Consider the following 114095-nt stretch of genomic DNA (forward strand, 5'->3'; position numbering starts at 1 on the left):
TCCAGCCCAAGACCTTCCAGCCATGAGCGCGACGACATCGAGGCAAGGCCCCGCGCCTCGGCATGGCCACTGCGCTCCTTGCGCATCAGAAAGGTTTCGATCTGGTCATCTTGCGTATGACCGGTGACGATGAAGCCCCCGTCCGCTTCCCGTGCCGCCTGTACCAGCAGGCGATAGCGCGCCGTGCGCGCGGCTGCGGCAAGCCCGCTTGTCGGCTTGGTCTCGTCCCAGACCAGAATACGGTGTTCGATCCCATATTGTCGGCAAAGCATGCCGACATTTTCGGCTTCGTCCTTCGATTCGACCCGCAACCGATGGTCCACCGTCACGGCAATCAACCGGGGTGGGTTCCGTAGCATGGCCAAATAATCCCGAAGGAGGAAAAGCAGACCGAGAGAATCGCTGCCGCCTGAAACGGCGGCAACAATGGCACTGGCCTGCTCAAATCCGAATGGCTCGAATAGTTTGAAAATATTGCTTGGGGTAAGCCCCACGAAATAACTCCGCAATCAGCACTTAGCGCGGCTGCGCTCATCAGCAACGCGCTTCAATATGGCAGGCGCTGCCTTGGGGTAACGTTCTGGAATCTGCTTGAAAGTTGCACAGGCGACATCGCGATTGTCCATCTTTTCAAGCGTCATACCGAGCTTGAACATGTTTTCCGGCGCGCGCTTCGAATCGGGATAATCACGCTGTGTATCGATGAAAACCGTTGCGGCTTCCGGAAAACGTCCCTGACCGTAAAGCGATTCTCCGAGCCAGAAGCGCGCTTCCGCCGTATTGGGATCGGCCGGATAACGCTTCACATGCTCGCGGAAACCGGTTTCGGCGGACTTGTAATCGCCCGACATCAGAAATTGATAGGATGCCTGATAAAGCGAATTGGGATTATCGTCAGTCGGGAGGGATGCAACCGCATCGCCTGCAGCCGTACCACCCGCCGCCGCGCCGGGTGCCACGCCTGGCTGTGCTGTGCGGGGTGTGGTGTCAAGCGTTTCGCCGATTACATTGCCATTGGAGTCGAACCGGATGGAGCCGAGCGTTTGCGGCGGTTCGCCACGTGCCGGTCCGCCCTGTGCGGGCGCATTCGAACCAATAGCCACGGAATCGGCGCCAGAAGGCTGGCTGGCCGCAGTCTGCGAGGACGCATCGTATCCGCCGTCCTGCGGAGCATTTCCGGAAACCCCGCCATCGAGGTTTCCGTTATTGCCCGGATTTGAACCGGCATCAGCGAGCGACGTGTCGCCACCGCCCTGCTGAACACCCGCGTCCGCGCGCTTTCCGGTTTCCAGGAACTGGAAGCGGCCTTCGTTTGCTTCCTGCATCTTCTGCATCTGATCCTGCATTTCGAGGATCTGGAAGTTCATGGCTTCGGCACGTGCGCCCAACGCATCTGCGATTGCGGCAGGATTGCCCATGCCCTGTGCACAGAGATCGGCACCGGGAGAGGCTGCAGCCGCAGCCGACTGAACCGCACTGCCGGAAGAAGGCGAGGTTACGCCGTTCTTCTTTTCCAGTTCTTCAAACCGGAATTCATTGTCTTCCTGCGTCTTCTGCAGCTGATTGTCGGTAAACGAAATCTGGGCATCCACATCCTCGACCTTGCCGGTCAGGTTGCGCACCAGTTCCTGCTGCAGGCCGGGGCTCTGATAGCCGCCACCTTGCCCGGCAGCGCCACCGCCGTCCCGCATGGCTTCGTCGAGAATCGCCGTCGAGCCTATGCTGACGCGATTCTGCGCACCGCCACGGCCTTTCTCCAATGCCTGAAAACGCGCTTCGTTATCGCGCTGGATTTTCAGCATCTTGTCGCGAAGCTGCAAAATCCGCGCATAGGACTGGGCATTCTGATGCGCCAGATTGCAGACCTGCTGCGAAAACTGATCCCCGCCGGGAGCGCCGGCCTGCGCGAGCTGAATCCCCTCTTGCGAAGAAACAGATGCCGCCATAACCGGAGCACTCGCCAAAAGCGGCAGCATGGCAATTGCCAGCGTCACTTTCCTCATTGGTTTCCTCATTCCCTTTTGCCCCTGCCAATTCACCGATCTGATTCACCCATCTGATTCACAATGAACAAGATGATCGAGTGCCGCGCCTGAACGGACGCTGAACATGGTTTGCCGCACGACCAGCTCCGCTTTTAGAGCATTTCCAGCAAAAGTGCGAAGCGGTTTTGCGTTGGACAATGCGAAAAACGAAGGCTCTTTGACCCTCACTATGACAAGTGCGACTTCGGCCAAAATTTGTCGGAGTGGCAAATCTATCGTTCCAAAACGAAAAAAGCGGCCCGAAAGCCGCTTTTCCGTAACACTATAGAGTGTTCGCAGATATTAGCTGCCTGCACCGTTGAGAACGGTGACAGCGCGGCGGTTCTGCGACCAGCACGAGTCGGCGTCGCAAACAGCAACCGGACGTTCGTTACCGTAGGAGATGGTGCGCATACGGTTGGTCGGGACGCCACGCGAAGCGAGGAAGTCACGGGTAGCAGCCGCACGGCGCTGGCCGAGAGCGAGGTTGTATTCACGCGTACCGCGTTCGTCGGCATGGCCTTCGACGGTGATCGAATACTGCGGGTAACGCTGCAGCCACTGGGCCTGCTTCGAAAGCGTCTGCTGTGCGTCTGCACGGATCAGCGACGAGTCGAGATCGAAGAAGATGCGATCGCCGACATTGACCGTGAAGTCCTGCGAGGAACCCGGCGTAGCAGCGCCTGCACCGAGACCCAGATCACCGGCATTGTTCGGAAGGTTCTTCTTGGACGCACAACCGGCAACGGCGAGCGACATGAAAAGGGCAATAGCGATCGGGCTACGTGCAATCGACTGGATACGGCGCATGGGCCGGAGCTCCTTAAGATTTGATGTTCCTGCGTAACCATCCAATAATCATATTGAGGTTAAGACAGGCTCAAGAAGTATGGTTAATATTTTCTTGCGGCCAGATGCAACCGGCAGTTTCCGGCAGCAATTCTGGTTCTAGCCCTTGGGGGCAAAATGCGGCAGAAACACGGCTCCACCGCAGGGATTGTGGCAATTTGCCATGAAAAAGGCGCGAAACCGGAGCTTCGCGCCTTCACTTTCCGTAACTATTTGCGAAATGCGCTATTCGAGCAGCGGCGACCAGGCCGGATCAGATGCATAGTTCGGCGTCTGGATCTGGCGTTCGTTGCGGCCGGTCAGGTCGATGGTGAAAAGCTTCGGACCGCCTGCCCCTGCCGCCTTGCGGAAGAACATCAACACGCGACCGTTCGGAGCCCAGGTCGGACCCTCATTGTGGAAGCCCGAGGTCAACAGGCGTTCGCCCGAACCGTCGGTCTTCATCACACCGATGGAGAACTGGCCCTGCGACTGCTTGGTGAAGGCGATAAGGTCTCCGCGCGGCGACCAGACCGGCGTGGAGTAGCTGCCGTCACCTGCCGAGATACGGCGCGGATTGGAGCCGTCAGCACCCATGACATAGAGCTGCGGACGTCCGCCACGGTCGGAGGAGAAAACAATCTGCGAGCCGTCTGGCGAATATGATGCGCTGGTATCGATCGCCTGGCTGTTGGTCAGACGCGTGGTCGAGCGATTGCGCAGATCCATCGTATAGATGTTGGCGCTGCCATCGTCCTGAAGCAGGCTCATCACGACCTTCTGGCCATCGGGCGAAAAACGAGGAGCGATGGTCATGCCGGGGAAATTGCCGACAAGTTCACGCTGGCCGGTTTCGAGCTGCAGCAGATACACCTTCGGCGAACCGCCCTCGAACGACATATAGGTGACTTCCTGACGGTTCGGCGAGAAACGCGGCGTCAGCGAAATGGCGCGGCCATCCGAAATGTAACGCACATTGGCGCCGTCCTGGTCCATGATGGCCAGACGCTTTACGCGCTTCTGTGCCGGGCCGGATTCATCGACGAAAACGACACGCGTATCGAAATAGCCCTTTTCACCGGTCAGGCGCTCATAGATCGCGTCAGCGATGATATGCGCAACGCGGCGCCAGTTGTCCGGCGTGGTGAAGAACTGCTGGCCGATCATCTGCTGGCCGCCGAACGTATCCCACAGGCGGAATTCCGCCTTGAGACGGCCATCCGGCTGTTTGGTGATACGGCCCGTGACAAGCGCCTGCGCATTGATGACCTTCCAGTCCTCGAAACGCGGAGCCGCATCAGGATTGGAAATCTTCTCGATGAAAGCGCCCTTGTCGATCGGCGCGAAAAGGCCCGAACGCTCAAGATCAGCCGCGATGACCGACGTGATATTCGGTCCGAGCTGGTCGGCCGAAAGGAAATCGGTGATGGCGATCGGTAGCGGCTCGATCACCCCCTTATTGATGTTGATTTCCACGACGGCGCGCGCCGGCATGGTGCAGACAAGGCTTGCGGCAATCATACACGCGAAAGCCGAAAAGACCGTCCGGATCTTTGTATTGATGATGCCGATTTTCATGTCTTCTGGGACCTCTTTGTCCTTGGCAAGTAAGTTGATTGGCGACCGGAAGCCCGGTCAGAACATTTCGCTCGGGTCGAAGTTGACGATTACTTCCGACCATGAATCATATTTGTCGACTGGCAGATTATACGGTGCACAGCGTGCGACAGCGCGCTTGGCGCTCTCGGCCGCAGCACGGCCCACACTGTCACCGCCGCCGCCTGATGTCACTTCCGGAGCGCCCTGAATGGAGCCATCCTGGTTCAGTTTCATCTTGACGGTTACGACCAGACCTGGCGCATCAGCCACACCGGCGGGCACGTTCCAGCACTTCGAAATCGCTCCTCGCAGTGCGTCCATTTCGCTCTGGCTGAGCTTGGAGCCGCCCGTATTCTTCTTGCCGCCCAATGATGCCTGATCGGTGGACCGCTTGGCGCCGCCGCCTGCCGCCTTCTGCTTGTTGAGAAGGGCTGCAACCTCATCGGCAATCGCGTCTTTCTTCGATTGCGATGTCTGGGAAGCGCTCTGCGTAGGCTTCTTTTCTTCCGTCGGCTTTCGGTCCGGCGTCTTTGCGGTCTGCGCCTGCGGCGGCTTCGGCTTGGCGTCAGGCGCTGGAACCTTGTCCGGCAGCTTCGGCGTCTGGGCATCGGGCGTTTCGGCCTGTTTCTCGATGGCTTCCGCCACCGGGTCAGGCTTTACTTCCTGCTTTTCTTCCGGCTTGGCCTGTACTTCGGTCGCCGGAACCGGCGTCGGCTTTGTCTCCGGCTTTTGTTCCGGTTTCGGATCGGGCTTGGGTTCCGGCTTTTTCACCGGCTCCGGCTGCGCCTTCGGTTCTTCTGCCGCCTCGATCGGTTTCGCCTTGGCGTCGGGTTTGGGCGGCGTCTGGGTATCGATATCCTGATCGCCGAAATTCTCGGCGTTTGGAACCGTCTGTGGTTTGGTTGTCGGCACGGGAGCCGACTTTTCCTTCATGGGCGCAGTCTTTTCGCCCTGTTGAATTTGCGTCATCGACTCGATCGGTACGATATCGACCGGAAACGATTCCGAATCCTGCACGTCGAAAGCCTTCGGCGAGGAAAACGAAACCACTGCCAGCGCGACCGCAACGGCATGCAAGGCAACAGAAGATGTCAGGCCAGCCTTCATGATGGCGTCAGCTATCCTGCTCCTGGAGGGTCACAAGGCCGATATTCTTGAAACCGGCGGCGGAAATGCGGGCCATGACTTTCATGACGGTGCCGTAATCGGCAGCCTTGTCACCGCGCACGAAAATGCGCTCTTCATAGCCCGTCTTGGCGATAGCCTGGAGTTTCGGCACCACTTCTTCGATCGGAACTTCGGTTTCCTGCAGGTAGATCTTGCCTTCGCTGTTGACCGAAATGGTGATCGGCTGCGTATCGGCATTCATGGCCTTTGCCTGCGTATCAGGCAGATCAATCGGCACACCCACAGTCAAAAGCGGGGCGGAAACCATGAAGATAATAAGGAGAACGAGCATCACGTCGACGAACGGCGTCACGTTGATCTCGCTCATCAATGCGGGTTTGCGACCGCGCCTGCGGCGCCCGCCCGACTGCATTCCCTGATTTCCTACCGACATGCCCATTGCAAGATTCCCGAAGGCTGAAATTACACTCGATGCTCGAAGCCGCTTAGTTACGTGGCGTCAGCTTCTCATCAATTTGGCGCGACAGTATGGCGGAGAACTCGTCCGCAAAGCCTTCGAGCCGTCCACCGATCTTGCCTGCATCCGACGACAGCTTGTTGTAGGCAATAACAGCAGGAATAGCGGCGAGAAGACCGATCGCCGTTGCCAGAAGCGCTTCGGCAATACCGGGCGCCACGACGGCAAGACTGGTGTTCTTGGAAGCCGCGATGGCCTGGAAGGAGGTCATGATACCGACAACCGTGCCGAACAGCCCGATGAACGGTGCCGCAGAGCCGATAGTCGCCAGAAAGCCCAGACGCGAGTCAAGCTTTTCGCTTTCACGCGCCAGCGCAACGTCCATGGCCTTGTCGATACGCATCTGGAGACCGATGGGTGAGCGAGCGCCCTTCTCGAATGATTTCTTCCACTCACGCATCGCAGCCATGAAAATGGATGCCATGCCAGTGGTGCGGCGTTCACCGAGATTGCGATAAAGTTCTTCAAGCGACTGGCCGGACCAGAACGTCTGCTCGAAGCGATCAATCGCGCGGCGCGCGCGGCCATAAGCAATCGTCTTGTCTACGATGATAGCCCAGGTCCAGATCGAAGCGAACATCAGGCCAAGCATAACCAGCTTGACGACCCAGTTCGCCTGCATGAACAGGCCCCAGAGGGTAACATCGGCGGCGGGGGCCGCTAACGCAACATTTTCCATCGATCTACCGTCCTCGAATCCAAACGCCCGGCCACATGACCGGGCGGTATCGCAAATCCGTTATTCAGCGTCTGAAAACAGACGCTCCAAACCTGCGCAGCTTTTCACTTGAAGCCGTACCTGCCCGACGAGCGGTCGACACTTCGCACCGCAACCGCCATTCCCGGATTTCAACTTTAAATCCATCAGGCGCTTGTTACGGTTAATTTTGGTGAAAGGAAGGCGCTGCGCTTCAAGCCTGCCTCTCCACCGATTCCGTCAGGGTGATTAATGGAATATTATGGTTAAAGATGCGTTAGCATTTGCCCAGATAGGCATATTTGCCAGTAGAGCGCGGAATTTCGCAACGAACATGCCAGCGGAGACGGTTCAGTGGGCTGATTTCCCTGCGTCGGCGTTTCACACTTTTCGGGATGCGCTCTAACGCCGGACTCAATCCCTGTGGCTATTGGTAAAGGCTTCACGCCACTCATCGGGGATGCGGCGCGGATGACCTGCCTTGGTTATCATCACGGCCTCAACCCGCGCTTCCGAAAGCAGGCGTCCGTCACAGCTGATCTTCTGCGCCATGATGACCCGCGCGCCACGAATTTCACTGACTTGCGTTTCGACCAGAATGAGGTCGTCCATCTTCGCAGGTGATTTGTAATCGATCTCCATGCGGCGAACGACCCAGACCATTTCTTCGCCAAGTGCGCCTTCGGCCAGCTCAATATGATGAACGTCCTGCAGACGCAGAAAGTCCGTGCGTCCGCGTTCGTAGAATTCAAGATAGCGACCGTGATAGACGAAGCCGGAGAAATCCGTATCGGCATAGTAGATACGTGCGTAGAGCAGATGCGCGCCGTCTTTCAGTTCGCCTGATACGGCAGCGCGCGTCAATTGTTCCCGTCGTTCCGTCATTCGTCTTCCATGAAGAGGCCGTATTGCGACTGCTGGATGATTTCAGCAGGTGCAGCCAATCCCATATGTTGCCAGGCAAGCGCAGTTAGAACCCGTCCGCGTGGTGTGCGCTGCAAAAAGCCCTGCTGGATCATATAGGGTTCGATAATGTCTTCAATTGCGTCGCGCGGCTCGGACAGACCGGCAGCGATGGTTTCGATCCCCACCGGGCCGCCGCCGAAGTTGCGCGCGATTATATCGAGATAGCGTCGGTCGAGCTGATCCAGTCCGCGATTGTCTACCTCCAGACGCGACAGCGCCTCATCGGCGATTTTCCGGTCGATGACGTCGGTACCGGCAACCAGCGCGAAATCACGCACGCGGCGCAACAGGCGTCCGGCGATACGTGGCGTGCCGCGTGAGCGGCGCGCAACTTCCAACGCGCCATCCGGTGAAATGCCCATCTGCATGATGCGCGCTCCACGCCGCACGATATATTCCAATTCATCGACCGTATAGAAATTGAGCCGCACCGGAATACCGAAGCGATCGCGCAAAGGCGTGGTCAAGAGGCCCAGACGGGTCGTTGCCGCAACGAGCGTGAACTTGGCAAGATCGATCTTCACCGAACGCGCCGCCGGGCCTTCACCGATGATCAAGTCGAGCTGGAAATCTTCCATCGCCGGATAGAGGATTTCCTCCACTGCCGGGCTGAGACGATGAATTTCATCGATGAACAGCACATCGCGTTCTTCCAGATTGGTCAGGAGTGCCGCCAGATCGCCCGCCTTGGCAATGACCGGACCGGAAGTGGAGCGGAAATTGACGCCAAGCTCCTTGGCCATGATCTGCGCAAGCGTCGTCTTGCCGAGGCCGGGAGGACCGACGAAAAGCACATGATCCAGCGCCTCACCGCGCACCTTGGCAGCCTCGATGAAGACCTTGAGATTGGCGCGCGCCGCCGCCTGCCCCACGAAATCGTCGAGCATCTGCGGGCGCAGCGTATTATCTTCGTCCACGCGTTTATCAGCATCAATGAGGGGGTTGCGGTCGCTCATGCCCACCTCCTCGCATGAACATATCGCTCAGGCAAGTCTTTCTCCCAGCTACCGGTCACCGCGAGAGTTCCTTCAGCCCGAGACGGATAAGTTTGGCCGAATCGGCATTTTCTCCCGCTTCTTTCAGGGCAGCAGCAACAGCGTTGGCAGCCTGATCGCGCGAATAGCCAAGATTGGAAAGCGCCGACACGGCATCCGCCACGGGAGCCGGGGCCGCACCGGCTCCAAGCTCCTGCTTGAGCCCGATCGTGCCGTTCGCCTCACCGGCAAAGGCCGGCGCCTTGTTCTTGAGTTCGGTCACGATGCGCTCTGCAACCTTTTTGCCGACGCCCGGCGCACGCGACACCATGGCAATGTCACGCAGCGCAATCGCATTGGCCAGTTCGGACGGCGACAGAGTGCCAAGTACCGCCAGCGCCACCTTGGCACCGACGCCCTGCACGTTCTGCAACAGGCGGAACCATTCGCGTTCAAGCTGATTGGCAAAACCATAAAGGCGGATCATGTCCTCACGGACATAGGTTTCGATGAACAGGATGGCCGCCTCGCCCGCACCACCGAGATTCCCCAACGTGCGCGCCGAGCAGAACGCCACATAGCCGACGCCATGCACGTCGATGACGGCATGATCCTCGGCAATTTCATCGATCACGCCCTTAAGCTTGCCGATCATTCTGGTCTTACCCCGCTACAAGCGCATCCCGGAAAGTGTGAAACGATTTTCGGACAAGATACGCGCGAAAAACTAAGTTAGGATGCGCTTTGACCCGACCTCATCAGGTCGCCGCGCGTTCCAGCAGCGCCTGCATCCGGCGGGCGCTTACAATGCTTTGACGATGATGGGCGTGGCAAATCGCGATGGCCAACGCATCGGCGGCATCGCTCGTATCGAACGATGCGCGCGGCATCAGCACTTTCACCATCATATGGATCTGCTGCTTTTCACCATGCCCGACCCCGATAACCGCTTTCTTGACGGCATTCGGCGCATATTCTGCAACGGGTAGCCCGACCTGCGCGGGAGCCAGCAAGGCAATGCCGCGCGCCTGGCCAAGTTTGAGCGTTGCCGTTGCGTCCTTGTTGACGAAGGTATGTTCGACCGCCGCCTCATGCGGCATATATTCATGCAGGACCTTGGAAAGCCCTTCATGCAGCTGACAGAGGCGCGATGCCAGATCCATATCGGCATTCGAGGTCACAGTGCCAGAGCCAATGAAATGCAGCGAATTGCCCAGCGATTCGACAATGCCCCAGCCGGTACGGCGCAGGCCCGGATCAATACCAATGATGCGAATCGTTTCTTTCATAAGTGAACCCTATCCTCAGACGGATTCACTTGACAGCAGAAAAGTGAACAAAAGAGAAACATGCGTCACGAAGGGCGCATATGATCGGTTGTTATGAAGCGCCGAAAGCGGTCTTCAACAATACGATCTGTTCGGAAACCGGATTGCCACGCGGGACACCCTGCAGCGAAACAACTTCACCGTAAACTTCGCGGTCCATGCGGCGCACGCGCGCCTGAAGGCGCATGGACCGGTCAACGAGTTCCGTGAATGCGGCGGGCAGCTCAGACCAGCCCTGTGCGACTTCGCCCGCCGATGGCGTGTCCAGACGCACCTTGGCCTTTTCGGCTGAAACCTGCAGACGGGTCATTTCACCGCTGCGTGCCGCACGCTGCAGCAACAGCCAGGAAGCGATCTGCATAAGCCGCGTGGTCAGCCGCATCGATTCGGCGGCATAGAGCGTCGCAGCCACGCGGGAAAGGTTGCGCGCGTCCTCACGGCCTTCGCCGTCGAGATAGCTTGCAGCTTCCTCGACCATATCCATGCCTTCGGCGTAGATCGGCTTGAACGAATCCGAGAAGACCATGCGCTCTGCGAGGCTGATCATATTGCTCGGCATCTGGCCCTGTTCGCTAATCACTGCTCTGCCACCTTGCATGACCGCCGGGATCGACGGCCCATTCCGTTGCCGCATTCGACCGGTGGGATATACCGGAGGAAGGCGAATGAAATCATTGAACCGCTGTTCGACCATGAGGGAGGCTGAGACGGAACAGCTGTGCTAAACAAGTCCACGACAAACTGCACCTTCATGCACCGTCGCGCAAGTTTATGTTTAACATTCGGTTAACATTTTCAAAGGCTTTTGATGAAAGCCAGCAAATAGAAAGGATTGGGCAGTCATTCCGTTCCGCGCCGCTGCATGCGAGATCGATATTTCCCCGGCGCGCGGCAAAAAGCGCATAAAAAAAGAGCCGCAATGGCGGCTCTCAGGAGTTTAACAGGGAGGCGTCAAACAGAGTGGCTAAACCACTCGGTAAGAATCCAGCCGAACTGGATGTAAACCATTTAACATTCTTAAGATTAATGAATGGTTAATTTCAGCGCAACGCTGTGGATAATCTCGTGCATTCCGGCGCTTTTCACCACCGATCAGCCATCCGAAACGGGTCGCTGATCGGTGGCGATTGTTAATAGCGCTGCATCGCCGGCTTGTTGTTCGGGACAACCTGCATCTTGACGGGTTCGGCAGCAGGAACGGCAGGCTTTGCCGAAGCAGCAGAGCCCTTTTTGCTCCAGCCGATGGTTGGCAACCATTCAAGATAATAGGCCAGCGCAAACTGCATAACGATGCCGGTGGCGATCAGCAGCGTGTCGTAAGGCAGGCCACCCGGATTCACGAGTTTCATCACCTGCGCGACCATCGCCAGCAATGTGCCGGCAATGAAGACCGGCAGCGAATGCTTGCCGAGAATGGCCAGCGGATTATCCGGCGCAGTCCGGGCAATATTGTTCAGCGTCGGAACGACGGCAATGAGATAGGCAATCGCCAGCACGTGCAGCAGACGCGGGCCCGACAGGAACGTCTTGTCAAAGCCGGTGACAATCATCGGCATTCCCATGGATGCATCGATACCCCAAAGCGGGATGCGCACCCAGGCGAGTGCCAGCACTAGATAGCCAACGGCAAGACCAATGAGCAGCGGATGCTTCGGCAGCTCACCACCGCGACGCACATGTATGACGCCTGCCATGCCGATCGCGAACAGGAACTGCCACGACAGCGGGTTGAGGAACCAGACGCCTTCGGTCGGATAGTTGACCGGCGCGACATGATAGAGACCCGACAGGAACCAGACGGTACCGGAAACGCCAAGCATGAGCGGCAGGCTGATGCGCGCCAGCAAAAGCAGGATCGGCGTGAGAACCAGCATCACGGCATACATCGACAGGATGTTGTTATAGCCGAGCTGATGGCCCATCGTGACGATGCCGAACAGCGCCTCGACCGGATGCTTGACCAGCGGAGCAATGTTGATCTGCGTCAGGAGTTCCGAGCGCTTCAGGAAGATGGCCGCAGCGGCGAAAATGGCGATGGTCGCCATGGTCGTCATAATGTGCGTGGTATAGAGCACACCGGCGCGGCGCCACATTTTGAACGTCAGAAGCAGGCGGTTGCCGGGAGCGAATTTCGATCCATAGGCAAGCGCCACGGCCATACCGGAAATCAGCACGAAAGCTTCAGCCGAATCGGAGAAGCCGAGATTCTTGTGCGTGAAATGTTCGTAGATCGTGCCGGGCACATGGTTGATGAAGATCGTTAGCAGCGCGAGCGCACGGAACACGTCAATGCGCGTATCACGCATTTTCGTCGGTTGTGCGGGCATCGCTTCTCTAGCGGTCGCAATATTCATTTACCAGCCTGCCTATCTTTGAAGGAAAGCACCTGCACTTGGGATTGCGGGGCGTTCCAATCTTCTTCGTGTCATTCCAGATGGGGGTCCGGAACAGTTTCACACGTTTTTCCGGGGCGTTCGGTGCCCGTTATCGGTGCGGGTTATATACGCGTTAATCCCGGCAGAACCGGGTTGGTTCCGATCAACTTTCGTTCCAGTGGATAACATTATGCCAGGCCGGACAGGCGCAAACCGGAGAGTGTTCCGCCAATGAATACTTGCCGAAGCCCGGTCACCTCGCATAAATGCGGCAAAACAAATAGATAGAGCGCTGCTTCCGTTTCCGGTAAACACAATGCTTCTATTGCCCGAATTCCATCACGTTTATCCCGTTAGGCTTGGCTCATGAACACGCCCGCTCACAAGACTGAAACCGAACGCTGCCGCATCGTGCTGGTTGCACCTCCGCTTGCCGACGGCGCGGCCCTCGCAAAGCTTTTGACGGCTGCGCTCTCGGGCGGCGACGTTGCAAGCGTCATTCTCGACACCGGCGACCTCGACGAAGCCACCTTTCAGGCCGCAGCCGAAAAGGCCGTCCCCGTCATTCAGGAAAAAGGCGCCGCCGCGCTTGTCCTGAATGACACGCGCATTGCTGGACGCGTTGGGGCGGACGGCGTTCATATCGAAGGCAAGGTCGCCGATCTGGCTGAGGCAATAGAAAAACATACGCCAAAGATGATCGTCGGCACCGGAAACCTCCGCGACCGCCACGGCGCGATGCAGATCGGCGAATTGCAGCCCGACTATGTCTTTTTCGGCAAAATCGGCGCTGACAACAAGCCGGACGCTCATCCGCGCAACCTTTCATTGGCTGAATGGTGGTCGCAGATGGTGGAAATTCCCAGCATTGCGCAGGCCGGAAGCGCGCTGGAAAGCATTATCGCCGCAGCCGAAACCGGCGCCGATTTCGTTGCGCTTGGCCGGGCGGTCTTCGACGCCGAAGACCCCGCAAAGGCTGTCGCGGAAGCGAACCGGCTGCTTGATGACAAAGCGCCGCGCTTTGAAAACTGATCCCTTCATCAAGGTCTTGCGGATCCCATGAAGAACCAATTTCTTCTCGCTGCTGTTTTGACAATTGTATTGCCGGTCCTGCCTGCCCTGGCAGCAGGCGAGCCGGTGCGCGGTCAGAAAAACAGCCACCAGGGTAATCATCAGGACAACAAGTCCGACAAGCCTGCAAAGCCGGTGATGCTGCCACAACCGGCAACCACTGAGCCGATGCCGCCCATCGATCCGAGCCGTTTCGGGGATAAGCCGGCAGACGAGGCCTTCGGAGCATTTCAGCGCGGCCTCTATCTGACCGCTTTCAACCTGGCCAAGCCGCAGGCGGAACAGGGCGACCCGGCATCACAGGCACTCATCGCGGAAATTTACGCGCGTGGCCTTGGCATCCCCGCCAATCAGAAACTGGCGGCGAAATGGTATGAAAAAGCAGCCAATAACGGTGTTGTCGAAGCGCAGTTCCGCTATGCGGCACTTCTGCTGCAAGGCACTTATGTCAAAAAGGCCCCCGCCGAGGCCGAAAAACTGATGCAGAAAGCTGCTGAAGGCGGCAACGCCATGGCACAGTTCAACTATGGCCAGATGTTGATGGTGAAGACACCGGGCAAGCCGGGTATCGATCTCGCCTTCCCGTGGTTCGAGAAGGCAGCCGAAGCGAAGTTGCCCGACGGACAATATGCACTCAGCCAGATTTATGCCAATGGCACGCCCACCATTCCCCGCGATGACAAGAAAGCGCGCGTCTATCTGCTGCTTGCAGCCGCACAGGGTTACGATACGGCGCAGTTCGATCTGGGCCGCTGGCTGATCGAGGGGCGTGGCGGCGATCGCGATTACGAACAGGGCTTCGGCTGGATGCGTCTTGGTGCGCAGCGCGGCATGGTGATGGCGCAGGCATGGCTCGCCCGTCTCTATCGCGACGGCATCGGCACCGACGGCGATCTCGTCAAGGCAGCCGCCTGGTATATCGTTGCCCAGCGCGCCGGTTTCCGCTCGCCGGACCTCAACGACATGATGGACGGACTGGCTGACGACCAGATCAAGCAGGCCATAGAAACTGCCAATAATCTGCGTGTTCGCTGATTTTCGGGCAAATTTTATGGTTGGATCGGCTCTCTTTTCGTGCTCAGGCTTGCGCGGAGCGCCTTTTTATGGTCTTGGAAACCCGATTATCGTGGTTCGAGTATAAGGCACGTGCGCAATCTCCGGAACAAAACCGGACGGTTGCCTTTTCGTCGTCATGCGTCGGACCGCACATGGTTTCACATTTTCATTCCGGATCAAGCTTATGAAGATCAATGGTAACGAAATCCGTCCCGGCAATGTCATCGAACATGCTGGCGGCCTATGGGCTGCGGTCAAGACCAACGCCGTCAAGCCTGGCAAAGGCGGTGCCTATAATCAGGTCGAACTGAAAAACCTCATCACCGGCACCAAGCTCAACGAACGTTTCCGCGCCGCCGAAACCGTCGAGCGTGTTCGTCTGGAACAGAAGGATTTCTCGTTCCTCTACGAACAGGGTGAAGCGCTGATCTTCATGGACACCGAATCCTACGAACAGCTTGAGCTGGCCAAGGATTTCGTTGGCGACCGCGCTGCCTTCCTCCAGGACGGCATGATGGTCACTGTCGAACTTTACGAAGAAAAGCCGATTGGCATCCGCCTTCCGGATCAGGTCACGCTCGCCATCACCGAAGCCGATCCGGTCGTCAAGGGCCAGACCGCCGCTTCGTCCTACAAGCCGGCTGTGCTTGAAAACGGTATCCGCATCCTCGTTCCGCCATTCATCGCATCCGGCGAACGCGTGATCGTCGACACCAACGAACTGACCTACGTCAGCCGCGCCTGATCCATTTTTGACCATTGCGGCGCCCCGCCGGGGCGTCGTATGTCGCACGCCCTGCGACCGTTCTTTCTCAGATCGCTCAATTCCTCGACCGTCCGCCGAACATTGGTTCGGTCTGGATGTTAGACCTTCTGTTTATAACTAACTGCGTGATCCCCTTAAAAATCCACGCTTCGGGATCGTGCTTACAAGGACAATGAAATGGCCCGCTCAGCCCTTCTCAACGTTATGGTTCAGGCCGCTATGAAGGCCGGCCGCAGCCTTGCTCGTGATTTTGGCGAAGTCCAGAATCTTCAGGTTTCTCTCAAGGGCCCCGGCGACTATGTCAGCCAGGCAGACCGCCGCGCCGAAAAGATCGTCTATACGGAATTGAGCCGCGCCCGCCCGGATTATGGCTTCCTGATGGAAGAATCCGGCGAGGTTGAAGCCAAGGACGGACAGCACCGCTGGCTGGTCGATCCGCTCGACGGCACCACGAATTTCCTGCACGGCATTCCGGTTTTTGCTGTCTCCATTGCCCTTGAGCGTCAGGGACAGATCGTCGCCGGCGTCATCTACAATCCGGCTATGGATGAGCTTTACACTGCAGAACGCGGTGGCGGCGCATTCCTCAATGACCGCCGCCTGCGCGTCGCATCGCGCAACAAGCTGGTCGATACTGTCATCGGCACAGGTATTCCGCATCTGGGCCGCGGCCAGCATGGCCATTATCTGGTCGAGCTGCGCAACGTCATGGCCGAAACCGCAGGCATTCGTCGCATGGGCGCTGTAGCGCTTGATCTCGCCTATGTTGCAGGCGGTCGTCTGGATGGCTTCTGGGAAGACGGCATGCATCCCTGGGATCTTGGCGCGGGCATCCTGATGATACGCGAAGCCGGTGGCTTCGTCTCGGACAAGAATGGCGGACAGGACATGTTCACCAATCAGACGATTGTTGCCGGAAACGAGGCCATTCACGGCGCGCTTCTCAAGACGATCAAGAAGCCGATCTGATTAATTTCCTGAACTATCGCGATTTTTCAAATCAGCGCGTCGTGTGAAAGCGACGCGCTGAAGCATTTTTGCCTTCATTTTTTCGTATCCAGACGATTCCGCTTCATGAATTAATGAAGTAGGCTCCTGTTCAAACACGCGACCACGGAGCGGAACGCATGAGCGATTTGAGACTTTCCCGGGAACGTCTGGATGAGGGACGCGATTTCGACCCCTACCGCCTGTCAAGCCCGCGCATCGTCATTCTCTCCATGGTGATCTTCATCATTATCGTGGCCTTTCTGGCTGCGATCCTGATGCGGCAGATCCACACTTTCTTCGTCACCAATCCCGGTCTCAACGGGCTTATTCTCGGTGTTCTGCTGGTCGGCATCCTGCTTGCCTTCGGACAAGTGCTGCGGCTTCTGCCAGAGATTCGCTGGGTCAATTCCTTTCGCGACGGTGACCGCGACGGCACCACACGTCCGCCCGTGCTGCTTGCGCCGATGCGTGCACTGATCGGCCGTCGCCAGTCGATGGCGCTTTCTACCGTGTCCATGCGCTCTATCCTCGATTCCATCGCAACACGTCTCGATGAAAGCCGCGATATATCGCGCTACCTGATCGGGCTTCTGGTCTTTCTCGGCCTTCTCGGCACCTTCTGGGGCCTTCTGGAAACGGTTGGCTCCATTGGGCGGACCATCCAGACGCTCGACCCCAATTCGGGCAGCACAGGCGATGTTCTCGATGCATTGAAGGCAGGCCTGCAGGCCCCGCTTTCCGGCATGGGCACGGCTTTCTCGTCTTCGCTATTCGGTCTTTCTGGATCGCTGATCCTCGGCTTCCTCGATCTTCAGGCTGGCCGGGCACAAAACCGCTTCTATACGGAACTCGAAAACTGGCTTTCATCCGTAACCGATCTCGGTTCCGATGTCGGCGCCGACCAGAACGGCGGCACCGAAGAAATCCGCGTTCTGGCCGACAGGCTGCAGAACCTACATGGCGGCGATGCCTCCACGCAGCGCACCACGGCAGCACTTGCAAATCTGGCGGAAGGCATACAGGGCCTCGTCAAGAACATGCGCAGCGAACAGCAGATCATGCGCGACTGGGTGGAAAAACAGGCAGACGAGCAGAAGGCCATCCGCCAGACACTCGATCGCCTCACCAAGGCTATTGGCGAGCGCTCGCATGACCGCAAATCCGATCGCACGGACAAGGCGGAGTAAGCTGCCATGTCCCTCGCCCGCAACCGCCGCACCCAAAGGCATGTCGATTACTGGCCGGGCTTTGTCGATGCCCTGACGACGCTGCTGCTCGCAATCATGTTCCTGCTCACTGTCTTCGTGCTGGCGCAATTCCTGCTCAGCCGCGAAGTGAACAACAAGGACAGCGTACTCGCGCGCCTCAACAGCCAGATTCAGGAATTGACGCAGCTTCTGTCGCTGGAACGCAGCAATTCACAGGATATGCAGGACACCATAGCCAATCTCCAGGCGTCCCTATCCAGTACCGAGAGCGAGCGTTCGCGTCTGCAAAGCCTTTTGAACGAAGGCAGCGGCGCGGGTGCTGCGGCTGAAAAGCGCGCTGGTGAACTGTCAGAGAGCCTCGACACCGAAAAGCAGGTCAGCGCCCGCGCACTCAGTCAGGTAGAGCTGCTAAACCAGCAGATTTCGGCGCTTCGCCGCCAGATCGCAGCGCTTGAGGATGCGCTCAATGCTTCCGAAAACCGCGACCGCGAATCGAACGCCAAGATCGCCGATCTCGGTAAGCGCCTCAATGTGGCGCTGGCGCAGCGCGTGCAGGAGCTGAACCGCTATCGTTCCGATTTCTTCGGGCGTCTGCGTGAAATCCTTTCAGACAAGGAAAACATTCGCATCGTCGGTGACCGTTTTGTCTTCCAGTCGGAAGTTCTTTTCCCGACGGGTTCGGCAGATATCAATCCGGCCGGTCAGGACGAGATGAAGAAACTTGCCGATGCGGTAAACCAGCTCAATCAGGAAATCCCGGATGACATCAACTGGGTGCTGCGCGTTGACGGCCACACGGACAATGTGCCCTTGGCCGGCACCGGACGTTTCCGCGACAATTGGGAGCTTTCATCAGCCCGCGCAACCGCCGTGGTCAAATTCCTGATCGCCAATGGCGTCCCGGCCAACCGGCTCGTTGCGGCAGGCTTCGGAGAATATCAGCCGCTCGACGCCTCCGACACGGCTGATGCCCGAGCCAAGAACCGCCGCATCGAGCTGAAGCTGACCGAGAGATAAAACTTTAGCAGAGATAGCGGGAGGGCAACGCCCTCCCCGTTCATTTGGCGGTGAAGGCTCCTGCACCTGCCTCGAATTGCAGCTTGGCGAGACGGGCATAGATGCCGCCCTTCTCGACAAGGCTTTGATGTGTGCCCTCTTCAACAATATGGCCATGGTCGAGCACCATAATGCGGTCAGCCTTGAGCACTGTTGCAAGCCGGTGCGCGACGACAAGCGTCGTGCGATCAGCCATCAAACCGTCGAGAGCCTTTTGCACAAGCATTTCGCTTTCGGCGTCGAGCGCTGACGTCGCTTCGTCAAGGAGCAGGATGGGCGCAGCACGCAAGATTGCCCGCGCAATGGCGATGCGCTGGCGCTGACCGCCGGAAAGTGTCACGCCGCGTTCGCCCACCTCCGTGTCATAGCCCTTGTCGAGCACCATGATGAAATCATGCGCAAGAGCCGCTTTTGCCGCCGCCACGATCTTCTCGTCGCTCGCTCCCGGCCTGCCGAAGGCTATATTCTCGCGTATGCTGGTGGCGAAAATCGCAACATCCTGCGGCACGGTCGAGATACGAGCGCGAACTGCCTGGGGATCTGCATCGGGCAAGGCCACGCCGTCGATCAGGATATTGCCGGACTGCGGGTCGTAATAGCGCATGACCAGCGCAAAGATCGTGCTCTTGCCAGCACCCGAGGGCCCGACAATCGCAACCGTCTCGCCCGGCTTCACGGTAAAGCTGACGCCGTTGAGCGACGGTGCATCTGGGCGCGTCGGATAGGAGAAATGCACGGAATCGAACACGATCTCGCCGCGCGGTGGCATCGGCATGGCAATGGGTCGGGCTGGCGCAGCAATGCCCGGCTGTTCGTCCAGAATTTCTACAAGCCGCTCCGTCGCACCGGCCGCCTGCGCCAGTTCACCGCCTACTTCCGACAAGGCTCCGAAGGAACTGCCCGCGAACACCGCATAGAGCACGAACTGACCGAGCGTACCGGCTGTCATCGTGCCCGCTAGCACATCGCGCGAACCAAACCAAAGTACCGCAACAATGCTGGAGAAAATCAGGAAAATGGCGAAAGCCGTCAGGACTGCCCGTGCCTGAATGGAGGAACGCGCCGCCTGAAAGGCTTTTTCCACCGCGCTGCCAAATCGCCCGACCACCATGTTCTCGTTGGTGAAAGCCTGCAGCGTGCGCATCGCGCCAATCTGTTCGCTGGCATAGGCATTGGCCTTTGCAAGCATGTCCTGCGTCATGCGGGAACGGCGGCGCACAGAGCGTCCGAAGGCGATCAGCGGCACGACAATGATCGGGATAGCGGCAATAACCAGCGCGGAAAGCTTCGGGCTCGTCACAACCATCATCACCAGCGCGCCAACACCCAGAATCATGTTGCGCAGCGCGACAGATGCCGTAGCTCCGACCACCGACTTGATCTGTGTCGTGTCGGAAGACAGGCGGGAAACGATTTCGCCTGACTGCGACCGGTCGAAGAATTCCGGCGAAAGTGCCGTCACATGCGAAAAGACCGCATTGCGCAGATCGGCCACCACCCGCTCGCCAAGCGAGATCACAAAGAAATAGCGAAGCCCCGATGCCAGCGCTAGAACCAGCGCCAGCATCACGAGCATGCCGAAGTAATTATTGACGAAAATGGCGTTCGAACCGGTAAAGCCATGATCGATCATGCGACGCAGTGCGACAGGCACCGCAAGGGTCGTCATCGCCGCCAGAACCAGAGAGAAGAGCGCGCCCGCAACCAGCCCCTTATAGGGCGCCAGAAACGGCATCACTCTCTTCAGAGGCTTCAGCGTGCGGCGTTTGCGACTTTCTTCAGCAGTCAATTCGTGATTCATATCAATTTCAGTATCTCGATCGGCCATTCTTATGATTGCGCCCTTGTTATTGCCGTGCGCCTGATGTATAGGCTCGCCAACCCTTTTGGAAGCCGTTGCCTGTAGGTAATGGGTCTTCATATCTGCCATTGGGCGAAAGTGCCGCAGTTTTGATAGTCAAAGCTGGCTTTTCTCCCCAGACTTTCAGGATTGAGAAGATGCAAGCCAATATCCATCCCGACTACCACACCATCAAGGTCGTGATGACCGATGGCACCGAATACACGACCCGTTCGACCTGGGGCAAGGAAGGCGATACGATGAACCTCGATATCGACCCGACCACCCATCCAGCCTGGACGGGCGGTTCGCAGACCCTGCTCGATCGCGGCGGTCGGGTTACGAAGTTCAAGAGCCGTTTTGGCAATCTCGGTATCTAATTCGATATTGCATCTGGTTGAAAAGCCCCGCTTCGGCGGGGTTTTTTATTGTCTGATTTCCTGCTCGACGAGACACAAAAAATCCCGGACAAAGCCGGGATTTTTCAGAGTTAATTCTGAGAACCAAATCAGGCGCTCAGTTTTTCCATCACTTCGTCGCTGACTTCGAAGTTCGTATAAACGTTCTGCACATCGTCGTCGTCTTCAAGCGTATTGAGAAGCTTGAGAACGGAACGCGCCTTTTCTTCGTCCAGCTCGGTATTGGTCTGCGGTTTCCAGATCGTCTTGATCGATTCGGCTTCGCCCAGAGCAGCTTCCAGAGCCTTCGACACTTCGCCAATATCTTCGAATACGCAGATGATGATGTGTTCTTCCTCACCGGACTGAACGTCCTCGGCACCTGCCTCGATAGCAGCTTCCATAACCTTGTCAGCATCGCCGACAGAGGTCTTGTAGACGATCTCGCCAACGCGGTCGAACATGAAGGACACCGAACCGGTTTCGCCCAGTGCACCGCCCGACTTCGTAAAGGCTGCGCGCACATTCGATGCCGTACGGTTGCGATTGTCCGTCAGCGCTTCGACGATAACCGACACGCCACCGGGGCCACGGCCCTCATAACGCACTTCGTCATAGTTCTCGCCGTCATTACCGGCGGCCTTCTTGATGGCGCGCTCGATATTGTCTTTCGGCATGGACTGCGCCTTGGCGTTCTGGATCGCCAGACGCAGACGCGGGTTCATCGTCGGGTCAGGCAGACCCTGCTTGGCCGCAACGGTGATTTCGCGCCCGAGCTTGGAAAACATTTTCGACCGCACCGCATCCTGACGACCCTTGCGGTGCATGATATTCTTAAACTGTGAATGGCCGGCCATGGCACCCCTGTTCTGTTTAAAATGCTGTGCACGGAGAAAGCGTCACGCATGAAACAGAGATCAAGCAGAGAAGGGCCGCAAGCGGGCCACAGTGCTTTCCGTGCAGAATGGCGGCGTTATAAGGAATTCGGGCCCATTCGTCCAGCAAAAGCGCTGCCAACATCGATTCCCTGTCAATAAAAGCAATATCGCTCGACCCGTCAGGCAAAGCAGATTATCTATAAATTCATGATTCAGCCCGCCCAGAACACCCCAAGCGAAACCATCGCAGCCCGCATCAGCCGCATTCTAGCCGACCGCATCATCGCCGGCGAAATCGAGCCAGGCACGAAACTGCGGCAGGATCACATCGCCGAAGAATTCGAGACCAGTCATGTGCCGGTCCGTGAAGCCTTCCGGCGGCTGGAGGCCCAGGGACTTGCCGTGTCAGAACCGCGTCGCGGCGTGCGGGTTGCGTCGTTCGACATCGGCGAGATCAAGGAAGTGGCAGAGATGCGGGCCGCTTTGGAAGTTCTGGCGCTGCGTCATGCCGCGCCGCACATCACGCAGGCAACGCTCGATGCCGCCGAACAGGCCACACTGGAAGGTGACAAATCACGTGATGTCAGAAGCTGGGAAGACGCCAACCGCCGCTTCCATCGGCTCATACTCGAACCGTGCAACATGCCGCGTCTGCTTGCAGCCATCGATGATCTCCACGCTGCAAGCGCCCGGTTTCTCTTCGCCACATGGCGCTCGGAATGGGAGACCCGCACCGACCATGACCATCGCGCGATATTGCGAGCGCTGCGCCAAAACGATATCGAGAGCGCGGTTACGATTCTCGCCCGCCATGTGCAATGGATTGGACATCGCCCAGTCAAAACAGCATCGGGCAAGACCCGTGATTCGTTCGCGATCGTCGGCTGACACAGAGGCTGCTTGACGGCGGCTTCCCCTTGCAAGCAACACCATTCCTGTCTTCCCGATCAAGATTATTCGCGCGCAATCCAAGTTGCGGAATCGAGCCTCTGCGCTCCACTCTAAACGCTACGCACCGTTCTGTTTGCACCACCTCTTGCGTTTATTGTCAGGGACGCTAAGAAGATATAGATCGAATTTGAATTTTATCTATAATTTGAGGAAGTCATGACGACCATCACCCAGACGCGTCCATCCTTCAGCCCGCTCAATCTGGAATCCCGCTCCCCTGCGATGCGCCTTGCCGCTATAGCGCTCGGCACGCTGCTTCTCGCCGTATCGTCGCAGATCGAAGTGCCGATGATTCCAGTCCCGATCACGCTGCAGACCCTGATCGTTCCGCTGATCGGTGCGCTCTATGGCTGGCGTCTCGGCATGGCCACTGTTCTGGCCTGGCTCGGCGAAGCCATGCTCGGCCTTCCGGTTCTCGCAGGTGGCGCTGGTGGCCTTCCGCATTTTGCAGGCCCGACCGCAGGCTATCTCGTATCGTTTCCGATTATCGCCGCCCTGACTGGCTATATGGCTGAACGTGGCTGGAACGGAAATCGCGTCGGTCTCGCCTTTGTTTCGTTCCTTGCTGCCAACGTGATCTGCCTCGCTCTTGGTGCAGCCTGGCTGTCCAGCATCATCGGTGTTGAAAAGGCCGTTGCCTTCGGCGTGACACCATTCCTCGTCGGCGCCCTGATCAAGTCAGCCCTTGGTGCTGCGATCCTCAAGGCCGTCGCCCACAACGGCAAAGCCTGATCGTCCAGGTGACGTTCAGGTGACAGTACGCCTGCGCGGACATCACCTCCTTTGTATGCTGACTTATGTCGGTAAAGGCTACAGCCCGGCTTTCGTCGAAAACTACGACAGGATTGCCGGGCGGTTAAGCGAAGGGGAAGATATCCTTCTGGTCGACGGCCCGGACGACATCTGCGCGCCCCTGCTTTGCGGGGGCGATTGTCATTGTTACGAAGCGAGCATCCGCGAGCGCGACCGGCTGGCATTGGAGGCTGTGGGCGAACTTCTCGGCCAGACGCTTTCTACGCAGCAAGCTTTTGAACTTGATGCGGAGCGGCTAGCCGTAATGCGCGGCGCCTTTGCAAAAGGCGCATTGCGCAAAGCCTGCGAGCGGTGCGAATGGTCGAACCTCTGTACAAGAATTGCCACAACGGACCAGTTTCACGGCGTTAAATTAGCAAGGCCACCCGTTTCGTGCTGATACGGGTGGCTTTTTATAGCTTTAATGCTGGTTCTTGCGCTTTCGCCGTACCAGCATATTGAGCGCTTCGACCAGCGCCGAGAAGCCCATGGCAGCGTAGATATATCCCTTCGGCACGTGGAAGCCGAAGCCATCGGCGATCAACGTCATACCGATCATCAGCAGGAAGCCCAGCGCAAGCATGACAATGGTCGGGTTCGCGGCGATGAAGCGCGACAACGGATCGGCTGCAAGCAGCATGACGGTAACGGCTGCGACCACGGCAATCACCATGATGGCGATTTCGTCGGTCATGCCGACAGCGGTGATGATCGAGTCCACCGAGAAGACCAGATCGAGGATGAGGATCTGAACAATGGCAGCGCTCATGGTGAGCTGAGCCACTTTGCCGCCGATATTCTCCTTGCCGTCGTCGGGATCAACCGTGTGGTGGATTTCCTTGGTCGCTTTCCAGACAAGAAACAGGCCGCCAGCAATCAGGATGAGATCACGCCAGGAGAAACCATGGCCGAATGCCTCGAAGATCGGGTCCTTGAGCTGGACGATAATCGAGATCGTGAAAAGAAGCGCCAGACGCAAAATGAGTGCCGCACCGATACCGATACGCCGGGCGCGAGCCTGCTGCGAGGCGGGAAGCTTGTTGGTGAGGATCGAGATGAAGATCAGGTTGTCGATACCGAGGACGATTTCCATCGTCACCAGTGTCACCAGCGCGGCCCAGCCGGCGGGGGTCGAAAGAAATCCCAGATACTCGGTGAAAAAATCCATTAAGCTGCGTCCCCTTGCAAAAAAACTCGTTGCAAGGAGATAGTAACGCGAAAAGTCCGTTCAACTGGCAGAAAGCCACCAGTCGACAATAGCTGGCCGATTATAGATAACATCATGCTTCAAAGCATAATAAGACGTTATCGCCAGAATGCCGGAATGGTTTCTTCCAGATGCGGCCCGATGCGCAAGGGGGCAGCCTTTTCGGCAAGTCCCGTGCGGTCTGAAATCTCCATACCGACACCACAGACGGTCGCCGGGCCATTTGCCGCCTCGAAACGTCCTTTCGGCACTTTCGACAGGAAACGGTTGAGTGGCTCTTCCTTGTCCATGCCGAGCGAGGAATCGTAATCGCCGCACATGCCTGCATCGGACATATAGGCTGTGCCGTTGCGCAATATCTGGCAATCTGCCGTCGGCACATGCGTGTGCGTTCCGACAACAGCGCTCGCACGACCATCAACAAAATGGCCGAAACACTGCTTTTCGCTCGTCGCTTCGGCGTGGAAATCGAAGAAGACCGCGTCGGCTTGCTCGCCAAGCGGACAGGCTTCCAGAATTTTCTCCGCCGCGATGAAAGGATCGTCGAGATCGGGATGCATGAACACCCGACCCATGACGTTCGACACCAGAACCCGGGCACCGTTTTTGGCGATGTAAAGCCCCTCGCCTTTTCCGGCCGTGCCTTTCGGGAAGTTTGCCGGGCGCAGAAAACGGTCTTCGCGCTTGGAGAAATCCAACGCCTCGCGCTGATCCCAGACGTGATTGCCGGTCGTGACGACGTCAGCGCCCGCACGAATGGTATCGTGGAAAATCTCTTCCGTAATGCCAAAACCGCCCGCGGCATTCTCGCCGTTGACGATTACGAAGTCCAGCTTCAGATCGGAAATCAGCCCCGGCAGTTTTTCATATACCGCGGTACGGCCCGACCGGCCCACCATATCACCAAGAAAAAGCAATCTCATGGGATTGCCTTATAAACCTGCGCCAAGCGAACGCAAGCCGCTCTCGGTCAGGATCTGATCGAGCGCGATATCGTGCGGCTCATCGGGCACACGCTCGACCTCCTGGCAGTCAAAGGCCATGCCGATCAGAAGCGGTTGCAGGCCGCGCTCCGTGAAACGCGCCAGCGCGCGATCGTAATGTCCCGCACCGTAGCCAAGCCGATGCCCGCGCCGGTCGAAGCCTGCAAGCGGCATCAGCATGATCGCAGGATCAACCAGCGGCGCATCTTCTCCCGGACCCATTGTGCCGAAACCCGTCTGACGCAATCTGGCATCGGGCAGATATTCGCGAAAGGCAATCGTTTCCTTATCCAGAACAACGGGGAGGCAAAGTCGCGCACCCTTGGCGCGAAGGGCCGACAACAATGGGCGCGGGTCAATTTCGGAACGGATTGGCCAGTAGCCCGCTATCAGCGCGCCTTTGGGAACGTCGATTGCGGCTTCGCCCTTTTTGGCTGCTGCCAGGGAAGCCTCATAATGAAAACGCGGATCAAGCGCATCGCGAACCGCCAGAATCTTGCGCCTAAGCTCCTGCTTTTCCAAACCGGGGCTATGCTCCGTCGCCGTCATTCCAAGCCACTCCCTGCTGCCGTGCTTCATCAAGCAGTGGAACCGTATTGAGCCGATCCGTCAAGTGATCCCGCTCGTCCTGCGCGCGATCTCCTCTGAACGGTCGCGGATGACCTTCAAGACGACGCCGTGGAAGTCATTCAGGAACAGTTTGCCCCACAGATCACAATAGAAATCGATCAGAGTTGCGATCTGATAACGGGTTGTCAGCGTGAGCCGCGTATGGCCGTTCGCCTGCGGTTCGAGACGATAATCCCCTTGCGCCAGCTTCAGATAGGTGCTGTCGACCTTGATATGTGCTTCTACCTCGGGCGGTATGGAACCCGGACCGAAGCGGAAATCCCATGCCAGAAGCCGGTTTTCTTCCCACTGGGTCACGATTTCCTGAAAATTGACACCATGTGTCCACTGCAAATCACGCACCGCGCCGATGCCCGTGCCGTTCAGCCTTGCGTCCAACGGCTGCGGCACGCCAATTATGCCATGGCTGAACGTCCAAGACAGCTCGTCCGGGCGCACATTGCGAATTTCAACCGTTTGCTGCCAGACGACTTCCGGCGGCGCCGCGATCTCGATCACGGTCGTCACAACACCATCATGCGGCGTGTAGGACATTTGAAGTTCGGCTGGCAGAACGAGCAGTGGCAGCGCGATCACCAGCGCCGTGGTGCGACGCGAGCGAAACTGCCGGATAATCCACAAGGTCACAGCCGAACCCAGTGCCGAAAACACCATGAAGAAAGGAGCAGCCATGGCCACGCAAATCCCGGCTTCATGAAAAAGGACCATGCTGGTGACAACAAGCCCGGCGATAATGGCCCATCCCACGCGAACATGTCGCCACAGGCTCTTTTGGGCACGGGGATCGGAGAGGCTGGAAGCAAGGCTGGCGACAGCCATCGGCAGCAGCATCAGGCCTGCAACGACCGGCATCGCGTCCACATAGTGGCGCGACCAGATCATGATATAAAGCAGAAGACCATAAACAAATGCGATGGGTATCGCGACGGCCAGTCTTTCCGATGAATCGGGCGATGCTGTTTCTGGAGATTTCATCAAGATGCGCAGATTGTTGGAGCTTTGCGCATGTTTACGAACAAATTGTCCGTCAGATCAAGCTCTTAACTGTCCTGCGACAGGCCAAAGAAAGAAAGCGGCGACCACGACGACCGATGGTAGTGATTGATCCCGGGAACCTACAAAGTAGGTGGGCGCCATATGCGAAAGCCCGCAAGCCTTCACAGGGACAGCTCCCTTAGAGATCAATAAGGCCCCGGGGATGCTGTTACACCTGTCGGGAAGCGCAGTTCGCCAAGGGCCAATATAGTACCTGCCAGACGGGAACACCAGTGGCTTGCACCAGGTCAACAGGAAATCTTTTCAGAAAAATCCAAAACAGGATCAGCTGCTTCTCGGCGCAATGCGTGAAGCCACCTGCTCGATGCGCGAGGCTACATCCGAAAGCATGCCGGTCAAGGCCGCATCGTTGCTATCGGCGCGACCAAGCGCTTCATCACGGGCGCGGCGCAGCGTTTCGACTTCGCTTTCCAGACCGTTGATGCGCTTCTGCATCTCGGCCATCTCGTCCATGACCATGATCCCGGCCATGACGGTCAGTCGCAGATCGCCGATCTCCCCGAAGGAGGTTTTGAGATGGGTGACATATTGATCGAAACGGTCGGCAAGTCCGGACAGGTGCTCTTCCTGTCCTTCGTCACAGGCCATGCGATAGGCTTTGCCATCAATGGTAACTGTTACGGTCGCTATGGTAGCCTCCTATCGGTCCAGAACGGCGCGGATTGTCTCCATCGCTGTCACAAGGCGGCGCGAAACTTCGCGATTTGCAGCTTCCAGCCGCTCGGCACGCGCTTCCGACTGATCGAGTTCCTGGGCGAGACGGCTGCGATCCGCATTCATACGCTGCACCTCCTCCTCGGCCTCGGCGAAATCGCCTTCCTTGTCCAGCCGCAGATCGACCGCTTGTTCAAGCGTATTGAGTGCCTTTTCCAGCCGTTCCAAGACTTGCCTGAGGGTCGTTTCGGGTGCCATCCATATCCTTTCCAATGCCAATTCGCGGGCCAATTCTGGGCATCGAATCGCGCCTGCCGGACGGGCATCTTTGAAAAGATTGTAATAATCGCCCGTCAGATAAGCAACAAATGAGGGGCTTATGTGAACGTTCATGCACCGTTATCGGTGCAAAAACGGCTTTTCGGTGATTGTTCTACAGCTTTCCACACAACTCAATCGATTAGTCGCGGACAGTTTATTGCCCAAAAGTCATCGGTTTATTGACTCCTTATACGCAGGTGCTATGTGTCCCGGTGCCTTCTGGAGCGTGATCCCGAAACGCATGACGCCGTTTTGGATGCGGATCGTGCTCAGGCAAAAGGCATCGCCGCAACCCCGTTAAACCCTTCCAAGGAAAGACGGCTGAGACCATGACCAATTCCGACAAACAAAACCAGATGGCCAACGCAATCCGCTTCCTCTCTATGGACGCGGTGGAGAAAGCCAATTCGGGCCATCCCGGCCTGCCGATGGGTGCAGCCGATATAGCGACGACGCTTTATACCCGTTTCCTCTCGCACGACCCGCAGAACCCGCATTGGCCGGATCGCGACCGTTTCGTGCTTTCTGCAGGTCACGGCTCGATGCTGCTTTATTCGCTGCTTTATCTTTCGGGCTACGAAGATATCACCATCGACGAGATCAAGAATTTCCGCCAGCTCGGTTCGCGCACGGCAGGCCATCCGGAATATGGTCATGCCGCCGGTATCGAAACGACGACCGGACCGCTCGGACAAGGCATCGCCAATGCCGTTGGCATGGCGCTTTCCGAGCGCATCCTGAATGCACAGTTCGGCGACAGCCTCGTCAACCATTACACCTATGCGATTGTCGGCGACGGCTGCCTCATGGAAGGCATCAGCCAGGAAGCCATCGCGCTTGCCGGTCATCTGAAGCTGAACAAGCTGATCGTGTTCTGGGACGACAACAACATCTCGATCGATGGCCCGGTCACGCTTTCCGACAACACCGATCAGCCTGCCCGCTTCGCCGCTTCCGGCTGGAACACAATTGCTGTCGACGGTCACGACCAGGATGCCATTGCCAAGGCTATCGAACTGGCCAGGGTTTCCGAAAAGCCAACGCTGATCGCTTGCAAGACGACCATCGGCTTCGGTGCTCCGAACAAGGCTGGCACCAACAAGGTGCATGGCTCACCGCTTGGTGCCGAAGAAATCGCAGCAACCCGCAAGGCGCTCGGCTGGAGCGCTGAACCTTTCGTCGTTCCGGCAGAAGTGCTGGACGGCTGGCGCGTGGCCGGTCTGAATGCCGCCAAGAAGCGTCAGGAATGGGAAAAGCGTTTCGCTGCTGCCAACGCGGACACCCGCGCTGAATTCGAACGCCGGATGCGTGGCGACCTGCCTTCCAACTTCGATGAAACCATCATCGAGTACAAGAAGAAGCTGTCCGCCGACAAGCCGAAGGTCGCAACCCGCAAGTCTTCGGAAATGGCGCTGGAAGTCATCAACGGTGTCGTGCCGGAAACCATTGGCGGTTCCGCTGACCTCACCGGTTCGAACAACACCAAGACGAGCCAGACCAAGGCTATAACGCCGGAAGATTACGGCCAGCGTTACGTCCATTACGGTATCCGTGAGCACGGTATGGCGGCGGCCATGAACGGCATGACGTTGCATGGCGGTCTGATCCCTTACGGCGGCACCTTCCTGACCTTCTCGGATTATTGCCGTCCGGCCATGCGCCTTTCCTCGCTGATGGGCATCCGCGTCGTTTACGTGATGACGCATGACTCCATCGGCCTTGGTGAAGACGGTCCGACCCACCAGCCGGTTGAACACCTTGCAGTGCTGCGTGCCATTCCAAACCATAACGTCTTCCGCCCTGCCGACGCTGTCGAAGCGGCTGAATGCTGGCAGATCGCCCTGCATTCGAAGAAGACGCCGTCGACGATGGCTCTGACCCGCCAGAACCTGCCGACGGTCCGCACCGAACATCGCGATGAAAATCTTTCGGCTTTCGGTGCCTATGAGCTTGCTGCGGCAAGTAAGGATGCCAAAGTGACGATCTTCGCGACCGGTTCGGAAGTGGAAATCGCGCTCAAGGCTCGTGACCTTCTGGAAGGCAAAGGCATTGCCACCCGTGTTGTTTCCGTTCCTTGCTTCGAGCTTTTCGAACAGCAGAGCGACACTTACAAGACGGCGACCATCGGCGATGCACCGGTCAAGGTGGCCATCGAAGCGGCAATCTCGCTCGGCTGGGAACGCTTCATCGGCGAAAACGGTATATTCATCGGCATGAAGGGCTTCGGCGCATCAGGCGAGATCAACGATCTCTACAAGCATTTCGGCATCACGGCAGAACATGCCGCCGAAGCTGCGGAGAAGAAGCTCAACGCCGCATGATTTAAAAGAACGCCGGCGTCGCAAAAACGCCGGCGTTTGAGTTTCCATTCCAGTTCGGTCGGACGAATCCTGTTCGATTTGCCCGTTCCAATGGACTTTTGAAGCACTGCATGTGCAGTACCCTATCGGGAGATTAAGAGAAAATGGCAGTTCGCGTCGCAATTAACGGTTTTGGCCGCATCGGCCGCAACATCCTTCGCGCCATCGTCGAGTCGGGCCGCACCGATATTCAGGTCGTCGCCATCAACGACCTCGGCCCGGTGGAAACCAATGCGCATCTTCTGCGTTATGACAGCGTTCATGGCCGTTTCCCCAAGGAAGTAAAGGTTGCAGGCGATACCATTGACGTCGGCTACGGCCCGATCAAGGTTCATGCCGTCCGCAACCCGGCTGAACTGCCGTGGAAGGAAGAAGGCGTCGACATCGCTCTGGAATGCACCGGCATCTTCACCTCGCGCGACAAGGCAGCGCTTCATCTTGAAGCCGGTGCGAAGCGCGTCATCGTTTCGGCGCCTGCCGACGGTGCTGACCTGACCGTTGTTTATGGCGTCAACCACGACAAGCTGACCAAGGACCATCAGGTCATTTCGAACGCTTCGTGCACCACCAACTGCCTTGCGCCAGTGGCTCAGGTTCTTAACGATGTTATCGGCATCGAAAAGGGCTTCATGACCACGATTCATTCCTACACGGGCGACCAGCCGACGCTGGACACCATGCACAAGGATTTGTACCGCGCTCGCGCAGCAGCACTTTCCATGATTCCGACCTCGACGGGTGCTGCCAAGGCTGTCGGCCTCGTTCTGCCGGAACTGAAGGGCAAGCTCGACGGCGTCGCCATCCGCGTGCCGACCCCGAACGTCTCGGTCGTCGATCTGACCTTCATCGCCAAGCGCGAAACGACTGTTGAAGAAGTCAACAACGCGATCCGCGAAGCTGCCAATGGCCGCCTGAAGGGCGTCCTCGGCTACACCGATGAGCCACTTGTCTCGCACGACTTCAACCACGACTCCCATTCCTCGGTCTTCCACACGGATCAGACCAAGGTCATGGAAGGCACCATGGTGCGCATCCTGTCATGGTACGACAATGAGTGGGGCTTCTCCAGCCGCATGGGCGACACCGCTGTCGCCTTCGGTAAGTTGATCTAAGCCTCCGGCCATGTTTCGCGCCCTTCTCCCCACCGTTGCGCGCTGGCGTCCGCTGGAAGAAGAAGGGCTCGAACATCTCAGTATCGGACCCACTGGCCGCTCGATCCACGCCGAAAGCGTGGTGATCGGAGAACGCAGCGGAAATCCTTATGGTGCGCGCTACAGCATCGCCTGCAACAGCGCCTGGCATGTGCTCCATTTCCTGATCGAAACCACATCCGGCCACCGGCTGGAGCTTGTTTCCGACGGCGAAGGCCGCTGGAACACGATGGCGGGCGATGCATTGCCCCAGTTCGACGGTTGCATCGATATCGATCTGGCGGGAACGCCCTTCACCAACACCCTGCCCATCCGCCGCCTTGGCCTTACGCCGGAAAGCGGCACCGTTCAGCTCGACATGCTTTACGTGCCGTTCGATAATTTTCGTCCGTTGCGCGACCAGCAGCGTTATACCTGTATCGAAGAAGGCAGACGCTACCGCTACGAAGCGGCGGACCGTTCCTTCACCGCCGAATTGCCCGTCGACGAGGACGGGCTTGTCACCGACTATCCAACCCTTTTCCGGCGCCTACCTGTTTGAGCAATCCCTGCTCCACCGGCCCCTGAAAGACAGTTCTGGGAGAACGATCATGAGTTTCCGCACTCTCGACGATGCCGACGTCAAGTCCAAGCGCGTACTGGTCCGCGTCGACCTCAACGTGCCGATGGCGAACGGTGAAGTCACTGACCTGACCCGTATCGAACGCATCGTCCCGACCATTGCCGAACTTTCCAAGAAAGGCGCGAAGGTCATTCTGCTCGCTCATTTCGGTCGCCCCAAAGGCGCTGCTTCCGACGAAAATTCGCTGAAGCATGTCGTGAAGCCGCTCGCCAAGGTGATCGGCCATGGCGTTCATTTTGCCGAAGACTGCATCGGCGACAAAGCCAAGGCCGCCGTGGATGCACTCAAGGACGGCGACGTCCTGCTTCTGGAAAACACCCGCTTCCACAAGGGCGAGGAAAAGAACGATCCTGAATTCGTCGCGGCTCTGGCAGCCAATGGCGATCTTTACGTAAACGACGCCTTTTCCGCCGCTCACCGCGCCCATGCCTCGACGGAAGGCCTCGCACACGTCCTGCCCGCCTATGCTGGCCGCGCCATGCAGGCTGAACTTGAAGCACTGGAAAAGGGCCTCGGCGATCCGGCTCGCCCGGTGGTGGCCATCGTCGGCGGTGCCAAGGTTTCGACCAAGCTCGACCTCTTGTCGAACCTGATCGAAAAGGTCGATGCGCTCGTCATCGGTGGCGGCATGGCCAATACATTTCTGGCTGCACAGGGACACGATGTCGGCAAATCGCTCTGCGAACACGACCTCGCCCATACGGCGCGTGAAATCATGGCCAAGGCCGAAACCACCAAATGCGCCATCATCCTGCCCGTCGATGCGGTTGTGGGCTGGCACTTTGCCGCCGATACGCCAAACAAGACCTATGGTGTTGATGCCGTACCAAGCGACGGCATGATCCTCGACGCAGGCGCGCTGTCGACTGACCTTATCGCTTCGGCCATCGACGATGCGGCAACGCTCGTCTGGAATGGCCCGCTCGGTGCTTTCGAACTGCGTCCGTTCGACACTGCCACGGTCAAGACCGCAAAGCATGTCGCAGCCCGCACCAAGGCAGGCAAGCTGGTTTCGGTCGGCGGCGGCGGCGATACAGTCGCTGCGCTCAATCATGCCGGCGTTGCCGACGACTTCACCTACATCTCGACCGCAGGCGGTGCTTTCCTCGAATGGATGGAAGGCAAGCCCCTTCCCGGCGTCGATGTATTGAAGAAGTAGAGCACTTCCTGCAAAAATGCGAAGCGGTTTTACGCAGGACAATGCGTGAGAACAAATGAAAAGGCCCCGGTTTTGAACTGACCCCCGAAAGTTGGACACCCAACTTCGGGGGTTTTGCATGTCGAAATACAGCAGCACGTTCAAGCAGGAGATCGTCGCGTACTACGGCGACGGCGGGCACAGCTACCGAGAGGTAGGTCTTCGTTTCGGGCTCGACTATTCCATGGTCCGCCGGTGGGTCGCCAGTCACGCGGCACATGGCGTGGCTGGCTTATCTCGCAAGCACAGCCATTATGATGCACAGTTCAGGCTGTCGGTCCTTGAGCGGATGTGGAAGGATGGATTGTCCCGTCGGCAGGTGGCTGCGCTTTTTAATATTCGCAGCGCAGCTTGCGTGTCAGTCTGGGAGGATCGATATGAGCGCGGCGGCCTTGAGGCCTTGGCTCCGCGCCGAAAAGGGAGGCCGCGATCTATGCCGAAGCCACCTGTCGCCGCACCGCCGAGCCTGGTTGCCGACGGGGATGGATTGCCAAGTGATGAAGCCAGGACCCGCGAGGAATTGCTGGCAGAACTGGCCTATCTGCGCATGGAGAACGACTATCTAAAAAAACTGGAGGCCTTAACGCAGGCGCGTCAAACGCCGAACGGGCGCAAGCCGTCCAGGCGTTAAGGCCGCTCCATCCGCTTGAAGGGCTGCTTGCGCTTTCGGGTCTGGCGCGCAGCACGTTCTATTATCAGCTCAAGGTGCTGTCGTCAGGCGACCGGCATGAGGCCTTGAAATCGACGATCCGCTCCATCTTCGATGAGCACAAGGGCCGCTACGGCTATCGCCGGGTGACGGCGGCGATCCGTGGGCGTGGGGACGCAGTCAATCACAAGACCGTCCAGCGGCTGATGGTCGAGATGGGGCTGAAGTCTCTGGTTCGACCCAAGAAGTACCGTTCCTACAAGGGTGGGGCTGGCCGTGTGGCACCCGATCTACTGCAACGTCAGTTCTCGGCCAGACGGATGCATCAGAAGTGGGTCACAGATGTCACCGAGTTCAATGTCGCCGGGGAGAAGCTGTTCCTGTCACCCATCATGGACCTTCACAACGGCGAGATCATCGCCTTCGAGACAGCCAGACGACCCGTCTTCAAGCTGGTCAAGGACATGCTCGGCAGGGCATTGAGCCTGCTCGATGACGAGAACAGGCCAATCCTGCATTCCGATCAGGGTTGGCAGTATCAGACGCCAGAATGGCGCCGGATGCTCGAAAGCAGCAATATCGCAGCAAGCATGTCACGCAAGGGAAACTGCCTCGACAATGCCGCCATGGAAAGCTTCTTCGCGACGCTCAAGTCCGAGTTCTTCTATCCCAACCGCTTCGACAGCATTGACAGTCTGCGCGATGGCGTTGAGGACTACATTCACTACTACAACAACGATCGCATTCGCATGAAACTAAAAGGGCTGAGCCCTGTGCAATACAGGACCCAGCCCTTAAATAATCCCAGCCTATGAACCGTCCAACTTTATGGGGTCAGTCCATTTCCGGGGCCTTTTCTTCATACTTTCGGCGTCAGCTTTAGGAGACGCCCCGGATTGTCATCCTCGATCAGCCAGATCGCGCCATCAGGCCCGATAGCCACATCGCGGATACGGTTTTCCATTTCGAAGCGCTCGGCTTCGTCCGCCTTGCCGTCCTTGTCGATCACGACGCGCACCAGCGACATGACAGAAAGTCCTCCGATCAAGGCCGAGCCACGCCATTCGGGGAACATGTCCCCCTCGTAAAACGCAAGCCCGGCCGGAGCGATGACCGGCGTCCAATACACCAATGGCGGCTCGAATTCCGGGCGGGTGCTATGACGCGGGATCGGCCTGCCGCTATAATTGTCGCCATTGGAGACGACGGGCCAGCCATAATTGAGACCGGGCTTGATGAGATTGAACTCGTCGCCGCCACGCGGTCCCATCTCATGTTCCCAGAGCCTTCCATCGGGACCGAAGGCCAGTCCGTAGGGATTGCGATGGCCGGTCGACCAGGTCAATGCCCGCACACCTTCCGCATCCGCATGCGGATTATCCTTCGGCACGGAACCATCGAGATTCATGCGGAGAATTTTCCCCATCGGCACTGCATCGTCCTGTGCGGTTGCAGGCTGCATACGATCGCCGACAGAGAAGAACAGATGCTTGCCGTCCGGCGCAAATGCAATGATGCCACCCGGCTGCCCACCGCGAGCCGCCGCATCCTGCTTCCAGATTGTGATCCTGTCCTTCAGTGCTGCCTTGCCGTCACCCTCATCCAGCACAGCGCGCGCCAGAACGACGCTGCTGCCATTCTTGGCTGGTTCGTTATAGGAGAAAAAGACTGCCTTGCTCTTTTCGAAGTCTGGAGCAGGCGCAATATCAAGAAGACCGTTCTGGCCACCAAAGGCTACTTCCGGCACACCATCGACAGCAGTTTTGTCACCCGATTGTGTGACGATGAAAATCTTGCCGCCCTTCTCCGTCAATAGAAGTCTGCCATCGGGCAGAAAAGCGATCGCCCAGGGCGTATCGAATTCGGCAACCGGCGTTGCCGTAAACGGAGCATTTGCTTCGGCCTGCCTGCCACCGGCATTGATGCTCTCAGCCGAAGCATTCAGTATCGGCAGAGCAACCATTGATAAAGCCAGAACGAACGGCAGGCTCAAAAGGGCGCGTCGCATATCTCCTCCTCAAATCTGGACAACGGAAAGCAGGTGGAGTTTCCTCACTGGTTTCTTACATGGGGTTTGAGGCCCCGATATCAAAACAAGCTTCGGCAAAAACTTTCATTCACCAGTCCGCAATCTTTAAGAAAACTTGCCTTGCCTAAACCGTTTGAAAAATATTTCAAACGTTTCAACGACTTGCGCTCGCCACAGTTTTACCCAACACTCCCGAAATCTCTGACAGAAGGAGCATTGCGAATGACCGAACGTCTTGAAGATATTGCGATCGCCCTGGTGAAAACGGGCAAAGGCATTCTCGCCGCCGACGAAAGCTCGGGCACCATCAAGAAGCGCTTTGACTCGATCCCCCTCGCCTCGACGGAGGAAACGCGCCGCGACTATCGCGAAATGCTGTTCCGCTCGGACGAAGCGATGAAGAACTATATTTCGGGCGTCATTCTCTATGATGAAACCATAAGGCAAAAGGCCAAGGACGGCACACCGCTTGTCGAAATCATCCGCAAGGCGGGATCAATTCCGGGCATCAAGGTCGATGCGGGCGCGAAGCCGCTGGCAGGCTTCGAAGGTGAAACCGTCACAGAGGGGCTGGACGGTCTGCGCGAGCGGCTCAGCGACTATTACGCGCTTGGTGCACGTTTCGCCAAATGGCGCGCTGTGATCTCGATTTCCGACGACCTGCCCACATGGGGCTCGGTAAAACAGAATGCCCAGACTCTCGCACGCTATGCCGCCCTTTGTCAGGAAGCGAACATCGTCCCCATCGTCGAACCTGAAGTGCTGATGGATGGCAAGCCGGGCGATCACACCATCGACCGTTGTTACGAAGTGACGGAATGGGTTCTGAAAACGGTTTTTACCGAACTCTACGATGCCCGTGTCAGACTGGAAGGTATGATCCTGAAGCCGAACATGGTCATCGACGGCAAGAATGCCCGCAAGGCTTCCGTCGAAGAAGTGGCAGAGAAAACCGTGCGCTGCTTCCGCAACACGGTTCCGGCAGCGGTGCCCGGCATCGCCTTCCTTTCCGGTGGTCAGACCGGCGAGGAAGCGACAGCCCATCTTTCCGCGATGAATGCGGGTTTCGATATGCCATGGAAAATGACTTTCTCCTACGGCCGCGCCCTGCAAGCGGCAGCGCTGGAAGCCTGGAGCGGCAAGGATGAAAATATCGCTGCCGGTCAGAGGGCCTTCGCGCATCGGGCAAAGATGAACAGTCTTGCCGCTACCGGCGGCTGGAAAAAAGATCTCGAAAAGGCAGCCTGACTTTCCTTGAAAACAAGAGCCCGGCCATTTCAGCCGGGCTTTTCGTCAGCCTTCGTGCAGGTGAAATCCTACCGCAAGTGCCATGATCAATATGGCGATGACTGCGATCTTCCAGAAATCACCGCGCCGCTTCAAGCCCGGCAAGCCAAGTGGTTTGATGATGTGCAGTCCCATCAGGAGAACAAGCAGCACAGGCAGGATTTTGGTCACAACTCACCTCTCTGCCTCCTTGTGACGCAGACGGGCCATCGCTGCAAGACGGCTGCACCAGACAAAGCCATTTACACGGTCGTTTTTGGCAAAGCTCGATCTTCATCTTAAGTTTCATGGACGGGTCGCCATCCAGCGGCGTAAACTGCATGTGGAGGTGATGGGACGCGCATGGAGGAGATGGATCGGAACAGGTCGATCTTGCGCTTTCGTCAGCAGACTAATCAGCAGGCGACAACTGCCCGACCGGGTGGCGTTGCGCGTGCTTGTGGGAGGAAGAGCATGACTTCGAAATATGCCGAAACCTATGCCGCATGGCAGACCGATCCTGAACGCTTCTGGGCTGAAGCAGCGCAGGCAATCGACTGGTTCAAGCCATGGGACCAGGTTTTTGCGAGCGACGAAGGCGTCTATGGACGCTGGTTCAAGGGTGCGCAGTGCAATACCTGCTATAACGCGCTCGACCGCCATGTCGCCAATGGACGTGGTGAACAGGTTGCGCTCATCTATGAGAGCCCCGTCACCGGCAGCGTGCGTAAATTTACCTATCGCGAACTGCTGGAAGAAGTTGAGGCGCTCTCCGCCGTCATGCTCGACAACGGTGTGTCGAAGGGCGACCGCGTTCTCATCTATATGCCGATGGTCCCGGAAGCAGCCGTCGCCATGCTGGCATCGGCCCGTATCGGTGCCGTCCATTCTGTCGTCTTCGGCGGATTTGCCGCCAATGAGCTTGCCACCCGCATTGACGACGCCAAGCCTGTAATGATCATCGCCGGTTCCTGCGGCATTGAGCCAACCCGTGTCGTGCCCTATCAGGCCATGCTCGACAAGGCCATTGCGCTTGCGAGCCACAAGGTCAGAAATTGCATCATATTGCAGCGCGAACAGCACCCGCACGAGCCGGTGGCGGGACGTGACATTGACTATCGCGAGGCTGTCGAAGCGGCGCGTGGTCGTCACATCCCATGCACGCCGGTCGATGCAACCGATCCGCTATATGTGCTTTACACGTCAGGCACGACCGGCGAACCGAAAGGTGTCGTGCGCGACAATGGCGGACACATGGTAGCGCTCGCATGGTCAATGAAAAACGTCTTTGGCGTGGAGCCCGGACAAGTATGGTGGGCCGCATCCGATGTGGGTTGGGTGGTTGGCCATTCCTATATTGTTTATGCGCCCCTGATACATGGCGCGACCAGTATCCTGTTCGAAGGCAAGCCGGTCGGCACGCCAGATGCGGGCATCTACTGGCGCATTATCGCCGAGCATGGTGTGGAAGTGATGTTCACGGCACCGACAGCACTGCGCGCCATCAAGAAAGACGACGCGGACGGTAATTTCGTGCGCCGCTACGACTTGTCGAAGTTCCGCGCGCTCTATCTGGCCGGTGAACGCGCCGATCCGGATACGATCCACTGGGCGGAAAATCTGCTGGGCTGCCCAGTGATCGACCACTGGTGGCAGACAGAGAGCGGCTGGCCCATGGTCGCCAATCCGCTCGGCCTTGGCCTTCTTGAAACCAGATATGGCTCGCCCGCCGTCTGTCTTCCGGGTTACGATATCCGCGTACTGGATGACGAGGGCCATGAACTCGAACGCGGCCAGCTCGGCAATATTCTCATCAAGCTACCACTGCCGCCCGGCTGTCTGCCGACACTCTGGAACGCGGACGAGCGTTTCCGCAAAGCCTATCTGAACGAATTTCCCGGCTACTATAAAACCGCCGATGCGGGCTATATGGATGAGGACGGCTATCTCTACATCATGAGCCGCACCGACGACATCATCAATGTCGCCGGGCACCGCCTGTCAACGGGTGCAATGGAGGAGGTGCTTTCCAGCCATCCCGACGTGGCGGAATGTGCAGTGCTTGGCATTTCGGACCCTGTTAAAGGTCAGGTGCCATGCGGTTTCCTCGTGCTGAAATCCAATATCGACCGTGACCCGCAAGAGGTCGAAAAGGAATGCGTCAGCATGGTGCGTGACGTCATCGGACCGGTTGCAGCCTTCCGGCTGGCGCTGGCCGTAAAGCGCTTGCCCAAGACAAGATCGGGCAAAATTCTGCGCTCAACCATCCAGAAGATTGCCGACGGCGAAGAATGGAAGATGCCCGCCACAATCGACGATCCGGCGATTCTGGACGAAATCAGCATCGTTCTGCGCGAGCGTCACACCGGCCTCGCCTTCGCCTGACCGGGAGTTCCGTCGCTATTGACCGGCGGTTTCCGCCGGTCCACTCTCCATGCAAATTGGAGATCGACCATGCAATTAGAAGGCAAGGTGGCAATCGTCACCGGCGCTGCCCGCGGTATTGGCTATGCCATAGCAAAACGTTTCCTGATGGACGGTGCAAGCGTCGTGCTGTCCGACATCGACAATGCTGCAGCCATGCGCGCAGCCAAGGATCTGGAACAGTTCGGCCCGGTGCGCCACATGGCAGCGGATGTGGGCGACAAGCTCGATATTCATAATCTCCTGACTTTTACCGTCACCAATGTCGGAGAGATCGACATCCTCGTCAACAATGCCGGTGTTGTGCATCAGGCAGATTTTCTCGACCTGAAAGAAGAAGATTTCGACCGCGTTATGCGGGTCAATCTCAAAGGTGCTTTTCTGTGTGGGCAAGCCGTGGCCAAACGCATGGTGGAACGGGTCGAATCGGGCGGCGATCCAGGCACGATCATCAACATGTCGTCAATCAACGCGATCTTTGGTCTGCCGGAGCAGCTCGCCTATTCCGTTTCCAAAGGCGGATTGAACCAACTGACGCGCACCATGGCAGTAGCACTCGCCCGCTGGGGGATTCGCGTCAACGCCATCGGTCCCGGTTCCATCGAGACCGACATGCTTTCCGCCGTGAACACCGACGCCAATGCACGCAACACGATTCTGTCCAGAACCCCGCTCGGTCGCATAGGCCAAGCCTCTGAAATTGCTTCGATAGCGTCATTTCTGGCGTCCCGGGATGCAAGCTATGTGACAGGACAAACCATCTATGCTGATGGCGGGCGCCTTCCCCTCAGCTATACGGCAGCGCCGCGTTACAAGGCGTGACGTTGCGGCCCGGCTATATTAGGAAGATAATGAAATAGGACTTCCCTCCTGACAGATAGCTGTCAGGAGGGGTGTGCGATACTGCGTATCCAAGGATGAGGGAGATTTCACCATGGCACTCGCAATCGCACCACTGATCGCAGTTTTGAAGGAATACAGGCGCAGGCAGGACGAGCGCCGCCGGTTTATCCGCACACAGCGCGCCATCGACGGTCTGCCAAACGATCTGCGCAAGGATTTGGGCTGGCCGGATCGCTATCTGGAACAGCGCAACACCAAGTACTGTAACGGAGAATAGAACGGAATGCGCCGTGCAGACCGCCTTTTCCAGATTGTTCAGCACCTGCGCGGTGGCAGGCTTGTCACCGCGCGTCAGCTAGCCGAACGGCTGGAAGTCTCCGAACGCACCATCTATCGTGACATTTCCGATCTGCAGTCGACAGGCGTCCCCATCGATGGCGAAGCTGGTGTCGGCTATATTCTGCGGCAAGGTTTCGAACTCCCGCCGCTCATGTTCACACGCGATGAAATTGTCGCTCTTGTCGCCGGGGCTCGCCTCATCCGCGCCTGGGGCGGCGTTTCCATGGCGCGTGGCGCGGAAGAGGCTCTGGTCAAGATCGAAGCCGTTCTGCCCAAGGAAGAACGCGCCCGCATCACCAGCACCCAGATTCATGCGCCCACGGCCCGCATCAGCATGGACGAACGCCGCATCATCGACGCGGTGGAACGCGCCGTCGATCAGGGCAATGTCCTCAATATCCGCTATCGCGATCTGGAAGCGCGCGAAAGCGAGCGTGATATTCGTCCGCTCGGCCTGTGGTTCTGGGGCAAGGTCTGGACGGTTATCGGCTGGTGCGAATTGCGCAACGCGTTCCGCACGTTCCGCACCGACCGTATCGTCGAGGCGAGTGATGCAGGTCGCCTCTTCCGGGCTGAACGTGGAAAGACGCTCTCCGATTTCTATCGTCTCATGGAATTGAGCGAATACAACGCCTTCAAAGACTGACTATTGCGGCAATACTCCCAAGACGACCGCATGAGCCGGTCCGGCAGTCTGCTTATGCAGACATGTCGGGCTGGCTCTCTTTTTCAGTCATGATGGTGATCAGCCGATCGATGACATATTGCAGCCCGCGATCTTCCTGGCGCCGCCGATGCCAGGCGATATGCAAGGGGAAGCCCGCAATGGAGATGGGAGGCGTGAAAGCAACGAGAGCGGACATCTCTGCCGGCAGACAGCGCGATGGCAGCATGGCAATCATATCGGTGCACGCCAGCAATTCAGGCACCATGCCGAAGTTCGGGACAACCACGCCAACACGACGGCTCAATCCCCGCTCCGCCAGAGCGACGTCGACGGGGCTGCTGTTGTCTCCGCGTCCTGAAACAAGAATATGCGGATGATCGAGCCAACTCTCCAGCGAAAATGCCGTTGCTGCCCGGTGGTCTCGGCGCATGGCTATCATGTAATTTTCTTTCAGTAACAGTCTGCGCTGAAGCTCGTCATCGGCATCAGGGAAGACGGAAAGCGCGAGATCGCTTTCTCCTGTCACCAGCGCCTCACGCGCCGCAACAGGTCCGTGCCAGGGCTGGATGATGATGTCGATCCCCGGCGCGGTGTCTGCGATCTCCTTCAACAGGGGCTTTATGACGAAGATGGCCGGGTAATCCGCCATGCATATGCGTATCGTCTGCCGCAGCGATGCAAGAGGCACTTCGGGCGGCTCAACTAGATCGACCACACCTACGAGAATTGTTTTTAGCGGAGCTCGCAATGTTTCCGCTTTCGGTGTGCGTCTCATCATGCCGTGCCCGCGTTCCAGAAGCTGGTCGCTGAACAACGCACGGCAGCGCTGCAAAGCGTTCGATACGGCTGGCTGCGTCAGGTTGAGCCGATCAGCGGCCCTGCTCACATGCGCCTCATCCAGAAGGGCATCCAGAATGACCAGAAGATTCAGATCGAGGCCACGTAAATTCATGAAAACTATAATACAATATATCAATAATAAATTGGAGTAATTTAATTACTCACTGCATCATCCTTCCAACCAAGAAGGAGACGATGATGTCCAAGACCCTGATCCTGCTTTTTCACCCCAACCTGACGCGATCCCGAGCTAATACAGCACTTGCCGCGGCAGCAGCAAAATTGCCGGGCGTCGAGATTATCAATATGCAGGCCGCCTATCCGGAAGGGATCGACTTTTTCGAGGATGGAGAGCAAGAGGCGCAGCGCCTTTTGTCTGCAGATCGCATCATCCTGCAATTTCCGGTTCAATGGTATTCCACGCCCCCGCTTCTGAAGGCATGGCAGGATGCCGTCCTGACCCGCATGTTTTACGTAACTTACGAGCAGGAGGGACGAAAGCTAGAAGGTACGCCGCTTATGATCGCTGTGACGGCAGGAAATGTTCCCGAGGCCTATCGCGAAGGCGGGCGTAACATGTTTCCAATGATCGATTTGTTTGCACCACTACGCGCAACAGCGAACCGCTGCGGGCTTGGCTGGACCGACCCGTTCGTGCTCTACGCCGCCGACAAGCTTTCAACCGAAGCGCTCGACGATGCGGCCTGCCGCTATGCGGATATTCTGAAAGAATGGATAGCCGCGACACCCGCTCTTGGAAGCGAGGCTGCAGCCTGATTCAACAGAAAAAGCCCGGCCGATGAAGCCGGGCTTTTGGGCATTTCGGTAAGGTGACGTCGCTTTCGACTATTCGTCTTCGTCTTCGTCCGGCGTCGAGCTCTTCAGCGAAGAGAGCTTGGCGAATACCTTGTCCGCATCGAGTTCTTCTTCTGCAGGCTGCTCGTCGCGATAGTCGAAATTCTCTGTCGCAGAAGCTGGCAGCAAGGTGCTATCCGATTCCGGTGTGGCCGGACGGTTGCGGGAGGCGCGTTCGACTTCGATGTCGAGATCGATCTGCGAGCAGAGGCCGAGCGTAACCGGGTCCATCGCCGTCAGATTTGCCGAGTTCCAGTGCGAGCGGTTGCGAATCTGCTCGATGGTCGATTTGGTCGTGCCGATCAGGCGCGAGACCTGCGCATCCTTCAGTTCCGGATGATTGCGAACCAGCCAGAGAATCGCATTCGGGCGATCCTGACGCTTTGAAAGCGGCGTGTAACGCGGGCCCTTGCGCTTGGCTTCTGGAACACGAACCTTCGGTTCGGAAAGCTTCAGGCGATAATACGGATCCTTTTCGCCCTTCGCGATCTCTTCGCGTGAAATCTGACCTGTAATGACCGGGTCAAGGCCCTTGATGCCCTGCGAAGCTTCACCGTCGGCAATAGCCTTCACTTCCAGCGGGTGCAGCTTGCAGAAAGCGGCAATCTGATCAAACGACAGAGCCGTATTATCGACAAGCCAAACGGCCGTTGCCTTCGGCATAAGAAGCTGGGTGGCCATTAGATATAATCCTTCTGTTCGTCCGCTCCGGTGGCGCGGGACGTGGGCAAAACCACAATTTCCGGGAAATCACGGCCTATATATCGTTTTTTTTTCACCAGAGCAAGAATGGCGCTAAAGCTTAAGCGATATCGAGCACGATCTTGCCAATATGCCTTCCCTCTTCCATGCGTTCATGAGCGCGCCAGGCATCTTTCAGCGAAAAAATCATGTCCATTACTGGCGCAACGCGACGCTGCGCCAGAAGCGGCCAGACTTTTGCCTCCAGTTCCCGCGCGATGCCAGCCTTGAAGTCAACTGGCCGCGGGCGCAGCGTGGAGCCAGTATGGGTCAGGCGCTTGGTCATTAAGATAGCGAAATTGGCCGTGGCCTTCGCACCATTGAGAAAAGCGATTTGTACGATGCGACCATCCTCGGCAGCGGCCTTGTAATTGCGGTCGACATAATCGCCACCGACCATATCGAGAATCACATTGGCGCCTTTGCCCTTGGTCACTTCCTTTACGACCTCGACAAAATCCTCGTCCCGATAGTTGATCGCGCGGTCAGCCCCGAGTTTCACACAGGCTTCGCACTTTTCCTTCGAACCCGCAGTTGCAATGACCGTCGCGCCGAACGCCTTGGCCAGTTGGATAGCCGTCGTGCCGATACCGGACGAGCCGCCGTGAACCAGAAAAATCTCGCCCTTTTTCAGCCCGCCGCGCTCGAACACATTGTGCCAGACGGTGAAGAACGTTTCCGGGATCGCTGCCGCTTCGATATATCCATAGCCGGAAGGTAACGGCAGCGCGTTGGTTTCATGCACGACCGCATATTCGGCATAGCCGCCGCCAGCCAGCAGCGCGACGACCTGGTCACCGGTCTTGAAACGCTTCACGCCACTGCCGACGGCAACGATATCACCGGCAATTTCCAGCCCCGGAATATCCGACGCACCGGGTGGCGGCGCATATTGGCCCTGTCGCTGCAAAACATCCGGTCGGTTGACCCCGGCAGCACGCACCCGCACCAGAATTTCACCTTCCTTCGGGTCCGGCACCGATCGCTGAACGGGGCGAAGCATATGGGCTCCACCTGGCTCGGAGATTTCAATAGCGGTCATCTGGGAAGGCAAGTCGGCCATCATATTCAAAACTCCATTCAGATTTCTTGCCCTACGCATCGTCGCAGAAATGCCTCAAGACGGATGCAAGACGTCACGTTAGGGAAATCGTCATCGATTTCCCCAAATATATATGCGAAGATTCAAGGTGTTAAATCTTTTCTGAGCCATCATTGACCACGGAGGACGGCTATGAGCGGTTTTGATGAGGATGTGGTGAAGCCCCGCAACAGCGTGGCACTAAGCGAAGAAGAACTGTCGCTGCTTTCGGTCACCGAGATCGACCAGCGCATTGCCTTCCTGCAATCCGAGATAGAGCGGCTGAAAGCCGAACGCCTCAAAAAAGGCGACAGCCGCGCTGCGGCGGAAGCATTGTTTCGATAGGGATGGAGGCGCCCGCGAAGATGGATACCAGAGCAAAAGAGCTGGAACCATTTGCGGACGAAACGTTTAGGAACAATAGTCATTGATCGCAACGACCACTCATAAGCCTGCGTACTGACGGTCCAGTTTCAGATTTCGGGAATAGAATTTTGCGCATTTACATTCAGGTTCTGGCCCTTCTCTGCGGCACAGCCTTTCTCCTCATCGCTTCGGGCCTTCATGGTCTTCTGTTGCCATTGCGCGGTGGTGCGGAAGGCTTTTCGGTCGCATCGCTCGGCATGCTCGGCACGACATGGGCAGGCGGCTTCGTTGCGGGCTGTCTGTTTGCGCCGCGCCTTGTGCGTCGCGTTGGACATGTGAGAGCGTTCGGCTGCTTTGCCGCATCGGCTGCGATCATCGCCCTGCTTTCCGGCATCTACGTGGACGCAACGATCTGGGTGATCCTGCGCGCCTTTACCGGTTTTTCCATGGCCGGCGCTTTCATGGTTATCGAAAGCTGGCTGAATGAACGTGCGACCAACGAATCGCGCGGCAAGATTTTCGGCATGTACATGATGGTCAATTATGGGGCGACCATGTCCGGCCAGATGCTGGTCGCAGCCGGAGACGTGCACTCCGATCATCTGTTCATGATCAGCGGTATCTTCTTCTGCCTGGCTCTCATTCCGACCGCAATCTCTACGGCTGTCAGCCCCAAGCCGCTGACCGAAGTGCAGCTCGATCTCAAGGCGCTCTATAATAACTCACCAGCCGCCTTTGTGGGCTGTATCCTGATCGGTATCGCCAACGGCGCCTGGGGTACGCTCGGAGCCGTCTTCGGCGCGAAATCCGGTATTTCAACCACTGAGATCGCGTTGATGGTCAGTGTCACCATCGCAGCGGGTGCCTTGATGCAGATTCCGATCGGGCGCATTTCCGATCTGGTCGACCGGCGTTTCGTACTGGCAAGCGTAGCGGCGCTGGCGGCACTGGTCGGCCTTATCGCCTTTCTCATCGCTCCGTCCAGCGGGCCTGTCATCATTACAATGACCGGTTGCTATGGCGCGCTTGCCTATGCGCTCTATCCCGTTGCCGTCGCTCACGCAAACGATCATGCGACGTCGGAAAGCTTTGTGAAAGTATCGAGCGGACTTCTGCTGCTTTACGGCTTTGGCACGATGCTTGGACCATTGCTGGCGGCTGCGGCCATGGATATTTTCTGGCCGTCCGGTCTCTTCGCCATCACCATGCTCGCGCATATTTCCATCACCGGCTATGCACTCTTCCGTTCCCGCAAGCGCGCTTCCGTTCCGAAAGAAGAGAAAGACCAGTTCAAGAGCATGCCTTCTGAACGCGGTGCGACACCGGAAGCGCTAAACCTTGATCCAAGAGCTGAAACGGAAAACTGAGCTGCACAGAAAACAGCAGCGCGATGAAATTTAAAAAATTAAATCAATATGTTCGGCGGCTGTTGCACAGCCGCCAATACTGCATTTTGGCGTCTTCACCATGACCGGAAGAGCCATGCCTCTGGCACAACAGCCTATCCACGACAAAGCACCGGGTTCAAGAGAACCTTCAATGGCCGATGTCGATGGCTTGAGATGCCTCGTCGAACCGCGATGCATAGATTCAAGAGGTTAGAGCGTCCTTTGTGCGTCCATAAGGACGCACGGCGCTCTAAGCGCGGCTTCCCTGTTAGTGACGTGTTACCTGGGATCTCAGTTTTTCAATCTGGTCCTTGAGCATAAGCTTCTTGCGCTTGAGAGATGCAACGTGCAGGTCGTCCATTGCCGGTGACGCTACGGCTTCAGAAATTTCCTGCTCCAGAGCGCCGTGCTTCTTTTCGAGCGTGGCAAGATGGGACTCGATAGCCATCATCAGATCTCCTTTGGTTGATTTCCCTGATTTACGGAACAGCGCGGACCTCGTTTGTCCGTTAGTCCGCTATCCCGCCATTCACCTGCATGAACGTCCGGCACATCTCCTGTATTCCGGGCCAAACACGCAGTCCCGGCTGCCAAGGGTGCGGTATTGTTTGTCGCCTTCGACAGCCGCCGTCCATGACAGAACCATGACAGTTTGGCATGAGTTTGGTGCAAAGTCGATTTTGTCGTGGTAGCATTTTCCTGATACGAAAAATGTGATAAGGGCTTCGCCAGAAACGGGCTGACGCCGCACCTTTTTATGGTTTGGCGCGGCCCGTAAAATTATTCAACAGAACGGGGCACCGCATGTCCGATCAGGAACAGGCCGAAATCAGATTGGCCGTCGCACGACTGAAACAGGAACACGCGGACTTCGATGCTGCCATCAACGCCATGATAGCAGTGGGCTGCGACCAATTGCGCGTCCAGCGCATGAAGAAGAAAAAACTCGCAATCAAGGACAAGCTACAGGAGATGGAAGATCAGGTAATCCCGGACATCATCGCCTGAACGTCCAGAATAATTCATGGCAGAGCCGGGGTTCGCCCGGCTTTATCATTTTAACATCACCCTTAAACGCATATGAAAGAAGCGGAGCAGGAAGACCAATGAGCGTTACTGCCGATGTCGCCATCATCATGGGAAGCCAGTCCGACTGGGAAACCATGCGCCATGCAGCAGACACACTGGAAGCACTCGGCATTTCCTTCGATGCCCGGATTGTTTCCGCGCATCGCACGCCTGATCGGCTCGTTGCCTTTGCCAAAGGCGCCAAGGCGGAAGGCTTCAAGGTTGTCATCGCCGGTGCTGGCGGTGCGGCCCATTTGCCGGGCATGGCCGCAGCCATGACGCCGCTGCCTGTCTTCGGCGTTCCGGTCCAGTCCAAGGCGCTTTCAGGCCAGGATTCGCTCCTCTCCATCGTGCAGATGCCAGCCGGCATTCCTGTCGGCACGCTGGCCATTGGCCGCGCTGGCGCGGTCAATGCCGCCCTTCTCGCCGCAGCCGTTCTGGCGCTTTACGATGAGGCGCTCGCTGGCCGCCTCGACGAGTGGCGCACCGCCCAGACGGAAAGCGTGGCCGAGCGCCCTTCGAAAGAGGCCTAATATGAAAAATTCTGTACTAAAGCCCGGCGAGACCATTGGCATTATCGGCGGCGGCCAGCTTGGCAGAATGCTTGCCATGGCCGCAGCACGTCTCGGCTTTGAAACCGTAATCCTGGAGCCGCAGGCCGATTGCCCGGCAGCACAGGTCGCCAATCGCCAGATCGTCGCTGCCTATGACGATCCCAAAGCGCTTGCAGAACTTGCAGCCGCTTCCGACGTCATTACCTACGAATTCGAGAACGTGCCGGTCAGCGCCGCCGACAGATTGGCCGAAAGCGCTCTGGTCCTGCCGCCACCGGCAGCACTCGAAGTCTCGCAGGATCGTTTTACGGAAAAGCAGTTCCTCAACTCCAGCGATATCGAGACAGCCCCCTGGCGTCTTGTGGACGATGAGGAGACCCTGATCGCGGCTCTGGGTGCGCTCGGCGAGCGCGGTATCCTCAAGACGCGGCGCTTTGGTTATGACGGCAAGGGACAGGTCCGGCTGACATCGCTCGACGAGACCGAAGCCCACAAGGCAATTCTGGCGATCAATCGCGCCCCTGCCATCCTCGAAGGCTTCGTCGATTTCGAGCGCGAAGTCTCGGTGATCGCAGCACGCGATCGTGCCGGCAATGTCGCGATTTTCGATATTGCCGAAAATGTGCACAAGGACGGCATCCTTGCAACCTCGACGGTACCGGCTGCCATTTCCGAGAACACGGCAGAAGCCGCCCGCAAGGCCGCTGCAAAGCTTTTGAATGCGCTTGACTATGTCGGCGTGCTCGGGCTTGAATTCTTCGTCCTGAAGGACGGCACGCTTCTGGCAAACGAGTTTGCCCCGCGCGTCCATAATTCGGGCCACTGGACGGAAGCGGCCTGCGCTGTTTCGCAGTTCGAACAGCACATCCGCGCCGTTGCCGGATTGCCTTTGGGCAACACTGACCGGCATTCGGATTGCGTGATGGAAAACCTGATCGGCGATGATGTCGACAAAGTACCGGCGATTCTCTCCGAAAAGGACGCGGTGCTGCATCTTTACGGTAAAAAGGAAGCACGTCCGGGCCGCAAGATGGGGCATGTGACGCGCATCCACCCTCGTGGGAAATAATGTTCATCGGGAATCCTCTCGATTCCCGATGAATCTTGTACTGCCTGCCAAGAATTTCAGCTCCGGCGCCCTGAATCTGCGGCTCAGGAGTTGACATTTGCCTGAAACCTTGTGTATTTCGGCCAACCCTTCGGGCATCTAACAGTGCCTGTAACCAATTGGCGCCTCGGGCGCCTGTTTTTATGAAGCCCCGCGGCATCTGCACGTCAACGGGCCAACAAGACCGGTGATTGACATGAAGATCAAGAACTCGCTTAAAGCGCTTAAGGCCCGTCATCGCGACTGCCAGCTGGTCCGCCGCAAGGGCCGCGTTTACATCATCAATAAGACTGCCCCGCGCTACAAGGCTCGTCAGGGCTAATCTTATTTCTGATTTTGCATTTGACGTTTCGCTGCGCATGGTAAAATCTATGTGCATGCGGAACGTTTTTGCATGTCTGGTTTCTTGTTCTTTGCTCGCGTCGCTCGGCATGATGATGCCGTCGGCTTATGCTGAAGTGACGCCCGGCAAGGTACCGCTTATTGCACCTCTGACGCCCGTTCAGACCGGCCCCGACAGCGAACAGAAACCTACCCCCGAAAATCCCGCGCCAGCCGCAGCACAGACGCCCGAAGAGCGCCTCGACAAGCTCTTTGCCGATCTTCGCCGCACAACGGACGAGGCCAAGGCGCGGCGTATCGCTTCACAGATCAATACGCTGTGGTCGCAGTCAGGCAGCGCAACAGTCGATCTCCTGATGCAATGGGCCAATGCGGCAATGCTTGAGCGTCGCTATCCTTCGGCGATCGACTTCCTGAACGAGGCGATCGCACTCGACCCGGAATATGCGGAAGCCTGGAATCGCCGCGCTACAGTCTATTTCCTCCAAAAAGACTATGCCCACGCGATGTACGACATCAATCGCACGCTGGAGCTGGAGCCGCGCCATTATGGCGCCCTGACAGGCATGGCGGCCATCTTGCGTCTGCGCGGCCTCAAGGAACAGGCGCTGAGAGCCTATGAGCAGGCACTCCTCGTCTATCCGATGATGCGCGACGCACAGAAAAACTTCAACGATCTTGCCGACGAACTGACGGATACGCGGACTTAGAATCGCTTCGCACCTGTCCGCGAAACATTCTCAAAATTCATAAAGACCAAAACAAAACGCGCCCCGAAGGAGCGCGTTTTTTAGATGCCGTCCGCCAAGACTGGATGAAATTCCGGCTGCGGCGAGTCGAAAATGGTGGAGTTTGAGAACCGGAGCGGAATGTACTTTTGGGTACACGAGCACCGGAAGCGCAAAACAACGCCATTTGCAGGCCGTCACGGCCGGAATATCGCCGGTCTAAATGCCCGACTTTCCGTCCGGACCTATATAGGCGATGCGCAGCATGTTGGTCGCGCCGGGCGTTCCGAATGGGACACCGGCGGTGATGATGACGCGGTCACCCACTTTGCCGAATTCTTCGTGGAAGACGATTTCGCAGGCATGGTTGACCATGTCTTCAAGATCGTGCGCATCGGCAGTGACCACGCAATGCAGGCCCCAGACGAGCGACAGCTTGCGCGCAGTGTCAACCACTGGCGACAGGGCAATGATCGGCGTGCGCGGACGCTCACGGGCGGCACGCAGGCCGGTCGTGCCGGAAGCGGTGTAGGTGACGATGGCCGAAAGCTTCAGCGTTTCTGCGATCTGGCGTGCGGCAAGCGAGATGGCGTCGGCGCCTGTCGGCTCCGGTGCGGCGCGCTGCGCATCGATGATGGTCGAATAGGTCGGTTCCTTTTCCACCTGTTCGGCAATGCGGTTCATGGTGGCAACAGCTTCGACCGGATACTGGCCCGAGGCCGATTCCGCTGAAAGCATGATCGCGTCGGCACCTTCGAACACTGCGGTTGCGACGTCGGACACTTCAGCGCGGGTCGGGACCGGAGCTGTAATCATCGATTCCAGCATCTGCGTCGCCACGACGACCGGCTTGCCAGCACGGCGCGCCTTGCGGGTAATCTGCTTCTGGATACCAGGAACGCTTTCAAGCGGCACTTCAACGCCGAGATCGCCACGCGCGACCATCAATGCGTCGGAAAGCTCGATGATTTCATCGAGGCGCGTCACCGCCTGCGGCTTTTCGATCTTCGACATGATGCCGACCTTGCCGCGCGACACCTTGCGCACCTCGGCCAGATCTTCCGGACGCTGGATGAAGGAAAGTGCAACCCAGTCGATTTCTTCCTTCAGAACAGCATCAAGATCCTTGCGGTCCTTTTCGGTCAGCGCGCCGACGCCGAGCGTCGTGTCCGGCAGGCTGACGCCCTTGCGATCAGAAATCCGCGTTCCGGAAATCACCTTGCAGCGGATCGACTTGCCGTCGCTTGCCTCTGCAACCAGATGCAGCTTGCCATCATCGATCAGCAGACGGTGGCCCGGTTCTACAGCTTCAAGAATTTCAGGATGCGGAAGATAGACGCGGGTGTCGTCGCCGGGCGCTTCATTGTTGTCGAGGGTGAAGGTCTGGCCGGGAACGAGATCAGCCTTACCGTCCTTGAATTTGCCAACGCGCAGCTTCGGGCCCTGGAGATCGGCGAGAATGCCGATCGGGCGGCCCAGTTCCTTTTCCACATTGCGGATGCGCTTGACGAGGGTGCGCATCAGATCATGGTCGGCGTGACTCATATTGATGCGGAACACATCCGCGCCTGCCTCGAACAGCTTGCGGATGACGGCTTCCTCACCCGACGCCGGACCTAGTGTGGCGAGAATCTTGACCTTGCGGTTGCGCTTCATTGACTATTCGTTCCTGTAACAGTGGGGTTTTCTGTCGGCGTTTCATCGGTGAGCTGAACCATCCAGCTCGATTGTTCCCCGGTGTCGTATTCCTGGAAGCCGTTGCGCTGGAAACCGCGCGCGAAGCAATCCTGGACGCCAGTAATACGGAATTCTTTCTCGGCCACGCACATATTGACCTTGCCCTCCCAGCGTCCGCCGCCCTGGGCGTCTTCGGCATAGAGGTAATAATAGCGCGAGGTCAGCGGCCCTTCGATAAGAGTCTTGCAGCTTGATCCGTCGATGTGCCACCAGCCCTCGGTCACCCAGCCGGTCTTGGCTCTGTAGCCGATAGACACACCAACCAGGTTCTGGGTTGCATTGCATACGCGGAAATCCGCACGGGCCTCTATGGATGTCATGCCCAGCGCAGTCATCAGCACACCGGCAAACATAACTAGAGATAGTGGAAGTCGCATACGCAGAACCCCTTCAGCCCGCTATCGGTTTTATCGAACAATTTGTATTGCACAGGGAAATCCCATCTCGGGGAAATCCCATTTCGGGTCGCTCTCTTTTCGGCAGTTTCGCCTTTGATGTCAACGCAATCCCATTGAGAACAGATAGTCTTGACCAAAGAATGATCGTTGCAATCCGGGCTTTCTCATGACAGACCTGAAACAGCTTCCCGCACAACACAGAAATAATCCCCTAATTTAGCCTCGGGATCTCGCCCTATGCTGCTTCAATCCGGACCAACCGCTTCGATGTCATTTTCACCGGTACACAGTGTCGACGGTGATTTCAGCCTCGGCCTGCTCCTGACTGCCGACCACGCAAGACGCGATGTTCCAACCGAATATGGCACGCTTGGTTTGCAGGAAAGTGAATTCGACCGGCATATCGCCTATGATATCGGCGTCGAGAATCTGACACGCAGACTCGCGCGCCATCTGAATGCGCCAGCGGTTCTGGGTGGTTTCTCACGACTTCTTATCGATCCCAATCGGGGCGAAGACGATCCAACGCTTATCATGCAACTATCCGACGGTGCGGTCATTTCCGGTAATTATCCAATGTCGGCAGGTGAACGCGAAGAGCGTCTTGAACGCTTTTATCGCCCCTATCACGACACCGTTGCGCAGGCGAGCGCGCGCGTGGCGGCCGAAAGCGGGGCAGCCCCCTTTATCGTCGCGATCCATTCCTTCACGCCGCGCTGGAAGGACAAGGCGCGGCCCTGGCAGATCGGGCTTCTCTGGGACAAGGACGATCGCGCGGTTGCCCCGCTCCTGTCGCTGCTGCATGCCGAACCGGGCCTCACAGTCGGCGACAACGAACCCTATGACGGCGCGCTCAAGAACGATGCCATGTACCGGCATGCAACAGCAAAAGGTTTTGCCCATGTGCTGATCGAGGTGCGGCAGGATCTGATCGCCGATGACAAGGGGGCGGCTGAATGGGCCAACCGGCTGGCGCCGATGATCTCCCATATCAACACGCTGCCCGACCTCCATACTGTCCAGTATTTTGGCTCACGCGCTGATCGCAGCAAATAACAGAGCCGTCAGGAGAGGCTTTACCCGCTATCCACAGGGCTTGACCCGTCAAATCGGGTCGTGCATCGAAAAAGGCTCTTAATTTTGCCTGCGACTCGCGGGAAAACGGTCCAGACTTTCGATAAGCGGTTTTCACGCGATATGCGTCCGCATCATCATTGACTTTGAATTGGAGAACATCTCGTGAGCGACGACATTACCAGCGAAGCCCAAACGATTGCCGTTGGCCAGTTGCGTGCCTTCATCGAGCGCATCGAACGCCTGGAAGAAGAAAAAAAGACCATCGCTGACGATATCAAGGAAGTTTACGCGGAATTGAAGGGCTCGGGGTTTGACAGCAAGGTCGTGAGGACCATTATTCGTCTGCGTAAAAAAGAAGACCATGAACGTCAGGAAGAAGAAGCCATGCTGCAGCTCTATATGGATGCGCTTGGCATGGGCTGATTTCGGCTCTTTCGGGAGCCTTTCCTCTTCTTCCTGAAATCGAAACCCGGCGGATCGCCCGCGATTCGTATTCAGTGTCTGAATAAAAAGCGTCAGGCCGTAGCGAAAATGGTGTTTTTCGAGAACCGGAGCGCAGTGTACTTCAGTACATGAGCACCGGAAGCGCAAAAAACACTATTTGTAGCCAGGCATGGTGACTTTTGGATCAGACACCCAGAGGAAGGGGATAGGATCCATGAAGTTCAGGAAGCTTGGACGTACCGAACTCAACGTTTCGCCGCTTTGCTTCGGCGGCAATGTATTTGGATGGACGGTCGATGAAGCGACATCATTCTCGCTTCTCGACCGTTTTGTCGATGCGGGATTCAATTTCATCGACACGGCGGATGCCTATTCCGCCTGGGCAAACGGCAATGTCGGCGGCGAATCTGAAACCATCATCGGTAATTGGCTGAAATCCCGCGGCCTGCGCGACAAGGTCGTCATCGCCACCAAGGTCGGCTCTGAAATGGGCCCTGACGAAAAGGGCCTCTCTCCGGCCTATATCCGCAAAGCCGTCGACGCCTCCCTCAAACGGCTGCAGACAGACTATATCGATCTCTATCAATCGCACTGGGACGATCCTGAAACACCGTTCGAAGACACGCTCGGCACTTATAAGGAGCTGATCGATGCGGGCAAAGTGCGCGCCATCGGAGCGTCCAACCTGACGCCGGAGCGCCTCTCCGAAGCATTGGATGTCGCCCGGACCCACAATCTGCCGCGCTATGAAAGCCTGCAGCCGCTTTATAATCTCTATGATCGCGCTGATTTCGAAGACGGTCTGGAGAAAATCTGCCGCGAAAACGAGCTTGGCGTTATTTCCTATTATTCGCTCGCAGCAGGATTTCTGACCGGGAAATATCGTTCCGCTGACGATCTGGGACAAAGCGCGCGTGGAAAATCAGTTGAAAAATATCTGACGGATCGTGGCTCGCGGATCATTGCGGCACTCGATGACGTGGCGCGCAATCTCGATGTCACACCAGCACAGGTCGCAATCGCATGGCTCATAGCACGACCGTCGATCACGGCTCCCATCGCCAGCGCCACGCGTTCGGCCCAGCTCGGCGAACTGATCGCCGCAGCCGAACTGAAACTCAGCGATGATGAAATCGCGTTGCTGAACAAGGCGAGCAGTTAAATTTCGAAGCATCGAAGGGTAACTTTACCCTTCGATTTCCTCTCGCAGCATTTCCAGCTCCAGCCATTCTTCTTCCATGGCGGCATTTTCGGAGCGCTTTTTCTCAAGCAGATCAGCCGTCTTGGCAAAGAGCGTGGGATCCTTGGCATAAAGCTGCGGATCGGCAAGTTTGCCCTCCAGCGTCGTGATTTCCTTCCCGAGAGCGTCCATCTTGCCCGGCAGCGTTTCCAGCGCGAACTTCTGCTTGTAAGAGAGCTTGCGCTTTTCCTCGCGCTTCGGCTGGGAAGCCTCCTCCCCACTGTCATCGCTCTTGCCATCAGTGCGGGCAGTCGCTGTTTTGACGTTGCGGCGTGCCAGCGCCTGTTCCTTGCGCTGCGCCATCATGTCGGCGTAGCCGCCTGCATATTCGAGCCAGCGCCCGTCCCCTTCCGGCGCAATCACCGACGTCACGGTGCGATCCAGAAAATCGCGGTCGTGGCTGACCAGAATGACCGTGCCGGGAAAACCAGCGACCAGCTCCTGCAGCAGATCGAGTGTTTCCATATCGAGATCGTTGGTCGGCTCATCGAGGATAAGCAGGTTGGCGGGCCGCGACAGAACACGGGCCAGCATCAGCCGGGCACGTTCGCCACCGGAGAGCTCGCGAATGGGCGTGCGTGCCTGTTCGGGCTGAAACAGGAAATCCTTCATATAGGAAACGACATGCCGCTGTTCGCCGTTGACGACCAGGCTTTCGCCCCGCCCGTCCGTCAGGTAGTGCGCCAGTGTCTCATCCAGGTTGAGGCTTTCGCGTTTCTGGTCGAGTTCGGCCATTTCGAGATTGACGCCAAGCCGCAAGGTTCCTGAATCCGGTTCAAGCTTGCCAGTCAAAAGCGACAGGAGCGTCGTCTTTCCGGCGCCGTTCGGACCGACGAAACCAATACGATCCCCGCGCTGCACACGTGTCGAGAAATCCTTGACCAGCACGCGGTCGCCATAGGCCTTGCTCAGCCCCTTGGCTTCGATCACCAGCTTGCCGGATTCCTTGGAATCGCTGGCGGTCAGTACAGCCGTTCCCTGCGCCTTGCGATGATTGCGAAAATCAGCACGCATCGAATGCAGTTCGCCGAGACGGCGCATATTGCGCTTGCGGCGGGCGGTAACGCCATAACGCAACCAGTGCTCCTCACGCGCAATCTGGCGCCCGAGCTTGTGATGGTCGCGCTCTTCCTCTTCCAGAACCTTGTCGCGCCATTCCTCGAAATGAGCGAACCCTTGTTCAAGACGCCGCGTAATGCCACGATCCAGCCAGACCGTCGCCCGGCTGACATTCTCCAGAAAGCGACGATCGTGTGAGATCAGCACGATAGCGGAGCGAATCTGGCGCAGCTCGCCTTCCAGCCACTCGATGGTGGTCAGATCCAGATGGTTGGTCGGTTCGTCCAGCAGCAGAACATCAGGCTGCGGCGCGATCACCCGCGCCAGGGCGGCGCGGCGCGCCTCGCCACCGGACAGATGATCCGGCTTTTCCTCACCGGTCAGCCCTAAATGTTCAAGGAGATAGGTGACGCGATGCGGATCGTCGGCGGGCCCCAACCCTGCTTCCACATAAGCGCGCACATTGGCAAAGCCATCCATGTCCGGAACTTGCGGCAAATAGCGAACGGTCGCACCCGGATGCTTGAAAACTTCGCCCGATGTCGCTTCCACCATACCGGCGGCAATCTTCAGAAGCGTGGATTTGCCGGAACCATTGCGCCCGACCAGCGCGATGCGGTCGCCTTCGCTCACCGAAAGGCTGGCATCCTCCAGAAGCGGCGTGCCTCCAAAGGTGAGCTTGATCTGGTCGAGGCGAAGGAGTGGTGGTGCCATGGTTCTCGTCGATAAACAGGATTGAAAATTCCGCCCTGCTTGTCCGCGACAAAAGCCGTTCTGTCAAATGGAACGGCAAGAAAAGACCCGTGAAAAACAAACAGGCCGGGTTTCCCCGACCTGTTCTCCGACTGAATTGCATCAGTCGCTATATTGTTTGCCCAGCTATTACTGGCAAGGTGCTTCGTAGACGCGGCCATACGGATCGCGATAACGGCAATACTGCGTGCCATTGCGCGTCTGGGCTGCACCGAGGAGCGTACCGGCAACACCGCCGATAGCGGCACCGGCAAGAGCGCCACGGCCATTGCCGCCAATTGCGCCACCGGCGAGAGCACCGAGTGCTGCGCCACCAACGCCGTAACCGGCCGTGCGCTGTTCATTCGTCGTGCATGCGGCCGTCGAGAACGCGAGCACGCCGGCAACAGCAATCATCGTAAGACGTGACTTCATTGAAACATCTCCTACAAGAGTTGAACTAATCACCGACTTTGCGTCCCCAATTTCGGCGTAAAGCAGATGACACCCGCTTGGCCCATTTACAATACGTTTCGCCTGCCAGCGTCAAGCTCTTTCGATTGATAAGGTTAGCGGACTCAGCGCGGTGTTTCCTCCATCGCCAAGTTGGCGATAAGTATCGCCAGTCCAGAATGCGCAGCAACACGAAGTGTTCCACGAACTACATTAGAAACCGTCCATGAAGAGCCGAACGGTAGTGTCACATTATCTAACGGCCACTCCGCATTTGTGATCGAAAGGCCTTCAACAGTGCTGAAATTAATCACACTGAACGGCGTTCCGTTCGGAAAGTCATAAACATAATCTCCAGGCGGCAAGGGCCAGGCTTCCTCGGAACCGCTGGACAGAAGCACGTTTCGCCCTTTTGCGGCCTGCGCTGTCGCCATGGTCAGATGCAGAAGCGTGTGGTCGGTGCGTTGTCCGCCAAAGGCTCCGCAAAGGATCACCCGATCCGCCCCCCGCATATAGGCCTCCTCAAGGGCCAGTTCTCCGTCCGTCATGTCCTTGGCGGAGGGGAACGTCTTTTGCGGCACGTGTTTATATTGCGCGCGCAGTTCGACAGAAGCCGAATCGAAATCGCCAAGCCACAATTCCGGTTCGACACCAAGAGCGGCAGCATGCCGGATCCCGCTATCGGCAGCGAGAATACGCGCACCTGCAATTTGGCGTTTCAGGCGATCGGTCACGACCAGATCGCCGCCTAGGAGAATGACGAATGTGCTCATAAGCCGCTCATAACACGGGCAAATCCCCGCCGGAAGCCCGCATTCTCTAGCATTGCAATCCACCGAAACATTATTGCCCTTCCTGTTGCGAAAGATTATTGTCGCAACCGCTCTAACGGGGTGCCATCTGCTTTCGCGGATGGCTGAGAGGCCGCAATCCCGGCCAACCCGCTGAACCTGATCCGGTTTGCACCGGCGGAGGGATTAGACGCTCCATAAAACGGCGCTCAATCCTCTTGTAATAAAAGAAAGGAAGTGCCGTGATGCGGCTGTTATCTTTGCTGGCTTTTTCATTTTCCGCAGCCCTCGCTCTCGCGCCTTCAGCGCAGGCGAAAGACAAGCTCACCGTCTATACCTATGACAGTTTCGTTTCCGAATGGGGCCCTGGCCCGAAGGTCAAGGAGAACTTCGAGAAGGAGTGCGACTGCGAAGTTGACTGGATTGCATCCGCCGACGGTGTCGCGCTGCTCAACCGTCTCAAACTCGAAGGCAGCAATACCAAAGCCGATATCGTTCTCGGTCTCGATACCAATCTGACGACCGAAGCGCGTGCTACCGGCTTTTTTGCTCCAAGCAGCATCGACCAGAGCAATGTGAGCGTTCCGGGCGGCTTCAGGGATGATATCTTCGTTCCCTATGATTATGGCTATTTCGCCGTGGTCTACGATTCAGAAAAGCTGCCCAATCCTCCAAAGAGCCTGAAGGAGCTGGTCGAAGGCGACCCTTCCCAGAAGATCGTGCTGCAGGATCCACGCACATCCACACCAGGGCTCGGCATGCTGCTCTGGATGAAATCAGTCTATGGCGACGAAGCGGAAGCAGCCTGGCAGAAACTGCAAAAGCGCATCCTCACCGTCACGCCTGGCTGGTCGGAAGCCTATGGTCTCTTCACCAAGGGCGAAGCTCCGATGGTTCTGTCCTACACGACGTCGCCCGCCTATCACATGATCGCGGAAAAGACGGAGCGCTATAAGGCTTTGGCCTATCCGGAAGGCAATTATCTCCAGATCGAGCTTGCCGCCCAAACCACAACCGGCGCAAAAAATCCTCTGGCGCAAAAGTTTCTGGCATTCATGACCGGCCCCGGCTTCCAGGATGTAATTCCTGAAACCAACTGGATGTACCCGGCAGGCAAGACCTCCGCCACTCTTCCAGCCGCCTTCGACGCAATGCCGAAGCCTGAAAAGACACTTCTCTTTCCCTCTGACGAAGTAGCCAAAAACCGCAAGTCATGGGTCGATGAATGGCTGGCAGCAACCAGCAAATGACGACCTTCCCGGCACAGCACCGATCGAAAGTCATATCCCCCGCCATGCCCGCTGCGGGTGTGCTGGCACTTGTCTTTCTGGTCGTGCTTGCCGGTGGAGCACTTGTTGCGCTGGCATTCGAAGCGGGCAGCGGCGGTTTCGACGCCGCTGCCAATTTCGACACCTATCTGTGGCGGGTTGCCCGCTTCACGATCCTGCAGGCAATCGCTTCGAGCCTGCTTTCCGTGTTGTTTGCAGTTCCGGTCGCCCGCGCGCTTTATGCCGAAGCAAGCTTTCCGGGGCGCGAGCTTATTCTGCGCCTGTTTGCCCTGCCGCTTGCTCTGCCAGCTCTCGTTGCCGTGCTCGGCGTCACCAGCATATACGGCCGCAACGGTTTCATTGCGCATCTGTCCGAAGTTGCAGGACATCCATTCCAACCGGATATTTACGGCATTACGGGCATCCTGATCGCCCATATCTTCTTTAATATGCCGCTTGCAGTTCGTCTCATTCTGGCAGGTTATGAATCTATACCGACCGATTACTGGAAGCTTTCCGCACAGCTCGGCATGGGCAATGGAGCGCGCTTCCGGCTCATCGAATGGCCTGTGATCCGGCGCAATCTGCCAGGTATGATCAGCCTGATCTTCATGCTCTGTGTGACAAGTTTCACGACAGTGCTGACACTCGGCGGCGGCCCGCGTGCCACCACGCTGGAAGTTGCGATCTATCAAAGCCTGCATTTCGATTTCGACCCGGGCCGTGCTGTCGCGCTCACCTTCACGCAGCTTGCATTGACATTGCTTGTCCTTCTGGCTCTCCGTCTGACCGGTAGCCCGTCCGAAGAAAGCTTCACCCATTCCGCGACGCCGCGACGCTATGGCAAGGCGTCCACGGCTGAACGTATTTCAAACATCGTCATCATCGGAACAGGCTTCCTCTATGTCGCGCTGCCGATTGCAGGTGTAGTCGTCTCCGGTCTCGCCGCCGATCTCGTGCGGCTTCTGACAGAGAGAACGGTCTGGCGCGCCATCGGCACCAGTCTGGCGCTCGGCTTTTCCGCAGCACTGCTCTCGGTCATTCTATCGCTTGCACTTGTATCGGCCCGTGAGGCGATGAAAGAACGTAAGATCGCCAATATTTTCGATACGGGTGCCAGCCTGATCCTTGTCATGCCGCCCATCGTGATCGGCGCTGGCTGGTTCATCCTGCTTCGCCATTTCACCAATCCTTTTGCGATGGCACCGTTCATGGTCGTCACCGTCAATGCGGCGATGGCCATGCCCTTTGCCGTGCGCCTTCTGCGCCCCGCATGGGACACGGCAGCCAGCCGTCACAACCGGCTTTGCGCGCAGTTGGGCATTCGCGGCTTCAACCGTTTCCGGCTCATCGACTGGCCGTCGATCCGCAAACCTTTCGGCATGGCCTTCGCTTTTGCCATGGCGCTTTCTCTCGGTGACCTCGGCACCATCGCCCTGTTCGGCAGTGACGCACTTTTGACCCTGCCCTATCTCCTCTTGCAGCGCATGGGCAGCTATCGCACATTCGACGCGGCTGGTCTGGCGCTCATTCTCGGGCTGCTTTGCCTCGCACTGATGATAATCGCAGATCGTGCATCCCGAAAGGAAAAGCCTTCTCTATGAATGTAACTGCCGAAATTCGCCTTGATGACGTTCGTTTCAGCTATGGTGAAACGGCCATGCATTTCAATGCGACGATAGAAAGTGGTGTCATTGCTGCGGTTGTCGGGCCAAGCGGATCGGGTAAGTCGACACTTCTCAACCTGATTGCCGGTTTCGAATTTCCGCAATCCGGCTGCATCCTGATCGGCGATGTCGATGTCAGCGAACTTTCACCAGCCAAGCGGCCTGTTTCGATGGTATTTCAGGAAAACAACCTGTTTGCCCATCTGACCGTTGAACAAAATGTCGGCCTCGGGCGCTCGCCCAATCTGAAGCTGAACGCAAAAGACCGCGCCGATATTGCGAAGGCATTGTCGCGCGTGGGACTCACAGGCAAGGAACAGCGCAAGCCCGAGGCGCTGTCGGGCGGCGAACGCCAGCGCGTGGCGATTGCCCGCGCACTCATACGTCAGCGCCCTGTTCTTCTTCTTGACGAAGCCTTTGCCTCCCTTGGTCCTGCTCTGCGGCACCAGATGCTCGATCTGGTCAGGGAGCTTCACCTTGAAACCGGCATGACGGTACTCATGGTAACCCACACGCCTGAAGATGCGCTCTATCTCGATGCAGTGTTGCTATTTCTCGACAGTGGCCGAATTTCCGCCATGGGGCCTGCCGCCGAACTGCTTTCATCGGCTGGACCGGAAGCGCTGCGGCACTATATCGGCGAAAAGCGGGATTCAGTGCCGAGCCTCAAATAGAGTTACGGTTGCGGACATATTTTGTTCGCAATCTGTCGGAAGAACCGGCTACAGCTTTCTTGTGCGCTTGTACGCTTTCAGGTCTGTGGCTAGATTTGGCCCCGGATCAAGCAATCTGATTCAGAAGCGAGGATAAAATACTGTTCCGTCAATCGACCCGCTCCCGGGCCTTCCTGCGTCTCCCCATCTCCCTGCCAGAATGGACGCAGCAAAATTGGCGGAAGCGAGCCATCGGTCTTGGCTTGCTTGCGATCGCCCTGATTTCAGGTTGCCAGTCGATCAATTCCAGCAAGGATCTGGGCCTGCAGCCTTCCGACAATCCCGTCACAGTCGACAATGTAACGCGCAACGACCGGCTGGCGCAGCTTGGCGCCCAACAGCATCCACGCATCCTCGCGACCTATGGCGGTGAATATAAGGACCAGAGGCTTGAACGCATGGTGGCGAAGATCGTCGGCAAGCTGACGACCGTGACCGACAAGCCGGACCAGACTTATCGCATCACCATTCTCGATAGTCCTAATATCAACGCCTTCGCATTGCCGGGCGGCTATCTCTATGTCACCCGCGGCCTGCTTGCGCTCGCCAATGATTCTTCGGAAGTCGCGGCAGTGATCGCCCATGAAATGGGACATGTCATCGCCAATCACGGCATTCTCCGGCAGGAGAAGGAAGCCGAGACGGCGATAGCCGGGCGCGTCGCCAGCGAAGTGCTGCACAATGAATCAGCCAGCCGCGAAGAAGCGCTGCGCGGCAAGCTGCGGCTTGCCCAGTTCTCGCGTAATCAGGAGCTGCAGGCAGATGCCATCGGCATCAAGATGATTGGCGAAGCCGGTTACGATCCGTTCGCTTCGGCCCGTTTCCTGCAATCGATGGAAGCCTATCAGGGCTTTCGTTCGGTTTCGGGCGCGACCGATGCCAGCCTCGACTTTCTTGCAAGCCATCCGGCAACACCGCAGCGCATCCAGCTCGCGCTTGGCCATGCACGCCGCATCGGCGCACCGGGTGTCGGCACGACCGATCGCGATTCCTTCCTCAACGGTATTGATGGCCTTCTTTACGGCGACTCGCCCAACGAAGGTTATGTCCGCGAACAAACCTTCATCCATCCGAAGCTCGGCGTTACCTTCCGCGCACCGGTTGGCTTCACCATCGACAATTCGGCCAATGCGGTCATGGCAAGCGGGCCCGGAGAAGTTGCCATTCGTTTCGATGGCGCATCTCTTCCGGCCGGATCGGACCTTGCCGACTATATCCGGTCCGGCTGGGTAACGGGTCTTGACGACAGTTCGATCCAGACCACCACCATCAATGGCTTGCCTGCTGCGACTGCGCGCGCCAGTGCCGACCGGTGGCAGTTCGACATTGTGGTCATCGGAGCCAACAACAAGGTCTATCGCTTCCTGACGGCGGCACCGAAAGGCAGCAACGCCCTTCTGCCCGCTTCGCAAACAGTCACGCAGTCCTTCCGCCTGCTGTCGCCAGCCGAACAAAACGCCATCAAGCCGCTTCGCATCCGCGTCGTGACGGTAAAGCCGGGTGACACGCTGGCCAGCCTGTCAGCACGTATGCAAGGCACGACCCGCAAGCTGGAACTGTTCCGCCTTCTCAATGCCATGTCGGCGGGGGCGACGGTTTCGGTCGGCGATCGTGTGAAGCTGATCAGCGAGTAGATCATGACGACGGAAACTCTTATCCATTCTGTCCTTGCCGGGAAAATCACACCTCTCGGGCCGCGGGGCGTTCCAAGCGGCATCGACAAGCAGCCGGTCACCGGCAAGGTCCGCGTGACGTTCGAAGGACTGGACTGCGATGCGCAGGGCGACCGGAAAGTGCATGGCGGGCCGGAAAAGGCCCTCCATCATTATCCGCATGACCATTATGCTGTCTGGCGTGAAGAAATCGGCGACAATCCGCGCCTGGGCGCGCGCGGTGCTTTTGGCGAAAACATCTCCACATCAGGTCTTAACGAACACAATATTGCCGTAGGTGACAGGTTCCGGCTCGGCAGCGCGCTTGTTGAAGTTTCACAGGGGCGCCAGCCCTGCTGGAAACTGAACGAACGCTTTGCAACAGCCGATATGGCCATTCGCGTCCAGAAGACGGGACGGACAGGCTGGTATTATCGTGTACTCGAAGAAGGCAACGTGGAAACTGGCGATTCGATGATCCTCATTGATCGCCTTTCACCGAACTGGACGCTGCATCGGGTCTGGCATCTGCTTTATGTCGATACACTGAACTACGAAGAACTCGCCATGATGGCGGAGCTTTCGCATCTCGCCGATAGCTGGAAGCGCTATGCAGTGCGCCGCCTCGAAAACCGCAAGGTTGAGGACTGGTCGTCCCGCCTTGAAGGCAAGACTACGGAACCACAAAAGTAAGGAGCCGCTCGGCCCCTCTACTTGTGTCGTCCTGCTTGCAATGGCTTATGCCTGATAGGCTGCCAGTTCGTGCTGGCTCAACAGGGCGATCTTCAGCTTCTCCATTGCACGGCTTTCGATCTGCCGCACCCGTTCCTTGGAGATACCGAGCTTTTCACCCAGCGCTTCGAGCGTCACGCCGTCGTCGTCGAGGCGCCGCTCGCGAATAATGTGCAGCTCGCGCTCGTTAAGCGTGTCGAGAGCCACATTGAGCCACTGATTGCGGCGCTCCATATCAATTGAGCTTTCGGCGATCTCGTCCTGCAGGGGATGATCGTCAACCAGAAAATCCATACGGCGGGACGCGCCCGACTCGTCATTGTTCACCGGTGCCGACAGAGAACTGTCCGGGCCAGAAAGGCGGCTGTCCATGATCTCGACATCGCTTGTCGAAACACCCAACTGATCGGAAATTTCCCGGTACATCTCGGCCTTGGTCATATTGTCATCGGACTGGGCCAGTTTCGAACGAAGCCGCCGTAGATTGAAAAACAGCGCCTTTTGCGCCGAACTTGTGCCACCGCGCACGATGGACCAGTTGCGCAGGATATAGTCCTGCATCGACGCACGAATCCACCACGATGCATAAGTCGAGAAACGTACTTCCCGTTCGGGATCGAAACGGGCGGCGGCTTCCAGAAGGCCCACATAACCTTCCTGGATGAGATCGTTCATCGGCAGTTTAAACTTGCGGAAACGTCCGGCCATCGAAATCACCAGCCGCATATGGGCGGATGTGATGCGGTGAAGTGCTTCCTGATCTTTCAGTTCCTTCCAGCGGATGGCGAGGTCCCGTTCCTCTTCGCGCTCCAGATAGGGAGCCGACATTGCGCTGCGGATCATTGACTGAGAAGAGGCTGCTGTTGCTGAGAGGGCACGCGCAATCATAGGCATGCGATTGGCTGGAACTGCGGAAGAACTGCTCATGGATGACTGCTTCATCTGGTTCTCCTGTTCTGAACTCACGCCCGTTGGGCGTTCAGTGGAAGGATATGCCAGTCCCACAAAGACCCCTTGGACGAACTAGCGACCTCGCCCAAAACTCCCCGCCAGGCCCATTCTTTGGCCAATACGATTACGCCGCAAAACAAACCCGTTTACGAACTGGTGTTTGAGAGAACGCGTCAGGTGCCATCAGGTTCCCTCCAACCCAGGATAAATCTCTGACAATGCAGAAAGATGACTGGAGGAGTTAATGATTGATTGCAAAATTCAATAAAATTTTAACCAAGTAATATTCCCCCTATTCACAAGGAGGGTATGTGCTGAACTCCCGGCAAAGACAAAAAACAAAAAAGCCCGGCTAAAACCGGGCCTTTTTAAAAGAAAGAGAAGTAAAGCTTATGCGGCTTCTACTTCATCATCGTCGAGGTCAGCTTCAGCGTCGGCCTTGCCACGCTTCGGTCCCTTGGCGAGGTTTGCTTCAATCAGACGAACAGCTTCGGTTTCAGAAAGCTTGTTCACGGCAGCGATTTCGCGCGCCATACGATCAAGGGCAGCTTCATAGAGCTGACGCTCGGAATAGGACTGTTCCGGCTGGTTCTCAGCGCGGAAAAGATCGCGAACGACTTCCGAGATCGAGATCAGATCGCCGGAATTGATCTTTGCATCATATTCCTGGGCGCGACGCGACCACATGGTGCGCTTCACACGTGCGCGGCCCTGTACGACCTTCAAAGCACGCTCAACATAGTCGGTCTCCGACAGCTTGCGCATACCGATGGTAGCGGCCTTGGCAACCGGCACCTTCAGGCGCATCTTGTCTTTTTCGAAATCGATCACGAAAAGCTCGAGCTTGTGACCTGCCACTTCCTGCTCTTCGATGGTGACGATCTGGCCGACGCCATGAGCCGGATATACGATGGCCTCACCGGCCTTGAAACCGCCACGCGCTACTGGAGACTTTTTCTGCTGGGATGACATACGCTTCAATACTCCCTGTTGTGCCCGGCGCGACCCGCCGGTTGACACATGATGTTCGACCGCGCTCCGGAGAAATGAAGCACGGAAGTTGGTTATCGGCTTGGAACTGAAAACGTATCTGACGGCAAAACTAACCGACCGGGTGTACGGTGAGGGGGACGACGCCAAATCGCAATCATCTTCCCCGGTGCCATTCAGCCCGGTACTAAAGATCAGCCCTTTCAGAGATTAACGCATAGCGCCACGAATTGACGTCCAGTCACCGAAATTATTGAAGCAACCTAACACAATTTCGCGAAAGAATCAACAAATTGCCAAATATGTCGCATCTGGCAACTCAACACGCCTAAAAGATAGGCGTTTTCCCGTGATTTCATTCGTCTTTTGCCCCTGTATTGCAGAAAAAGCAAGTGATAAACCCTGCAATCCTGCAAGGTTCGACAACCTGACAGTTTTAGCAGGCAAAACCTGCATGTTCCAGAAGCGCAAAGCCTTCTGAAACAGGGACATACTTATACAATACCGTCTACACCATGTCAGCCTGGCAGTACTTCCTGCAATACTGATCCGCTATTAGTCGCCGCTACCTGGTTCCGCTGAGAAATACTTGTCCAGCTTGCCAGCAACGCCGTCCATTTCCTTGGCTTCCGGCAGGGCGTCCTTCTTCGCGGTAATATTGGGCCATTTTGCCGCATATTCCGTATTCAGTTCCAGCCACTTGTCGAGGCCCGGCTCAGTGTCGGGGCTAATCGCCTCGGCAGGGCATTCCGGTTCACATACGCCACAGTCGATGCACTCGTCAGGATTGATGACGAGCATGTTTTCGCCTTCGTAGAAGCAATCGACCGGACAGACCTCGACGCAGTCCGTATATTTGCAGCGAATGCAATTATCGGTCACGACATACGTCATCGTCGAACTCCTGTTGCCGCCCGAATACCTGAAAAGGCAGCTTATCTATCCTACAGCTTTGCGCCGATACTCCGGCAAGCCGACAATCGGCTCGGGGCTCTGGAATATCTCGCCACGAAGTCACTGTGCACGGAAATGGTTGCGGGTCTCAGCCCATGCCCTTTTATGACACTGCGTGAGGTAACGATTTTATCCTGCCATGACAAGGGTACAAACGCCGCAATGTCTCGAAGTCACGCACATCTGAAACAGCATTTCGTTTGAGGGGTTTCGCGTGGAAAAGGCTTTCGCCGGAACGGTTTGAAGCGCAATTTCCATCACCGCCATAAGTTGCCTGCGGCAACGCGTCCAGCCTGGAATCAGGCCTGTCTCAATGGAATCACGGCAAGCGCTCTATGTGTGGTCGCGGATATCTTCACCTCGGAACCGGTTCCCGGTTTTGGGAGAGATACTTTAGCTTCCGCGTAAACGATCCGTTTCGCGCCGCTCTTTCTTGGTCGGGCGCCCTGCTCCGCTTTCACGCTGCGGCGTGACAGCTTCCGGCAACACGGTGGAAGCGGATGCCGGCGGTGGCGTAAGATCCTCATAAAGGAGTTGCGCTTCAGGAGCCGGACCGCGGCGTTCCCCCGGAGCAAGTATTTTATAGACGACAATGCGCCGGTCGAGCGTAATCGTCAGCACATCGCCGACGTTTACCTGATGAGCAGCCTGGTCGATCTTGTCGCGGTTAACCCGGACCTTGCCGCCGACGGCGAGTTTCGCCGCCAGCGATCTTGATTTGACCACGCGCGCAAAGAACAGCCACTTGTCGATTCGCTGTCTTGCGCCCGTTTCTGCGGCCATATTACTTCTTCATCTGCTCTTTCAGAGCCAGAAGCTTGGCGAAAGGCGAATCGGGATCGATACGCACAGGACGTTCTTGCTCGACGCGCTTGTTGCCCTGATTGCCGCCCTGATGACCATGATCGCGCTTCTGCTGGCGCTGATTGCCGCCACGGAAATCGCCCTTGGAGCCTTCACGCTTGCCGTCACCGTCGTGGCGCTTCTGCTTGTCGAAACGCTTGCCGCCGCGATCGTTACGCGGCTGCTGTTCTGCGCCGCCTTCCGACTTGCGCGCTTCGCCGCTCTGATCACGGTTCTGATGACCGCGATTCTGATGACCGCGATTCTGGTTGCCGCGATTTTGACGCTGACGGTTCTGATCCTGGTTGCGGTTGCGGCCCTCGAAACGGCCCTGACGCCATAGAAGAACAGGCTTTGGCTCTTCAGCCGCCGCTTCTTCCGTTTCACCCGCCGGTGCGGCTTCTGCTGCTACAGGAGCGGCTTCTTCCACCTTGGCTTCGGTTTCTGCCTCGGCGGCAACAACCGGCGCAGGCACAGGTTCAGCCGCAGGCACACCTGGCTTTTCAGCTTCTGCGACTGGCGACACACCCGTTTCCTTGGCGACAGCTTCCGCTGCAAAGGCATCGAGTTCGGCAAGCTTCACTGCTACGGCAGCCGCGTCCATGGCCTCCTGACGATAGCCAAGGCTCTTCAGGATTTCTTCCATGTCGTCGGTCGTCGCACCGAGAATGGACATCATGGCTGGCGTAACGATGAAGCGTCCGCCATCATAAGCGCCATCCGGACGGTTGCCCGACCCCGGACGCCAGGCAAGCGCCGGGCGAATGAGATCGGCAAGACGTTCCAGAATATCGATGCGCACGGCACGACGGCCCAGCACACGATAACCTGCCAGACGGTAGAACATCGGATCGAAAGCCGGATCGACAACGACCGAGGTACGGCCGGCAGCCAGCACATTCACGACATCGCCATAACCGGCGCGTTCGCGGCCATCGTTCTTCAGGGCCCAGAGCAGCGTGATGAGACCAGCCGGAGCAGGCTTCAGCAGCATGGGCATGAAGACATGATAAGCGCCGAAACGTACGCCGAGACGGCGAAGCGCGGCGCGCGAATCCTGATCGAGACCACGCACTTCCTCTGCCACATCGCGGCGCGGAAGAATGCCAAGATTCTCGACGATCTGGAATGCAAGACCGCGCGTCATGCCCGTCAGGGCATCGGCGGCTGCCAGATCGGTGAGCGGCTTCAGAATGGTTTCGATATGATGAGCTACGAAGCGTTCGATGCGCGCGGCAACCTTGTCGCGCGCCGCTCCGGTAAGCTGTTCGTCGGCCAGGATCACCGCGCGCGGCTTCAGCAGCTCATCGCCCGCAACCAGCGTTGCGACCGTTGAACCAACCCAGCGCATAACGCCATCCGAGCCCAGTGCGAAATCGCCATTGGGAGCTGCGGCAAAGCGCTCCGCACGACGTTCAAACTCGGCGGCCAGCGCCTTTTGTGCAGCCGACTTCACCGCCTTGGCGTCCGGCCCCTCGGCCTGAACGTCAGCGGTAAAACGGAATCCTTCCAGTTGCCCGACATTGTGGCCTTCGACAATCACGTCTCCGGCCGGGCTGATTTCTGCTTCAAGCATGGCATTCTCTCTCAGGCGCCTCATAAGCACGCTTGTCCTGCGGTCTACAAAGCGTTTCGTCAACCTTTCATGCAGCGCGTCGGACAATCTGTCCTCAATTTCGCGCGTCTTTTCCTGCCAGTGTGTCGGATCGGCAAGCCATCCCGGCCTATGCGACACGAAAGTCCAGGTTCGAATTTGCGCCACCCGATGCGACAGGGTATCGATTTCCCCCTCTGTGCTATCGGCGCGGCGCACCTGTTCGCTCATATAATCTTCATCGACGCTCCCTCGGCGGACAAGATCCTGATAGATGGTTGCAATGATATCGGCATGCTGCGCCGGCGCGATCTTGCGATAGTCGGGCAGCGCGCAGGCGTCCCACAAAAGCTCGATCCGTGCCGGTGTCTTTGCGAGCCGCACAATCTCGTCGTCTTTCGACAAATTTTCAAGCGCTTGTTGATCGACGGCTGGCAAAGCTTTGGCCAACCCTTCGACCGGTGCGGGTGTTTCCAGAGAATATCGCAGAGAATCGAGCGATGAAAAGTCAAAACGCGCCGTGCGCCATTGCAGAACTTTCACCGGATCAAAATTATGCGCTTCCACCCGTTCGACCAGTTCTTCGTCGAATGGATGCACCTGCCCGGTCACGCCGAACGTACCGTCACGCAGATGTCGACCGGCGCGTCCAGCGATCTGCCCCACTTCGGCAGGCGTGAGATCGCGGAACTGATAACCGTCGAATTTGCGGTTCTGCGCGAAGGCGACATGATCGACATCGAGATTGAGCCCCATGCCGATGGCATCGGTCGCCACCAGAAAATCGACATCACCTGACTGGTAAAGCTCGACCTGCGCATTGCGCGTCCGCGGGCTGAGCGCTCCCATGACGACGGCAGCACCGCCGCGCTGGCGGCGGATCAGTTCCGCAATCGCATAAACCTCATCGGCAGAAAAGGCGACAATAGCCGAACGGTTCGGCAGGCGCGTGCTCTTCTTGGAACCGGTATAGGCCAGATGCGACAGACGCGGACGCGTCACCACATTGATGCCGCGCAAGAGCTTTTCCAGAATGTTGCGCATGGTGGCAGCGCCAAGCAGGAGCGTCTCCTGCCGCCCGCGCAAATGCAGGATGCGGTCGGTGAAAATATGACCACGCTCAAGATCACCAGCCAATTGCACTTCATCGATGGCCACGAAAGCCACGTCGGTGCGGCGCGGCATGGCCTCGACCGTGCAGACGGAATAGCGCGCACCGGGCGGCACGATCTTTTCTTCTCCCGTCACCAGCGCGACATTGGCCGCACCGACCCGTTCCACGACGCGGCTATAGACCTCGCGCGCCAGAAGGCGCAACGGCAGGCCGATCATGCCGCTTCCATGCGACAGCATTCGTTCGATGGCGAGATGGGTTTTGCCGGTATTGGTCGGCCCTAGCACCGCAGTCACGTCGCGGCCACTCAAGGTCAGCGGCAAATCATGGGCAGGGAGTTGGTTCATGCCAATAATCGGATTCCCGGTACAAGCGCCCGTCGCGGGCTGGATGCTGGTTCTTGCGATAGCACTATACGACCTGCACCGAAAGCGCTCCTGTTAAGTTTCAGTATGGACGAGTTACCAACGTTTCGACGACCGATGTGCAGCCGGTCAATAACTTGTTGATTAACAATTGGAACGACTCTGGAACGAATCGGCGACGAATCGCTGACTCCGGAGTTTTCGCCTTTTGTTCACGGCAACATATAGTGATCGTAACACAAAAGCCCACCATATAATGAATCGGATGTTCCGCTATCCTGTCTTCTCCTGACGCAAAAGGCTATGGCTGTTAACTTTTGGCAAAAGCTGTCAACAGGCTGTTTCAACGGCAGCGGGATTCTTCAGAAAGTCTTAATGATTACTGATAGTTCGTTCACGTCGAAATGAATGAAAGTCCAATTTTCATTAACCTTCAGGCCAAAGCCGGAACGAATCGGCGACGAATCGGTGATCTGCAAAGTTTCTCTATTTGTTCTCACTACATCTGGTAGTCAGTGACCTTGGTACGCCATAGAAAATCAAATCCGAACTGACTTTGACAGTCCTGTCTCCGGTTTCGCGTTAACTTTTCCGGCAATTCCATCATGCCGACGATACCGATTTCAAACGTCTCATTGCGGAAACAAAAAGGCGGACGGAGCTTATTTCTCCGCCCGCCTCAAGGCTTGCTATGGAAGGTTCAGTCGCGCTCGACACACAGAGCGACGCCCATGCCGCCGCCGATGCACAGCGTCGCCAGACCGCGCTTGGCATCGCGGCGCTTCATTTCGTAAAGCAGCGTGGTCAGCACGCGCGCACCCGATGCGCCGATCGGATGACCGATAGCAATTGCGCCGCCATTCACATTGACGACATCTGCATTGAGACCGAGATCGCGCACGACAGCGCAGGACTGTGCGGCAAAGGCTTCATTGGCTTCGACAAGATCGAGATCGCCGACGCTCCATCCCGCCTTTTCCAGCGCCTTCTTCGTTGCCGGAATCGGGCCTGTGCCCATGATCGATGGATCGACGCCAGCCGTTGCCCAGGACACGATGCGCCCAAGCGGCTTCACGCCGCGCTTGGCGGCTTCATCCGCGTCCATGAGCACGACCGCCGCTGCTCCGTCATTGAGGCCGGACGCATTGCCTGCGGTGACCGTACCTTCCTTGTCGAAGGCTGGCTTCAGCTTGGTCAACGCCTCCATCGTCGTACCCGGACGAATATATTCATCAGCCGAAACAACGATATCACCCTTGCGGCCCTTCACGATGAAGGGAACGATTTCATCCTCGAACCTACCGGTGCTCTGTGCCGCCTCTGCCTTCTGCTGCGAGGCCAGAGCGAATTCATCCTGATCGCTGCGGGTTAGTTGCCACTGGCGGGCAATATTCTCAGCGGTGATCCCCATGTGATAGCCATTGAAGGCATCGATCAAACCGTCCTTCAGCATGGTGTCGACCATCTTGAAATCGCCCATTTTCACGCCTGACCGCAAATGCGCGCAATGCGGCGCCATGGACATGGATTCCTGGCCGCCCGCCACGATGATCTTGGCATCGCCGGAAAGTATCTGCTGCATGCCGAGCGCAACCGCCCGCAAACCGGAACCGCACAGCTGGTTGATGGAAAACGCTGTCGTTTCCTTGGGGCAACCGGCATCCATCGCCGCCTGCCGCGCGGGGTTCTGCCCCTCGCCTGCCGTCAGCACCTGTCCAAGAATAACCTCATCTACATCCGTCGCAGCGACACCGGCACGTTCCAACGCGCCTTTGATGACCGTGGCGCCCAGTTCATGCGCCGGGACATTGGCAAATGCACCGTTGAAAGCGCCGACTGCGGTGCGGGCCGCGCTGGCAATGACGATGGCTTTCGGATCGGACATTCTTTCCTCCTTGAAATGTTGCGCAACAGAAAGACCAAAATTCAGGCCTTGGCAAGCTTTGCCGTGCAGCTTCAACCGCCTTCATGAAAAACGATAAAGTGTTTTTCCCGTAACGAGCAGCATTGGAGTGTGCATCGCCGGCCATGATCGCTAAATTACATTTAGCTACATATAGGAGATAACCATGCTTTCACTGACGCTCGAACAAGCCAATACGATCATTGCCGGTGCTTTTGCCAAGGCGGACGAACTGAAACTGAAGCCCCTGGCTGTCTCCGTCTTCGATGCCGGCGGAAATCTTAAGGCGTTTCAGCGGCAGGACGGAACCTCGATCCTTCGCTTCGAGATCGCCTCGGGCAAGGCTTTCGGCGCACTGGCCGTCGGAACCGGCTCGCGCTGGCTGCACAATCAGGCCAAGGACCGTCCGCACTTCCTCGAAGGACTGTCAGGCGTATCGGGCGGTAAGGTCGTGCCGGTGCCGGGCGGCGTTCTGATCAAGGATGCAGGCGGTGAAATCCTCGGTGCAGTCGGCATTTCCGGCGACACGTCGGACAATGACGAAATTGCAGCAATTACCGGTATTGAAGGCGCGGGCTTTGCGTCTGACGCAGGCTGATCGCTTTTTAGAGCGCGTCAGAACGAACATTTAGGGCGTCGATCTGATCCATTCAGATCGAAACGCGCTACAAGCTTTTACGAGAGGCCTATGAATGGGGTTGGTAAATTTATCGCCAGCCCCATTTGGAAATCTCCAAGCAAAAGGCTTCTGCGGTTTGTTCCGCTTCCTACTACAGATTCTTACCTGCAAACGACTTAACAGCGCCAGGAACGGCTCGTTCCGTGCTTCCAATCTGGCATGGCGTATCAGACAGAGCCGTAAATGAATCTTCATTGTAGCGAGTATTTTCAAGTATACTAAAAAAAGAAACAGCTGATTGAACTGACAATCCGCCGTTAGCAATTATCGTTTTAACAATGTAGTCCATATCAATTACCAATCAAATTAAAATAAAACCACAATCTATTCATCATACCGAATTGTGGCATTAATTTGATTTTTGACCAGCCAATCAAAAAAGCAACCAGATAGAAACTATACCTAGTGGTCTGATTCCGATATTTGCATCCTTCGAATTTAACGTTTGAAACGAGATCGATGCCGGACAGATATCAAACGTCAAATTCAATCCGCTAGGAAACTATTGCAGAAACAAAAACGCCGCTCCCGACGAACGGGAACGGCGTTTTGAAAACCATCTTTCGGCTGCAATGCAGCGTCAGACTTATTCCTTAGCTTCGAGGACCTGACGGCCGCGATACATACCGCTCTTCAGATCGATATGATGCGGACGACGAAGTTCGCCCGAATTCTTGTCCTCGACATAAGTCGGGGCCTTCAGAGCGTCAGCCGAACGGCGCATACCGCGCTTGGACGGAGACGTTTTTCTTTTAGGTACTGCCATGGATCCAGCTCCACTGATCGGTCAATAAACGTCCGGCACGGCCCCTGTGGAGCCTGTCACAGCGGACAAAATTCCGGAAAGTCACGTGCCTATACACGCTCTCGCTGGCTTTGACCAGTCGGAGTCTGATCTTTTTTTCGTATCACGCATTTATTGCACGCAAACCACATAGGGGCCCGACCGCGCGGCACGTTTTGCCACGATCCGGGCAATGCGCTGCATATTGCGTGTCGGCTTCGCAGGATTGCGAAGTGCCGGGTTTGGCAGCGTGACGGCAAGCAGTGCGGATTGCTGGGCAGAGAGTTTTGCCGCCGGACGCTTGAAATAATGCTGGGCTGCGGCCTCGATGCCGTAAATGCCTGGCCCCCACTCTGCGATATTGAGATAAATCTCCATAATGCGCTTTTTGGACAGAATACCGTCAGCAGCCAGCGCAAGCGGAAATTCGAGCCCCTTGCGGACATAGGAGCGCCCATTCCAGAGGAAGAGGTTCTTCACGGTCTGCATCGTGATCGTGGAAGCCCCGCGGCTCGGACCGCCGTCGCCCGCATCATCCAGAACCAGCCCTAGCTGATGCCAGTCCACTCCGCCGTGGCTGCAGAACTGGCCATCTTCGGCCATCATCACCGAATTGACGAGAACCGGCGCGATATCATCGATACTGACCCACCGCCGGTCCACGCCCTGCAACAGAACATAGTCCTTGACCATCAGGGTAGAGATCGGGCGAACAAAGGGCACGGAATAGACGAGGAGCAGGAAAATCGGCAGCACGGCCAGGATCACCAGAATCTTGAGCGCAAGAGCAATCCGGGCACCCCAAATAGGATCTGCCAGATAATTGCGTCCACCTTTGCTCTTGATGATGATTTTTGCCACTGCCACCGCCTGCTACCTTCCCCCAAGCGACATAAACCATTCCTTAATAAGTTTGAACCGGATTCCATAATCCAACCGGGGAAACAAGTCGAAACACGCCGTTTCGTGACGGTCAAATGAAAAAGCCTGTGCTGATCGTTGTGGCCAGTTGACCAATTCAGTGCTTTCGTCCATCCCCTTTGCCATGGAAAAGCTGTCGACCGATTTCACCGCCATTCTCAACCATCGTGCCATGGAAGTGGAAATGGCACTGACGGGCCTTCTGGACCAGCGCCTGCGGACAGGAGAAATCGCCCGCCCGGAACGGCTGCTCGCCGCCATGCGCCACGGTGTCCTGAACGGCGGCAAGCGCCTCCGGCCTTTCCTGGTCGTCGAGAGTGCCGCACTGTTCGGCAAAAGCGGCGATGCCGTTCTGCGGGTCGCTGCCGCACTTGAATGCATTCACTGCTATTCCCTCGTTCATGATGATCTGCCCGCCATGGATGACGATGACCTGCGGCGCGGCCAGCCGACCGTGCACAAGGCATTCGATGAAGCCGCCGCCATTCTGGCCGGCGACAGCCTTCTGACCTACGCTTTCGACATCGTCTCATCCGACGAAACCGATCTCGATCCGACAATTCGCGTGCAACTCGTTTCTGCACTTGCCCGCGCATCAGGTCTGGGCGGCATGGCGGGCGGACAGGCTCTCGACCTGATGGCCGAAACCAGCAAGCCCGACGAAGCCGGGATCATCACGCTGCAGGCGATGAAGACGGGCGCGCTGATCCGCTTTGCCTGCGAGGCAGGGGTCATCATTGCCAATGCGTCCAGCGAGGACCGCGAACGCATGGCCGAATTCGGTTCGGCCATTGGCCTTGCCTTCCAGCTGGCCGACGACCTTCTGGATGTGACGGCCGACGCAGAGGCGATGGGTAAGGCAACCGGCAAGGACGCCGCAGCCGGAAAAGCCACGCTGGTTTCACTCCACGGCATCGACTGGACACGCAAGCAACTGTCCGGACTGGTCGCCCAGGCGGAAGGCCTCCTGGCGCCTTTCGGCAAGGATGCGGATATTCTGAAGCAGGCGGCCCGCTTTATTGCCGAGCGCCAGAGCTAGAGTATTTCCAGCAAGAGTGCGAAGCGGTTTTGCGCGGGATAATGCGTAAAAACAATTATTTAGAGATCGTCCTCACGTATCTTGATGATGACCACATCATCGGCAGAAAGCATACGCCCATCCTGAGCACGCACATCAAGCGCGGCCACGTCCTCGCCCGAAACGCTGTCGACAAGGCGTGAATGCGTCTCACCCGGTGCAAAGAGGTGCTTTTCGCCCCATTGCCGGAGGGACACGATGACTGGCAGCAGGTCGCGCCCTTTTGCCGTCAGCCGATACTCCTGATGCGCACCGCCATTGGGATCAGGCACGGATTCCATGATCTCCTCGCCCGTCAGCTTGCGCAGGCGTTCCGAGAGAATATTGCGGGCAATTCCCAGATTCTTCTGAAAGGCGCTGAAGCGCGTCACGCCGTCAAAAGCCTCGCGGACGATCAGCAGCGACCACCAGTCGCCAATTACATCAAGCGCCCGCGCACTCGGGCAATAGTCGCCTTTCATGCTTTTCTTCCGAACCATGTTCACTCCACCAAATGCAATCCGGTTGTAATATAAAACCTTTTTCGCTACAAACAAAATGGTTTCATTTTAAAACCATTTTGCAGGAGCACGTCATGCAACCCTCAACCGACGCGGCAGCAACGCTGTCCGCGAACCCCGATGCACGCCCTTTGCTTTCCTCTGCTACGCTTTTTCTGTTTGCGGCTGCAAGCGGACTAGCGGTAGCCAATGTCTACTTCGCTCACCCGCTTCTCGATGTGATGGCCGACGACCTTGGCCTCAAGCGATCAACTGCAGGCCTCATCGTCGCCGCCAGCCAGATAGGTTATGCACTCGGCCTGATTTTCCTCGTCCCGCTTGGAGACCTGTTCAACCGGCGCAAACTGATTATCACGCATTTTCTTCTGTCGGTCCTGTCCCTGATCGCAATCGGCTTTGCGGCCAATGCCACCGTGCTTCTGGTCGCCATGGCCTTTATGGGCCTGCTCGCCGTCGTCACGCAGGCGCTTGTCGCCTATGCAGCAAGTCTGGCAGAACCCGCACGACGCGGCCATGTGGTCGGCATCGTAACCAGCGGCATCGTGCTCGGCATATTGCTGGCACGCGCGATAGCAGGCGCCCTCACCGACATTGCCGGCTGGCGCAGCGTCTACTTCGTTTCCGCCATTCTTACATTGTTGATCGCGCTCCTGCTCTGGCGCAGCCTCCCCAACCAGAAACGGCAGCAGACGAGCGTCAGTTATCCCGCACTCATTTTGTCGCTCGTGACGCTGTTTCGCTCCGAGCCGGTGCTGCGCATTCGCGCCATCATCGCCATGTTGATCTTCGCCAATATCACCACTTTGCTCGCACCACTGGTTATGCCGCTCAGCGCACCGCCCTTCGAACTGAGCCACGCCCAGATCGGCTTGTTCGGCCTGGCGGGTGCTGCCGGAGCGCTTGCCGCATCACGTGCCGGGAGTGTGGCGGATCGCGGCCATGGTCAACGCATGACAGGCTTCGCCTTGTTCTTGATGTTGATTTCCTGGGGTCTGATGGCCCTGCTGGGACATTCGCTGCTCTGGCTGATCGCAGGCGTGCTGATAATCGACTTCGGCCTTCAGGCCGTCCACGTCACCAATCAGGCGATGATCTATCGTGTGCGCCCGGACGCGCAGAACCGGCTCACCGCCGCCTATATGGTTTTCTATTCCATCGGCAGCGCGTCCGGCTCGGCGGTTTCGACCTGGGTTTATGCTCATGCGGGCTGGAACGGCGTTTGTCTGCTTGGCGCAGGCATCAGCCTTGTCACGCTCGTCTTCTGGGCAGCGACACTGAAGGCGACACCCGAGACCGCAACCCGAGCAGTGACGTCGCCTGCTTAGTTCTGTCCGGCAGCGATCTTCTTATCGAGTCCAAAACGGTTCTCGATGTAGTCGGCAACCATCTTCTGAAAATCTTCGGCAATGGCAGGACCGCGCAGCGTCGTCACCTTCTTGCCATCGACAAAGACCGGTGCGGACGGCGTTTCGCCCGTGCCGGGAAGCGAGATACCGATATCGGCATGTTTCGATTCGCCCGGACCGTTGACAATGCAGCCCATCACCGCGACCGAAAGTGCTTCCACGCCCGGATATTTCTCACGCCAAACCGGCATGTTGCGGCGAATATCGTCCTGAATGGTCTGCGCCAGTTCCTGGAACACCGTCGATGTCGTGCGTCCGCAACCGGGGCATGCCGCAACGATGGGGATGAACTGACGGAAGCCCATGGTCTGCAGAAGCTCCTGCGATACCTGCACTTCACGGGTGCGGTCGCCGCCGGGTTCCGGGGTCAGCGAAATGCGGATCGTGTCGCCAATGCCCTGCTGCAGCAAAATGCCCATGGCCGCCGACGAAGCGACAATGCCTTTGGTGCCCATGCCCGCTTCGGTGAGGCCCAGATGCAGCGCGTGATTGGACCGCTTCGCCAGCATCGTATAGACGGCAATCAAGTCCTGCACCTGGCTGACCTTGGCCGACAGGATGATCTTGTCGCGGCCAAGGCCGATCTCTTCGGCAAGATTGGCGGAAATCAGCGCCGACTGCACGATGGCTTCGCGCATGACTTCCTGTGCGCTCAACGGTGCGCCCGCATCCTGATTGCGATCCATCAGCGTGGTCAGAAGCTCCTGATCGAGCGACCCCCAGTTGACGCCGATACGCACAGGCTTGTCATAGCGGATCGCCATTTCGACGATATCGGCGAACTGCTTGTCCTTCTTGTCCTTGAAACCGACATTGCCCGGATTGATGCGATATTTCGCAAGCGCTTCCGCGCAGGCCGGATGGTCGGCCAGCAGCTTGTGGCCGATATAATGAAAGTCTCCGACCAGCGGCACGTCATGTCCCAGACGCTCCAGCCGTTCGCGGATTTTCGGCACGGCAGCGGCAGACTCGTCGCGATCCACCGTGATGCGCACGATCTCGGAGCCTGCGCGATGCAAGGCCGCAACCTGCGCGACAGTGGCATCCACATCCGCCGTATCCGTATTGGTCATCGACTGCACGACAACCGGCGCACTACCGCCGACGACGACGCCGCCGACACTGACGCCAACCGATTGGCGGCGGGGGAAAGGATGCGAAAAATAGCTGACGGTCTCGGAAGACATTTTGCTCTGTTCTTAACTGGGTCTGCGCTTGGATGGTTTTGGATCTATATAATCACTTGCCGACGCAATGTCGCCCTCTCATTATGTCGTGATTAATCACGAGGAGTCCGCCCATGACCGACGCATCTGCCCGCAAAACCGCAATCGTCACCGGATCAAATTCCGGTATCGGGCTTGGCATCGCCCACGCACTGGCGGCGGCAGGACACAACGTCGTGATCAACTCATTCACCGACCGTGACGAGGATCACGCGCTCGCGGCCAAGCTGAGCGAAGAGCATGGCGTCAGCGTGGTCTATATCGCGGCCGACATGTCGAAGAGCGACGATTGCCGCGGGCTGATCGCTGAAACCATGAACCAGTTCGCCAGCGCAGATATTCTCGTCAACAATGCCGGTATCCAGCATGTCGCTCCAGTGGAGGAATTTCCGACAGAGCAATGGGACCGCATCATTGCGATCAACCTGACATCAGCCTTTCACACATCGGCCGCCGCGATCCCGCATATGCGAAAGGCGGGCTGGGGCCGCATTATCAATATCGCCTCCGCACACGGCCTCGTGGCATCGCCGTTCAAATCGGCATATGTGGCTGCCAAGCACGGCATTGTCGGCTTCACCAAAACGCTGGCGCTGGAACTGGCGACAGTGAAGATCACCGCGAATTCCATCTGTCCCGGCTATGTACTGACCCCGCTCGTCGAGGCGCAGATACCAGACCAGATGAAGGCCTATCACATGAACCGGGAAACAGTGATCCACGACGTGATGCTCGACAAGCAACCGACAAAGGAATTCGTCACCACCGCACAGATTGGCGCTGTTGCTGCTTTCCTCGCAAGCAATGCAGCAGCGCAGATCAACGGCGCTGCCATTCCTGTCGATGGCGGATGGACGGCCGAGTAGCGCATCCCGAAAAGTCGGAACCGGTTGTCCGATAAGATGCGGGTCATAAGAAAATTCAGTGCTTATGATCGGCGTATCGGGCCAGACTTGAGAATGCCAGCACGACTAGAAGCAAGATCGGAAGCGCCAGGAACACCACGCCAAAGCCGCTATGCTTGGCAACGAAACCGATCAGTGAAGGCGCCACCAGCATGCCGGAATAGCCAAGCGTCGTTGCAACGGATAGGCCAACGCTGGGATTGACACCCGGCATGTTGCCAGCCATCGAGAAGGCTATCGGCACCATGTTGGAAATACCGATTCCGCAGATCGCGAAGCCGATAATCGCTGTGGTTGAGCTGTTTCCGAAACCGACGATCAGCATACCGATGATGGCAATGACCGTGCAGGCGCGCAGGGTTTTGACCGCCCCGAACCGGTCGCGAACCAGATCGCCCGCAAAACGCATGATGGCCATCGAACCCGAAAAGGCCGCAAAGCCGAAGCCTGCCACCGTGACGGAGGCACCGAGATCCTGGCGCATATGATAAGCGCCCCAATCGAGAATCGCCCCTTCCGGCACCATGGAAAACAGCGCCATGACACCGACAAGCCACGGCAGAGGATTGCGCGGCAAGGTCAGCTTCTGCTTTTCGCCGCTCGGATGATGATGCTCCGTGTCCGGGATAATCGAGGGCCAGGCGACAGCGATCAAGATGGCAGCGACAATCGTCGTGACCAGCGCATGAACCGTCGAGCCGAATTGTGCAATGAGAAAGCCCCCCGTGGCAGCGCCGATCAGGCCGCCGAGGCTCCAGAAAGCATGGCAGGATGACATGATCGCCCGGCGCATCTTTTTCTCGACCGCCACCGCATTGGCATTCATCGACACATCCATCGCAGCCATGGTTCCGCCGAAATAGAACATCACGATCACCGCCGTGATCACATTCGGCACAAATGCGATGACCAGCAGCGCCGGAATGAAGGCAAGCGCAAAAATGCGCACCACCATGCCCGAACCACGATGCGCCGATAGGGCGCCTGCGACCGGCATCATGGCCAGGGAACCAAGCCCGAAGACGAGGATCATCAGCCCCATACCAGCACTATCAAGCCCGAGACGCTCCGCAAATTCCGGGATTTTCGGGGCCCAACCGCCGAAAATATAGCCGTTCATCAGAAAGAGGAGCGCAACCGCAATCCGCTCTCTGGTGACAATCGGCGCACGCGCAGGCGCCGCATCTTCGCGTCCGGAAACCTGTTCCATCTATCCCTCAGTTGCGGTCCGCTGCCGCACGTAAAATCTTCATACCCGATGCCACATAGGGCGCAAGCGCCGCTTCATCCGCATCATATTCGACAGCCATGACACCAACATCGTCCAGAGGAACGACATCATGAGCGGCAACCGTACCCAGCTTGTCGCTGGTGATGGCAAGCGCCACCGTCCGACTGCGTCCGGCAATCACCCGTTTGAATTCCGCATCGTCCAGATGCAGCGCCGTCACGCCGATTTCGGCAGCAATACCGCACGCACCCAAAACGCAAAGATCAGGGCGCAACAGCTCTGCATCACGCAAAGCGCGTGCACCAACGGCAGCGCTGACCCGCCGGTCGATGGGGCCGCCGATCATGATCAGTTCGACCTCCGGTGAACCCATGAGAATTGCGGCAATGGACGGCGTATTGGTGACGACAGTGATGGCCTCGCCGCGCTCGACCAGAAGCCGCGCCAGCGCCGTATTCACCGAAGACGCATCGAGAAATACCGTCATGCCGGGCTTGACCAGTCCGGCCAATACTGCGGCCAGTGCGGCCTTGGCCTGGGGGCGTTCTGAATCCCGTTCGGCAAGCGGGGATGGCTCAGGCACGGCACGCAACGCGCCACCATAGACACGCCTGCAAAGTCCCGCCGCCGCCATCTCGCGCAGATCACGCCGGATCGTATCCTCGGACACGCCGAAGCTTTCAGCCAGTTCAGTCGCCAGCACACGGCCCGACTGTTGTAGCAGTTCCTGAATGCGCGCCTGTCTTTCGTGAAGCAGAAGCTCTGTCACCATCGTCTCCCTCAACATGCATAATCATGCATAAATAGGCAAAAACATGCATATCAGATTTTGGGAGTGCTGCAAGCGCAAACAAAATGCCGCGCCTTTTGACGGGCACGGCGTTTTCAATATCGGTGGTCCGAGGAATAGGCTTCCCTTTCCCTCATCCTGAGGAGCCGTTGAAAACGGCGTCTCGAAGGGCGAGAGAAACGCAAAGCGCCTGCCCTCGTCCTTCGACAGGCTCAGGATGAGGGGGAAGCGCAGTGCGCACGGAGCCTGAAATCATCCCGCTCCGGCTGAAGCCAAAACTATTCCGAATAGACGACCAAGAGATCCTTCGCGTCGATCTGTTCACCGGGGCGCACCAGCACTTCGGCAATGGTGCCGTCGCGCTCGGCATGGATGGCCGTTTCCATCTTCATCGCTTCGATGGAGAGTAGCACATCGCCCTGCGAAACCTTCTGGCCCGTTGCAACGGCAACCGTGGAGACAACACCCGGCATCGGCGCACCGACTTGGCGGTCGTTTCCGGCATCCACCTTGCGACGGACACCGCCGGAAGCGCCCTTGGCGCGGTTCGGCACCTTGATACGACGTGGCTGGCCATTCAGCTCGAAGAACACGGTCACCATGCCCTTCTCGTCGGTCTCGCTCATCGCCTGATTGACGATCACCAGCGTCTTGCCGCGTTCCAGATCGACGAAGACTTCTTCTTCCGGCTTCAGGCCGTAGAAATAGACTGGCGTCGGCAGAACGCTCGTCGGACCATAGGTTTCCTGCGCGGACGCATAATCGGTGAAGACCTTCGGATACATCAACGCCGATGCGAATTCCTGATCGGAAATCTTGCGATCGACCGTCTCCTCGACCCCTTCACGTTCGGCATTGAGATCGGCAGGTTCGAGCAACGCGCCGGGACGTGCGATGAACGGCTCTTCACCTTTCAGAATTTTCTTCTGCAGCGCCTTCGGCCATCCCGATGGCGGCTGACCGAGATCGCCGCGCATCATCGACACCACGGAATCCGGGAAAGCAATATCCTTTGCCGGATTTTCGACGTCGGCGACGGTCAGATCCTGGCTGACCATCATCAGCGCCATGTCGCCCACAACCTTGGAGGATGGCGTGACCTTGACGATATCGCCGAACATGCGGTTCACATCGGCATAAGACTGCGCCACTTCATGCCAGCGGGTTTCAAGTCCGAGCGAACGGGCCTGCTCCTTCAGATTGGTGAACTGACCACCCGGCATTTCATGCAGATAGACTTCCGAAGCCGGTCCCTTGAGATCGCTTTCGAAGGCGGCATATTGATTGCGCACGGCTTCCCAATAGAAGGAGATACGGCGGATCGAATCCGGGTCGAGCCCCGGATCACGCTCGGTTCCGTGCAGTGCCTCGACGATGGAACCGAGGCAAGGCTGCGATGTGTTGCCGGACAGCGCATCCATCGCCGCATCGACCACATCCACGCCCGCATCGATTGCCGCAAGCACGGTCGCCGCCGAAATGCCCGACGTATCATGCGTATGGAAATGGATCGGCAGATCGGTTTCCTCGCGCAGCGCCTTGAACAGAACGCGCGCCGCGGCAGGTTTCAAAAGCCCCGCCATATCCTTGACGGCGATGATATGCGCGCCTGCCTTTTCGACCTCTTTCGCCAGATTGACGTAATATTTGAGATCATATTTGGCGCGCTCCGGATTGAGGATATCACCGGTGTAGCAGATCGCCGCTTCACAGAGCTTGTTTTCCTCCAGCACCGCATCCATCGATACGCGCATGTTCTCGACCCAGTTGAGACTGTCGAAAACGCGGAACAGATCGATACCGCCGCGTGCCGCCTCGCGCACAAAATACTTCACGACATTGTCGGGATAGGATTTGTAACCGACACCGTTCGCACCACGCAAAAGCATCTGCAGGAGAAGGTTCGGCGCAGCTTCACGCACCAGTGCCAGACGCTCCCACGGGTCTTCGGTGAGGAAGCGCATCGAAACGTCGAAAGTCGCGCCGCCCCAGCATTCCAGCGAGAACAGGTTCGGCAGTGCCTGCGCGTAAGAATTGGCGATGCGGGCGATGTCGTAAGTGCGCATACGCGTCGCCAGAAGCGACTGATGACCGTCACGCATGGTCGTATCGGTAATCAGCGCACGCTTTTCATTGCGTACCCATTCCGCGAACTTCTTCGGCCCGAGCTGATCAAGACGCTGCTTCGTTCCATCGGCAACCGGTCTCTCTTTGCCAAGACCGTCGCCGAACCACGGCACACGTGGCTTGGCGGCATCCTTAGCCGGCTTAGCCCGCCCCTTGGTCTCGGGATGGCCATTGACAGTCACATCGGCAATATAGGTCAAAAGCTTGGTGGCGCGATCCTGTCGCTTCACCTGCTCGAACAATTCCGGCGTCGTGTCGATGAAGCGGGTCGTGTAGTCGTTGGCCTGAAACTTCGGATGATTGATGATCGCTTCGAGGAAGGTCAGGTTCGTCGCAACACCGCGAATACGGAACTCGCGCAGTGCGCGATCCATACGGCGGATGGCTTCCAGCGGCGTCGCGCCCGAAGCAGTGACCTTCACCAGCAAAGGATCGTAATAGCGCGTGATGAACGCGCCCGAATAGGCCGTGCCGCCATCAAGACGAATGCCGAAGCCCGATGCCGAGCGATAGGCCTGAATGCGGCCGTAATCGGGAATGAAATTCTGTTCAGGGTCTTCCGTGGTAATACGGCACTGAAGCGCATGGCCGTTGAGGCGAATGTCCTCCTGACGCGGCACGCCCGATTCCGGTGTGCCGATGGCAAAGCCTTCCAGAATATGGATCTGCGCCTTGACGATATCGATGCCGGTCACCTGTTCGGTAACCGTGTGTTCGACCTGAATGCGCGGATTGACCTCGATGAAATAGAACTTGCCGCTATCCACATCCATCAGGAATTCAACGGTACCCGCGCCGATATAATCGGTGGCATGGGCGATCTTCAGACCATAATCCGCAAGCTCCTGACGCTGTCCGTCGTTGAGATAAGGCGCTGGCGCACGCTCCACAACTTTCTGGTTACGTCGCTGGATCGAGCAGTCACGCTCGAAAAGATGAACCGCATTGCCATGCGTATCACCCAATATCTGCACTTCGACGTGTCGCGCACGCTCGATGAGCTTTTCAAGATAAACTTCATCCTTGCCGAATGCAGCCTTGGCCTCGCGCTTGGCTTCCGTCACTTCGCGAGCGAGATGAGCCTCGGCGCGGATGGCACGCATGCCGCGACCGCCACCGCCCCAGCTCGCCTTCAGCATAAGCGGATAGCCGATTTCTGCCGCAAGCTTCTTCACTTCCTCCATATCGTCAGGAAGCGGATCGGTGGCCGGAACCACCGGCACCCCGATTTCAATAGCAAGATTGCGTGCCGCGACCTTGTTGCCGAGACGGCGCATGGTCTCCGCCTTCGGACCGATGAAGATGATATCGTTCTCGGCACAGGCCTCGGCAAATTCCGGGCTTTCCGACAAAAGGCCGTAGCCGGGATGGATCGCATCGGCACCCGAAAGCTTGGCGACGCGAATAATCTCATCGATGGAAAGATAGCTTTCAATCGGACCAAGATCGCGATCCAGATGTGGGCCGCGCCCAACCTGATAGCTTTCATCGGCCTTGAAGCGGTGCAGGGAAAGTTTGTCTTCCTCAGCCCATATGGCCACCGTTTTGAGTCCCAGCTCATTGGCGGCGCGGAATACGCGGATTGCGATTTCAGATCGGTTGGCGACCAGAATTTTCCGGATAGGCTTTGGGGCGAAAGACAAGGCAGATCTCCCTAACTGCTATGACAAAGGCGCCATTGCTTAACCTGCAAAAGTCACAAGCGCAAACAAACTGTGCAACCGGGAGATAAAAACAAAATGCCCGGCTAAACGCCGGGCAGATTGATGAATTTTGTAGCAGTTTATGCTAATATATGAGGCACAAAAGTGGTTCCTATCTTAACCCAATCATTGGAACCGCTCTATGCATTCGCTTTCACACATTATCCGACGCAAAACCGCTTCGCACTTTTGCTGGAAATGCTCCGTTACTTCTGGAAGTAATTATACTTTCCATCTTCACCCTTGCGCCATTCGAACATGACATAAGGCGAAAGGCTCGGATCACCCTTCGTATCGAAGGAGATGTCGCCGAGCACGGTCTTGAACGGACCCTTTTCCTTCATCGCGGTCGCAACTTCCTGCGGATCGTTGCTGCCAGAAGCATTGGCGGCATTCACCAGCGACTGCACACCGGCATAAGCGTAGAAGGTGTAGGCTTCCGGCTCAAATCCCTTGTCGCGGAACGCCTTGATGAGTTCGGCATTCGCCTTGTCGTCACGCGGATCGGGACCGAAGGTATTCATGACGCCGCCCACAGCATCACCGGCAATCGAGGCCAGTTCGTTGGACACGATGCCATCGCCCGAAATGAACTGTGCCTTGAGGCCCTGATCAGCCATCTGACGGATGAGCAGACCTGCTTCCGGATGCATACCGCCCCAGTAAACCGCCGTGATGCCAGCGGCCTTCATCTTGGAGATGAGCGCGGAGAAATCCTTGTCGCCCTGGTTCACGCCTTCGTAGAGCGCTTCCTTCATGCCGTTCGCATTGAGTGATTTCTTGGTTTCATCGGCAAGGCCCTGACCGTAAGGGGTCTTGTCGTGAAGGATGGCAACTTTGCCGTCCTTGTAGTTGTCGGCCATATATTTGCCGGCAACGATACCCTGCTGGTCATCGCGACGGCAGGTACGGAAGGTGTTCCACAGTTCACGTTCGGTGAAGGTCGGGTTGGTGGTGCCCGGTGCAATCATCAGCACGCCGTTTTCAGCGTAGATGTCCGAAGTCGGAATGCTGACGCCGGAATTGAAGTGGCCGATCACGAACTGGACGCCATCGCCAACGAACTTGTTTGCAACCGAAATGCCCTGCTTCGGGTCGGCGGCGTCGTCGCCATAGACGATGGTGATCTGTTCGCCGTTCATGCCGCCCTTGGCATTGGCTTCTGCAACAGCCGCTTCGACACCACGCTTGATCTGCTCGCCGAAAGCTGCCTGGCTGCCGGTCAACGGTGCACCGACGCCGAGCTGGATGTCGGCAAAGGATACGCCGCCCATCGCAACCAGTGCGGAAAGGCAAACGCCACAGAATAAGGATTTCTTCATTTCAGTTGCTCCCACTAAAACGTACCCGAAAACTTGAAACGGTTTCCGGAATACGCGTCAAAATAGTCATTCAGAGCGGCGATCTGACTGGATCAGATGACCGCCATTCTTGCGGGCATGAACAGCGATGCTAAAGCCGCCGCGCAATACCTGATATTCGAATGGGAGTGTACGTCAGCCCTAGGAACGCAATTCGGGCTTGAAACTGCGCCGCGTTGAAACCGGTCCTCCCACCAGAACGCGAGACCAGATATAGAGAATCGCCCTATATCCAGCCGTCGAACTAGATACAATCACGTTGAATATTGAAGTAAAGTAATGATTTCGTCTAAGTCGTGCTTTTTTCGCATGACTTTATGCGGAGCGGAAACGTTGAAACGAAAATGCCCGGCTTCAAGCCGGGCATTTCCTTTATTCGCGAAAGAATGGAAGCGAAACTTACTGCTGAATGTAAGTAAATTTCCCGTCGGCACCCTTTTCCCACTTGTACATGACGTAGCCAGGAAGCTTCGGATCGCCCTTTTCATCATAGGAGAGGTCGCCGAGCACGGTCTTGAACGGACCCTTTTCCTTGAGCGCCTTGGCGATTTCCTGCGGATCGTTGCTGCCGGCTGCCTTTGCGGCCTGAGCCAGCGACTGAACAGCCGCATAGGAATAAAGCGTGTAGGCTTCCGGTTCAAAGCCCGCATCGCGGAACTTCTTCACCAGATCGGCATTGTTCGGGTTGTTGCGCGGATCAGGACCGAAGGTGTTCAGCGTACCTTCGACAGCTGGACCTGCAATCGATGCCAACTCGTTCGACACGATGCCATCGCCCGAGATGAACTGGGCTTTCAGACCCTGATCGGCCATCTGACGAATAATGAGACCGGCTTCCGGATGCAGACCGCCCCAGTAAACCACATTCACGCCAGCCTGCTTGAGCTTGGCGATCAGAGCGGAGAAGTCCTTTTCACCAACGTTCACGCCTTCGTAGACGGCTTCCTTGGTACCAAGTTCGTTGAGCTTCTTCTTGGTTTCGTCGGCAAGGCCCTGACCGTAAGGGGTCTTGTCGTGAATGACGGCGATCTTCGCGTCCTTGAAATGGTCGAAGATATACTGACCGGCAACGATGCCCTGCTGGTCATCACGGCCGCAGGTACGGAACGTGTTCCAGAGCTGGCGCTCGGTGTAGACCGGATTGGTCGCAGCAGGCGAGATTTCGAGAATGCCGTTTTCGGCATAGACTTCCGAAGCCGGGATCGAAACGCCGGAGTTGAAGTGACCGATGACATATTTCACGCCGTCGGCAGCAAACTTGTTGGCAACGGAAATGCCCTGCTTCGGATCCGAAACGTCATCGCCGAGCGAGATCGAAATTTTCTCGCCATTGATGCCGCCCGCATCGTTGACTTCCTTGATCGCGGCTTCCGCGCCCTTCTGGATCTGTGCGCCGTAAACGGCGTTTGGACCCGTCAAAGGTGCACCGATACCCAGAACTACATCAGCCCAAGCCGAGCCCCCGAAAGCCATAACTGCTGCAAGAGCAACGCCTGCGAAAAGCGATTTCTTCATTGTTGGAACTCCCATCATTGTATTTACCCCGAAACGATGTTTTGCATCGCCTTATTTTCTTGCTGATTACTCAGCAATATCTACGCTGAATCTTATTACTGTCAACGTGATCTTGTAAAAAAGCTTCGCCGCATGACGGCGAAGCTTTGAAATTATTTTGCCTTCCAGCTGAGAGGCGAAGCTTTTTCATAAAGCCAGCTATATTGCCTCACCATTTGCTTGGTACGGGTGAAGCGGAAGCCAACCGTGCCGATGATCATCAGCACGATCGTATCCACCAGATAGTAGTGGAACGAAAGAAGCGTTCCCTCAAACAGCGCGAAGTGAATGAAGCGCACCGCAGCTCCGAGCGGGATCAGATAGAGCAGAAGCTGCGGATAAGTGCGCCACGTCGATGCACAGGCACGCCCCGTCATCCAGGCGGCCCAGCCGCCCAGCAGACAGGTGATGAGGAAAAACAACCCAAATGACGGTTCTTCGTAGAGAATACCCTGCATGATTTCCTCCTAGTGCCTTCCGCCTTCGAGATAAGCAGCGCGGACTTCCGGATCAGCCAGCAACTCGCGGCCAGCGCCGCTCATAGTGATTGAGCCGTTGACCATCACATAACCGCGGTCAGCAAGCTTGAGCGCGCCGAATGCGTTCTGCTCGACGAGAAACACTGTCAGCCCCTGCGTGCGGTTCAGTTCCTTGATCGCCTCGAAAATCTGCTTCACGATCAGCGGCGCCAGACCGAGCGACGGTTCATCCAGAAGCAGAAGCTTCGGACGCGCCATCAGTGCGCGGGCGATAGCCAGCATCTGCTGTTCGCCGCCTGAAAGCGTGCCACCACGCTGGTTGATGCGCTCCTTCAGTCGCGGGAACAGATCGAACATCAGCTTCACGTCTTCTTCGAAGTATTGCTGATGATCGAGGCTTGCCCCCATCTGGAGATTCTCCAGAACCGTCATGCGCGGAAAGATGCGACGGCCTTCCGGCGACTGCGCGATGCGAAGCTTGGCAATCTCGTGCGGCGGCATGGAAGTGATATCCTTGCCGTTGAAGAGAATGCGGCCGGTACGCGCCTTCGGCGAGCCGAAGATCGTCATCATGAGCGTCGACTTGCCGGCGCCATTGGCACCGATCAGCGCCACGATTTCGCCCTCGTCCACACTCAGGTCAATGCCCTTCAGGGCGCAAATATTGCCGTAATAGGTCTCGACCTTCTCGACGGCGAGAAGCGGTTGCTTTTTCTGCATGGTTTCAGCCTGCATCATTCGCCTCCCTTCTTAGGCTTGGCCGGAGCTTTTGTAGGAGCTTTTGTAGGCGCTTTCGCCGAAGCTTTCGTCGGCGTTTTGGCACTTTTGGCAGCCCCACTCTTGCCAGCCTTTACGGGAGCAGTCTTATGGCTTGACGGAACATCGCCCGCTTCAACGCGCTCGGAAAACTCGGTCGCCTGACCGGCGGCGAGCTGTCTGGCCTGCCCGACCCAGTCTTCGCGCGCGATGCGCCCGTCGAATTCCAGATAGGTTTCAGCCTCCACGATATCTGCCTCGCTCCAGGCGGCGATCTGGTCGAAATGAAAGATACCGTGTTCGTGGAGCTTCTTTTCGTTGACTGCGCCAATGCCCTTGATGAGGGTCAGGTTGTCGGCCTTGCCATCACGTGCTGACGACAGACCGCCTGCGAGGGAAGCGCGTCCGGACGGTGCTTCGCCCTTCTCTTCAGCGATTTCTTCCTCGATGGCTTCCTCGGCAAGTTGGGCCGCAACCAGATGCGCCGGATCGACAACACCCGGCTTGTCCGCCTCTTCGATCAGCTCGGCAATCTCTTCGTCATCGACGCCGAGATAGGCGGCAATAACACGCGGATCGTTCTTGACTGCTTCCGGCGCGCCGTCGGAAATCTTGGTGCCATATTCCAGCACGATCACGTGGTCGGAGATTTCCATGACCACCGACATGTCGTGTTCGATCAGCAGGATCGAGGTGCCGGTTTCCTTGCGGATATCGAGCAGGAGCTTGTTCAGCTCTGCCGATTCACGCGGATTGAGACCGGCCGCCGGTTCGTCGAGACAGAGGATTTCCGGCTCGGTGCACATAGCGCGGGCGATTTCCAGGCGGCGCTGATCGCCATAGGGAAGATCGCCTGCCGGATCGTCCGCACGATCGATCAGGTTGATTTTCTCCAGCCAGTAGCGGGCCTTTTCGATCGCCTCCTTGGCTGCCGACTTATAGCCGGGCAGACCGAGAAGGCCGAGGATCGTGTACCCGGAAGAGCGCATCAGCGTGTTGTGCTGAGCGACCAGAAGATTTTCCAGAACAGTGAGACCCGAGAACAGGCGAATGTTCTGGAAGGTACGCGCCACCTTTGCCTGCTTGGTGATCCGGAAATCGGGCAAGCGCTCCAGCAGGAGCTTTTCGCCCGTCTTCCGGTTCATTGTCAGCATGCCGCCCGTCGGCTTGTAGAAGCCGGTGATGCAGTTGAAGACCGTGGTCTTGCCTGCACCATTCGGGCCGATGATCGCCGTGATATCCCCACGCTTCACATTGAAGCTCAGATCGTTGATGGCGACAAGACCGCCGAAGCGCATCGAGAGATGCTCGACCTGAAGGATGGTGTCTTTTTCAATGTTGCCGGACGCAGTGCCAGACATAGTGCTTATCTCCGCCATCAGCCGTGCCCTTCCTTGGTAAAGGCACCCGACACCATCTTCTTCTCATGCAGGAAGGCACTCGGTTCTCGACTTCCGACGAAACCGCGCGGCTTCCAGACCATGACGACAACCATGGCGAGGCCGAAGATCAGCATACGATAAAGTTCCGGTGTAAAATCCGGGCCGAAAATAGCCTTCAGGAAGCTCATTTCACGCAGGATTTCCGTACCGCCGATCATGGCGATCGCGGCAATCGCGATACCGACCAGCGAGCCCATGCCGCCCAGAACGACGATGGCGAGAATGACGGCCGATTCGAGGAACACGAAGGATTCCGGGCTGACAAAGCCCTGGCGTGCCGCAAAGAAGGAACCTGCAAAACCACCGAACATCGCACCCGTGGCGAAGGCCGTGAGCTTGGTCGTGGTGGTGTTGATGCCGAGCGAACGGCAGGCGATTTCATCTTCGCGCAACGCTTCCCACGCGCGGCCAACCGGCATGCGACGCAGACGGATGGTGACCCAGGCCGTCAGCAGAGCCAGCAGAAGAATGACGTAATAGAGGAAGAACTTGTAATGCGCCGCCGAGAAAGTGAGGCCGAAATACGCAGCAAAGCCGTCCTTGCTGGCATTGAAAGGCAGGCCGAAGAAGGTTGCCTTGGCAATACCGGAAACGCCGAAGGTCCCGCGGGTGACATCGGTCCAGTTGATGAGAACCAGACGGATGATTTCACCGAAGGCCAGCGTCACGATGGCAAGATAGTCGCCGCGCAGGCGCAGAACCGGAAAGCCCAGAATGACGCCCCAGGTCGCAGCAAGAATGCCAGCGATTGGCAGCAACATCCAGAAGGACAGGCCGAAATAAGTCGACAGCAACGCGTAGGAATAGGCTCCGACGGCGTAGAATGCGACGTACCCCAGATCGAGAAGACCGGCGAGGCCCACGACGATATTGAGGCCCCAGGCCAGCATCACATAGATCAGGATCTGGACGCCGAAATTATCGACCCATTTGAGAGATCCCTGCCAGCCTAGAAAGCCGACAATCAGGATCGGATAGACGAAGAGGAACACGACGCCAAGACGCGAGAAGTTGCGGCGCACGAAAGACGGGCTTTCGACTGCAACTGTCGTCTGCTTGCTCTTGGCAAGCTTGCGCGCTTCCAGCCAGGGCTGGGCGAAGGCAACGAACAGGAAGCGGCCAACCGCAGCCAGCGCGACCATGACAGCCAGCGTGCCCCAGCGCTGAACGAGCACCAGTTCATTGTTGATGTTCTGATCGGTCTTGAAACCGATGATGAGGCAGAAGAGGCCCAGTGCCAGAAGACCGGCGAGGAACCCTTCACGAATGGCCCGGCCAAAAAGGGAATCCGGGCGTGAACTCGACTGTGCAGCCATGATTAAACCTTTTCGACTTCAGGTCGGCCAAGAATGCCGGACGGCATGAAGATCAGCACGATGGCGAGGATCGAAAACGCAGCGACGTCCTTGTAGTCGATCGAGAAATACGCCGACCACAATGCCTCGATGAGACCGATGAGCAAGCCACCGACCACAGCCCCGGGAAGCGATCCGATGCCACCCAGAACAGCCGCCGTGAATGCCTTGACGCCAGGAATAAATCCGTCGGCAAAGGAAATCACGCCATAGAAGGAAAGGTAGAGCGTACCGGCAACCGCCGCGAGCATCGCACCCATCACGAAGGTGAGCGAGATAACGCGATCGACATTGATGCCGAGAAGCGCCGCCATCTTGCGATCCTGCTCACAGGCACGCTGCGCGCGCCCCAGCGAGGTGCGATTGACGATATACCAGAAGATCGTCAGCAGCACGGCTGTCACCACGATGACAACGACCTGCTTCAGCGAAATCGTCACATTGGTTCCCAGGATATTGTAGGAACCGTTCAGCAGTTGAGGCACCGGCTTGTTACGCGGGCCCTGCGTCACCTGAACGAAGTTGGACAAGGCAATCGACATGCCGATAGCCGTGATCAACGGTGCGAGACGGAACGAACCACGCAGCGGCCTGTAGGCCACGCGCTCCATCGTCCAGCTCCACAACCCCGTCAGCAACATGGCGACGATCATCATCAGGAGAAGCATCAGCGCGATTGGCAATGCTCCAATGAAGGTTGTGATCATAAGAAAAACAATCAGCGCCATGAAGGCGCCGAGCATGAAGACATCGCCATGAGCAAAGTTGATCATACCGATAATGCCATAGACCATCGTGTAGCCGATGGCGATCAGGCCATAGATCGAGCCGAGCGCGAGCCCGTTGATCACCTGCTGGAAGAAATATTCCATCGAGAAGCCACCCATTTTACCGCCCGGGACTTTTTTGACGCATCTTTATTTCGTGCGCTTCATTTTATTCCCGGCCATTTACACCTAACGGCTGTATAGAGGAATGCAACCCCCTTTTGTCTCAGACAAAAGACTAAGGGTATCATCCTTCTACAAACTAGTTATGTCCCCTACTAAACGTCCTGTATATGTTTTTTTCTCCTACCCAGGACGTCTTATTCCACACTTTCTACACGGCCCGAAAGCCAAAAAATTGGGAGGCGGCGCTAAAAACGCCGACCGTACCCACTTTACGCGACTGTAAACCCGTGTGCAAAGGGATCACGATCGTCGATGAAGATCGTATTATATCCCGTCATGCGTGCCCAGCCCGCGATTGAAGGGATAATTGCCGGCAATGTCCGGTCCGCACCCACCACTTCCGTGGCGCGCTCCACGCGACCATGGAAAAGCGACCCGATAATGGATTCATGAACGAACTCGTCACCGGGCTTTAGCTTGCCCTTGGCGGCCAGTTGCGCCATGCGCGCAGACGTACCGGTTCCGCATGGTGACCGGTCGATTGCCTTGTCGCCATAAAAGACGGCGTTGCGGGCATGCGCTTCCGGGTGTTTTGGCTTTCCGGTCCACAGAATATGGCTCAAACGATTGATATCGGGCAGCAGCGGATGCTGGAACTTATACTTCTCATTCAACCGTTCACGCAGGATCGGACTCCAGCCAATCAACTGCAGCGCGGAATAATCTTCCATGTCCGTATAATTTTCTTGCGTCTCGACAATCGCATAGAAATTGCCGCCATAGGCCACATCGACCTTGAGGGTTCCAAGGTCCGGGCATTCGACTTCAAGCCCTTCGGCATAAAGGAAGGCTGGAACGTTGGTAAGACGAACGCGCTCGACATACTGGCCATTCTGCTCATACTCGATCGCCACCAGACCGGCAGGCGTGTCGAGATTGAGCTTGCCCGGCGTCTTCGGCGTCACCAGTCCCTGTTCAATCGCCATCGTCACGGTTCCGATGGTGCCGTGACCGCACATCGGCAGGCAGCCGGACGTCTCGATGAAAAGCACAGCCACATCGCAATCGGGGCGGGTCGGCGGATAGAGTATGGAGCCCGACATCATGTCATGACCGCGCGGCTCGAACATGAGACCGGTGCGGATCCAGTCATATTCGCGCAGAAAATGCGCCCGCTTTTCCATCATGGTCGAACCTACGAGGTTCGGCCCGCCGCCAGCCACCAGACGCACGGGATTGCCGCATGTATGTCCGTCGACGCAGAAAAAGGAATGTCTTGCCATGATGGTCAGTTCCGAAAACGTTGTGGCTTGAAAGGTTCAATATCGATTACAGGCGCGGTACCCGTGATGAGATCGCGGATAAGCCGCCCGGTTGCAGCCGATTGTGTGAGGCCCAGATGGCCATGGCCGAAGCCGTAATAGATGTTTCCGCCTGCAGAGGCCCGGCCAATGACCGGTACGGAATCCGGCATGGACGGCCGATAGCCCATCCATTGCCGCCCGCCCTCGGTGCGAAGGCCCGGCAAAAACATGGAGGCCTTCATTAGCATGGCCTCGGATCGCGCGAAATTGGGCGGTAGGTCGAGCCCGCCGAATTCCACGGCGCCGCCCACACGCAGGCCGGTTTCCATCGGCGTGACCACAAAGCCATGGCCGGGGAATGTCAGCTGCCGCTTCACATCGAAACTGCCAACAGGCAGTGTCGTATTATAACCGCGCTCCGTATCGAGTGGCACAGCATCGCCAAAACCTTTGGCAAGATCGCGAGACCAGGCGCCCGTCATCAGGACAAGATGCGCCGCCTTGATTTCGGTTCCATCCACGAGGCGAACGCTTGCCCCGCCATTACCCGGTCCTGCGCTCGTGACTTTAGCCTGAAGAAAGCGTGCACCCATGCTTTCGGCATAGGCCCAGATTGCCTTGCCGAACAGTTTTGGATCGCTGACATTCTTCCAGCCGGGAACAAAAGTTCCGGCGACGAAACGCGGACTCAGGCCCGGCTGCAATTCAACAAGCCGGTTGCCGCGCACGTGTTCATAGGCAATTCCTGCCTTCTCGCGAACATCCCAGCCTGGCTGCGAGGCGGCAAGCTCTGCTTCACTTTCATAGAGTTCCAGATTGCCGTTCTCGCGCAACCTGTCGCGCAATCCCGCACGATCGATGAGCGCCATCATCTCGCTGCCTGCAAGACGCATGATGTCCGCCTGCGCAACCGCAGTTTTTGCCAGCGCATCTGCGCTACTCGCACGCCAGAAACGGTAGAGCCAAGGCACCATCTTTGGAAAATAGGACGGACGGATGGTAAATGGACCGAGCGGATCCATCAGCCAGCCCGGCACCTTGCGCATCACGCCTTTGGAGGCAAGCGGAAGAATATCGGAAAATGCCAGCGCCGCCGCATTGCCTGAACTGGTTTCTTCGCAAATGCCACTTCTGTCGACGACCAGAACCTGGCGTCCCGCCTCGGCAAGCAAGGCGGCTGTGGCGACACCGACAATACCGCCACCGATAATGAGAACATCCTGCTGACCCTGTGGATCAGATTTCATCTTTTACGGCTCCCCACCGGATTCAATTTTACCCACAGTCCGCAATGGTCAAAAGCCGGACGGCGTCTATGGTTCGATCCATCGGCACTCGACATAGTTTCAACGCCAGTCACCCCGGCTTTGTCCATCGATTTTTTGGAATGACGCTGTGCTGAAAGTTCGCCATCGCTTGAAAAAGCCACAAAAGCAGATTTAGGGATCAACCAACCCACATCACACCGTATTGATATATCAGAGATATATCTGTAGGATTGAACTATGTCAATCGTCGTAACCACAAGGCATGGACACGCATGGAAGAGACGAATGTTCGAGACAGGCTGGCACGGAACCCGGCAAGCATGCCGCTGGCGACCATGGACGGCTGGGGCAGCGAAAGCCTGGCCGAGCAGGCTTATCGTATTCTGGAACGTTCCATCGTCACGCTGGAACTGGAACCGGGCACTGTCGTCAACGAGCGCGCGCTCATCGAGCTGACCGGCATGGGTCGCACGCCGATGCGCGAAGCCATTCAACGGCTTGCGTGGGAAGGCCTCGTGGAAGTGCGACCGCGGTCCGGCATCGCCATAGCGCCGATTGATCCGAAGGATTTTATCAAGGTGCTGGATGCCCGCGAGGGTGTCGAGCGCGTTCTGGCACGCGATGCGGCGCGCTTCGGCAGTCCGCGCGATTATGAACGGCTTGAAGCCGCCGCAGCCGCCATGCGGCAGGCCATTCCCACCGAGGACGTGGCGCTGTTTCTAGACGCTGACAAGGCATTCGACATTGTTCTGGGCACGGCGGCAAGCAATCCCTATGCCGCCCGTATCGCAGCACCCTTGCAAACCCACAGCCGCCGCTTCTGGTTTCGCCTTCGTCCATCGACCGGAATATCCGGTTCGGCCAACGCCCATGCGACACTGATCGAGGCGATCATTTCCCGCCAACCGGAGCGGGCCAGCGATACGGCCAGCGAACTGATGACCTATCTGCGCACCCTTGCGCCCTGAATCTCGGCGCGATCAGGCAGAAGGCATCACCGTGTCCGCAATGACCGGCGCGTCCGCTCATTGGTCCGGATAGCTGTTGCCGTTGTCGGACCAATATCGAAAACCAGCCCTTCATCGGTGTTGATGCGATTTTGGGCCAGAGCGTAGGCATGACGTGTCCCGCGCTCCATATCCTTTGCCTGCACCGAAACGATGGACAGAATTGCACTTAGGCCGATAACCGCCTGAGACGAATAATGCATCTAAAACGCTCCCCGTGCAGGTTCCCACAACTGATGGCGATGTCAGTGAGCCGTTCACCTGCGACCGAAAGGTGGCGTGATACGTCAGATTTCGAGACGCTCGCTGACGAAACCGTGATCGTGGGAGTATTTCTGGCTTGAGCGCTGGCGGCGGTGCACCGGATTGCGCGACCAAATAAAAAGCCGAAGCTCACGCTTCGGCTCTATCACCATTGTTGGGACTGAAGTCCATTCAATGAGTTTTATTCATCGATTCCGACATTTTGCGGAGCACATTGAGCGCAATGCTCACTTCCTCATCACTCACGCCTTCCAGCAGGTCCTCGCGAACATCACCGGCGAGCTTCACGACCTGTTCGGCCAGAATTTTGCCCTCCGCCGTCATCACCACCCGCTTGGCGCGGCGATCGCCCTGAACCGTCTGCCGTTCGATGAATGATTGACGCTCCAGACCGTCGAGCAGGCGAACCATGGTCGCATTCTCGATTTCCAGCGCTTCTGCCAGTTCCTTCTGATACAGGCCTTCCTGTTCGATCAGGGCAAGCAAGGTGCGCGCCCGGGCCAGCGTCAGCCCACGCTCCTTCACACGCGCATCGAAAACGGTGCGAAGCCTGCGATTAACCTTCGCCATGGCATCAATCATTTCAGCTTTGAGATCTGCCGTATCCATGCCAACCGCCTTATATATTAGTAAACTAATGATTATAGATTTGGATAAATCGCTGGCGAACTATTTTCAAGTGAACTTCCTGAACTCACGCAAGCGTGATGGGATTCGACGCCGATATGGCGGCACAGCAAAGAAATTCACCGTCAAACCAGTGATCTAAAAAAGAAAAAGCGGGCCAAAGCCCGCTCTCCCGAAAAACATCAAATTGCCACCTGTCAGGCAGGCATGATCGTGCCCTGCAGCGTCATCAGCTGATGCAGGAAGATTTCCGCCTTGGTACGATGTTCATTGGACGAAGCGTCGTCCAGAGCCTCGCGGGCATGATCGATGCGGCGCTGAATATCTGCCGGGTCGATATCGTCCACATGGGTCGCCGATTCGGCCAGAACGGTGCAGCCCTGCGGGGTAATATCGGCAAAACCGCCGAAGACCACGTAGGAGTCGGACTTGCCATCGGCAAGCTTCACCGAAACGACACCCGGCATGATCGTCGTCATCAGCGGCGAATGACCGGCGAGAGCCGTCAGATAGCCTTCGCTACCCGGAATGACGACTTCCGTCACCTGCGCGGAAAGCAGGAGTCGTTCAGGCGACACGAGTTCGAATTGGAAAGCTTGAGCCATGGTTCTCACTTGAATTCAAAAGCATGAGTCCGAAAGGTGGAGACCGGTTTTCGGAAAACCATGCTTAAACAAAATGATTGGCTTTCACGGCGGGCCTTGCGGCCCACCGTGAAACTCAATTCATCAAGCCGCTTCAGCAGCCAGCTTCTTCGCCTTTTCGATCGCTTCTTCAATCGATCCGACCATGTAGAAGGCCGGTTCTGGAAGATGATCGTAGTCGCCAGCGCAAAGGCCCTTGAAGCCCTTGATGGTGTCTGCGAGGTCGACGAGCTTGCCCGGCGAACCGGTGAAGACTTCAGCAACGAAGAACGGCTGCGACAGGAAGCGTTCGATCTTACGAGCGCGCGCAACGGTCAGCTTGTCGTCTTCCGACAGTTCGTCCATGCCGAGGATGGCGATGATGTCCTGAAGCGACTTGTAGCGCTGCAGGATCGACTGAACCTGACGGGCAACGGCGTAGTGTTCTTCACCAACGATCATCGGATCGAGCATACGCGACGTGGATTCCAGCGGATCCACAGCCGGGTAAATACCCTTTTCAGCGATCGAACGGTTCAGCGTGGTGGTCGCGTCCAAGTGAGCGAACGACGTAGCCGGTGCAGGATCGGTCAAATCGTCGGCAGGAACGTAAATTGCCTGAACCGAGGTAATCGAACCCTTGGTCGTCGTGGTGATGCGTTCCTGCATCGCGCCCATGTCGGTTGCCAGCGTCGGCTGATAACCCACAGCGGAAGGAATACGGCCGAGAAGAGCCGAGAGTTCCGAACCAGCCTGCGTGAAGCGGAAGATGTTGTCCACGAAGAACAGAACGTCCTGGCCCTTGTCACGGAAGTTTTCAGCAACCGTCAGACCCGACAGAGCAACACGAGCGCGCGCACCCGGAGGCTCGTTCATCTGACCGTAAACGAGTGCGGCCTTGGAGCCTTCCCCGCCACCGAGCTTGTTAACGCCCGATTCGATCATTTCGTGGTAAAGGTCGTTACCTTCACGGGTACGTTCACCAACGCCTGCGAATACCGAGTAACCGCCGTGCGCCTTAGCGACGTTGTTGATCAGTTCCATGATGAGAACGGTCTTGCCGACGCCTGCGCCGCCGAACAGACCAATCTTACCACCCTTGGCGTAAGGAGCGAGAAGGTCGACGACCTTGATGCCCGTTACGAGGATTTCAGCTTCGGTCGACTGTTCGATGTACTCAGGAGCTTCCTGGTGGATCGCGCGGCGCGCTGTGGTCTTGATCGGACCAGCTTCGTCAACCGGCTCGCCGATGACGTTCATGATGCGGCCAAGCGTTTCTTCACCAACCGGAACCATGATCGGGTTGCCGGTGTCGCGCACTTCGTGACCGCGAACCAGACCTTCGGTCGAGTCCATGGCGATGGTGCGAACGGTGTTTTCGCCCAGATGCTGCGCAACTTCGAGAACCAGGCGGTTGCCCAGATTGTCGGTTTCCAGCGCGTTGAGGATCAGCGGCAGCTGACCGTCTTCGAACTGTACGTCGACAACAGCGCCGATGACCTGAGTGATCTTGCCTACTGCGCCGGTCGCTGCAGCCTTGGGAGCTGCTGGCGTCTTGGCGGCAGCCGCCTTAGCTGGTGTAGCCTTGGCTGGAGCCTTCTTGGCCGCTGCCGGCTTTGCTTCGGCCGCGGCGGTAGTTTTCGGGGTCGCTGCTTTTGCCATCGATCCTTACCTTCCGTTAGCATGGTCCCGAAAAGTTGCAGACTTCCCGGATAAGACCATGCGGTAAACCCTAGAGCGCTTCCGCGCCCGAAATGATTTCGATCAGTTCCTTGGTGATCTGAGCCTGACGCTGACGGTTATACGTGATCGACAACTTGTTGATCATGTCACCGGCATTACGCGTCGCATTGTCCATCGCGCTCATCTTCGCGCCCATTTCGCCCGCCACATTTTCCAAGAGAGCGCGGAAAATCTGGACCGAAATATTGCGCGGGATCAGCGTGCTCAGGATCGCCGCAGGATCAGGTTCGTACTCATAAATCGCATCGCCTGCAGTGTCCGCCTGCGCAACGTCACCAGCCGAAGCCGGAATGAGCTGCTGTGCAGTTGGAATCTGTGCAATCACCGACTTGAATTCGGAATAGAACAGGGTGCAGACATCAAATGCGCCTTGTTCAAACAGCTCGATCACCTTGTGGCCGATCTGGTCGGCATGCACAAAAGCGAGCTGCTTGACTTCGCGCAGATTGACATGGTCGATGATCAGAGAGGCAAATTCGCGACGCAGAATATCTGCGCCCTTCTTGCCGACCGTGATGATCTTGACCGTCTTGCCTTCAGCGAGGAGCTTGCGGGTATGATCGCGCGCCAGGCGTGCGATCTGCGAATTGAAACCGCCGCAAAGGCCACGTTCTGCAGTGCAGACGACGAGCAGATGCACGTCATCCTTACCCGTACCGGCCATCAACGCCGGTGCATCTTCACCGCTGACATTCTGCGCGATATTCGCGAGAACGGCACCCATGCGCTGCGAGTAAGGCCGTGCGGCCTCTGCAGCTTCCTGGGCACGGCGCAGCTTCGCCGCGGCGACCATCTGCATCGCCTTGGTGATTTTCTGCGTCGCCTTGACCGAGGCGATACGGTTTCTCAGATCCTTTAGTGAAGGCATCCGTTCATCCCGTCACAAAATTCAAGCGAAAGACTTGGCGAACGCGTCGACCGCTGCCTTGAGCTTTGCTTTGATGTTGTCGGTGAGCGCCTTTTCGTCGCGGATCGCATCCAGCACATCCTTGTGCTCGGTGCGCAGCGAAGAAAGTAGACCTGCTTCGAACTTGCCAACCTGGTTGACGGCGATCTTGTCGAGATAGCCATTCACGCCGGCGAAAATCACGGCAACCTGTTCTTCTGTCTTGAGCGGCGAGAACTGTGGCTGCTTGAGAAGCTCGGTCAGACGTGCGCCACGGTTCAGCAAACGCTGGGTCGAGGCATCGAGATCCGAACCGAACTGTGCGAAGGCGGCCATTTCACGATACTGGGCAAGCTCGCCCTTGATCGAACCGGCAACCTGCTTCATGGCCTTGACCTGAGCGGACGAACCAACGCGGGAAACCGACAGACCGACGTTAACAGCCGGACGGATACCCTGATAGAACAGGTTGGTTTCGAGGAAGATCTGGCCGTCGGTGATCGAGATCACGTTGGTCGGAATGAAGGCCGAAACGTCGTTGCCCTGCGTTTCGATGACCGGCAGAGCCGTCAGCGAGCCAGCGCCGTTTTCGTCGTTGAGCTTTGCAGCGCGTTCGAGAAGACGGGAGTGCAGATAGAAAACGTCGCCCGGATAAGCTTCACGGCCCGGAGGACGACGAAGCAGAAGGGACATCTGACGGTAAGCAACAGCCTGCTTGGACAGATCGTCATAACCGATGAGAGCGTGCTGACCGTTGTCACGGAAATATTCGCCCATTGCGCAGCCTGCGAACGGAGCGAGGTACTGCATCGGAGCCGGATCGGAAGCGGTAGCCGCAACAACGATCGAATATTCGAGAGCGCCGCGTTCTTCGAGAACCTTGACGAACTGAGCAACAGTCGAACGCTTCTGGCCGATAGCAACGTAAACGCAATAAAGCTTTTCGCTGTCCGGGCCGTTGTCGTGGATCGGCTTCTGATTCAGGAAGGTGTCGAGAATGATGGCGGTCTTGCCGGTCTGACGGTCACCGATGACCAGCTCGCGCTGACCACGACCAACCGGGATCAGAGCGTCAACAGCCTTGAGGCCAGTCGACATTGGCTCATGAACCGACTTACGCGGAATGATGCCCGGTGCCTTGACGTCGACGCGGCGACGCTCGGTAGCAACGATTGGGCCCTTGCCGTCGATCGGGTTGCCGAGAGCATCGACAACACGGCCGAGCAGGCCCGGACCGACAGGAACGTCAACGATTGCGCCTGTACGCTTGACGACGTCGCCTTCCTTGATGTCACGGTCGGCACCGAAGATAACGACACCAACATTGTCGCTTTCAAGGTTCAGCGCCATGCCGCGAATACCACCAGGGAATTCGACCATTTCACCAGCCTGAACATTGTCCAGACCATAGACGCGAGCAATACCGTCACCGACGGACAGAACCTGACCGACCTCGGAGACCTCAGCCTCCTTGCCGAAGTTCTTGATTTGCTCTTTCAGGATAGCGGAAATTTCCGCGGCGCGGATGTCCATCAGCCGACCTCTTTCAGTGCAAGCTTAAGAGAAGAAAGTTTGGTGCGAAGGGACGTGTCGATCTGACGCGAACCCATCTTGACGATAAGACCGCCGAGGATCGACGGATCGACGGTGACGTTGATCGTCACGTCCTTGCCGGCCACGCCCTTCAGCGTTGCCTTCAATTCGTTCTGCTGCGCGGCACTCAAGTCGTGCGCGGAAAGAACATCGGCGGAAATCTCGCCACGATGTTCAGCAGCAATCTTGCGGAAAGCGGCGACAATGCCCGGCAGCGCGAAGAGACGGCGGTTCCGCGCGACAACGCGCAGGAAATTCCCGACCAGACCCTTGATGCCTGCCTTATCGGCAAGAGCGCCGATGGCGTGAAGCTGATCTTCCGAAGAAAATACCGGACTGGAGATCAGCCGCTTGAGGTCTTCGCTTCCGCTCAGAAGCGCCTCGAAACGGTCAAGATCTTTTTCCACAGCTGCAACGGATTTCGCATCGAGCGCTAGCTCGAAAAGCGATCCGGCGTAGCGCTGTGCGACACCTGAAATGAGCGAAGACGTTTCAGCCACGAACAACCTGCTCTCTACGTTGAAACCATCCTTTTGAGGCCCAATCTTGTTCAGGACGCCAAACTGATGATTTTATTGAATGTTTCCGGAAAACCACTGACGCGCGAGCACGTCAACACCGAAATGTGATTGCCGTCTAGCATAGACGAACAGGACTCGCAACACGCGAATCCGGCACTTTTGTGTAAGATTTACCGCCTTTCGCGGTCAAAAAAGTCGCATCCACCGAAGCGAAGCTGCCTTGTGCCATGCAGCCTGCACGTCTGACGTGCAGGACCGGCCGGTTTCCGCTCAGGAAAGGAAGCCGAAAGCATAAAGCAGCGGACCTGCTGCAAGCACGAACTCAACCAGTGCGGCGAGACTGCCATAGAAGCGCCCGCCCGCCGGTCCGCCCTTGCGCCCGCCTGCGTCCGACATCATCGAAATGAAGCGTCCGAACAGCGCAAATCCCCAAACGGCGCCCAGCACGACCCAGAGAAAGGGCTGCGCGAAAACGAGGCAGCCAAGCCCCACACCGAGATAAGGTCCGGCCAGCGTCGCACGGATCGAGCCATAGCCTTCGGGACGGCCATTGATCGGCTGGAGCCGCAACAGCTTCATCGCTATACCGGGCGCAAAAAGCATGACCAAACCGGCAAGCGCGGTTATGGCGGCAGCGCCCCAGGCAAGCCATTCTCCGGTCGTGGCAGGAAGATAGAATTCCATCGCAATTACCCTCATCGTTTCTTGCCGTATTAACATGCCTCCCAAAAGTGGAACCGCTTTTGGGATAAAGACATGCGAAGAGACAATCAGACAGACAGCTCCCCGCGATCGCAATGAACTGAAATTCAGTAGCCGAATTTCCGTCGATCTTCCACGCCTTTACAGGTCAGAGGAAACTTTGCGGATCGATATCCACCTGAACGCGGACTGATCCGCGTTCCTTCGGGCCACCGGCAAGCAAAGCGCGAATAAATCCTTGAATATCGGCGCGTTTTGTCCCGTGTACCAGGATGCGGAAACGATGCCTTCCCCGAACAAGTGCCAAGGGTGCTTCGGCAGGCCCGAGCACGGAAATCTCCGACGACGAAGGTGCTGCCCGACGCAACGCACGCGCATGATTTTCAGCATCAGGTCGGTTATCAGCGGAAATAATCAATGCCGCAAGTCGGCCGAATGGCGGCAATACGCTGCGCTCGCGCTCTTCGATTTCGCGAGCATAGAAAGCTTCTGTATCACCACTGACGATGGCGCGCATGACCGGATGATCCGGCTGGTAGGTCTGGATAAGACCGAGGCTCTTGCGCCCTGTTCGACCGGCGCGTCCTGTCACCTGATTGAGCAGCTGGAAGGTGCGTTCGGCTGCTCGCGGGTCGCCATTGGCCAGCCCCAGATCGGCATCCACCACGCCCACCAGCGTCATGTTGGGGAAGTTGTGCCCCTTGGCGACAAGCTGCGTACCGATAACGATATCCGCCTCGCCTTTTGCGATTGCATCGAGTTCCAGTCGCAGCCGCTTCACGCCGCCCGCCATATCAGACGAAAGCACTATGATTCGGGCTTCGCTGAACGTTGCCGCCACTTCTTCCGCGATGCGCTCCACACCGGGACCGCAGGCAACCAGATGATCCAGCGTACCGCATTCGGGACAGGCTTCGGGCGTCGGCTCGTGATAGCCGCACTGGTGACACATGAGCTGCCCGCGAAAACGATGTTCCACGAGCCAGCTCGAACATTGCGGACACTGGAAGCGGTGACCACAGACCCGGCATAGCGTCAGCGGCGCATAACCGCGACGGTTGAGGAACAAAAGCGCCTGTTCGCCGCGCTCCACCGTCTTGCCGACCGCCTCAGTCAAGGCAGGCGACAGAAAGCGACCCGGCGGCGGCGGTGATCGCCGCATGTCGATGGTCTTCAGATCGGGAAGTGCTGCTTCCGCATAGCGACCATAGAGCTTGATTCGCTTGTAGCGCCCTTGCTCCGCATTGACCTGACTTTCGATGGATGGGGTGGCTGACGCCAGCACAACCGGAAAACCGCTGATATGAGCGCGCACCACCGCCATATCGCGAGCATTGTAGAACACCCGATCTTCCTGTTTGTAAGCCGGGTCATGTTCTTCATCGACGACGATCAACCCCAGTTCCTTGAACGGCAGAAAAAGCGCCGATCGAGCGCCCGCCACAACCCGCACCGTGCCTTCCGCAATCTGTCGCCAGACGCGTTCACGGGTGCGGGGAGCAAGGTCGGAATGCCATTCAGCGGGCTTTGCGCCAAACCGGTTGTGAAAACGGTCGAGGAACTGTTGTGTCAGCGCGATTTCAGGCAGGAGAATCAGCACCTGCTTGCCTTGCTCTATCGCCTTGGCAACCGCTTCGAAATAAACCTCGGTCTTGCCCGATCCCGTCACACCATCGAGCAGCGAAACCGAAAAACAATCCGCCTCCACGGCCTCCGACAACATTTCCGCCGCCGCCTGCTGATCTTCCGAAAGCGTGGCCCGCGCATAGTCGATATCGGGCTTCGCCACCACGGATGGCGGCGGCAGCATGACTTCCTCGAAAACGCCCTGCGCCTTCAACCCCTCCACGACTGTCGCCGAAACGCCCGCCGCATGGGCGAGACCCGACCGTGTCCAGGCAAGCCCGTCGCGGGCAAGCTCCATCACGCGTGCACGGGCTTCAGTCATGCGCTCCGGCTCGCCGCCGGAATAGCGAAGCCCCGGCACTGCCGGTTCGGGATCGAATGCGGCCGGCACACGCAGGACCATGCGCGCCACCATACCGGGCGGTGAAAGTGTATAGTCGGCGGCCCAGCGCATGAAGCGCAGCATGTCGCCGCCCACCGGCGGACAATCGAAAACTTCCGAAATAACCCGCAGCTTTCTGGCATCGACAGCATCAGTTTCGCCTTCGCAGACGATCCCCGCCACTTCCCGCGGCCCGAGCGGCACGCGCACGATCGACCCGGGCTGGACGTTCATCCCTTCCGGAACCATATATGAATAAGGCCGCTCCGCGGGCATGGGCACGAGCACGGGAACCACCCGTGGTGCGAGCTCCGGAAACAGACTGGAGATATCGTGCGAATCTTTCGACATGATCGCGTGACCTTGGCGCGGCTTTGCGCTAAAGAAAAGCCACCTTCCGGGACTTAAATGGATTTAGCTCCCAAAAACCACCCGCGCTCATTATGGAGGAACGCTGTTATGAAGTTTTTCGTGGACACTGCGGACGTCAAGGAAATCCGTGAGCTCAACGACCTCGGACTGGTCGATGGCGTGACCACCAACCCGTCCCTCATCCTGAAGTCGGGCCGTGACATTATCGAAGTCACCAAAGAAATCTGCAACATCGTCAAGGGTCCGGTTTCCGCTGAAGTGGCTGCTACTGAATATGAGCAGATGATGAAGGAAGCAGCCGTCATCGCCAAGATCGCTGACAACATCTGCATCAAGCTGCCTGTCACCCTCGACGGACTTAAAGCCTGTAAGGCCCTGTCATCCGAAGGTCACAAGGTCAACATGACGCTCTGCTTTTCGGCCAATCAGGCGCTGCTGGCAGCAAAGGCTGGCGCGACCTTCATTTCGCCGTTCATCGGCCGTCTCGATGACACCGGCATCAACGGCATGGAACTGATTGCCGAAATCCGTACGATTTATGACAATTACGACTATCGCACGGAAATTCTGGCCGCTTCGGTTCGCACCGTCAATCACGTCAAGGAAGCAGCGCTTATCGGCGCCGATGTCGTGACCGCGCCTCCAGCAACCCTGAAGGCACTGGTCAAGCATCCGCTGACCGACAAGGGCCTCGAAACCTTCCTCGCCGATTGGGCGAAGACCGGCCAGAAGATCGCCTGATCTACGACCTTGCAAGACAGATGAAAAGCGGGCTCAGGCCCGCTTTTTTATTGCAGCACGGTTTCCCCATCCTGCTTGCTCACCCGGATTGGCCGCGTGCCTGATTGCTCCGCAATGGCGCTGGCAAGGGCGGCTGAATGGGTCACCACCCATATCTGGCTGCGTTCGGATGCCTGTGCAATCATTCGGGCCAATGACGGGATCATATCGGGATGCAAACTGGCTTCGGGTTCGTTCAGCGCGATCAGCGGCGGCAGGCGGTAGGAGAGCAGCGCACCCGCCAGAGCCAGCAGGCGAATCTGTCCATCGGACAATTCTCCCGGGCGAAATGTCCGCGGCGGAAAGGCCGGGAAGTTCAGGCCGAAAGTCGCTGTTTCATCGGGATAGGGAATGACCAGCTTCGCGCCATCCAGCGCGTCGGCAACCAGACGATCCAGATCGACCGTATCCTGCCGGATATGGGCAAGCGTGGCAAAGACCGAAGCAAGATTGCTGCCGTCCTCATCCAGCGTGGCGGCGGTTGCGGCAATGGACGGCTGGCGCACAGGGGCATCGCGATCACTTCTAAAGCCATGATAAAAACGCCAACCGCGTATTTGTGCGGAAAGGTCGCCGATTTCCGGATAATGGCCGGACTGCCCCAGCACAGCCAACCCGCTTTCCGATGTCAGAAGCCGTGCCGGATGCTCCATGCGCCTCCCCTCCCCGTCGCGGGCGAAAACCGCAGGCCCGCGCCGGTCCATCAGATCGACAGGACGGCGCCCCGTATCAAGATTGAGCTGCTCTTCCTTGATCTGCGGCTCGAAGGGAAACGCGCCGGAGACGGGTGGCGGCAGACCTGCTTCAACACGATAGGAAAGACGGGAGGCCAGTCGCTCGTCCTCAAAATCCGCTTCCAGAATGATGCGCGCGGATTCGTGCTTGCGGCGATTGCCGCTCCACATGGCCGATTGCATCCCTCCTTCTCGCACGATTTCGGTAGAGAGATTACCTTCAGCCGCCGCCTTCACCAGTTGCAACGCCCGATAGAGATTGGATTTTCCGGCACCATTCTCACCGACGAAAACCGTCACCTGTCCGAGGTCGAAGCGGATGGAACGCAGCGAGCGATAGCCCTTGGCGGCAAATGAAACGAGACGCATGATCCCTCCGCTACAAAAGCAAAAGGCGGCACGAACCCGCACCGCCTTTTGAAATGATCGGCATCAAGCCAAAATCAAATCTTTGAAAGTTTCATCGCAAGAGCAAGATAGACCTGCTGCGCAAGCTCCTTCGCCGCGCGCTTTCGCGCATCGCGTTCGGCACGCAGGTTGGCGAACTCCTGACGCGGGCGGTCGAAGGAAGCGCCAACCGTGCGGGTGCCCACAGCAAGCGGCTTGCCATCCTTGTCGCGCAGCACGAAATTCGACGTGGCCTTGACGATACCGGCCGAAGGACGACCCGTACGGTCGGTCTGGTCGCCGATATCTACGCTCACCGACGCGAGGGTATAGCTGCTCAGACCGAGACCAAGGCGATAGGTCGGATTGGCCGGTTCACCGGCGCCACCACCCAGAAGGAAGATCAGCTCATTGCGCACTTCCTGCCCGAATACATCGCCAGCCGGATCGATCGCCACCGAAGCAAGCTTGGTGCGCATGTCCGGCGTCACGCTGCCGCCTATGGTTCCACCGGCACCGGGGCCGGAGGAATAAAGCGGCTGCACGGTGCATCCAGCCATCAGAACCGCAGCCCCAAGTGCGAAAAACGCAACCCGGAAGGCTTTGATTGCGGAGAAAAAGCGGTCAGGCAACGACATTGACGATCCTTTGCGGCACCACAATAACCTTCTTCGGCGAGCCCCCGTTGAGCGCAGCCTTGACGAAGTCAAGTTCGAGCACCGCCTGCTGGATGCTAGCTTGATCAGCGTCGCGGGCGATTGTCAAATCCCCACGCTTCTTGCCGTTGATTTGAACTGGCAGAACGATCTCGTTTTCCACCACCAATGCCGGATCGAACACCGGCCAGGCACTGCGGGCAACCAGCGTTTGGCGACCGGCAATCATGCCGCCGAGCGCCGCCAGACACTGTTCGGCCAGATGCGGCATCATCGGCGCCAGCATCAGGATGAGCTTTTCGGTGGCGTCACGAACAGCGCTCTTCAACTCGTCATCGGCACTGCCCGAAGCAACCTGCTGCAGGGAAGCTGCGACCGTGTTGACCAGTTCGTAAAGACGGGCAACACCACGGTTGAAGGCGAGCTTCTCGATATCGTCGCCAACCGCCTTGACCGCCTTGTGCGCAGCCTTGGAAACAACAAGAGCTTCGCCCTGCGTACCGGTCTTCGGCGCAACGTCCTTCAACTGTTCAGCCGCTTCCGCCACCAGACGCCAGACGCGCTGGACGAAGCGATGAGCACCTTCCGCACCGGCTTCCGTCCAGATCACATCACGCTCGGGCGGCGAATCAGACAGCATGAACCAGCGCGCTGTATCGGCACCGTAGGAGGCGATGATATCGTCCGGATCGACGACATTCTTCTTCGACTTCGACATCTTCTCGATGGAGCCGATTTCCACCGGTCCGCCTGTCGAAAGCAGCGTCGCGCTGCGCTTGCCGTCGGTTTCCTCGATACGAATGTCGGCAGGCGCGACCCACTGGCCATCGGCCTTGTAGGTTTCATGCACGACCATGCCCTGCGTGAACAGGCCCTTGAACGGCTCGTCGATGCCGACGTGACCGGCGACCTTCATCGCGCGGGTGAAGAACCGCGAATAGAGCAGATGCAGGATCGCATGTTCGATACCGCCGATATACTGATCGACCGGCAGCCAGTGATCGGCAACCTTGCGGTCGGTCGGTTCGTTTTCCCAAGGTGCCGTAAAGCGGGCATAGTACCAGGATGAATCGACGAACGTGTCCATTGTGTCCGTCTCGCGACGGGCTTCGCCACCGCATTTCGGGCACTTCGCATGACGCCATGTTGCATGACGGTCGAGCGGGTTGCCGGGACGGTCGAAATCGACATCATCCGGCAGCTTGACCGGCAGATCGGCGCGCGGCACCGGATTGACGCCACAGCTTTCGCAATGGATCATCGGGATCGGGCAGCCCCAATAGCGCTGGCGCGAAATTCCCCAATCGCGCAGACGGAACTGCACCTTGCGGACCGCTTGCGGCTGATTGCCGAGCGTGGACTGTTCCAGACGTTCAGCCACTTCGGCAAAGGCTGCTTCCGGCGTCATACCGTCGAGGAATCGCGAATTGATCATCACGCCATCGTCGGTATAGGCCGTTTCGCCAATGCTGAAGCTTGCCGCGTCCTCGTCCTTCGGCAGCACGACCGGCGTTACCTTCAGCGCATACTTGTTGGCGAAATCCAGATCGCGCTGGTCATGCGCAGGACAGCCGAACACAGCACCCGTGCCATACTCCATCAGGACGAAATTGGCGACATAGACCGGCAGTTCCCAGTTCTCATCGAACGGGTGGCGAACTTTTACGCCTGTGTCGAAGCCCTTCTTTTCAGCCGTTTCAAGCGCCGCCAGCGACGTGCCGTGCTGATGGCATTCCTCGATAAAGCCGGTGAGCGCAGCATTGCCATCGGCAAGCTCCTTCGCCAGCGGATGATCGGCGGATATAGCCACGAAGGCCGCACCGAAAAGCGTGTCCGGACGGGTCGTATAAACTTCGATTTCCGAGAAATCAGCAGGCGCGGTCTTGGCATCCAGCGCGAAGCGAACCTGCAGGCCTTCCGACTTGCCGATCCAGTTGCGCTGCATCAGGCGAACCTTTTCCGGCCACTGGTCGAGCGTATCGAGACCGGCCAGCAATTCCTCGCTGAAATCGGTGATCTTGAAGAACCATTGCGTCAGTTCGCGCTGTTCAACCAGAGCGCCCGAACGCCAGCCACGACCGTCCACCACCTGCTCGTTGGCAAGCACGGTGTTGTCGACCGGATCCCAGTTGACCTTGGAGGTCTTGCGCGTCACCAGACCCTTTTCGAACAGGTCGATGAACAGCATCTGCTGGCGATGATAATATTCCACGTCGCAGGTCGCGAATTCACGCGCCCAGTCGAGCGAAAGGCCCATCGATTTGAGCTGGCTGCGCATCGTAGCGATGTTCTGGTAGGTCCATTCCTTCGGATGAACCTTGTTCTGCATCGCCGCGTTTTCCGCAGGCATGCCGAACGCATCCCATCCCATCGGATGAAGCACGTTGAAACCCTTGGCGCGCTTGTAACGGGCGACCACGTCACCCATCGCATAGTTGCGCACATGGCCCATATGGATGCGCCCCGATGGATAGGGGAACATCTCAAGCACATAGTATTTTTCGCGGCTGTCGCTATTGTCGGTTTCGAAGGTCCGGTCTTCTTCCCAGACTTTCTGCCAATGAGCTTCCGCCACGCGCGGATTATAACGTTCGGCTGCCATGACCGTATTTACTCGTACGAAGGTGATGCAATAAGGAGAGTCGATATTTAATGGCGACCTTCACCACGTATTGGCGAAAGCGTCAACCTTTTGCGGATTAAAAGCCTGAAAGCGAGAGTTTCATGTCAGATATCGTAGCGAACCTGAACACGGTCAAGGCTGCAATCGCCAAAGCCGAAAAGGAAGCACAGCGCGACAAGGGCTCCGTTACGCTTGTCGCCGTGTCGAAAACCTTCGATGCGGATGCGATCCGCCCGGTGCTTGACGCTGGACAGCGCGTGTTCGGTGAAAATCGCGTGCAGGAAGCACAGAGCAAATGGCCCGGCTTACGCGAAGATTATTCAGGCATCGAATTGCATCTCATCGGCCCGCTGCAATCCAACAAGGCTGCCGACGCCGTCGCTCTTTTTGATGTTATCGAAACCGTCGACCGCGAAAAGATCGCTGCCGCCCTTGCCGTAGAGATCAAAAAGCAGGGCAAGGCCCCCAAGCTTTATGTACAGGTCAATACCGGACTTGAAGAGCAGAAGGCTGGCATCGCTCCGAAGGAAGCTGTTGCTTTTGTCGAGCGCTGCCGCAAGGAACATGGCCTCGCTATCGAAGGGCTGATGTGCATTCCGCCAGCAGATGAAAATCCGGGGCCGCATTTTGCGCTTCTGGAAAAGCTCGCCCGTGAAGCTGGTGTGGAAAAACTCTCCATGGGCATGTCTGGCGATTATGAAACCGCGATCGGCTTCGGCGCGACATCGGTACGTGTCGGCTCGGCAATTTTCGGCGGACGGTCCTATACGTCTCCGGCCTGACACTACAGTTGCAAATTCGTCAGGCCATGGCGAAACGAGTGATTTTCGAGCACCGGAGCACAGGAAATTGCTCGTTGCAGACCGGCATCACGAATTAGCAACCATAGTGCTAGTGCAGAACGATTTCGCCTTGCACATTCCTCCAGTCCGAAGGGCCAAGCAGCCGGAAATGCGTGTAGCTGACCGAATGCAGCGGCCCGTCGATTTCCCGATTCCAGAACTCGATGAAGTGATTGAGCACCGGAAAATCAGGCGCCAGATCATAGTCCTGCCAGACGAAAAGCTGCAGCAGATGCGGGTGATCGGGGAAGTGGTAGAAAACTTTCGCCGTCGTCAAACCGTAACCGGCGAGTTGAAGTTCGAAGGCTGACTTCGCGTTCAAAGCGGACGTCGTCATGGCGATTTCCCCTTTTTGTGAAGAGCCATATTGTCAGGC

110 protein-coding genes, 1 other RNA gene and 1 riboswitch (1 of these 112 running past the window's edge) are annotated in these 114095 nt (G+C 57.5%); of the genes, 43 read left to right on the top strand and 68 right to left on the bottom strand.

Annotated features, from left to right (window positions below):
• From tilS to CQZ93_RS11430, 13 genes are all read right to left on the bottom strand, one after another.
• On the bottom strand, positions 1-494 hold the 5' end (the start) of the coding sequence (gene tilS / locus CQZ93_RS11370; protein ID WP_105542649.1) for a tRNA lysidine(34) synthetase TilS. The gene continues 877 nt to the left of window position 1, outside the view; only the first 494 of its 1371 coding nucleotides appear in the window; its start codon is at positions 492-494; its stop codon lies beyond the left edge, outside the window.
• A 15-nt stretch (positions 495-509) separates the two neighbouring features.
• Positions 510-2015: a tol-pal system protein YbgF gene (ybgF, locus tag CQZ93_RS11375; RefSeq protein WP_105542650.1), complete on the bottom strand. Its 1506-nt coding sequence runs from the start codon at positions 2013-2015 to the stop codon at positions 510-512.
• Positions 2016-2327: 312 nt separating this feature from the next.
• Positions 2328-2834 carry a peptidoglycan-associated lipoprotein Pal gene (gene pal / locus CQZ93_RS11380; protein ID WP_010661371.1) on the bottom strand — a complete coding sequence of 169 codons (507 nt, stop codon included), beginning with the start codon at positions 2832-2834 and terminating at the stop codon, positions 2328-2330.
• Between the two features lie 264 nt (positions 2835-3098).
• Complete coding sequence (gene tolB / locus CQZ93_RS11385; protein ID WP_105542651.1) at positions 3099-4430, bottom strand: Tol-Pal system beta propeller repeat protein TolB; 1332 nt, start codon at positions 4428-4430, stop codon at positions 3099-3101.
• Between the two features lie 57 nt (positions 4431-4487).
• Positions 4488-5558, bottom strand: coding sequence for a cell envelope integrity TolA family protein (locus tag CQZ93_RS11390; protein WP_105542652.1), 1071 nt, complete (start codon positions 5556-5558; stop codon positions 4488-4490).
• A 7-nt stretch (positions 5559-5565) separates the two neighbouring features.
• Complete coding sequence (tolR, locus tag CQZ93_RS11395) at positions 5566-6018, bottom strand: protein TolR (RefSeq protein ID WP_105542653.1); 453 nt, start codon at positions 6016-6018, stop codon at positions 5566-5568.
• 46 nt (positions 6019-6064) lie between these two features.
• Positions 6065-6775, bottom strand: a complete 711-nt coding sequence (tolQ, locus tag CQZ93_RS11400) for a protein TolQ (RefSeq protein WP_105542654.1) — start codon at positions 6773-6775, stop codon at positions 6065-6067.
• Between the two features lie 432 nt (positions 6776-7207).
• Positions 7208-7678 (bottom strand): YbgC/FadM family acyl-CoA thioesterase, encoded by a 471-nt coding sequence (locus CQZ93_RS11405; protein WP_105542655.1) that lies wholly within the window; start codon positions 7676-7678, stop codon positions 7208-7210.
• The gene (gene ruvB / locus CQZ93_RS11410; protein ID WP_105542656.1) at positions 7675-8715 is read right to left on the bottom strand and encodes a Holliday junction branch migration DNA helicase RuvB; all 1041 of its coding nucleotides are present in this window, start codon (positions 8713-8715) and stop codon (positions 7675-7677) included. The genes CQZ93_RS11405 and ruvB overlap by 4 nt, the downstream gene beginning before the upstream one ends.
• A gap of 55 nt (positions 8716-8770) precedes the next feature.
• Positions 8771-9388, bottom strand: a complete 618-nt coding sequence (gene ruvA / locus CQZ93_RS11415) for a Holliday junction branch migration protein RuvA (protein WP_105542657.1) — start codon at positions 9386-9388, stop codon at positions 8771-8773.
• A 103-nt stretch (positions 9389-9491) separates the two neighbouring features.
• The gene (gene ruvC, locus CQZ93_RS11420) at positions 9492-10022 is read right to left on the bottom strand and encodes a crossover junction endodeoxyribonuclease RuvC (RefSeq protein WP_105542658.1); all 531 of its coding nucleotides are present in this window, start codon (positions 10020-10022) and stop codon (positions 9492-9494) included.
• A gap of 91 nt (positions 10023-10113) precedes the next feature.
• On the bottom strand, positions 10114-10620 hold the full coding sequence (rcdA, locus tag CQZ93_RS11425; RefSeq protein WP_105543279.1) for a protease adaptor protein RcdA: 507 nt from the start codon (positions 10618-10620) through the stop codon (positions 10114-10116).
• Between the two features lie 571 nt (positions 10621-11191).
• Complete coding sequence (locus CQZ93_RS11430) at positions 11192-12415, bottom strand: OpgC family protein (RefSeq protein ID WP_105542659.1); 1224 nt, start codon at positions 12413-12415, stop codon at positions 11192-11194.
• Positions 12416-12802: 387 nt separating this feature from the next.
• Here CQZ93_RS11430 and CQZ93_RS11435 point away from each other — a divergent pair, with 387 nt between their 5' ends.
• The 6 genes from CQZ93_RS11435 to CQZ93_RS11460 all read left to right on the top strand — a co-directional run bounded on the left by CQZ93_RS11435 (position 12803) and on the right by CQZ93_RS11460 (position 18544).
• Entirely contained in the window at positions 12803-13468 is a 666-nt protein-coding gene (locus CQZ93_RS11435; protein WP_105542660.1) for a thiamine phosphate synthase, read from the top strand.
• A 27-nt stretch (positions 13469-13495) separates the two neighbouring features.
• Entirely contained in the window at positions 13496-14542 is a 1047-nt protein-coding gene (locus CQZ93_RS11440; protein WP_105542661.1) for a tetratricopeptide repeat protein, read from the top strand.
• A gap of 205 nt (positions 14543-14747) precedes the next feature.
• Entirely contained in the window at positions 14748-15308 is a 561-nt protein-coding gene (efp, locus tag CQZ93_RS11445; RefSeq protein WP_105543280.1) for an elongation factor P, read from the top strand.
• 198 nt (positions 15309-15506) lie between these two features.
• On the top strand, positions 15507-16298 hold the full coding sequence (locus CQZ93_RS11450; RefSeq protein WP_105542662.1) for an inositol monophosphatase family protein: 792 nt from the start codon (positions 15507-15509) through the stop codon (positions 16296-16298).
• A 158-nt stretch (positions 16299-16456) separates the two neighbouring features.
• Complete coding sequence (locus CQZ93_RS11455) at positions 16457-17506, top strand: MotA/TolQ/ExbB proton channel family protein (RefSeq protein WP_105542663.1); 1050 nt, start codon at positions 16457-16459, stop codon at positions 17504-17506.
• A 6-nt stretch (positions 17507-17512) separates the two neighbouring features.
• Entirely contained in the window at positions 17513-18544 is a 1032-nt protein-coding gene (locus tag CQZ93_RS11460; protein WP_105542664.1) for a peptidoglycan -binding protein, read from the top strand.
• 40 nt (positions 18545-18584) lie between these two features.
• Here the strand turns inward: CQZ93_RS11460 and CQZ93_RS11465 are convergent, their stop codons facing one another.
• A complete protein-coding gene (locus CQZ93_RS11465) occupies positions 18585-20513 on the bottom strand; it encodes an ABC transporter transmembrane domain-containing protein (protein WP_181153343.1) in 1929 nt (642 codons plus the stop codon).
• A gap of 68 nt (positions 20514-20581) precedes the next feature.
• Between CQZ93_RS11465 and rpmE the strand changes: the two genes are divergently transcribed.
• Positions 20582-20803, top strand: coding sequence for a 50S ribosomal protein L31 (gene rpmE, locus CQZ93_RS11470; RefSeq protein ID WP_105542665.1), 222 nt, complete (start codon positions 20582-20584; stop codon positions 20801-20803).
• A 128-nt stretch (positions 20804-20931) separates the two neighbouring features.
• Here rpmE and CQZ93_RS11475 read toward each other — a convergent pair whose 3' ends face one another.
• Entirely contained in the window at positions 20932-21678 is a 747-nt protein-coding gene (locus CQZ93_RS11475; RefSeq protein WP_105542666.1) for a YebC/PmpR family DNA-binding transcriptional regulator, read from the bottom strand.
• A 228-nt stretch (positions 21679-21906) separates the two neighbouring features.
• Here CQZ93_RS11475 and CQZ93_RS11480 point away from each other — a divergent pair, with 228 nt between their 5' ends.
• The 3 genes from CQZ93_RS11480 to CQZ93_RS11490 all read left to right on the top strand — a co-directional run bounded on the left by CQZ93_RS11480 (position 21907) and on the right by CQZ93_RS11490 (position 23842).
• Positions 21907-22587: a GntR family transcriptional regulator gene (locus tag CQZ93_RS11480; RefSeq protein ID WP_105542667.1), complete on the top strand. Its 681-nt coding sequence runs from the start codon at positions 21907-21909 to the stop codon at positions 22585-22587.
• Positions 22588-22806: 219 nt separating this feature from the next.
• The gene (locus CQZ93_RS11485; RefSeq protein WP_105542668.1) at positions 22807-23382 is read left to right on the top strand and encodes a biotin transporter BioY; all 576 of its coding nucleotides are present in this window, start codon (positions 22807-22809) and stop codon (positions 23380-23382) included.
• Positions 23383-23401: 19 nt separating this feature from the next.
• Positions 23402-23842 carry a DUF1284 domain-containing protein gene (locus CQZ93_RS11490; protein ID WP_105542669.1) on the top strand — a complete coding sequence of 147 codons (441 nt, stop codon included), beginning with the start codon at positions 23402-23404 and terminating at the stop codon, positions 23840-23842.
• Between the two features lie 21 nt (positions 23843-23863).
• Here the strand turns inward: CQZ93_RS11490 and CQZ93_RS11495 are convergent, their stop codons facing one another.
• From CQZ93_RS11495 to CQZ93_RS11525, 7 genes are all read right to left on the bottom strand, one after another.
• On the bottom strand, positions 23864-24610 hold the full coding sequence (locus CQZ93_RS11495) for a TerC family protein (protein WP_105542670.1): 747 nt from the start codon (positions 24608-24610) through the stop codon (positions 23864-23866).
• Between the two features lie 137 nt (positions 24611-24747).
• Positions 24748-25572 carry a TIGR00282 family metallophosphoesterase gene (locus CQZ93_RS11500; RefSeq protein ID WP_105542671.1) on the bottom strand — a complete coding sequence of 275 codons (825 nt, stop codon included), beginning with the start codon at positions 25570-25572 and terminating at the stop codon, positions 24748-24750.
• A 9-nt stretch (positions 25573-25581) separates the two neighbouring features.
• Positions 25582-26181, bottom strand: a complete 600-nt coding sequence (locus CQZ93_RS11505) for a 5-formyltetrahydrofolate cyclo-ligase (protein WP_105542672.1) — start codon at positions 26179-26181, stop codon at positions 25582-25584.
• A 60-nt stretch (positions 26182-26241) separates the two neighbouring features.
• Positions 26242-27237: an SRPBCC family protein gene (locus tag CQZ93_RS11510; protein ID WP_105542673.1), complete on the bottom strand. Its 996-nt coding sequence runs from the start codon at positions 27235-27237 to the stop codon at positions 26242-26244.
• A 98-nt stretch (positions 27238-27335) separates the two neighbouring features.
• Positions 27336-27494: non-coding RNA, 6S RNA (ssrS, locus tag CQZ93_RS11515), on the bottom strand.
• 88 nt (positions 27495-27582) lie between these two features.
• A complete protein-coding gene (locus CQZ93_RS11520) occupies positions 27583-27948 on the bottom strand; it encodes a cell division protein ZapA (protein WP_105542674.1) in 366 nt (121 codons plus the stop codon).
• Between the two features lie 9 nt (positions 27949-27957).
• Positions 27958-28230 carry a DUF4164 domain-containing protein gene (locus CQZ93_RS11525; RefSeq protein WP_010661399.1) on the bottom strand — a complete coding sequence of 91 codons (273 nt, stop codon included), beginning with the start codon at positions 28228-28230 and terminating at the stop codon, positions 27958-27960.
• A 392-nt stretch (positions 28231-28622) separates the two neighbouring features.
• Here CQZ93_RS11525 and tkt point away from each other — a divergent pair, with 392 nt between their 5' ends.
• The 5 genes from tkt to CQZ93_RS11555 all read left to right on the top strand — a co-directional run bounded on the left by tkt (position 28623) and on the right by CQZ93_RS11555 (position 35088).
• On the top strand, positions 28623-30614 hold the full coding sequence (gene tkt, locus CQZ93_RS11530; RefSeq protein WP_105542675.1) for a transketolase: 1992 nt from the start codon (positions 28623-28625) through the stop codon (positions 30612-30614).
• 143 nt (positions 30615-30757) lie between these two features.
• Positions 30758-31765 (top strand): type I glyceraldehyde-3-phosphate dehydrogenase, encoded by a 1008-nt coding sequence (gap, locus tag CQZ93_RS11535; protein WP_105542676.1) that lies wholly within the window; start codon positions 30758-30760, stop codon positions 31763-31765.
• A gap of 10 nt (positions 31766-31775) precedes the next feature.
• Positions 31776-32345 carry a putative glycolipid-binding domain-containing protein gene (locus tag CQZ93_RS11540; RefSeq protein ID WP_105542677.1) on the top strand — a complete coding sequence of 190 codons (570 nt, stop codon included), beginning with the start codon at positions 31776-31778 and terminating at the stop codon, positions 32343-32345.
• Positions 32346-32394: 49 nt separating this feature from the next.
• Complete coding sequence (locus CQZ93_RS11545) at positions 32395-33585, top strand: phosphoglycerate kinase (RefSeq protein ID WP_105542678.1); 1191 nt, start codon at positions 32395-32397, stop codon at positions 33583-33585.
• Between the two features lie 118 nt (positions 33586-33703).
• Positions 33704-35088 (top strand): IS3 family transposase gene (locus tag CQZ93_RS11555; RefSeq protein WP_422616076.1). Its coding sequence is split into 2 segments (ribosomal slippage): positions 33704-34196 and positions 34196-35088, totalling 1386 coding nucleotides; the frame shifts between segments, so codons are not numbered across the junction.
• Positions 35089-35132: 44 nt separating this feature from the next.
• Here the strand turns inward: CQZ93_RS11555 and CQZ93_RS11560 are convergent.
• Complete coding sequence (locus tag CQZ93_RS11560; protein WP_105542679.1) at positions 35133-36281, bottom strand: PQQ-dependent sugar dehydrogenase; 1149 nt, start codon at positions 36279-36281, stop codon at positions 35133-35135.
• 243 nt (positions 36282-36524) lie between these two features.
• Here CQZ93_RS11560 and CQZ93_RS11565 point away from each other — a divergent pair, with 243 nt between their 5' ends.
• Positions 36525-37550, top strand: a complete 1026-nt coding sequence (locus tag CQZ93_RS11565) for a class I fructose-bisphosphate aldolase (RefSeq protein WP_105542680.1) — start codon at positions 36525-36527, stop codon at positions 37548-37550.
• A gap of 45 nt (positions 37551-37595) precedes the next feature.
• Here CQZ93_RS11565 and CQZ93_RS26650 read toward each other — a convergent pair whose 3' ends face one another.
• Complete coding sequence (locus tag CQZ93_RS26650; protein ID WP_181153344.1) at positions 37596-37760, bottom strand: hypothetical protein; 165 nt, start codon at positions 37758-37760, stop codon at positions 37596-37598.
• A gap of 282 nt (positions 37761-38042) precedes the next feature.
• Here CQZ93_RS26650 and CQZ93_RS11570 point away from each other — a divergent pair, with 282 nt between their 5' ends.
• The 4 genes from CQZ93_RS11570 (at position 38043) to CQZ93_RS11585 (ending at position 41820) form a co-directional block, all read left to right on the top strand.
• Entirely contained in the window at positions 38043-39953 is a 1911-nt protein-coding gene (locus tag CQZ93_RS11570) for a propionyl-CoA synthetase (RefSeq protein WP_105542681.1), read from the top strand.
• 69 nt (positions 39954-40022) lie between these two features.
• Positions 40023-40814, top strand: a complete 792-nt coding sequence (locus tag CQZ93_RS11575) for an SDR family NAD(P)-dependent oxidoreductase (protein WP_105542682.1) — start codon at positions 40023-40025, stop codon at positions 40812-40814.
• A gap of 112 nt (positions 40815-40926) precedes the next feature.
• Entirely contained in the window at positions 40927-41112 is a 186-nt protein-coding gene (locus CQZ93_RS11580; protein WP_105542683.1) for a hypothetical protein, read from the top strand.
• Between the two features lie 6 nt (positions 41113-41118).
• The gene (locus CQZ93_RS11585) at positions 41119-41820 is read left to right on the top strand and encodes a helix-turn-helix transcriptional regulator (protein ID WP_105542684.1); all 702 of its coding nucleotides are present in this window, start codon (positions 41119-41121) and stop codon (positions 41818-41820) included.
• Between the two features lie 52 nt (positions 41821-41872).
• On the opposite strand, the gene CQZ93_RS11590 is transcribed toward CQZ93_RS11585, so the two are convergent.
• Positions 41873-42793: a LysR family transcriptional regulator gene (locus tag CQZ93_RS11590; protein WP_105542685.1), complete on the bottom strand. Its 921-nt coding sequence runs from the start codon at positions 42791-42793 to the stop codon at positions 41873-41875.
• 83 nt (positions 42794-42876) lie between these two features.
• On the opposite strand from CQZ93_RS11590, the gene CQZ93_RS11595 reads away from it, so the two are divergent.
• Positions 42877-43458 (top strand): NAD(P)H-dependent oxidoreductase, encoded by a 582-nt coding sequence (locus CQZ93_RS11595; RefSeq protein WP_286153150.1) that lies wholly within the window; start codon positions 42877-42879, stop codon positions 43456-43458.
• A 69-nt stretch (positions 43459-43527) separates the two neighbouring features.
• Here the strand turns inward: CQZ93_RS11595 and CQZ93_RS11600 are convergent, their stop codons facing one another.
• Both CQZ93_RS11600 and CQZ93_RS11605 read right to left on the bottom strand, forming a co-directional pair.
• The gene (locus CQZ93_RS11600; RefSeq protein WP_105542687.1) at positions 43528-44217 is read right to left on the bottom strand and encodes a DUF1013 domain-containing protein; all 690 of its coding nucleotides are present in this window, start codon (positions 44215-44217) and stop codon (positions 43528-43530) included.
• A 121-nt stretch (positions 44218-44338) separates the two neighbouring features.
• Positions 44339-45343: an NAD(P)H-quinone oxidoreductase gene (locus CQZ93_RS11605; protein WP_105542688.1), complete on the bottom strand. Its 1005-nt coding sequence runs from the start codon at positions 45341-45343 to the stop codon at positions 44339-44341.
• 168 nt (positions 45344-45511) lie between these two features.
• Here CQZ93_RS11605 and CQZ93_RS11610 point away from each other — a divergent pair, with 168 nt between their 5' ends.
• Positions 45512-45703 carry a DUF1192 family protein gene (locus tag CQZ93_RS11610; RefSeq protein WP_105542689.1) on the top strand — a complete coding sequence of 64 codons (192 nt, stop codon included), beginning with the start codon at positions 45512-45514 and terminating at the stop codon, positions 45701-45703.
• A 149-nt stretch (positions 45704-45852) separates the two neighbouring features.
• On the top strand, positions 45853-47091 hold the full coding sequence (locus tag CQZ93_RS11615; protein WP_105542690.1) for an MFS transporter: 1239 nt from the start codon (positions 45853-45855) through the stop codon (positions 47089-47091).
• Positions 47092-47380: 289 nt separating this feature from the next.
• Here CQZ93_RS11615 and CQZ93_RS11620 read toward each other — a convergent pair whose 3' ends face one another.
• Entirely contained in the window at positions 47381-47563 is a 183-nt protein-coding gene (locus CQZ93_RS11620) for a YdcH family protein (RefSeq protein ID WP_181153345.1), read from the bottom strand.
• Between the two features lie 353 nt (positions 47564-47916).
• Between CQZ93_RS11620 and CQZ93_RS11625 the strand changes: the two genes are divergently transcribed.
• From CQZ93_RS11625 to CQZ93_RS11645, 5 genes are all read left to right on the top strand, one after another.
• A complete protein-coding gene (locus CQZ93_RS11625) occupies positions 47917-48120 on the top strand; it encodes a YdcH family protein (protein WP_078339590.1) in 204 nt (67 codons plus the stop codon).
• Between the two features lie 98 nt (positions 48121-48218).
• Positions 48219-48713 carry a 5-(carboxyamino)imidazole ribonucleotide mutase gene (gene purE / locus CQZ93_RS11630; protein ID WP_105542691.1) on the top strand — a complete coding sequence of 165 codons (495 nt, stop codon included), beginning with the start codon at positions 48219-48221 and terminating at the stop codon, positions 48711-48713.
• Between the two features lies 1 nt (position 48714).
• Positions 48715-49803, top strand: a complete 1089-nt coding sequence (locus CQZ93_RS11635) for a 5-(carboxyamino)imidazole ribonucleotide synthase (RefSeq protein ID WP_105542692.1) — start codon at positions 48715-48717, stop codon at positions 49801-49803.
• 235 nt (positions 49804-50038) lie between these two features.
• The gene (gene ykgO, locus CQZ93_RS11640) at positions 50039-50164 is read left to right on the top strand and encodes a type B 50S ribosomal protein L36 (protein WP_006467766.1); all 126 of its coding nucleotides are present in this window, start codon (positions 50039-50041) and stop codon (positions 50162-50164) included.
• 37 nt (positions 50165-50201) lie between these two features.
• Positions 50202-50894: a tetratricopeptide repeat protein gene (locus CQZ93_RS11645; RefSeq protein WP_105542693.1), complete on the top strand. Its 693-nt coding sequence runs from the start codon at positions 50202-50204 to the stop codon at positions 50892-50894.
• A 237-nt stretch (positions 50895-51131) separates the two neighbouring features.
• Here the strand turns inward: CQZ93_RS11645 and pyk are convergent, their stop codons facing one another.
• Together pyk and CQZ93_RS11660 are read right to left on the bottom strand one after the other, a co-directional pair.
• The gene (pyk, locus tag CQZ93_RS11655) at positions 51132-52568 is read right to left on the bottom strand and encodes a pyruvate kinase (protein ID WP_105542695.1); all 1437 of its coding nucleotides are present in this window, start codon (positions 52566-52568) and stop codon (positions 51132-51134) included.
• Entirely contained in the window at positions 52565-53026 is a 462-nt protein-coding gene (locus CQZ93_RS11660) for a DUF1036 domain-containing protein (protein WP_105542696.1), read from the bottom strand. The genes pyk and CQZ93_RS11660 overlap by 4 nt, the downstream gene beginning before the upstream one ends.
• A gap of 258 nt (positions 53027-53284) precedes the next feature.
• On the opposite strand from CQZ93_RS11660, the gene CQZ93_RS11665 reads away from it, so the two are divergent.
• From CQZ93_RS11665 to CQZ93_RS11675, 3 genes are all read left to right on the top strand, one after another.
• Positions 53285-54103, top strand: coding sequence for an N-formylglutamate amidohydrolase (locus tag CQZ93_RS11665; protein WP_105542697.1), 819 nt, complete (start codon positions 53285-53287; stop codon positions 54101-54103).
• A 183-nt stretch (positions 54104-54286) separates the two neighbouring features.
• Positions 54287-54547 (top strand): DUF2312 domain-containing protein, encoded by a 261-nt coding sequence (locus CQZ93_RS11670; protein WP_061348000.1) that lies wholly within the window; start codon positions 54287-54289, stop codon positions 54545-54547.
• A gap of 235 nt (positions 54548-54782) precedes the next feature.
• Complete coding sequence (locus CQZ93_RS11675) at positions 54783-55730, top strand: aldo/keto reductase (protein ID WP_105542698.1); 948 nt, start codon at positions 54783-54785, stop codon at positions 55728-55730.
• Positions 55731-55754: 24 nt separating this feature from the next.
• Here CQZ93_RS11675 and CQZ93_RS11680 read toward each other — a convergent pair whose 3' ends face one another.
• The 3 genes from CQZ93_RS11680 to CQZ93_RS11695 all read right to left on the bottom strand — a co-directional run bounded on the left by CQZ93_RS11680 (position 55755) and on the right by CQZ93_RS11695 (position 58825).
• Positions 55755-57581, bottom strand: coding sequence for an ABC-F family ATP-binding cassette domain-containing protein (locus CQZ93_RS11680; RefSeq protein WP_105542699.1), 1827 nt, complete (start codon positions 57579-57581; stop codon positions 55755-55757).
• Positions 57582-57749: 168 nt separating this feature from the next.
• Complete coding sequence (locus CQZ93_RS11690) at positions 57750-58034, bottom strand: YMGG-like glycine zipper-containing protein (protein ID WP_010661429.1); 285 nt, start codon at positions 58032-58034, stop codon at positions 57750-57752.
• 143 nt (positions 58035-58177) lie between these two features.
• Positions 58178-58825: a thiamine diphosphokinase gene (locus CQZ93_RS11695; RefSeq protein WP_105542700.1), complete on the bottom strand. Its 648-nt coding sequence runs from the start codon at positions 58823-58825 to the stop codon at positions 58178-58180.
• A gap of 106 nt (positions 58826-58931) precedes the next feature.
• Positions 58932-59046, top strand: a riboswitch (TPP riboswitch).
• A gap of 42 nt (positions 59047-59088) precedes the next feature.
• Here CQZ93_RS11695 and thiB point away from each other — a divergent pair.
• The 5 genes from thiB to CQZ93_RS11720 all read left to right on the top strand — a co-directional run bounded on the left by thiB (position 59089) and on the right by CQZ93_RS11720 (position 64836).
• The gene (gene thiB / locus CQZ93_RS11700) at positions 59089-60093 is read left to right on the top strand and encodes a thiamine ABC transporter substrate binding subunit (protein ID WP_105542701.1); all 1005 of its coding nucleotides are present in this window, start codon (positions 59089-59091) and stop codon (positions 60091-60093) included.
• Positions 60090-61715, top strand: coding sequence for a thiamine/thiamine pyrophosphate ABC transporter permease ThiP (gene thiP, locus CQZ93_RS11705; RefSeq protein ID WP_105543283.1), 1626 nt, complete (start codon positions 60090-60092; stop codon positions 61713-61715). The genes thiB and thiP overlap by 4 nt, the downstream gene beginning before the upstream one ends.
• Positions 61712-62452 (top strand): thiamine ABC transporter ATP-binding protein, encoded by a 741-nt coding sequence (gene thiQ / locus CQZ93_RS11710; protein WP_105542702.1) that lies wholly within the window; start codon positions 61712-61714, stop codon positions 62450-62452. Before thiP ends, thiQ begins: the two co-directional genes overlap by 4 nt.
• Before the next feature lie 191 nt (positions 62453-62643).
• Positions 62644-64125: a cell division protease CdlP gene (gene cdlP / locus CQZ93_RS11715; protein ID WP_105542703.1), complete on the top strand. Its 1482-nt coding sequence runs from the start codon at positions 62644-62646 to the stop codon at positions 64123-64125.
• Positions 64126-64128: 3 nt separating this feature from the next.
• A complete protein-coding gene (locus tag CQZ93_RS11720) occupies positions 64129-64836 on the top strand; it encodes an MOSC domain-containing protein (RefSeq protein WP_105542704.1) in 708 nt (235 codons plus the stop codon).
• Positions 64837-64881: 45 nt separating this feature from the next.
• On the opposite strand, the gene CQZ93_RS11725 is transcribed toward CQZ93_RS11720, so the two are convergent.
• The 6 genes from CQZ93_RS11725 to CQZ93_RS11755 form a co-directional block, all read right to left on the bottom strand.
• On the bottom strand, positions 64882-65817 hold the full coding sequence (locus CQZ93_RS11725; RefSeq protein WP_105542705.1) for an RNA polymerase factor sigma-32: 936 nt from the start codon (positions 65815-65817) through the stop codon (positions 64882-64884).
• A gap of 399 nt (positions 65818-66216) precedes the next feature.
• A complete protein-coding gene (locus CQZ93_RS11730) occupies positions 66217-66798 on the bottom strand; it encodes a CarD family transcriptional regulator (protein ID WP_105542706.1) in 582 nt (193 codons plus the stop codon).
• Positions 66799-67371: 573 nt separating this feature from the next.
• Positions 67372-67710: a ferredoxin FdxA gene (fdxA, locus tag CQZ93_RS11735; RefSeq protein WP_105542707.1), complete on the bottom strand. Its 339-nt coding sequence runs from the start codon at positions 67708-67710 to the stop codon at positions 67372-67374.
• 453 nt (positions 67711-68163) lie between these two features.
• The gene (locus CQZ93_RS11745) at positions 68164-68553 is read right to left on the bottom strand and encodes an RNA-binding S4 domain-containing protein (protein WP_105542709.1); all 390 of its coding nucleotides are present in this window, start codon (positions 68551-68553) and stop codon (positions 68164-68166) included.
• 1 nt (position 68554) lies between these two features.
• Positions 68555-71668, bottom strand: a complete 3114-nt coding sequence (locus tag CQZ93_RS11750; protein WP_105542710.1) for a helicase-related protein — start codon at positions 71666-71668, stop codon at positions 68555-68557.
• Positions 71669-72386: 718 nt separating this feature from the next.
• Positions 72387-73571, bottom strand: coding sequence for an acetyl-CoA C-acetyltransferase (locus CQZ93_RS11755; protein ID WP_105543284.1), 1185 nt, complete (start codon positions 73569-73571; stop codon positions 72387-72389).
• Positions 73572-73755: 184 nt separating this feature from the next.
• Here CQZ93_RS11755 and CQZ93_RS11760 point away from each other — a divergent pair, with 184 nt between their 5' ends.
• Entirely contained in the window at positions 73756-74187 is a 432-nt protein-coding gene (locus tag CQZ93_RS11760; protein WP_105542711.1) for a GlcG/HbpS family heme-binding protein, read from the top strand.
• Positions 74188-74854: 667 nt separating this feature from the next.
• Here CQZ93_RS11760 and rpmF read toward each other — a convergent pair.
• Together rpmF and mtgA are read right to left on the bottom strand one after the other, a co-directional pair.
• Positions 74855-75034 carry a 50S ribosomal protein L32 gene (rpmF, locus tag CQZ93_RS11765; RefSeq protein ID WP_006467787.1) on the bottom strand — a complete coding sequence of 60 codons (180 nt, stop codon included), beginning with the start codon at positions 75032-75034 and terminating at the stop codon, positions 74855-74857.
• A gap of 150 nt (positions 75035-75184) precedes the next feature.
• Positions 75185-75913 (bottom strand): monofunctional biosynthetic peptidoglycan transglycosylase, encoded by a 729-nt coding sequence (gene mtgA, locus CQZ93_RS11770; RefSeq protein WP_181153346.1) that lies wholly within the window; start codon positions 75911-75913, stop codon positions 75185-75187.
• 184 nt (positions 75914-76097) lie between these two features.
• Between mtgA and CQZ93_RS11775 the strand changes: the two genes are divergently transcribed.
• On the top strand, positions 76098-77012 hold the full coding sequence (locus CQZ93_RS11775) for a polyprenyl synthetase family protein (protein ID WP_105543285.1): 915 nt from the start codon (positions 76098-76100) through the stop codon (positions 77010-77012).
• 59 nt (positions 77013-77071) lie between these two features.
• Here CQZ93_RS11775 and CQZ93_RS11780 read toward each other — a convergent pair whose 3' ends face one another.
• Positions 77072-77530 (bottom strand): winged helix-turn-helix transcriptional regulator, encoded by a 459-nt coding sequence (locus tag CQZ93_RS11780; RefSeq protein WP_105542713.1) that lies wholly within the window; start codon positions 77528-77530, stop codon positions 77072-77074.
• 95 nt (positions 77531-77625) lie between these two features.
• Between CQZ93_RS11780 and CQZ93_RS11785 the strand changes: the two genes are divergently transcribed.
• Entirely contained in the window at positions 77626-78876 is a 1251-nt protein-coding gene (locus tag CQZ93_RS11785; protein ID WP_105542714.1) for an MFS transporter, read from the top strand.
• Here the strand turns inward: CQZ93_RS11785 and ispG are convergent.
• Positions 78873-80144 (bottom strand): flavodoxin-dependent (E)-4-hydroxy-3-methylbut-2-enyl-diphosphate synthase, encoded by a 1272-nt coding sequence (gene ispG / locus CQZ93_RS11790; protein WP_105542715.1) that lies wholly within the window; start codon positions 80142-80144, stop codon positions 78873-78875. The two genes, CQZ93_RS11785 and ispG, sit on opposite strands and share 4 nt — an antisense overlap.
• A 113-nt stretch (positions 80145-80257) precedes the next feature.
• On the opposite strand from ispG, the gene CQZ93_RS11795 reads away from it, so the two are divergent.
• Entirely contained in the window at positions 80258-81049 is a 792-nt protein-coding gene (locus CQZ93_RS11795; protein WP_105542716.1) for a 3-hydroxybutyrate dehydrogenase, read from the top strand.
• Between the two features lie 55 nt (positions 81050-81104).
• Here the strand turns inward: CQZ93_RS11795 and CQZ93_RS11800 are convergent, their stop codons facing one another.
• The 12 genes from CQZ93_RS11800 to CQZ93_RS11855 all read right to left on the bottom strand — a co-directional run bounded on the left by CQZ93_RS11800 (position 81105) and on the right by CQZ93_RS11855 (position 97330).
• Complete coding sequence (locus tag CQZ93_RS11800) at positions 81105-82298, bottom strand: MFS transporter (protein ID WP_105542717.1); 1194 nt, start codon at positions 82296-82298, stop codon at positions 81105-81107.
• A 7-nt stretch (positions 82299-82305) separates the two neighbouring features.
• The gene (locus CQZ93_RS11805; RefSeq protein ID WP_105542718.1) at positions 82306-83091 is read right to left on the bottom strand and encodes a DeoR/GlpR family DNA-binding transcription regulator; all 786 of its coding nucleotides are present in this window, start codon (positions 83089-83091) and stop codon (positions 82306-82308) included.
• A 296-nt stretch (positions 83092-83387) separates the two neighbouring features.
• Complete coding sequence (gene pyc, locus CQZ93_RS11810; protein ID WP_105542719.1) at positions 83388-86879, bottom strand: pyruvate carboxylase; 3492 nt, start codon at positions 86877-86879, stop codon at positions 83388-83390.
• A gap of 266 nt (positions 86880-87145) precedes the next feature.
• Positions 87146-88261 carry a branched-chain amino acid ABC transporter substrate-binding protein gene (locus CQZ93_RS11815; protein ID WP_105542720.1) on the bottom strand — a complete coding sequence of 372 codons (1116 nt, stop codon included), beginning with the start codon at positions 88259-88261 and terminating at the stop codon, positions 87146-87148.
• A 438-nt stretch (positions 88262-88699) separates the two neighbouring features.
• Positions 88700-89815 carry a branched-chain amino acid ABC transporter substrate-binding protein gene (locus CQZ93_RS11820; protein WP_105542721.1) on the bottom strand — a complete coding sequence of 372 codons (1116 nt, stop codon included), beginning with the start codon at positions 89813-89815 and terminating at the stop codon, positions 88700-88702.
• Positions 89816-89967: 152 nt separating this feature from the next.
• The gene (locus CQZ93_RS11825) at positions 89968-90312 is read right to left on the bottom strand and encodes a DUF6867 family protein (protein WP_105542722.1); all 345 of its coding nucleotides are present in this window, start codon (positions 90310-90312) and stop codon (positions 89968-89970) included.
• A gap of 9 nt (positions 90313-90321) precedes the next feature.
• A complete protein-coding gene (locus CQZ93_RS11830; RefSeq protein ID WP_105542723.1) occupies positions 90322-91068 on the bottom strand; it encodes an ABC transporter ATP-binding protein in 747 nt (248 codons plus the stop codon).
• Entirely contained in the window at positions 91068-92468 is a 1401-nt protein-coding gene (locus CQZ93_RS11835; RefSeq protein ID WP_105542724.1) for an ATP-binding cassette domain-containing protein, read from the bottom strand. The genes CQZ93_RS11830 and CQZ93_RS11835 overlap by 1 nt, the downstream gene beginning before the upstream one ends.
• A complete protein-coding gene (gene livM, locus CQZ93_RS11840) occupies positions 92468-93847 on the bottom strand; it encodes a high-affinity branched-chain amino acid ABC transporter permease LivM (protein WP_105542725.1) in 1380 nt (459 codons plus the stop codon). Before livM ends, CQZ93_RS11835 begins: the two co-directional genes overlap by 1 nt.
• Positions 93848-93849: 2 nt before the next feature.
• A complete protein-coding gene (locus tag CQZ93_RS11845) occupies positions 93850-94758 on the bottom strand; it encodes a branched-chain amino acid ABC transporter permease (protein ID WP_105543286.1) in 909 nt (302 codons plus the stop codon).
• A gap of 290 nt (positions 94759-95048) precedes the next feature.
• Positions 95049-96062 (bottom strand): 4-hydroxyproline epimerase, encoded by a 1014-nt coding sequence (locus CQZ93_RS11850; RefSeq protein ID WP_105542726.1) that lies wholly within the window; start codon positions 96060-96062, stop codon positions 95049-95051.
• Positions 96063-96067: 5 nt separating this feature from the next.
• Positions 96068-97330: an NAD(P)/FAD-dependent oxidoreductase gene (locus CQZ93_RS11855; RefSeq protein ID WP_105542727.1), complete on the bottom strand. Its 1263-nt coding sequence runs from the start codon at positions 97328-97330 to the stop codon at positions 96068-96070.
• A gap of 293 nt (positions 97331-97623) precedes the next feature.
• Here CQZ93_RS11855 and CQZ93_RS11860 point away from each other — a divergent pair, with 293 nt between their 5' ends.
• Positions 97624-98319 carry a GntR family transcriptional regulator gene (locus tag CQZ93_RS11860; protein ID WP_105542728.1) on the top strand — a complete coding sequence of 232 codons (696 nt, stop codon included), beginning with the start codon at positions 97624-97626 and terminating at the stop codon, positions 98317-98319.
• 26 nt (positions 98320-98345) lie between these two features.
• On the opposite strand, the gene CQZ93_RS11865 is transcribed toward CQZ93_RS11860, so the two are convergent.
• From CQZ93_RS11865 to CQZ93_RS11905, 9 genes are all read right to left on the bottom strand, one after another.
• Positions 98346-98561, bottom strand: a complete 216-nt coding sequence (locus CQZ93_RS11865; RefSeq protein WP_105542729.1) for a hypothetical protein — start codon at positions 98559-98561, stop codon at positions 98346-98348.
• Between the two features lie 232 nt (positions 98562-98793).
• On the bottom strand, positions 98794-99231 hold the full coding sequence (locus tag CQZ93_RS11870) for a MarR family winged helix-turn-helix transcriptional regulator (RefSeq protein ID WP_105542730.1): 438 nt from the start codon (positions 99229-99231) through the stop codon (positions 98794-98796).
• 215 nt (positions 99232-99446) lie between these two features.
• Positions 99447-99854 (bottom strand): F0F1 ATP synthase subunit epsilon, encoded by a 408-nt coding sequence (locus tag CQZ93_RS11875; protein ID WP_105542731.1) that lies wholly within the window; start codon positions 99852-99854, stop codon positions 99447-99449.
• A 123-nt stretch (positions 99855-99977) separates the two neighbouring features.
• Entirely contained in the window at positions 99978-101534 is a 1557-nt protein-coding gene (gene atpD, locus CQZ93_RS11880; protein ID WP_105542732.1) for a F0F1 ATP synthase subunit beta, read from the bottom strand.
• 70 nt (positions 101535-101604) lie between these two features.
• Positions 101605-102483, bottom strand: a complete 879-nt coding sequence (locus CQZ93_RS11885) for a F0F1 ATP synthase subunit gamma (protein ID WP_105542733.1) — start codon at positions 102481-102483, stop codon at positions 101605-101607.
• Between the two features lie 21 nt (positions 102484-102504).
• Positions 102505-104034, bottom strand: a complete 1530-nt coding sequence (gene atpA / locus CQZ93_RS11890; RefSeq protein ID WP_105542734.1) for a F0F1 ATP synthase subunit alpha — start codon at positions 104032-104034, stop codon at positions 102505-102507.
• On the bottom strand, positions 104034-104594 hold the full coding sequence (locus tag CQZ93_RS11895; protein ID WP_105543287.1) for a F0F1 ATP synthase subunit delta: 561 nt from the start codon (positions 104592-104594) through the stop codon (positions 104034-104036). Before CQZ93_RS11895 ends, atpA begins: the two co-directional genes overlap by 1 nt.
• A 291-nt stretch (positions 104595-104885) precedes the next feature.
• On the bottom strand, positions 104886-105299 hold the full coding sequence (locus tag CQZ93_RS11900; protein ID WP_105542735.1) for an AGROH133_08824 family phage infection protein: 414 nt from the start codon (positions 105297-105299) through the stop codon (positions 104886-104888).
• 166 nt (positions 105300-105465) lie between these two features.
• Positions 105466-107676 carry a primosomal protein N' gene (locus CQZ93_RS11905; RefSeq protein WP_105542736.1) on the bottom strand — a complete coding sequence of 737 codons (2211 nt, stop codon included), beginning with the start codon at positions 107674-107676 and terminating at the stop codon, positions 105466-105468.
• Between the two features lie 108 nt (positions 107677-107784).
• On the opposite strand from CQZ93_RS11905, the gene fsa reads away from it, so the two are divergent.
• Positions 107785-108438, top strand: coding sequence for a fructose-6-phosphate aldolase (fsa, locus tag CQZ93_RS11910; protein ID WP_105542737.1), 654 nt, complete (start codon positions 107785-107787; stop codon positions 108436-108438).
• 47 nt (positions 108439-108485) lie between these two features.
• Here the strand turns inward: fsa and CQZ93_RS11915 are convergent, their stop codons facing one another.
• From CQZ93_RS11915 to leuS, 3 genes are all read right to left on the bottom strand, one after another.
• Complete coding sequence (locus CQZ93_RS11915) at positions 108486-109580, bottom strand: AAA family ATPase (protein ID WP_105542738.1); 1095 nt, start codon at positions 109578-109580, stop codon at positions 108486-108488.
• A 74-nt stretch (positions 109581-109654) separates the two neighbouring features.
• Positions 109655-110236, bottom strand: a complete 582-nt coding sequence (gene lptE / locus CQZ93_RS11920; RefSeq protein WP_105542739.1) for an LPS assembly lipoprotein LptE — start codon at positions 110234-110236, stop codon at positions 109655-109657.
• On the bottom strand, positions 110223-112856 hold the full coding sequence (leuS, locus tag CQZ93_RS11925) for a leucine--tRNA ligase (RefSeq protein ID WP_105542740.1): 2634 nt from the start codon (positions 112854-112856) through the stop codon (positions 110223-110225). The genes lptE and leuS overlap by 14 nt, the downstream gene beginning before the upstream one ends.
• A gap of 122 nt (positions 112857-112978) precedes the next feature.
• Here leuS and CQZ93_RS11930 point away from each other — a divergent pair, with 122 nt between their 5' ends.
• Positions 112979-113659 (top strand): YggS family pyridoxal phosphate-dependent enzyme, encoded by a 681-nt coding sequence (locus CQZ93_RS11930; RefSeq protein WP_105542741.1) that lies wholly within the window; start codon positions 112979-112981, stop codon positions 113657-113659.
• A 109-nt stretch (positions 113660-113768) separates the two neighbouring features.
• On the opposite strand, the gene CQZ93_RS11935 is transcribed toward CQZ93_RS11930, so the two are convergent.
• Positions 113769-114056 carry an usg protein gene (locus CQZ93_RS11935; protein ID WP_105542742.1) on the bottom strand — a complete coding sequence of 96 codons (288 nt, stop codon included), beginning with the start codon at positions 114054-114056 and terminating at the stop codon, positions 113769-113771.
• Positions 114057-114095 lie beyond the last annotated feature (39 nt).

It is taken from the genome of Ochrobactrum vermis, assembly GCF_002975205.1.
GTDB classification, from domain to species: Bacteria; Pseudomonadota; Alphaproteobacteria; order Rhizobiales; family Rhizobiaceae; genus Brucella; species Brucella vermis.

Bases quoted from the DNA above. Each gene is read 5' to 3' on its own strand.
- CQZ93_RS11605 (WP_105542688.1), bottom strand. From the start codon at position 45,343: ATGATGGCCGACTTGCCTTCCCAGATGACCGCTATTGAAATCTCCGAG.
- CQZ93_RS11780 (WP_105542713.1), bottom strand. From the start codon at position 77,530: ATGGTTCGGAAGAAAAGCATGAAAGGCGACTATTGCCCGAGTGCGCGG.
- CQZ93_RS11915 (WP_105542738.1), bottom strand. From the start codon at position 109,580: ATGCGTCTCGTTTCATTTGCCGCCAAGGGCTATCGCTCGCTGCGTTCC.
- CQZ93_RS11595 (WP_286153150.1), top strand. From the start codon at position 42,877: ATGATGTCCAAGACCCTGATCCTGCTTTTTCACCCCAACCTGACGCGA.
- CQZ93_RS11680 (WP_105542699.1), bottom strand. From the start codon at position 57,581: ATGGCACCACCACTCCTTCGCCTCGACCAGATCAAGCTCACCTTTGGA.
- CQZ93_RS11625 (WP_078339590.1), top strand. From the start codon at position 47,917: ATGTCCGATCAGGAACAGGCCGAAATCAGATTGGCCGTCGCACGACTG.
- leuS (WP_105542740.1), bottom strand. From the start codon at position 112,856: ATGGCAGCCGAACGTTATAATCCGCGCGTGGCGGAAGCTCATTGGCAG.
- ykgO (WP_006467766.1), top strand. From the start codon at position 50,039: ATGAAGATCAAGAACTCGCTTAAAGCGCTTAAGGCCCGTCATCGCGAC.
- CQZ93_RS11580 (WP_105542683.1), top strand. From the start codon at position 40,927: ATGGCACTCGCAATCGCACCACTGATCGCAGTTTTGAAGGAATACAGG.
- CQZ93_RS11480 (WP_105542667.1), top strand. From the start codon at position 21,907: ATGATTCAGCCCGCCCAGAACACCCCAAGCGAAACCATCGCAGCCCGC.
- CQZ93_RS11725 (WP_105542705.1), bottom strand. From the start codon at position 65,817: ATGAAGCAGTCATCCATGAGCAGTTCTTCCGCAGTTCCAGCCAATCGC.
- CQZ93_RS11800 (WP_105542717.1), bottom strand. From the start codon at position 82,298: ATGGAACAGGTTTCCGGACGCGAAGATGCGGCGCCTGCGCGTGCGCCG.
- thiP (WP_105543283.1), top strand. From the start codon at position 60,090: ATGACGACCTTCCCGGCACAGCACCGATCGAAAGTCATATCCCCCGCC.
- CQZ93_RS11585 (WP_105542684.1), top strand. From the start codon at position 41,119: ATGCGCCGTGCAGACCGCCTTTTCCAGATTGTTCAGCACCTGCGCGGT.
- CQZ93_RS11860 (WP_105542728.1), top strand. From the start codon at position 97,624: ATGGAAGAGACGAATGTTCGAGACAGGCTGGCACGGAACCCGGCAAGC.
- CQZ93_RS11870 (WP_105542730.1), bottom strand. From the start codon at position 99,231: ATGGATACGGCAGATCTCAAAGCTGAAATGATTGATGCCATGGCGAAG.
- CQZ93_RS11690 (WP_010661429.1), bottom strand. From the start codon at position 58,034: ATGAAGTCACGTCTTACGATGATTGCTGTTGCCGGCGTGCTCGCGTTC.
- CQZ93_RS11745 (WP_105542709.1), bottom strand. From the start codon at position 68,553: ATGGCCGCAGAAACGGGCGCAAGACAGCGAATCGACAAGTGGCTGTTC.
- CQZ93_RS11830 (WP_105542723.1), bottom strand. From the start codon at position 91,068: ATGCAGGCTGAAACCATGCAGAAAAAGCAACCGCTTCTCGCCGTCGAG.
- CQZ93_RS11730 (WP_105542706.1), bottom strand. From the start codon at position 66,798: ATGTCATCCCAGCAGAAAAAGTCTCCAGTAGCGCGTGGCGGTTTCAAG.
- thiB (WP_105542701.1), top strand. From the start codon at position 59,089: ATGCGGCTGTTATCTTTGCTGGCTTTTTCATTTTCCGCAGCCCTCGCT.
- pyk (WP_105542695.1), bottom strand. From the start codon at position 52,568: ATGAAGCGCAACCGCAAGGTCAAGATTCTCGCCACACTAGGTCCGGCG.
- CQZ93_RS11785 (WP_105542714.1), top strand. From the start codon at position 77,626: ATGCAACCCTCAACCGACGCGGCAGCAACGCTGTCCGCGAACCCCGAT.
- CQZ93_RS11930 (WP_105542741.1), top strand. From the start codon at position 112,979: ATGTCAGATATCGTAGCGAACCTGAACACGGTCAAGGCTGCAATCGCC.
- atpA (WP_105542734.1), bottom strand. From the start codon at position 104,034: ATGGACATCCGCGCCGCGGAAATTTCCGCTATCCTGAAAGAGCAAATC.
- tolQ (WP_105542654.1), bottom strand. From the start codon at position 6,775: ATGGAAAATGTTGCGTTAGCGGCCCCCGCCGCCGATGTTACCCTCTGG.
- CQZ93_RS11570 (WP_105542681.1), top strand. From the start codon at position 38,043: ATGACTTCGAAATATGCCGAAACCTATGCCGCATGGCAGACCGATCCT.
- CQZ93_RS11485 (WP_105542668.1), top strand. From the start codon at position 22,807: ATGACGACCATCACCCAGACGCGTCCATCCTTCAGCCCGCTCAATCTG.
- tolB (WP_105542651.1), bottom strand. From the start codon at position 4,430: ATGAAAATCGGCATCATCAATACAAAGATCCGGACGGTCTTTTCGGCT.
- tkt (WP_105542675.1), top strand. From the start codon at position 28,623: ATGACCAATTCCGACAAACAAAACCAGATGGCCAACGCAATCCGCTTC.
- CQZ93_RS11750 (WP_105542710.1), bottom strand. From the start codon at position 71,668: ATGAACCAACTCCCTGCCCATGATTTGCCGCTGACCTTGAGTGGCCGC.
- ybgF (WP_105542650.1), bottom strand. From the start codon at position 2,015: ATGAGGAAACCAATGAGGAAAGTGACGCTGGCAATTGCCATGCTGCCG.
- CQZ93_RS11465 (WP_181153343.1), bottom strand. From the start codon at position 20,513: ATGGCAGATATGAAGACCCATTACCTACAGGCAACGGCTTCCAAAAGG.
- tolR (WP_105542653.1), bottom strand. From the start codon at position 6,018: ATGGGCATGTCGGTAGGAAATCAGGGAATGCAGTCGGGCGGGCGCCGC.
- CQZ93_RS11635 (WP_105542692.1), top strand. From the start codon at position 48,715: ATGAAAAATTCTGTACTAAAGCCCGGCGAGACCATTGGCATTATCGGC.
- CQZ93_RS11845 (WP_105543286.1), bottom strand. From the start codon at position 94,758: ATGGAATATTTCTTCCAGCAGGTGATCAACGGGCTCGCGCTCGGCTCG.
- CQZ93_RS11645 (WP_105542693.1), top strand. From the start codon at position 50,202: ATGGTAAAATCTATGTGCATGCGGAACGTTTTTGCATGTCTGGTTTCT.
- atpD (WP_105542732.1), bottom strand. From the start codon at position 101,534: ATGGCAAAAGCAGCGACCCCGAAAACTACCGCCGCGGCCGAAGCAAAG.
- CQZ93_RS11835 (WP_105542724.1), bottom strand. From the start codon at position 92,468: ATGGCGGAGATAAGCACTATGTCTGGCACTGCGTCCGGCAACATTGAA.
- pal (WP_010661371.1), bottom strand. From the start codon at position 2,834: ATGCGCCGTATCCAGTCGATTGCACGTAGCCCGATCGCTATTGCCCTT.
- CQZ93_RS11610 (WP_105542689.1), top strand. From the start codon at position 45,512: ATGAGCGGTTTTGATGAGGATGTGGTGAAGCCCCGCAACAGCGTGGCA.
- CQZ93_RS11850 (WP_105542726.1), bottom strand. From the start codon at position 96,062: ATGGCAAGACATTCCTTTTTCTGCGTCGACGGACATACATGCGGCAAT.
- ruvA (WP_105542657.1), bottom strand. From the start codon at position 9,388: ATGATCGGCAAGCTTAAGGGCGTGATCGATGAAATTGCCGAGGATCAT.
- fdxA (WP_105542707.1), bottom strand. From the start codon at position 67,710: ATGACGTATGTCGTGACCGATAATTGCATTCGCTGCAAATATACGGAC.
- CQZ93_RS11390 (WP_105542652.1), bottom strand. From the start codon at position 5,558: ATGAAGGCTGGCCTGACATCTTCTGTTGCCTTGCATGCCGTTGCGGTC.
- ruvB (WP_105542656.1), bottom strand. From the start codon at position 8,715: ATGAGCGACCGCAACCCCCTCATTGATGCTGATAAACGCGTGGACGAA.
- CQZ93_RS11440 (WP_105542661.1), top strand. From the start codon at position 13,496: ATGAAGAACCAATTTCTTCTCGCTGCTGTTTTGACAATTGTATTGCCG.
- CQZ93_RS11885 (WP_105542733.1), bottom strand. From the start codon at position 102,483: ATGCCTTCACTAAAGGATCTGAGAAACCGTATCGCCTCGGTCAAGGCG.
- purE (WP_105542691.1), top strand. From the start codon at position 48,219: ATGAGCGTTACTGCCGATGTCGCCATCATCATGGGAAGCCAGTCCGAC.
- CQZ93_RS11855 (WP_105542727.1), bottom strand. From the start codon at position 97,330: ATGAAATCTGATCCACAGGGTCAGCAGGATGTTCTCATTATCGGTGGC.
- CQZ93_RS11560 (WP_105542679.1), bottom strand. From the start codon at position 36,281: ATGCGACGCGCCCTTTTGAGCCTGCCGTTCGTTCTGGCTTTATCAATG.
- CQZ93_RS11500 (WP_105542671.1), bottom strand. From the start codon at position 25,572: ATGAGATTGCTTTTTCTTGGTGATATGGTGGGCCGGTCGGGCCGTACC.
- CQZ93_RS11505 (WP_105542672.1), bottom strand. From the start codon at position 26,181: ATGACGGCGACGGAGCATAGCCCCGGTTTGGAAAAGCAGGAGCTTAGG.
- CQZ93_RS11815 (WP_105542720.1), bottom strand. From the start codon at position 88,261: ATGAAGAAATCCTTATTCTGTGGCGTTTGCCTTTCCGCACTGGTTGCG.
- CQZ93_RS11755 (WP_105543284.1), bottom strand. From the start codon at position 73,571: ATGTCCGATCCGAAAGCCATCGTCATTGCCAGCGCGGCCCGCACCGCA.
- CQZ93_RS11600 (WP_105542687.1), bottom strand. From the start codon at position 44,217: ATGGCCACCCAGCTTCTTATGCCGAAGGCAACGGCCGTTTGGCTTGTC.
- CQZ93_RS11575 (WP_105542682.1), top strand. From the start codon at position 40,023: ATGCAATTAGAAGGCAAGGTGGCAATCGTCACCGGCGCTGCCCGCGGT.
- CQZ93_RS11760 (WP_105542711.1), top strand. From the start codon at position 73,756: ATGCTTTCACTGACGCTCGAACAAGCCAATACGATCATTGCCGGTGCT.
- CQZ93_RS11540 (WP_105542677.1), top strand. From the start codon at position 31,776: ATGTTTCGCGCCCTTCTCCCCACCGTTGCGCGCTGGCGTCCGCTGGAA.
- thiQ (WP_105542702.1), top strand. From the start codon at position 61,712: ATGAATGTAACTGCCGAAATTCGCCTTGATGACGTTCGTTTCAGCTAT.
- CQZ93_RS11665 (WP_105542697.1), top strand. From the start codon at position 53,285: ATGCTGCTTCAATCCGGACCAACCGCTTCGATGTCATTTTCACCGGTA.
- lptE (WP_105542739.1), bottom strand. From the start codon at position 110,236: ATGTCGTTGCCTGACCGCTTTTTCTCCGCAATCAAAGCCTTCCGGGTT.
- rcdA (WP_105543279.1), bottom strand. From the start codon at position 10,620: ATGCCGAGCAATATGATCAGCCTCGCAGAGCGCATGGTCTTCTCGGAT.
- fsa (WP_105542737.1), top strand. From the start codon at position 107,785: ATGAAGTTTTTCGTGGACACTGCGGACGTCAAGGAAATCCGTGAGCTC.
- CQZ93_RS11545 (WP_105542678.1), top strand. From the start codon at position 32,395: ATGAGTTTCCGCACTCTCGACGATGCCGACGTCAAGTCCAAGCGCGTA.
- CQZ93_RS11820 (WP_105542721.1), bottom strand. From the start codon at position 89,815: ATGAAGAAATCGCTTTTCGCAGGCGTTGCTCTTGCAGCAGTTATGGCT.
- efp (WP_105543280.1), top strand. From the start codon at position 14,748: ATGAAGATCAATGGTAACGAAATCCGTCCCGGCAATGTCATCGAACAT.
- CQZ93_RS11435 (WP_105542660.1), top strand. From the start codon at position 12,803: ATGAACACGCCCGCTCACAAGACTGAAACCGAACGCTGCCGCATCGTG.
- CQZ93_RS11475 (WP_105542666.1), bottom strand. From the start codon at position 21,678: ATGGCCGGCCATTCACAGTTTAAGAATATCATGCACCGCAAGGGTCGT.
- CQZ93_RS11455 (WP_105542663.1), top strand. From the start codon at position 16,457: ATGAGCGATTTGAGACTTTCCCGGGAACGTCTGGATGAGGGACGCGAT.
- CQZ93_RS11875 (WP_105542731.1), bottom strand. From the start codon at position 99,854: ATGGCTCAAGCTTTCCAATTCGAACTCGTGTCGCCTGAACGACTCCTG.
- livM (WP_105542725.1), bottom strand. From the start codon at position 93,847: ATGGCTGCACAGTCGAGTTCACGCCCGGATTCCCTTTTTGGCCGGGCC.
- CQZ93_RS11495 (WP_105542670.1), bottom strand. From the start codon at position 24,610: ATGGATTTTTTCACCGAGTATCTGGGATTTCTTTCGACCCCCGCCGGC.
- CQZ93_RS11460 (WP_105542664.1), top strand. From the start codon at position 17,513: ATGTCCCTCGCCCGCAACCGCCGCACCCAAAGGCATGTCGATTACTGG.
- CQZ93_RS11450 (WP_105542662.1), top strand. From the start codon at position 15,507: ATGGCCCGCTCAGCCCTTCTCAACGTTATGGTTCAGGCCGCTATGAAG.
- CQZ93_RS11905 (WP_105542736.1), bottom strand. From the start codon at position 107,676: ATGTCGAAAGATTCGCACGATATCTCCAGTCTGTTTCCGGAGCTCGCA.
- CQZ93_RS11525 (WP_010661399.1), bottom strand. From the start codon at position 28,230: ATGGCACCCGAAACGACCCTCAGGCAAGTCTTGGAACGGCTGGAAAAG.
- CQZ93_RS11430 (WP_105542659.1), bottom strand. From the start codon at position 12,415: ATGAATATTGCGACCGCTAGAGAAGCGATGCCCGCACAACCGACGAAA.
- CQZ93_RS11510 (WP_105542673.1), bottom strand. From the start codon at position 27,237: ATGAAATCTCCAGAAACAGCATCGCCCGATTCATCGGAAAGACTGGCC.
- CQZ93_RS11720 (WP_105542704.1), top strand. From the start codon at position 64,129: ATGACGACGGAAACTCTTATCCATTCTGTCCTTGCCGGGAAAATCACA.
- CQZ93_RS11935 (WP_105542742.1), bottom strand. From the start codon at position 114,056: ATGACGACGTCCGCTTTGAACGCGAAGTCAGCCTTCGAACTTCAACTC.
- ispG (WP_105542715.1), bottom strand. From the start codon at position 80,144: ATGTCTTCCGAGACCGTCAGCTATTTTTCGCATCCTTTCCCCCGCCGC.
- gap (WP_105542676.1), top strand. From the start codon at position 30,758: ATGGCAGTTCGCGTCGCAATTAACGGTTTTGGCCGCATCGGCCGCAAC.
- rpmF (WP_006467787.1), bottom strand. From the start codon at position 75,034: ATGGCAGTACCTAAAAGAAAAACGTCTCCGTCCAAGCGCGGTATGCGC.
- CQZ93_RS11825 (WP_105542722.1), bottom strand. From the start codon at position 90,312: ATGCAGGGTATTCTCTACGAAGAACCGTCATTTGGGTTGTTTTTCCTC.
- CQZ93_RS11900 (WP_105542735.1), bottom strand. From the start codon at position 105,299: ATGGAATTCTATCTTCCTGCCACGACCGGAGAATGGCTTGCCTGGGGC.
- CQZ93_RS11805 (WP_105542718.1), bottom strand. From the start codon at position 83,091: ATGGTGACAGAGCTTCTGCTTCACGAAAGACAGGCGCGCATTCAGGAA.
- CQZ93_RS11660 (WP_105542696.1), bottom strand. From the start codon at position 53,026: ATGCGACTTCCACTATCTCTAGTTATGTTTGCCGGTGTGCTGATGACT.
- CQZ93_RS11865 (WP_105542729.1), bottom strand. From the start codon at position 98,561: ATGCATTATTCGTCTCAGGCGGTTATCGGCCTAAGTGCAATTCTGTCC.
- CQZ93_RS11620 (WP_181153345.1), bottom strand. From the start codon at position 47,563: ATGATGGCTATCGAGTCCCATCTTGCCACGCTCGAAAAGAAGCACGGC.
- ruvC (WP_105542658.1), bottom strand. From the start codon at position 10,022: ATGAAAGAAACGATTCGCATCATTGGTATTGATCCGGGCCTGCGCCGT.
- CQZ93_RS11405 (WP_105542655.1), bottom strand. From the start codon at position 7,678: ATGACGGAACGACGGGAACAATTGACGCGCGCTGCCGTATCAGGCGAA.
- CQZ93_RS11795 (WP_105542716.1), top strand. From the start codon at position 80,258: ATGACCGACGCATCTGCCCGCAAAACCGCAATCGTCACCGGATCAAAT.
- rpmE (WP_105542665.1), top strand. From the start codon at position 20,582: ATGCAAGCCAATATCCATCCCGACTACCACACCATCAAGGTCGTGATG.
- CQZ93_RS11695 (WP_105542700.1), bottom strand. From the start codon at position 58,825: ATGAGCACATTCGTCATTCTCCTAGGCGGCGATCTGGTCGTGACCGAT.
- CQZ93_RS11590 (WP_105542685.1), bottom strand. From the start codon at position 42,793: ATGAATTTACGTGGCCTCGATCTGAATCTTCTGGTCATTCTGGATGCC.
- CQZ93_RS11675 (WP_105542698.1), top strand. From the start codon at position 54,783: ATGAAGTTCAGGAAGCTTGGACGTACCGAACTCAACGTTTCGCCGCTT.
- CQZ93_RS11775 (WP_105543285.1), top strand. From the start codon at position 76,098: ATGGAAAAGCTGTCGACCGATTTCACCGCCATTCTCAACCATCGTGCC.
- CQZ93_RS11565 (WP_105542680.1), top strand. From the start codon at position 36,525: ATGACCGAACGTCTTGAAGATATTGCGATCGCCCTGGTGAAAACGGGC.